Here is a 115343-nt window from a genome sequence, read left to right on the forward strand (position 1 = left end):
ATGCCTATTTAGATGAAATGAATAAAATTACAATTTTGCTCCCACATGCGTATGGAACAAGTCGGACATTTCGTTTGCAAGAAGGAAGTAATGTGAAAGATTTACCGATTGCTCATACGATTGCGCTTCCAGATGCAACGAAGTATGAGTGCTTTATAGAAGAGCCGCTAGATGTGGGAAAGTATTATACAGTACGAGATGAACGGAATGAAGAAACGGATTTACAAATAGGTGCTGTTATTCGAACAACAATTTTCGATGAAAAGTATTATTACGAAGGTACAGATTTAGGTGCTGTGTATCAAAAAGAAGAAACGACATTTAAAGTATGGGCCCCAACTGCAAGGCTTGCGAAAATAAGAATTTATAAGAGCGATAAAGAATATGCCGATCATGAAATGTACAGGGGAGAAAACGGAGTTTGGATTCAAACATTACAAGGTGATTTAGACGGAGCACGCTATACATTTCTTGTTTGTATTAATTTAATATGGAACGAAGCTGTAGATCCTTATGCAAAGTCGGTGACGGTAAACGGAAAACACGGTGTTGTTATCGATTTAGAAAAAACGAATGTAACAAGAAGAGAAGGATTACCACCATTACAATCAATGACAGATGCCATATTGTATGAACTGCATATTCGTGATGCGACTATACATCAAAATAGTGGAGTGATTCAAAAGGGAACATATAAAGGATTGATGGAAGAGGGAACAACAGGACGGAATGGGACTTTAACAGGGTTGTCTCATATAAAAGATTTAGGTGTTACACATGTTGAACTATTACCGTTATATTGTTTCGGTGGTGTAGATGAGGCGAATCCTTCGTCTGCCTATAATTGGGGGTATAATCCATTATATTACAATGCACCAACAGGATTTTATGCTACAAATCCCTCTGATCCGTATAACAGGATAGTAGAGTGTAAACAGTTAATCGAGACATTTCATGAGCATGGCATTAGGGTAATTATAGATGTTGTATATAATCATGTTTATGAAAGAGAGCTATCATCATTTGAAAAGCTTGTTCCAGGATACTATTTTCGTCATGGTGAAGATGGTATGCCTTCTAATGGGACGGGAGTCGGAAATGATATAGCATCTGAACGGAAAATGATGAGGAAATTCATTGTAGAGTCTATTTTATATTGGCTTACTGAATACAATGTCGATGGATTCCGATTCGACTTAATGGGAATTTTAGATGTTGATACAATGAATATGATAGAAAAAGAAGTGCGAAACATAAAACGAGATGCTTTGTTATTAGGAGAAGGATGGGATTTACAAACACCGCTTCCTCGTGAGGAAAAAGCAACGTTAAATAATGCGAAGAAAATGCCACATATGGCGCAGTTTAATGATCAATTTCGTGATGGGATAAAAGGGAGTACATTTCATATAAATAAGCGTGGTTTTGCATTTGGTGGGCATGTAGACTGTAATCATTTGCAGTATATTGCAGCAGGAAGTCTTTTAAGTATGAAAGAAACAGGGCTGTTTCTAGAGCCGGCGCAAAGCATTAACTATGTAGAATGTCATGATAATATGACGATGTGGGATAAACTAGTGCGCAGTAATGAAGAATCAGAAGCGATTTTGAAAAAACGTCACCTGCTAGCGAGCGCAATGGTTATTCTTTCACAAGGTATTCCTTTCTTACATGCAGGACAAGAGTTTTATCGTACGAAGAAAGGAAATGAAAATAGCTATAATGCAAATGATGAGATCAATCAATTAGATTGGGATCAAAAAGAGAAAGAAATAGAGACCGTTAACTATATAAAAGGTTTAATTGCGATTCGTAAAGAGCATGGGGCATTCCGATTACAAAACGCAGACCTTATAAAAAAACATATGACTTTTTTACAAACATCTACAGAAGTACTTGCGTATCACCTAGAGCATGCAGAATCGTTTGGGCCGTGGAAAGAGATTGTCGTTTTATTTAATAGCGGTTTAGAAGCTAAAACTGTGCAACTTCCGAAAGAAGAAACGTGGCATGTGATAGTAGACGAAAAGCAAGCGGAAATAGAGCCAATTTCTTCATTTAGAGGAAAGGAACTTAGGCTCGCTCCAATTAGCACGTATATATTGACGATAATGTGACAAATCGCTACTTGACGATGAGAATGTAATAAATGTAGAATTGACAAAGGTGACGATTTTGATAAGTTGTCATTCTATGACAGGTTTTGTAAAATAAAATAGAGAATTTTTGGCTGAGGCTAATTTTTCTTTTCATTTACAGTAAAATATATGAATCCACAACATGTGTAGAAATGTTGCGGTTTTTCTTTTCATAACTATAAAAGATAAGGATTTGTTAACGGGTAATGAATATGGAATGGTTGGAACAATTATTAGGAAAAGAGTGGAGTCTTGTACCGGCTGGTGGAGTAACGGGCGATGCATATATTGCGCAAAACGGACAACAGAAGTTATTTTTAAAGCGGAATACATCGCCCTTTTTAGCGGTATTGTCAGCAGAAGGAATTGTTCCAAAATTACTTTGGACAAGAAGGGTAACGAACGGTGATGTAATTTCTGCTCAAAAATGGCTTCCGGGACAGAAGTTAGAGCCAGAGGATATGAAACTAGAACGTGTTGCGAAACTTTTGAAGAAAATTCACTCCTCTAAAGCGCTTGTACAGATGATTCAAAGACTTGGGAAGCAACCGCTTCACGCACAAGAGTTATTACAACAACTGCAACTCGTTTTAAGAGGAGATATAAGGGATGATGAAACAATTCAGCAAGGCCTTCAATATTTAATGGATTCATTAAAAGCTATTGAATACAATGAATTCGTTGTATGCCATTGTGATGTAAACCATAACAACTGGATATTGTCGGATGAAGATGAGTTGTTTTTAATTGATTGGGATGGAGCTGTAATTGCTGACCCAGCTCTAGACCTTGGTATGTTATTATATTGGTACATTCCGCGCCAGGAGTGGAGTGAGTGGCTCGGTTTTTATGATATTGAAATGGATGAATCGCTGCTTAGGCGCATGAGATGGTATGTGATAGCACAAACGATTTTGTCTATTCAATGGCATACAACAAAAAAACAGCAAGCAGAAGCTGAATATTGGCATCAATATTTACAGCAACTACTTGCTTCAGAATAATACTTAAGAAAAATTGTCCATTCCAGCAATCCACTGAGTAAGTTGTTCTTGATTATTGGAAATATGGTTGTCCAAATTAGAGGAAGATTTACCCGATTGACTATAAGAATATACATCGTTTAGCATTGTTTTAGCGTCACTACTTATATTATCGTTTGCGAGTAACGATTGAATGAGGCGCTCTAATTGCTCGCATTCTGAAACTGTCCCGCAGCAATCACTTTGGTGGTTGACTAAAATATCTTTCAGCACTTCTAATTGATGTTGTTGATTAATTGGCATGAACGGATCATCCTTTCGATTGTTTTTCTCTTCAAATGTAAGAGAAAAAGCTGTTTCGTCATGGAATGTTTAATGCTGTATGTAGTTTTTATCAAAATGGTACATCTTATACTTGAAAGAAACGGACCGAGTGCTCGTACGTACTTGGTTTTTTGTTTGGTAGATTGATTAAAAAAAGAAAGAAGGAATTATTCCTTTAAAATAGTTTTGTAAAGAGAGGGAGACATCTATGCGTTTAAGACATAAACCATATGCAATGGATCGAATTAACGAGTATTCACATATCGTAATCGGAAACCCAGAGGAGCGCGCTGGTAACTGGAAAGAAGTATTTGGAAATGAACAACCAATTCATATTGAAGTAGGTACAGGTCGTGGCCGCTTTATGTATGATATGGCAAAAGCGAATCCACATATTAATTATATTGGAATTGAAAAATTCACAAGTGTTGTTGTAGATGCACTTGATAAATTAATTGAAGAAGAAGTGCCGAACTTAAAGTTAATTAATAAAGATGCTGAAGATTTAACAGTTTTCTTTGCAAAAGGTGAGATTGATCGCGTTTATTTAAACTTCTCAGATCCATGGCCAAAGAAGCGTCATACGAAGCGTCGTTTAACGTATAAAACGTTTTTACGCAATTATGAAGAAGTGTTAGTAGAAGGCGGAGAAATTCATTTCAAAACAGATAACCAAGGTTTATTTGAATATTCTCTTATGAGTATGGCTGAGTATGGTATGTTACTAACTTACTTAAGCTTAGATCTTCATAACAGCGACTTTGAAGGTAACATCATGACTGAATACGAAGAGAAATTCTCTAGTAAAGGTCATCGTATTTACCGAGTTGAAGCAAAATATCGTACAGAGCCTATGCAGTAATGCATAGGTTTTTTTATATCTAAAATAATCAGAATTTTATGTTAAGATTAATTGAAAGGGGGATGTGTAATGGAACAGTTACAAATTGGAGATATAAAAGTAACGTGGTTAAAAGGCGGAAATACACATTTAGATGGAGGGGCAATGTTTGGTGTTGTGCCGAAAGTACTTTGGTCACGTAAATATAAACATAATGACACAAATCATATTTACTTACGAACAGATCCGTTACTTTTACAAACGAAAGATGGAAATATGCTCATTGATTCAGGAATAGGAAACGGTAAGTTGGATGAGAAGATGAAACGAAATCAAGGTGTAACAGAAGAATCATCGGTTTATGAATCGTTAGAAAAACAGGGATTAAAGCCTGAAGATATTCAATATGTTTTAATGACACACCTTCATTTTGATCATGCATCTGGCCTAACAAAATGGGATGGGGATCACCTTGTACCAGCGTTTCCAAATGCAAAAGTTTACGTAAGTGAAACAGAGTGGAATGAAATGAGGAACCCAAATATTAGATCCCGTAATACATATTGGAAGGAAAATTGGGAACCGATTGTAGATCAAGTTGTTACGTTTCAGCAAGAAATAGAAATTACAGATGAAATCAAGATGGCACATACGGGTGGGCATAGTGATGGACATGCAGTCATCATTTTGGAGAGTCAAGGGGAAACGATGCTACATTTAGCAGATCTCTTGCCGACGCACGCGCATCAAAATGTATTATGGGTAATGGCATACGATGATTATCCGATGACCTCGATTGAAAATAAACAAAAGTGGATGAAGTATGGTGCTGACAAAGAGGCGTGGTTTACGTTTTATCATGATGCATATTATCGTGCTGTGAAGTGGAATGAGGAAGGGCATATCGTAGAAAAAATAGAACGGAAAACGAGTATAGAAGCATAAAAATAGGAGGTTGTTCCATTATATTTATTGGAGCAGCTTCTTTTTTATTATAGAATTTTGCCGGTAAGTCGATATATTTAAAAAATCGCTGATATAATTTTAATCAATACCCGCAATTTCAAAAAAATAAGAGGTTCACCTAATGGGAACCCTCCGTTTTATGCTGCTATAACCTCTAAAACAGTACCTGTTTTAGCATCAACTAAAAATTCAAATCGTTCTTGTATATCATCTAACATTGTTGTAAGACCGCCGCGATAAACTTCATATGCGACATCATATTTTTCAAATGTCTCTGGAACCATATGTACCCAAGAGCCAGTAATTTCACCTTTATGACTTAATGCTTGTTTCACCATTTTCAATGCTTTTTCTGAAGAAATATGGGATTGTTCTTGTACTTTGTTTGCAACGAGATAACCAGCTGCGAACCCAACGCCAAGACCTGCTACTAAACCTTTCCAGCTCATATATTCACCTCAATTCTATAAAATAAAAATAGTGTACCAATAATAATTATAAAGCAAATACAGCTAAAAAAGAAGAAACTAGAAACATTTCGAAAATTTCGTTACAATAAAAGAGGTATTCTACTAAGGTTTGAAAGAAGGGGACTTCGTGAATAAAGAGACATTGCAATTATTTCGTACGTTAACAGAATTACAAGGTGCATCAGGTTTTGAACATGATGTACGCCGTTTTATGAAACAAGAATTAAGCAAATATGCGGATGAAATTGTACAAGACGGTTTAGGTAGCGTATTTGGTCTGAAAAAAGGGGACGAAACTGGCCCGCGTGTTCTTGTAGCAGGTCATATGGATGAAGTAGGTTTCATGGTTACGCAAATTACGAAAAACGGAATGCTTCGTTTTCAAACGTTAGGCGGCTGGTGGAGCCAAGTTTTATTAGCACAGCGTGTACAAGTTATGACGAAGAATGGTCCTGTTATTGGGGTTGTTGGTTCTATTCCTCCTCATTTATTAAGTGACGCGCAACGTGCAAAACCGATGGATATAAAAAATATGTTAATTGATATAGGTGCAGATAGTTATGAAGATGCGATTGAAATTGGTGTAAAACCAGGACAACAAATCGTGCCGATTTGCCCATTCACACCGATGGCAAATGAGAAGAAAATTATGGCGAAAGCTTGGGACAACCGTTACGGATGTGGTCTTGCAATCGAATTGTTAAAAGAATTAAAAGACGAAACATTACCAAATACATTATATTCTGGTGCTACTGTACAAGAAGAAGTAGGTCTTCGCGGAGCGCAAACCGCTGCAAATATGATTCAACCAGACATTTTCTATGCGCTTGATGCAAGTCCAGCAAACGATGCATCTGGTGACAAAACGCAGTTCGGTCAATTAGGAAAAGGTGCCCTTCTTCGTATTTACGATCGCACGATGGTAACACATAGAGGAATGCGCGAATTCATTTTAGATACAGCAGAAACAAACAACATTCCGTACCAATACTTTATTTCACAAGGTGGTACAGATGCTGGTCGTGTACATACAAGTAACTCTGGTATCCCATCAGCAGTAATTGGTGTTTGTGCACGCTACATTCATACACATGCTTCAATTTTACATGTTGATGATTATGCAGCGGCGCAAGAATTAATTACGAAGCTTGTAAGAACAACAGATAAAACGACGTTAGAGACAATTAAGAATAACGCGTAGAGAAGAAGGGCGAAAAACCCTTCTTTTTTTAGATTGAAGAGATGACCCAGCGATGAGTGGGAGCGGTCAGTGCTTAATTGGTGTTCGAATGATGTATGAAGACTCCAAGTAGGAAGTGAGAGGAAGGCTGTTTTTGTTTTTGAAGACGGTAATGTTGCTAGAAAAAACCTTCTTTTTTAGGCTGAATAGATGACTTGGTGATATGTGGTAGTGGTTGATGCTTAATTCGTATCTGATAGGGATATTAGAATAGAATGATGAATTTTTATAGAGGTGAACGAAATGAAAGTAGTAGTAGGATCAAAGAATAAAACGAAGGTTGGCGCTGTGGAGAAGGTTTGGAAAGATGCTGAAATTACATCTCTTTCTGTTCCGTCAGGAGTATCAGCTCAGCCTTTCTCAGATGAAGAGACGATGCAAGGAGCGATTAATAGAGCGAAGCGAGCGCTAGAGGAAGGAGAAGCTCCAATTGGTATTGGGCTAGAAGGCGGCGTAATGAAAACGGAGCACGGTTTATTTATGTGTAACTGGGGCGCGCTAGCAACAATTGATGGGAAAGTATTTGTGGCCGGAGGAGCGCGTATTACGTTACCAGACGATTTTTTAGCACCTCTTGAAGATGGTAAGGAATTAAGCGAAGTGATGGAAGAGTTTGTGCAGCGAAAAGATATTCGTAGTCACGAAGGTGCTATCGGTATTTTTACAGATGATTATGTCGACCGCACGGAATTATTTGTACACGTTGTTAAGTTGTTAGTTGGGCAATATAAGTATGACGAAAAGCAAGCATAAACCTTGCACCGTGCGCGATGTATGGTAGTATAAAAGAAAGATTATAACATGAAAACATGCACTCGTTAGAGGAGGAAATATAGATGAAGTCATTAGAAAGCATGGAGCAATTCCAACAGTTAAAAAATGAAGAGAATGTAGTCTTTATGTTCTCAGCAGAATGGTGCCCAGACTGCCGCTTTGTAGATCCATTTATGCCAGAAGTAGAAGAGAAATATAGTGATTTCTCATTTTACTATGTAGATCGTGATGAGTTTATTGATCTATGTGTAAAATTAGACGTATTTGGCATTCCGAGCTTTGTAGCGTACAATAAGGGTGAAGAAACTGGTCGCTATGTAAACAAAGATCGTAAAACACAAGAACAAATCGAAGAGTTTATTGAAGGTTTAAAATAAGGCAATTTGCCAATTGAATTGTAAAACAACCTCTACCTTCGCGGGGGAGGTTATTTTTTTGGAAGGGAGGAAAAAGAGATGAAGATGACAAGTAAAAAGATGAAAGACGAGTTAATGAAGAAATTATCTCGCCCAGAATGGGACTTTCAGTATGATAGCGAGAAAGAAGTTCTACGTATTGAACAGAAAGACTCTAAAAAAGGTATTAACGTATCGCTTCCAGGAGTTGTGGCAAAATGGGAAGTGAATAAAGAAAAAGCAATTGAAGAGGTTGCTTATTATGTACAAGAAGCGCTAATTGCGATGCATAAAGAAGAAAATAGCGGAGCGAAAATTTTACCTGTTATTCGCTCTACTTCTTTCCCGAAACAAGCAGAAGAAGGAAATCCGTTTATTATGACGGATCATACGGCGGAAACACGTATTTACTATGCGTTAGATTCGAATAAAACGTATCGACTAATCGATGAGCGTCTGTTACAAAAATTAGAACTTACAGAACAGCAAGTACGTGAAATGGCATTATTCAATGCTCGTTCATTAGGTTATGAATTTAAACAAGACACAGTAGCGGGTAATACATTCTACTTTTTAAACACAAATGATGGGTATGACGCGACGCGTATTTTAAACGAATCGTTACTACAATCGATGCGTGAAAAGATTTCTGGTGACATGGTTGTTGCTGTTCCTCACCAAGATGTATTAATTATTGCTGATATCGTTAACGAAATCGGTTATGATATTATTGCACAAATGACAATGAAATTTTTTGCCGAAGGGCATGTTCCGATTACATCACTTTCATTCGTATATGAAGATGGAGACTTTGAACCAATCTTTATTTTAGCGAAGAATCGGAAGAAGACAGATGGAAAAGAGAAAGGATGAACGAAGTGAACGTTTTTTATAACCTTGAAGGAATTGGTGACACTTTAATTGTTGCCTTACAAGATATTACTTTAGAGAACCGTACTTTTGATCGCAAAGGAGATGTTGCTCGCGTTTATGATCGTGAAAGCAACGTAACGGGAGGATTCAACATCTTTAATGCATCTTCTTATTTAGAAGTAACAGAAACAGGTAACCTTACATTAACGAAAGAGCTTGTTGAGAAAATCAACGAAATTTTAGCGAAGAACGGCTTTGAAGAAACAGTAGAAGCAGATCTTTCTCCGAAATTTGTTGTAGGTTATGTAGCTGAAAAAGAAAAGCATCCAAATGCTGATAAGTTAAACATCTGTAAAGTAGAAATCGGTACAGAAACATTACAAATCGTATGTGGCGCACCAAACGTTGATGCAGGACAAAAAGTTGTCGTTGCAAAAATCGGTGCTGTAATGCCAAGCGGTATGTTAATCAAGCCAGCTGAGCTTCGCGGTGTTCCTTCTTCTGGAATGATCTGCTCTGCACGTGAATTAGAGCTTCCAGACGCTCCACAAGAAAAAGGTATTCTTGTATTAGAAGATAGTTTTGAAGTTGGACAAGAATTTAAATTTTAATTGATATAAAAAAGAGAGGTTGTCCTTTTGGGCAGCCTCTCTTTTTTGTCATTTTTGTTGGTAAGTCGAAATTTCGTGTTGAATCGTTAATATATTGAGAGTTGTGATAGATATACTCAAAAAATCGTAAATATGATAAGGGTGTCACCTTTTGTCTTAAAATCTATATTGTATTTTATAAACAAACTAGTTGAAATTTAGAAAAATAGAAGGGGATAGACGTATGAAACAACAACCAAAAATCGCAGAACTTCTAAAACGAATTGAAACTTCAAAACAGCAAGATGTTGAGCTAGGTACTTATGAAATATATGTGTTTAGTGAAAGTGAATTAGAAAAAGGACAAATCGGTTACCGATATGATAAACATAAAAAGTCATTAATAAGTGAAGAAAACGGAAAGTGGCAAGAAGGATGGATTGCAATTGGATATGAAACGGATATGGGCGATCCAGTTTTCGTAAATATAGATGATGACGCTTATCCAGTTTATACTGCAGAACGTGGTACAGAAACATGGCAGCCAGTTTATATTGGAAATATGGATGAGATTATAGGGCAATTATAAGAAAGACTTTGAATCCGGTGCAAAGTGATGGGAGAGAAGTATGAAGTATATAAAAATAATGAGCATGATTGTATTCATTGGAATATATATGGCCGGTTGTTCACAAGAGCAGCCGAAAAAAGAAACTACATCTTCTATACAAGAGAAAAACAAAGATACCAAAGAAGACGCACCGGTAGAAAAGCAGCAAGAACAAGAAAAGAACGAAGAATCGCAAGTAGAACATAGGCAAGAGAAAGTATCAGCCGAGGAAAAGAAAGAAGAAACTACGCCAGTGCAGCCAATTGAGCAACCAGTGCAAAATAATGAACAAAAAGTAGAGAGTAATGAAAAGAAAGGAAAGTTTCTCGTCGTTATTGATCCAGGGCATCAACAAAAAGCGAATTTAAATTTAGAGCCGATTGGACCAGGGGCAACAACGCAAAAATATAAAGTGACAGACGGTACAACAGGTGTTGTGACGAAAAAGAGAGAGGCTGTACTTGTATTAGAAATGGCTTTTTTATTAAAAGAAAAGCTTGAAGCAAAAGGGATACAAGTGTTAATGACGAGAATATCACAAGACGTTGATATAAGTAATAAAGAACGGGCGACATTCGCAAATAATCATAAGGCCAATTTATTTTTACGTCTTCATGCAGATGGTTCTGAAAATCCAAACCAAAGTGGATTTGCTGTATTGACGCCGGCAGAAGGAAGTCCGTATACGAAAGAGATTTATGCGGAAAGTCTTCAAATCTCTCAAACAATAGTAAATAAAATGAGAGAAAATCAGCAAGTGAAAGTAAATGGAATTAAATTTAGGGATGACCTTTCTGGATTCAATTGGTCCAAAGTACCTGGCGTACTATTAGAACTTGGGTTTATGTCAAACTATGAAGAAGATAAAAAATTATCTGACCCGCAGTATGTAAATTCTTTATTGCAAAGTGTAACGGATAGTGTAGATGCATATCGGAAGAGTAAAGCTTAAGCGCAGTCTTACATGAAAGGCTGCGTTTTTCCATATGAAAACACTCGTAAATTAGAATATTGTGGATAAATATGACATGCTTAATTTTACCTGCACTTTTTGCCGAATGCTGATACAATAAAGGATGTTACTATTTAGTAGAAAGAGTGGTAAGCATGTTAGATTGGATGAAAAAGCTGTTTAACAAAGAGGAAGAACAAACAGCGATGAATAAAGAAGTACCAAAGCAAATTGAAAGTCAGCCGAAAATTCCTCGTGTAAACCACTACACTGAAGCAAGAGAAGCACAAATGGCAAGTAGGAATGCAGGTAAATGCCGTTTTCCTTTAGTACCGGATAATGGGTTCGATGAAGAGGATGAAAGCGAAGTAAATCGCTTTGAAGAACAACCTGTTCAAGGAGTAGCATATGAAGAACCGACTGCCCAAAGAGGAATAAAGGTGGAAAGAAGCAGACGACCGTATGTGGAAAAGGTTGTTTCTACATATGAAGAACCGGAAGTGCAATATGAACCGGTGCGGGAGTCTGTCGTTAAAAAGGCATCTGCACCTTCGCAAGAGAGTAACCGTAGACCATTTCGTCCAACAGAAATGATTTCGCCAATTTATGGATATAATCGTCCTTCAGTAGAGAAAAAGGTTGAAAAGCAGGAGGAAGTAAAAGAAAGAGAAGATCTTGAAATATCTGTAGAGGGAAAAGCAGTTGTTGATGCATGGTTAGAGAAAAAAGGATATAAATTATCTGATTTCTCAGAAGGACAAGCAACGTCTTCTGCTCCAGGTGAAGTAGTTGAACAGAAAGGCCAACAGGGCAAAAAAGAAGAAAAATCAGTTGTTGATCAATGGCTAGAGAAAAACGGTTATGAAATTGAACGCCAAGTGCCTTTAGTAGAAGAAAAAGAAGTGATTAAAGAAATGAGTACACCGCAGGAAGTTTCAGCGGATGAATTACTTCATAAAACAGTAGAGCAAATGGAAAGTGCTAAGCTAGAAAAAGATGTAGTGGTGTTAAACGAAAACAATCTACAAGAAGAATTAGTGGCTTCTAAAGTAGAGCACGAGGATACAATATTATCAGAAGAAATTAAACGTAATACAGAAATAAAAAACCCTACTATTGAAGTAGAAAAGCAAGCTCCAGAAGAATCAGTGATTGTCAAAGCAGAAGAAAAACTTGAAGAAACAATCATTGTGGAAATACCAGAAGAGCTAGAAGAAGTGGAAGTAATTACAGAAACAGAAGAGCAAGAAGAAGTAGAAGTAATTGCAGAAACAGAAGAGCTAGAAGAAGTAGAAGTAATTGCAGAAACAGAAGAGCTAGAAGAAGTAGAAGTAATCGCAGAAGCAGAAGAGTCAGAAGAAGTGGAAGTAATTGCGGAAACAGAAGAGCTAGAAGAAGTAGAAGTGATTGCAGAAACGGAAGAGCTAGAAGAAGTAGAAGTAATCGCAGAAGCAGAAGAGTCAGAAGAAGTGGAAGTAATTGCGGAAACAGAAGAGCTAGAAGAAGTAGAAGTGATTGCAGAAACAGAAGAATCAGAAGAAGTGGAAGTAATCGCAGAAACAGAAGAATCAGAAGAAGTGGAAGTAATTGCAGAAACAGAAGAGTTAGAAGAAGTAGAAGTAATTGCGGAAGCAGAAGAGCTAGAAGAAGTAGAAGTAATTGCAGAAACAGAAGAGTCAGAAGAAGTGGAAGTAATTACAGAGGCAGAAGAAACAGAAGCGCCTGTAGTAGAGACATTTGTAGCACTTGAGGAAATTCAGCAGGAAGATGAAGTAATTGAACAAAAGAGTGAATTCATACATGTTGCTGAGGCTGATGAACAAACGAAGAAAGATGTTCAAAGTTTTGCGAATGTTTTAATTGCAGAAACAGAAGAAAATAAACGAGTTGAAGAAGAAGCACCGGTCGTAGAAGAGCAATCAGTTGAAGAAGAAGTGCCGGTCGCAGAAGAACAACCCGTTGTAAAAAAAGAAGAACCAAAACGTGAGAAAAAGCGTCATGTACCATTTAATGTTGTTATGTTGAAACAAGATAGAACACGATTAATGGAAAGACATGCAGCTAGAGCAAATGCAATGCAGCCTTCTGCTAATGTACGAGTAGAGAATAAGCCAGTACAACAAGAGGTAGCAGAACCACAAGTGGAAGAACAACCAATGCAGCAGGTGGTAGTAGAATCACAAGTGGAAGAAAGCCCAGTGCAGCAAGTAGTAGCAGAACCACAAGTGGAAGAACAACCAATGCAGCAAGTAGTAGCAGAACCACAAGTGGAAGAAAGCCCAGTGCAGCAAGTAGTAGCAAAGCCACAAGTAGAAGAACAACCAATGCAGCAAGTAGTAGCAGAACCACAAGTGGAAGAGCAACCAATGCAGCAGGTGGTAGCAGAACCACAAGTGGAAGAAAGCCCAGTGCACCAAGTAGTAGCAAAGCCACAAGTAGAAGAACAACCAATGCAGCAGGTGGTAGCAGAACCACAAGTGGAAGAGCAACCAATGCAGCAGGTGGTAGTAGAATCACAAGTGGAAGAAAGCCCAGTGCAGCAAGTAGTAGCAGAACCACAAGTGGAAGAACAACCAATACAGCAAGTAGTGGTAGAGCAAGTACAAAAGTCAATTTCAAGTACGGAAGTAAAAGAGAAGGCATATGTTGTAAATCAAAGAGAGAACGATATGCGAAATGTATTGCACACACCACCGACATATACTGTTCCACCATTAGCGTTGTTGTCAATTCCACAGCAAACAGCGCTAGATAATACAGAATGGTTAGAAGAGCAGAAAGAATTATTAGATACAACGTTTAATAATTTCCATGTTGGAGCACATGTTATTAATGTATCGCAAGGACCAGCAGTAACTCGTTTTGAAGTGCAACCAGACCCAGGCGTGAAAGTAAATAAAATTACAAATTTAAGTGATGATATTAAGTTAAGTTTAGCTGCGAAAGATATTCGTATTGAAGCGCCGATTCCAGGGAAGAGTGCAATTGGAATTGAAGTTCCAAATAAAGAAAGTAAGCCAGTATTTCTTCGTGAAATTTTAAGAAGTCCTGTATTCACAAAGAGTGAATCACCGCTTACTGTTGCGCTTGGACTTGATATTTCAGGGGATCCAATTGTAACGGATATTCGAAAAATGCCGCACGGACTTATTGCGGGTGCAACGGGTTCAGGTAAAAGTGTGTGTATTAACGCAATTTTAACGAGTATTTTATATAAAGCGAAACCACATGAAGTGAAGTTAATGTTAATTGATCCGAAGATGGTTGAGCTTGCACCATACAATTCTGTTCCGCATCTTGTAGCACCTGTTATTACGGATGTAAAAGCAGCAACAACTGCATTAAAATGGGCAGTTGAGGAAATGGAACGCCGTTATGAATTGTTTGCACACGCAGGTGCTCGTGATTTAACTCGCTACAATACGATTGTAAGTGAGCGAGAAATTCCAGGAGAGACATTACCTTATATCGTTATTGTCATTGACGAGTTAGCTGATTTAATGATGGTAGCACCGGGTGATGTTGAGGAAGCGATTTGTCGTATTGCGCAAAAAGCACGTGCTTGTGGTATTCATTTATTAGTAGCGACGCAGCGTCCATCTGTAGATGTTATTACAGGTTTAATTAAGTCAAATATTCCAACGCGTATTGCGTTTACTGTATCATCTCAAGTTGATTCACGTACGATTATCGATATTGGGGGCGCGGAGAAATTACTTGGCCGTGGTGATATGTTATTTTTAGGGAACGGTACATCTAAGCCAGTTCGTATACAAGGTGTCTATGTATCGGATGATGAGATTGAAAAAACAGTTGATCATGTGAGAAAGCAAATGAAGCCGAATTACTTATTTAAGCAAGAGGATTTATTAGCGAAAACAGAACAGGCTGAGTCGGAAGATGAATTGTTCTTTGATGCATGTCAATTTGTTGTAGAACAAGGGGGAGCGTCCACATCTTCTGTACAGCGAAAATTCCGCATCGGTTATAATCGCGCGGCACGTCTCATTGAAGAGATGGAATCGCAAGGAATTATTTCTGAAGGTAGAGGAACGAAACCGAGAGATGTCCTTATTTCTGAGGATGAATTTGCCGCTATGCAGGAAACAAATGTATAGTAAACGGTTTTGCTGTATACTAAGAGAAAATGTTGGATAGTAAAGTAGGGAGTAAAGCGACATGAAAGAAATTGAATTAAAATTAAAAGGTGAAATAAATAGACTAACAAATAAAACATTTAAATTTGACGAACGTGTTGGAGAAGGTTGGTTCTCTGCCGTTTACTTTTTAAAGACTAGAGAAATCATCGAAGAATTTCGCCCGAAAAGTGTTGTAACGATGCAATTTTTCCAAAAGGAAAATGCAGTTCTTTGCGGAACGGATGAAGTAATTGCATTGCTACAAACATTCGCTAAAAATCCTGAGGAACTTGAGATTAACTCTTTAAAAGATGGCGATAAAATTAGTCCATTTGAAACAGTGTTAACAATTCATGGTCCTTATGAGAATTTCGGATTTTTAGAAGGTGTTATTGATGGGATTTTAGCTCGTCGTACATCGGTTGCAACAAACGTATATAATGTTGTTCAAGCTGCACGTAGTGTAGATAAAGAAAAACCAGTTATTTTCATGGGAGATCGTGACGATCATTATACACAACAAGCTGGTGACGGTTATGCAGCATACATCGGAGGTATGAGCGCACAAGCGACGCATGCGATGAATGAATGGTGGGGCAGAAGTGGTATGGGAACAATGCCTCACGCATTAATTCAAATGTTTAATGGTGATGTTGTAGAAGCGGCAAAAGCATATCATAAGAAATTCCCAGAAGATGAATTAGTTGTACTAATTGATTACAATAATGATGTTATTACAGATGCACTTCGTGTAGCGCGTGAGTTTGGATCAACATTAAAAGGTGTGCGTGTAGATACGTCTCGCACAATGATTGATCAATACTTTATTCGCCACCCAGAAGTACTTGGAACATTCGATCCACGTGGTGTAAACCCATCGCTCGTATTTGCACTTCGCAAGGCGCTTGATGAAGAAGGATTCCAGCATGTAGACATCGTTGTAACTGGTGGATTTGATGAAAAACGTATTCGTGAATTTGAAGCTCAAAAGGTACCTGTTGACATATACGGGGTAGGAAGTAGCTTGTTAAAAATGAATATTGGCTTTACTGGTGATAATGTAGAATTAAATGGGAAACCAGAAGCAAAAGCTGGTCGTAAATATCGTCCAAACCCACGTTTAGAGCGTGTTCAATTAGAAAAAAGAGAAGATATGTAAAAGAGAGAAAAACTGATAGGTGATTGACCCTATCAGTTTTTCTGTTATCATAGTATAGCGGCTTCTTTTTTGCTATAATGGACTTGTTATGGACATATAAAGAAGTACGTACGAGTTTATCCTGATAAGTGAAGGGAAAGAATAACTTCACTACATCAAAAATGTATGATGATTACCAAAATAAGAAAAGATTCATATACTGTCTTATAGATAGGCCGTTGTATTAGTTCGAAATGTTGGAGGTTCTTTAAGATGACAGTTTACCATTTTGTAGGAATTAAAGGAACAGGAATGAGTTCATTAGCGCAAATTCTTCATGATATGAAGCATACTGTTCAAGGGTCTGATTATGAAAAGCGTTTCTTTACACAAACAGCGTTGGAAAAGCGTAGTATCTCGATCCTTCCTTTTGATAAGAATAATGTAGAAGAAGGACAAGTGATTATTGCAGGAAATGCATTTCCTGATACGCATGAAGAAATCGTAGCAGCAAAAGAATTAAACATCCCAGTCCATCGTTACCATCATTTCTTAGGTGACCTGATGAGCCAATACACAAGTGTTGCTGTAACTGGTGCACACGGAAAAACATCAACAACAGGTTTGTTAGCCCATGTAATGCAAGGTGCACACCCGACATCTTACCTTATTGGAGATGGAACAGGGCATGGGGTAGAAAATAGTAAGTATTTTGTATTTGAAGCTTGTGAGTATCGTCGTCATTTCTTGTCTTACAATCCAGACTATGCAATTATGACGAATATTGATTTTGATCATCCAGATTATTTTGCAGACATCAATGATGTATTCAGTGCATTCCAAGAGATGGCATTGCAAGTGAAAAAAGGCATTATTGCATGTGGAGATGATGAAGAACTTCAAAAAATTCAAGCGAAAGTACCTGTTATTTTCTATGGATTTGGAGAAGATAATGATTTCCAAGCACGTAACATTCAAAAGAGAACAGATGGCACGATATTCGATGTATTCGTTCGTAATACGTACTATGACACGTTCAAAATTACAGGATACGGCAACCATAGCGTATTAAATGCATTAGCAGTAATCGCGCTTTGTCATTATGAAAACGTTGATGTAGAAGCAGTAAAACATCAATTAACAACTTTTGAAGGCGTAAAACGTCGCTTTAATGAAAAGCCGATGGGAGAGCAAGTAATCATCGATGACTACGCACACCATCCGACAGAAATTAATGCAACGATTGAAGCTGCTCGTCAAAAACATCCAGAGCGTGAAGTTGTCGCTGTATTCCAGCCACATACATTCTCACGTACAGAAAAGTTCTTAGATGAGTTCGCAGAAAGCTTAAGCAAAGCTGACCAAGTATACTTATGTGATATTTTCGGATCAGCACGTGAAAACAAAGGTGAATTAACAATCGAAGATCTGCAAAAGCGTATTGACGGTGCAGAATTAATTACAGATACAACAACGGATGTATTAAAGAAACATAAAAACGGCGTTCTAATTTTCATGGGCGCAGGTGACATCCAAAAATTCGAAGCAGCTTACGTAAAAGAAGTTCAAGTTGCAGAGAAATAATAGAAAAGACGCATAGCGGTGGCTGTGCGTCTTTTTTGTTGTGTTCAACTTTTATTTATGTATTGACCTAGAGCTAACTCTAGGTTGTAAGATGAAAATGTAAAAACAAGGGGGAGAGAACATGTATAAAATCGGTGAAGTAGCAGAATTAACAGGGATGGGCATTCACACTTTGCGCTACTATGAGAAATTAGGTTTATTACCACCACCAACGCGATATAGTGGTATTCGTCAATATACAGAAGGCGATGTACGTTTATTAAAATTTTTATATTCATTAAAACAAACTGGGATGTCATTAGAAGAGATGGCTGAGTTTGCAAGTGATGGGTGCATTATAGAGGAAATTAGGCAGAAGAAAGAGGAAGTACCAGCGAAAGTAAAAAAGAGAATTTCCATTTTAACAACGCACTTGGAGCGATTAAAAGAACAGCAGGAACAATTGCAAAAAGTTGTTCAGCTAACGGAGGAGAAGTTAGAAATTTATTACGGTTTTCTAGAAGAAAAGGACTTGGAGGCCGGCAATGAAAAATAAAGTATATACGCAGTTATTAGGTTTTGCGATATTTACTGGTGGGACATTTAATGCGTCGAAATATGCGGTGCAGTATTTCGACGTAATTCATATAGCAGCATGGCGTTTTGGGATTGCTGCATTTGTGATGTTATGTTTGTTAAAAATACGAAAAGATTTTGATTTGAAAGTATGGATGCAGAATAGGACCTATTATCTTTTGCTAGGTATTGTTGGTGTATTCGGCTTTAACTTTTTTTTCTTTTTAGGAATGAAATATACAGAAGCTGTTAATGGTGCACTTATTATGGCGACAAATCCTCTCGTTACGACGCTGTTAGCAAGTGTCATTTTACGAGAGAAAATTGTGAAGCGCCAAGCTATTGGAATGTTAATTGCACTAATTGGCGTTGTTTTTGTACTTACACAAGGTTCGTTTACAATACTACAACATTTATCATTTTCAAAAGGGGATTTTTATATTTTATTAGGGAATATTTGCTGGGCGTTATACGGCGTGCTAGGCAGACGGTTTATTAAAACTGGTAATCCAATACAAACGACGACATATACGATGACTATTGGTGCACTTGCCTTTATTATCATATCTTCTACACAAAAAAGTATAGTACCAGTTTTAGAAATTCCTTTGTTGGCATGGGGAGCAATTCTCTTTATGGCAATTGGAATGAGTGTGCTTGGTTACTTATGGTGGAATAATGGAATTGCTCAAATTGGTGCAGCAAGGACATCATTATTTTTTAATCTAGTGCCTGTTGTTACAATACTTATTTCTTTTATTGAAGGATTCAATATAACATCTGCACAATCTGTAGGAATGATATTAGTTATTACGGGAGTATCGTATTCTTCTGGTTTTATACAAAGAAAATCAAAAGAAAGTGTTAATATTTAACTTTTTACACCTAAAAATGTTAGAATAATAAGAAAACTAAAAAGGGGACTAAAAAGCATGTTCACACTCCGAGTAGATGACGAAATCGAACTACAATTACTAGAAAAACATCATAAAGAGGAATTATATCAATTATTAGATCAAAACCGTAATCATTTACGAAAATGGCTCCCTTGGGTAGATGGGACAAAATCTGCTGATGCTTATGATGAGATTTTTCCGATGTGGTTAAAGAAATTTGCAGAGGGAGACGGTTTTGAAAGTGGTATACGTTACAAAGGAAAGCTCGTTGGGATGGTAGGTATTCATCCAGTGAGCTGGGGGAAGAAAGCCGCGAGTCTTGGGTATTACCTTGCAGAAGATACTGGAGGAAAAGGCGTTATGACGCGTAGCGTGAAGGCTGTGCTTCAATATGCATTTGAGTATTTAAAATTAAATAAAATGGAAATCCGATGCGGTGTTGAAAATGTGAAAAGTCGCGCTATTCCAGAGCGTTTAGGGTTTAAGTTAGATGGTATTTTACGAGATGAAGAATGGTTATATGATCATTTCCATGATGTCGCTGTATATAGTTTATTAGCTTCAGAGTGGAAAGAAATTCGATGAACGAGAAAATTCGTATTGTTCCGTATGAAAGTACGTTTCAAGAGGAAGTAGTAGATCTTATCGTTCATATTCAGCAAAAAGAGTATAATGTTCCCATTACGAAAGAAGAGCAACCTGATTTACTTGAAATAGAAACATTCTATCAAAAGGATCACGGAAACTTTTGGGTAGCAATTTATGATGGTAAAGTAGTTGGAACAGTAGCTTTATTAGATATTGAGAATCATCAAGTAGCGCTAAGAAAAATGTTCGTACAAAAAGAGTTTCGTGGAAAAGAATGGGGCGCATCACATATGTTGCTTCAAACAGCAATTTCATGGGCTGAGGATAAAAAATTGAAAGATATTTACTTAGGAACAACAGTAAAATTTTTAGCGGCACATCGTTTTTATGAAAAGAATGGTTTTCAAAGTGTGAGTATAGATCAGTTGCCGAAAAATTTTCCAGTGTTACAGGTAGATAAGAAATTTTATAGGTACATTGTGTAAAAGGTCATTTAGAAATGGCCTTTTTCTATGAACTAAAATGGAAATAGTGGTATAATTTGGATTAGGGGGTGTAGGTATGAACTTTCCAATTCAAAGAAGTAAGTCAGTAGTCATTTTTGTTTGTCTTACGTTAGCTTTTATGTGTATATATCCAATTGTCATGCTTTTCACTAATAAAGCGCATTGGATATCGGCGTTGATTGGGATGGGTTTATGCTTCATTGTAAATGTACCACTTGTTTGGGAAGTATTTATTAAAAAACATAAAGTAGAAAATGGCGTATTAAAGTACGGTGTTTTAAATGACGATATTGTATTGAAAGAGATAAGAATAATTCGTCAAGTTGGGAAATCGCTTGAAATTACGACGAATGCATATAAAGTACATATAATTGCGATGCCGCAAAATATGAATGAATTTTTGGCGCTTATCGAGAAAGAAAATCCACATGTGAAAATAGAAATGGTAGGTAAGAAATGAAATATGTAAAACCTTTGTTTTGTTTGGAAATTTTGCTTGTGTTTGCTATTTGCACTAGAGTATATATGAAATGGGATCTGCCCTTATATGAACCAATATTAATAGGTACTATCGCAGTGGCGCTTTTATATTATTTTCATTTTCAGCAAACAAAAAGTAAGAACAGTAGATCGATATAGGGTGAGGATAATAAAAAACGCTCGGATATAATTCCGAGCGTTTTTTATTATTTTAAGTTCTCTGGGTTTAAAGCTTCTAGTTCAGGTACAACGAAGCGTCCGTCTTTACGGATTAGTACGTCGTCGAAGTAAATTTCACCGCCGCCGTATTCAGGGCGTTGGATGCATACTAAGTCCCAATGGATGTTTGAGTTGTTACCATTCCATGCATCGTCGTAAGCTTGTCCAGGAGTGAAGTGGAAGCTGCCATCGATTTTTTCATCGAATAGGATGTCTCCCATTGGATGTAAGATGTATGGGTTTACGCCAATTGCGAATTCACCAACGTAGCGTGCGCCTTCGTCTGTATCGAAGATTTTGTTAATGCGTTCTGAATCGTTTGCAGTTGCTTCAACGATTTGGCCGTTCTCGAACTTAAGTTGTACATTTTCAAATGTATAACCGTTGTAAGGAGATGGTGTGTTGTAAGAAACTGTACCGTTAACAGAGTCACGAACTGGTGCAGAGTATACTTCACCATCTGGAATGTTTAAATGACCTGAGCATTTAATTGCTGGAATGTCTTTAATAGAGAATGTTAAGTCAGTTCCAGGACCAGTTAAACGAACTTTATCTGTTTTATTCATTAATGTAACAAGGCTATCCATCGCCTTATCCATTTTACCGTAGTCTAAGTTACATACTTCAAAGTAGAAGTCTTCGAAAGCTTCTGTACTCATTTTAGCAAGCTGTGCCATAGAAGCATTTGGATAGCGAAGAACAACCCAGCGTGTTTTTGGAACGCGAATGTCTCTATGAACTTTTTTGCCAACTGTTTGGCCATGAACTTTCATACGCTCACTTGGAACGTCAGCTTGTTCATTAATATTATCGCCAGAGCGAAGACCGATATAAGCGTCCATGTCTTTCATTACGCTTGCTTCATATGCAGCGATTTGTTCGAAATGTTCTTCAGTAGCACCCATTAATAAAGAGCGATCTACTTGATGATCTTTTAAAGAGACGAATGGGAAACCACCAGCTGCATATGCTTCTTTTACAAGTGCAGTTACAAGTTCTTTTTGTAAGCCAAAGTTTTCAATTAATACTTTTTCACCTTTTTGTAAGCGGATAGAGTAGTTAATTAAATTGTATGCTAACTTTTCAATACGTGGATCTTTCATATGTAAAGCCTCCCTACTAATTATGTATCCTCTCCTATTGTAACCTACTTAGTGGAATTTGTTGAATGATTTATGTTACAGTTAACGAATAAGTATGAAAATTCTAATGATGAGATAGGGATTAGAATGAAACGGAAAATGATTGTATAATAGGGGAAAGTATGAAAAAGATAAAGGAAGTGATGAAATGCAAGTTCTTTTATATGTAAGTGCGGCTATTATCGCGGTTGCTTTCGCAGTATTAGTAGTGTATGTATGCAGAACGTTGTTATCGGTTCAGAAGACGTTAGAAAACGTTGCAAGCACGTTAGAAGGTTTAGAAAAACAAATGCAAGGAATTAGCGTAGAGACAGAGCAATTATTACATAAAACGAATGCGTTAGCTGATGATATTCAACAGAAGTCACAGTCATTAAATAAAGTGGTAGCGGGTGTAGATGGGATTGGAACGACAATCCAATCTTTAAATACGAAGCTTCGTAATGTATCAGACTCTGTAACGGACGAAATTGAAAATAACGCTGATAAAGTAGCGCAAGTTGTACAGTGGAGCAGTGCGGCGATTGAAGTATACAATCATTACCGTGCGTCGAGACAAGAGAAGAAGGTTGAAAAAGAAGAGCGTAAATTAGAAAGAATTGAGAAAAACGCTGAAAAGAAAGAGAAGCGCTCTAGATTTCGTATGAGAGGTGAATCGTGATGAATATGACAAAGCTTGAAACAATTGAAGAGCTTGAAGTCTTAGTAGAAAAGAATGAGCCGTATGTTCTTTTTAAACATAGTACGACATGCCCGATTAGTGACGGTGCATACACAGAATTTCAAGCGTATTGCAGTGAAGAAAGAGAAGTGCCAGCGTATTACTTATACGTACAAGATGCAAGAGATGTGTCAAATCGTGTTGCAGAACAATACAGTATTAGACATGAATCACCGCAAGTATTATACATAAAAGATGGTATGGTAGTATGGAATACATCTCATTGGAATATTAAAAAAGATGCTTTAGAAGAGAATATAAAGTAAAAAGAAGCAAGCTAAAGGTGCTTGCTTCTTTTTTTTGTTTTTGTTGAAATATATTTAATGGTACACTATTAATAGTTCAAACTAAATAACTAGATTGTTGAAAGTAGGTTTTAAGTAATGAAGAAAATGGCATTATCCTTCGCAGTCGTAAGTTTATTACTGGGAGCTTGTAGTAACAATAGTAATACGATTAGTAAGAAGGATGAAGTTATACAAAAAGATACAAAAGAAAAAAGTATGATTCCGAGAACTGCTGTTTCTAAAGATTATTATAGAACTGTTATTCCTTTAAAAGAACAAAAGGTTATTAATACAGCTAATATAAAAACAAATTCTAAATTAGATTTAGCAGAGTATGAAAATGGTTTAATAAATATTGCAACGCAGCAATTTGATACAGAGAGCCACGTACTGCAATTAAATCAGTATATTCCAGAGAAACTAGTTGATGAACTAGTTGCGAAAGTAGAAGCGCCAGTTTTGACGAATATTATAGAACAAGACTATTTCGGAAAACAGAATTCAAATGAATTAAGTTTATCTGGTGTTATGATTGGCTTAGCTATGTCTTCAAGTGTATCGAATGAAGAAGCTATGTCTAAAGGGTCTGAAGTTGCTAAACAACTTATTGAAGCTATTAACAAAAATGATAAATATAACAAATCTCCAATTACGTTTGCTATCTTTAAGCAAGAAAGTACAAGTTCTTTAAAAAATGGTACGTATATTGCTAGTGCTACTGTTCAAAAGAATGATACGAACCTTGGAAATTGGAGTACAATTGATGAAAAGTCGTATTCATATCCTTCTGATGAATTTACACAAGCACATGGAGAAGATAATACAAAAATAACTAACTTTGCTAAGGAAATAAAAGGTTTTTCTACTGGAGATTTTATTCCAGTCAACGCAAAAGTTTCTTATAAGAAAGATCAAATGGATACATTAAATATGAATATTGTTATTAAATATAACGGTAAAACAGAATTAATGGCTCTTACCCAATTGGCTGCGCAAGGTATGTTGGACAAATTGCCTAAAGATGCGAAAGTACAATTACAGATCAAGTCCGAGAGTAAAATTGAGGCCGTTATTATAAAAGAGAAAAACAGTGATAAACCGTTTGTTTCCTTCTTGTAAAAAAGACAGTATGTAAACTGTCTTTTTTTTTTATTTTAAATGAAAATATACAATGTTTTTTGATGATAATTCATTGCTGTATATCGTGTGACAATCGTATATGTATCAACTATAATAAGTTATCTTAAAAAAGTAATATATAGGAATTTGAAAGATGTGGCTTTTTTATGGCATCACAACAATTAGGTCGTTTATGTTCTGAAATTGATCAACTTAATTTACAAATATTAGAGTTATTAAACGAAAGAGGTCGTCTCGTACAAGAAGTTGGTACTTTAAAAGAAGTATAAGGTGTGAAACGTTTTGATCCTGTACGTGAAAGAAATATGCTGGATTTAATTGTAGAGAATAATAATGGTCCATTTGAAACTTCGACTTTACAACATATTTTCAAACAAATTTTTCAAGTTGGTTTAGAGTTACAAGAAGAGGATCATCGTAAAGCACTACTTGTGTCTTGTAAGAAAAAATAGAAGATACGATTGTTGAAATTAATGCGTGGTGGTGCTTTCAAGCCACATACTTCACCGTATGATTTTCAAGGTCTTGGATTAGCAGGATTACAAATTTTACGCCAAGTAGCAGATAAATATGATTTGGCTGTTATTAGTGAAATTTTAAATCCAAATGATATTGAGATGTCATTAGATTACGTTGATGTTATTCAAATTGGCACTCACAATATGCAAAACTTTGATTTGCTAAGGGCAGCTGGTGCTGTAAATAAACCAGTATTATTAAAACGTGGTCTATCAGCAACGATTGAAGAATTCATTAATGCGGCAGAATATATTATGGCAAAGGGAAATGGGAACATTATTTTATGTGAACGAGGTATTCGCACGTATGAAAGAGTGACGCGTAAGACGCTTGATATTTCCGCTGTACCGATTTTAAAGAAAGGAACACATTTACCTGTTGTTGTCGATGTAACGCATTCTACAGGGCGACGTGACCTTCTCTTATCAACTGCAAAAGCAGCGATGGCAATTGGTGCAGACGCAATTATGGCTGAAGTACATCCAAATCCCGCTGTAGCTTTATCAGATGAGGCGCAGCAAATGAATATTCCGCAGTTCAATGATTTTATGAATGAATTAAAATCATTTGGAAGTAAATTATAAAAGCTTTTAATGAGCTGTTCCAATAAGGCGTTTTGGGGCATCTGTATAGAGACTGTCATTGTCGATTTTTGTTGGTAAGTTGATATATTTAAAAAATCGCTGATATAATTAGAGTTGTGGTAGATATATTTGGAAAATCGCTGATATATTTCGAGTTACGGTTCATATATTCGAAAAATCGTCGATATAAATTTCATTTACTATCGTACTGCTTAAAATAAGATTTCTACTTAGGAAACATCTATTTTTTTACAAAAAATGCTCTTTTTTCATAAAAAATACGAAAATACGAGAAAAGAAGCGAATTTTTTCGAAACTTTTGCGGGAAAATATTGTATGAGCCTGCGTTTTTATCGTATCATTAGTAAAAGGAAGAACTCGGGACGATTGGTGGCATCTGCAAATAGAGTTGATGTCTTTTTTTCATTCAAGTAACCGATACATAAAAATAGATAACAAAAATAGAAGGAGTGTGCGATGAGATGAACGTAACAATCTATGATGTAGCGCGCGAAGCGAACGTTTCAATGGCTACCGTATCACGCGTTGTGAACGGTAACCCAAATGTAAAGCCTACAACAAGAAAGAAAGTATTAGAAGCAATTGATCGTTTAGGGTACCGCCCAAATGCGGTAGCACGTGGACTAGCAAGTAAGAAGACAACTACAGTAGGTGTTATTATTCCTGATATCTCAAATACGTTTTATGCAGAACTTGCACGTGGAATTGAAGATATCGCAACAATGTACAAATATAACATCATTTTAAGTAACTCTGACCAAAACAAAGAGAAAGAGTTCCATTTATTAAATACGATGCTTGGAAAGCAAGTGGACGGAATTGTTTTCATGGGTGAAGATATTACAGACATTCACATTGAAGAATTTAAAAAATCTCCAGTACCAATTGTATTAGCAGCGTCATTCGATGAGCAAAATGAAACGCCATCAGTAAATATTGATTATACACAAGCAGCTTACGATGCAATGAAGCACTTTATTGAGCAAGGACATAAGCGTATCGGTTTCGTCTCTGGTCCATTCATTGATAAAGCGGGAAGCGCGAAAAAGTTACAAGGTTATAAAAAAGCTTTAGAAGAAGAAGGTATTTCATATGATGAAAATCTTGTAATCGATGGAGATTACACATATGACTCAGGTATCGAAGCATTCGAAAAGCTTTGGAGCAATGATGAAAAGCCAACAGCAATCTTCGTATCGTCTGATGAAATGGCACTAGGTGTAATCCACGCAGCACAAGACGCTGGATTAAACGTACCAACTGACGTAGAAGTACTTGGTTTCGATAATACACGCCTTGCATTAATGGTTCGTCCGCAACTTTCAACAGTTGTACAACCGATGTATGATATCGGTGCAGTAGCAATGCGTCTATTAACAAAGTATATGAACAAAGAAAAAGTAGAAGATCACACTGTTATCTTACCTCACCGTATCCAATTTAGAGATTCAACGAAGTAAGTATAAAAAAGCTCACAGCGATTGCTGTGAGCTTTTATTCATATTCAGGATAATATTTTTCAATTACTGTATCTACAGTTTCATTTTTCTTAACGTGTAAAAATCTTGCGTACAATTCTTTTCCAGTTTCAAATGGCGTATCGTCTAATTCAAACACATGTAACACTTTTCGGAACGTCCATGTGATTTGCTCATCATACATATTATCGTATGTGTGCTCCGATTGTATAGCTATATTTTCACCTAGTTCATGAGCTTCTTCTAAACTGTTTGCTTTAACAAGAATAATACTTTCTTCAAAAAGTGTATCGTGATTCTCTTCATAATGCTCATCAATTTTCGTAGGATCAGGCTCACCAGCATGAACAGACTCAAACAATAATTTTACAGCGTACACATTATGCTGCATGTTTCACTTTATAAATAATACTTGCGACAAGCGAAGCAGGTATTGTAAATACGTTACTTTGATAATGGTAATGCACTTGGGATTCTTCATAAGACATGTTGTCATATAGTTCGTTTTGTGAGACATTCATTTTTTTCTGTTTTTCTTTGAGCATTTTAATGTAGTTGTACTGTATTGGGACGAGAATGATGAAATAAGCTAATACGATTAGTGAAATCCAAATCATTATGAACACTCCCTTACAAAGAATATTTGTATATGGTAATTATATCAATTTATATGAAAAATATCCATATTTTCCCAGTGGTCAATTTCTTTTCCAAAATGCAAAAAGTTCTTCAGCGCTTCGTAAATTATGTTCAAGGCATGTTTGGGCAGTGCGTTTTAAAACTTTGTATTAACTGTTCTAATCTAGAAGGATTATATTGTTTCACATGGCCAGTAATAATGGTTTCATCTTTGTCTAAGTCAATTGTAATTTAATCGAATCGCTCTACTTGTTTAAAATATCCTACAATATCATCTTCCAATTGAAATTCTCCCTAGTTTATAGCTTATTTAGAAGATTTCTCTATAAATTTTATGATTCCTTGTTATATGTCACATAAGTGCAAATTTACCTATTATAGGGCAATGTCATGTATAATAGAAAGAAAAGGCTTGTGAGGGGGGAGAAGAGATGATCGTTCTTTGGATAATTACGCTTTGTATGACTGCTATTTTTGCATATATGACGTTAAAACAAAATGGCTTAAAGCGATTTGTTCCAGGAAGTATTCTTGCAGGAATTGCCCTTATCACGTATGTAATTTCTATTTTTATTGAAAGTGTATCAGTAGATATGAGCACAAGTTTAATGTTTATTGGTATTACACTATTTGCAGGTAGCATTATGGTACTTATGGTTGCTGGTATTATTTTATTTATTCATATGAATTCGGAAACGTTATAGCATATAGAAAAGGCATGTCCCGAGGGACATGCCTTTTTATCCGTTCAATTATGCTCTATCTTTAGAAGAGTTTTGCTGTTTTAGTAAGTCGCGAATTTCGCCAAGAAGTTCTTCTTCTTTTGTTGGTTCTGGAAGTTCTTCCTCTTTTTCTTCTTCTCTTTTAGATGTTAGTTTGTTGAAAACTTTAACAAACATAAAGATAGCAGCTGCAATAATTAAGAAATCAAAAATAGTTTGGATGAAGTTACCATACATAATAGATGATTTACCGAATGTAATTTTTAAATCTGTAAAGTCAACGCCACCTAATACCATACCAAGTAATGGTGTGATGATATCTTTTACTAAAGAACTAACGATTTTACCGAATGCAGCACCGATTACAACCCCGACAGCTAAATCGATTACATTACCTTTGAATGCGAATTTTTTAAACTCGTTCCACATGTGTTAATCCCATCCTTTCCACGATTCATTATGAAATTTATAATTCCTATCAACATATTCTATAGAAATTTACGAGAGAAATAAAGAGGAAATGGGAATGAAAGTAAATTCTGAAAAATGTATCCGTTTTAATTTTTGTTTACATCATCTAGTAAAGATTGTAGCATTTGCTGCGTTTTTAATCCTTCTAATCCATCTACAACAGGCTTTGTATCGCCTTGTACACACTCAATAAAATGATGAACAGCATCTTCAAAACCACGTTGTTTTAACGTCGTATCCCATGATGGGGAACCACTTTGTGAAACTGAGTTTTCCTGTTCAATTTCAAATGTATTCATATTTTTTACGCGAATGATTTTCCCTGGCGTTACAAGTTCAATTTGTTCTAAATTTGTACCGGCATGGCGATGCATTGCAGTAGAAAGTAACAGTCCACTTGGAGTTGTATATGTATGATGTCCGTAAAGAAGTTCATTCTTTTCATTGATTTGCATCATATTGTGGACGGCGTTAAGGTCATCATTAGCTAACCAGCGAGCAGTATCTATAATGTGTAAATAATCATCTAACATAGTGAAGTCGTACGTATATGGCCCGACTTTATTTGTACGATGCTTTTCAATTCGAATCCATGAAATATCATTAGCCTGTTCTTTGGCAGCGACATACATAGGAACGAATCTGCGATTAAATCCGACCATTAATTTTCGGTTATACTTCTCGCTCAACTCGACTAGTTGCTCAGCTTGTTCCACTGTAGCTGCTAGCGGCTTATCAACATAAACGTCGATCCCTTTTTTCAGAAGTTCAGAAACGATTTCATAATGTGATGCAGTTGAACTATGCACGAAGATTGCATCGCATTCCGAAGCTAACATTTCAATAGAATGAAAGTCTTGAATCCGGTATTGCTGGCAAACTTGTTTTCTTTTCTCCTCGTTAGGTGTAAACGCCCCTACAAAATTCCAATCTGTTTCTTTTGTAAGTGTTGGAAGATAGGCCTTTTGCGCAATACTTCCAAGTCCAATCATCCCAATTTTAGGTTTGTTCATTTTTATTCCCACCCTATTAATATTAATGTAACGGCTTAAATGTAGCATAGGGTGGGGGAGGAAGGCAAAAATTAGCTTTTTACTTACGTCCTTCTAACAAAATCTTCTCTATCTCTTCAAAGTGATGAGCGCGAGCATGCTCTAACGGGGTAACACCATCATGGTCTGGAATATTTACATCTGCACCGTGCTCAATAAGAAGGCGAATGACTTGTTGCTGTGTTTCGTTTCCGTTATTTAGTACGATGGCTTCCATTAAAGCTGTCCATCCGAGGTTATTTACATGATTTACATCAATATTTGTTCGAGTGAGGAGTTCTTTTATAACTTCAATATAGCCATGTTCTGAGGCTGGGATAAGAGCTGTTCCACCGTAACGATTTGTAATCGTAGGATCTGCACCAGCATCAATTGTTAGCTTTAAAATGTCTAAGTAACCTTCCGCACCGGCGTATAGAAAGGGATTGTTTTTCATGTCATCTTGGATGTTTACGTCAGCACCAGCTTCGATAAGCATTTTTGCGGTTTTTACATCATTTTTGTATGTTGCAATCATAAGCGGAGTGCGCCCTTGATTATCCGTCGCATTTATATTTGAGCCTTGTTTTAGTAAAGATATAATAGTATTCGTTTCATTTTTTTCAGTAGCTGCTAGTAGTGCAGTCTCCATGTTTATCATCTCCTTTTTTACTTCTTGTTCTTGCGAGCATCCTTGTAAAAAAATTACGCAACATATCATACTGAATGTTTTTTTGAACATGGAATTTCAACCTCCTAATTTCAACTGTAAAATAGGAACATTAAATTTTTATAAACTGACGCTAAAATTACTATAAAATCGCTTGAGTATTTGAACATATATTTTTATGCTTATGAATATGAAGGATGGGTAAAGTGAGGATGTAAATGATGTCTATTAAAACAAGGTTTTTATTTTCTTATATTGCTGTAATTCTCGTTTCTATTACACTCATATTAGTCGCGGGATTTTTAATTGTTTTTTCGATAACAGGTGACTTGGAAGCAGTGAAAAATTTCTATAAAAGTTCTTACATTCAAAAGCCGCTTACACCAGAAGAAGAGAATGCCTATCTTGAATTAAAATTAGCGGCAAAGCAACATCAATCTCAATTATTAGATGAATCGTTCGTTTCATCAATTGAAAAAGAAGGCGTGAAAATAATTGTAAGAAAGGGAGAAAACATTTCTTATGCTACAAAGGGTTTTGAAAGATCGACTTTAACAGAAGCCCTTCCGAAATTTGAAGCAGCAAATATTAATAGTCGTGGTACAACGGAACTAGGTGATACATTTTATCGATATGTAAAATTTGATTTTTATTTTGCAGAGAAAGAAGAAGGGAGTATATTTGTACTAAAAAAGCAAAGTTCATTTGTAGATCTTACACAAAAATTATTTCCAATCTTATTCGTATCGCTTTTACTATTAGCTATTTTACTTATTGGGTTATTAAGTTATCTCGTTTCAAGAAGTGTAATAAAACCAATTTTTGTATTGAAAGGCGCAACAGAGAAAATTAAAGAAGGAAATTTAGATTTTCAAATGCCAGTTACATCGCACGATGAAATAGGTCAATTAAATCAAGGATTTGAGGAAATGAGGAAGAAGTTAAAAGAATCGATTGAAGTACAAACGCAGTATGAAGAAAATCGAAAAGAACTTATTTCAAACATATCGCATGATTTAAAAACACCGATTACATCTATTATCGGATATGTAGAAGGAATAAAAGACGGGGTAGCAAATACGCCAGAAAAAATGGATAAGTATTTAACGACAATTCACACGAAGGCAAAACATATGGACACACTCATTGATGAACTCTTTTTGTTTTCGAAGCTCGATTTGAATCGAGTTCCATTCCAATTTGAGACAGTTGAATTAAATACGTTTATGCAAGAATTAATAGAAGAGATGCAGATGGATTTAAGTGAAGAAGGTATAGAAGTTAACTTACAATTACATTCATCGCCATTATATGTAACGGCTGATTGCGAAAAGATAAATAGAGTTATATCAAATTTAATTCATAATAGTGTGAAGTACATGGATAAAGAAGAGAAGAAAATTACTGTAACAGTATCGAGTGATAACAATAAAGTTATTGTGAAAGTGATGGACAATGGATCAGGTATAGAATCTGATACGCTACCGTATATCTTTGAACGTTTTTATCGTGCAGAACAATCGCGAAATTCTAGCACAGGTGGAAGTGGACTTGGTTTAGCAATAGCGAAGCAAATTGTTGAAGAACATGGCGGGGGAATTTGGGCGGAAAGCGAGCTTGGTAAAGGCACAAGCATTTTCTTCTCATTGGAAAAAGTAGAGGAATGTGGTGAGTAAATTGAAAAGAATTTTACTAATAGAAGATGAAGTAAGTATTGCAGAATTACAGCGAGATTATTTAGAAATTAATGATTTCCAAGTTGATGTAGAGCATTCAGGAGAAACAGGTTTACAAATAGCCCTGCAAGAAGAATATGATTTAATTATTTTAGATATTATGCTCCCGAAAATGAACGGATTCGAAATTTGTAAACAAATACGTGCTGTAAAAGATATTCCGATTCTACTTGTTTCAGCAAAAAAAGAAGATATAGATAAAATTCGCGGACTCGGATTAGGAGCGGATGATTATATAACGAAACCGTTTAGCCCAAGCGAATTAGTCGCAAGAGTAAAAGCTCATATTGCTCGTTATGAAAGATTATCAGGAAATGTAAGTAAGCAACGTGATACGTTATATATTCACGGAATTTCTATCGATCAACGAGCGAGGAAAGTTTTTATAAACAATGAAGAAGTGGCATTTACAACGAAGGAATTTGATTTATTAACATTCTTTGTCACACATCCAAACCAAGTATTAAATAAAGAACAGTTATTTGAACGCATTTGGGGATTAGATTCCGCTGGTGATTTAGCCACTGTTGTCGTCCACATTAGAAAGCTACGTGAAAAAATTGAAAGAGATCCTGCCCACCCACAATATATTGAAACAGTATGGGGAGCTGGTTATCGTTTTAATGTGTAGGGAACCTGCCGAGTAATTGGCAGGTTTTTTTGTATGTTATTCGAATGAAAAGGAAGGAATAGGTAATTTATGTTAAAATGTAAAGAGAAACAAAACAGAGGAGAGCATGAGGGGCGTGCTATATGTTGGGGGATATATTAAAAGATAATAAATCAAACAAGGCTTTAAAGATTGGAACTAATATCGTACTTATCTTATTGATTATTGGTGCAATACAAATGTTTTATGATGAAGATTCTACGAATGATCATTTTGGTTGGTTCTTTTTTGCGATCTTTTGGGTAATTAAAAGCATTTCTAGCTCTAAGGTAAGTTTAAAAGATAGAGATAAAAAGTCGGTATTACTTGATGTGGGTTTAGTTGTTATTTCTTGTATTTTTTTAGTTGTTTTTAGTGTGAAATATTTCTTTTGAAAAAAGCTCATAGTCTTATAGAGGCTGTGAGCTTTTTGTTCGAAAATTAGCTTGCGACCTTAACATACTATTTTAGAGTTCCTTGTTGCAATGATTTATAAAATGTTTGAGTAGTAGAAGTAAACTGAGTAGCCTCTTCTAAAAAAGGATAATGGTTGCTGTTTTCAAATGGAATGAAGATAGAATTACGTATCCCATCATGCATCTTGATAGAATACTGAATTGGGCACTGTACATCATATCTTCCGCATATAATAAGTGTCTTTGTTTGGATGGAAGGTAAATACTCTCTTAAATCAAATGAAGGATATTCATTGACGAAAGCATTCATCCGGCTAACGGACATTGTTTTTTTGATTGGTTTACAAAAATAAGAGTTGTAGTTTTCTGGTTTATACAATGATAATTTTGTTCTCTTAGTAGATAGTTCTTTCCGTTCTTCACTTGTAAGGTGAGGGCTTTTTAAGTTTTCGATGAGCTCTTGCATATAATGAAATTGTGAATGTTCGGGATGATAAATGCAAAATGGTGTTTCGGTATAGTTACTTGCTGCAGCTCCTACTACGACTAATGATTGTAAGGAATTTGGATATGTAATCGCATATAAAAGGCCAAGCATACCACCTGTTGAATGACCAGCGAAATGCCATGTTGGAAGTTGTAATGCTTCTCGTATTGCTTCTAAGTCGTGGATTGTTTCAATCATGCTTAATTCGTTTTCTGAATGGGCGGTTACAGAGCGACCAGTATCTCGTAAATTAATGAGAAATACACGATGCGTAGCAGTAAAAACATCCGCAAAGTAATCACCAGTTTCATTAAATTGTGAATAGTGATGTGTAATACAAAGCGATTCGCCATCTCCTTTTGTAAAGAGTTCAAATGTACCACGTTTCGTGTGGATCATTTGTCGTTTCCACATAATATCACGACCTTTTCTCATAAAAGTTGGGCCAGGCTGTTATGAAATGAAAATATATCGGCGCATCTCGAAATATATCAGCGATTATTAAAATATATCGACTTACCGACAGAAACCGACAATAAATAAAAGGAGGCTATTCAAAAACGAGCCTCCTTTTCGTTTAGTACAAAGATTTTGTCATATTATTCCGAATAATTTCAAGGGATTTCGCTACAGTTAATGCATTTTTTTCTTCAATTTCTGGTTTACGGGGGATAGGTTTATACATGTTGTCTGGATCTTCCCATGTGAGGGGAAGTTCTGTTTCTGCTTGTCCTTTCCAAGCTTCAATCCATTCTGGAGGGAGATAACCTGAGATGTTTTGGATGTTGTTCATTTCGAGCCAAATGAGCGCCCATGCTCTTGGTACGACGCGCCAATGGTCATAGCCGCCACCGCCGACAGCGATCCAGCGACCGTCGCAATATTCATTAGCAATTTCACGAGCGAGTTTCGGTATTTCGCGGTAAATATTCATGGTCGCACAAAGGTGTGTAAGTGGGTCGTAGTAATGTGCATCAGCACCATTTTGCGTTAAAATAATATCCGGTTTAAAGTATGCTGCAACTTCTTTTACAACAGTTCGATATGATTCTAAGAACGATTCATCTTCTGTAAAAGCATCGAGTGGAACGTTAAAAGAATAACTATAACCATTACCTTGTCCGCGTTCGTTTACAGCGCCAGTTCCAGGGAATAAATAGCGACCAGTTTCATGTAATGAAATGGTGCATACGTTAGGGTCATCATAAAATGACCACTGTACACCATCACCGTGATGAGCGTCTGTATCAATATATAGGACGCGTAAACCGTATTTCTTCTGAATATACTTCATTGCGATAGAACTGTCGTTATAAATACAAAAGCCAGATGCTTTACCACGGAAGCCATGATGTAAGCCGCCTCCTAAGTTAAGCGCGTGTTTTACTTTTCCGGAAAGAACAGCATCGACAGCTGTTAATGTACCACCAACGAGCAATGCGCTTGCTTCGTGCATATTTGGAAACATCGGTGTATCTTCTGTTCCAAGTCCATATGTCATCGCAATTGATTTTTCTAAATTTCCTTCTCCAGCACGTTTTACCGCATTTATGTACTCCTCTGTATGAACGTAGGCAATCTCTTCATCTGTAGCCATCCGTGGTGAGATGATTTGAGAGGGAGAGATGAAACCGCCCTTTTGTAATAAATCATACGTAAGTGTGACGCGCAGTTGGTTAAAAGGATGATCAGGGCTAAATGAATAGCCCCGAAAGTCATCCGAATAAATAAACGCGCTACTCATGCTTGCATCCCCATGATGTTCGGCCATAATACGCGATAGCCTTCTGCTTCAAGTGCATCAATCACTTTTAGAGGATTCATCGTTTGAATGCGGAAAACAAGTACTTTATCATTCTCGTCTTTTGCTGGATAGACGAGAACGCTCACGATATTTATTTGTAAATCACTAAAAATAGCAACGACTTTTCCAAGAATACCAGGTTCGTTTTTTACTTGAATTTCAATTTGTGAACTCGGTTGATGTGCCCCTGTTAATTTCACTAACGTGTGCAGTACTGTAGATTCTGAGATGATACCAACTAACTTACCAGCCTTTGTAACAGGAAGGCAGCCAATTTTATTTTCAAAAAATAAAGTAGCAATTTCCTCAACGAAATCGAGAGGGTGGCAAGTCATTACAGGATGTTTCATAATAAGTTCAAGCGGTTGCTGTAGCATATCGAGTGAAACTTGTTCATCTAGAATAGACGGACTTGCATCTCTTACATCCCGATCAGAAATAATGCCTACGACGTGATTATTTTGATCGACAATTGGAATGTGCCGAATGCCTTTCGTGCGAATCGTTCGGATTGCTGTTTCGATTGTATCGTTTGGATGTAGTGTAACTACATTTTGATTCATAATTTCTTCTACAATCATTCCAGTTGCCCCCTTTATTAATACATAAAACGATTGTGAAAACGTAGACGATCAAAAGCTTGAATAGAATCCGTATCAACGCGTTTACCGATGCGGACCATTAAACAGTTGGCGGGATGTGAACAAATTTCAGGATCGTCTGTAGCCATCCATTGTAACCCGCCGGCATTCATCATCTTTTCCATTACTTTTCGGTATTCCCACACATTCAATCCTGTTTGTTTCAAATCCCAGTGCCAATAATATTCAGTCGTCAATATAATGTAATCTTCCATATAATCGTCCATCATAGAAACCTCTAGTAAGTTCTTTCCGACAGAACTCCCGCGGAAGGCTGGGACTACTTCAATTGCCCCAAGCTCAATTAAGTTTTCCATTTTTCCTTCTGACCATCGTTCAAGTGGATCAGGATATAAATATGTAACATATCCAACAATCATTTGGTCATGTCTAGCAATAATGAGTCGAGCTTCTGGTAATTTAGAAATTTCGACAATTGCTTTATATTGCTGTTCAGCAGGACGAAATGCAACTAAATCTGGATGAAATTCATACATTTCAAGATTATGTGTAGAGACAGGACCTTCAATAATTAAAGTGCCTTTCGCTGTTTTTAAGTTTCTAGCATTGTATATTTTTTTATGAATCAATGTATTGCTCACCACCTTGAGGGTTTGTGAATCTATTAATATCGTACTTTATAATATATGCGATGTGAATCGAATTTTGTCATTAAAAATTTGTCTAAAAATCAACAAATATACTGAAAATTTTAAATAATATCATTATAATAGATAATAGAATACATAGGAGGGGGATGTAAAGTATGAAAGTAGAAACGCTTCCTGTCATTAAAGGAGAAAATAATTTGCCGAATTATGATGAGGCATACGCGAATTTTAACTGGGAAGAGGTTAATAAAAACTTTACTTGGAATGAAACAGGCCGAGTAAATATGGCGTATGAGGCAATTGATAAGCATGCGAAATCCGATCGAAAGAATAAAGTAGCTCTTTATTATCAAGATGGATCGCGAAAAGAGAAATATACATTTAAGGAAATGAAGGATTTTTCTAATAAAGCAGGGAATGTCCTGAAAAATTATGGCGATGTAGAAAAAGGCGATCGCGTTTTTATTTTTATGCCACGTTCTCCACAGTTATATTTCGCACTTTTAGGTGCAGTGAAATTAGGAGCAATTGTTGGACCGTTATTTGAAGCATTTATGGAAGGTGCGGTTCGCGATCGTTTAGAAGATAGTGAAGCGAAGGTGTTAATTACAACGCCTGAATTGTTAGAGCGTGTACCATTAAATGATTTACCTGCTTTAAAAACAGTTTTCCTTGTTGGAGATAATGTAGAAGAAGGCGGTAAAACGGTAGCGTTCAATCCTTTATTTGAACAAGCTTCAAAAGAATTACATATTGAATGGTTAGGCCGTGAAGATGGTTTAATTCTTCACTATACGTCTGGTTCTACTGGTAAGCCAAAGGGTGTGCTTCATGCGCAAAATGCAATGGTTCAGCATTATCAAACGGCGAAATGGGTATTAGATTTAAAAGAAGATGACGTATATTGGTGCACAGCTGACCCGGGCTGGGTAACGGGAACTGCTTACGGTATTTTCGCACCGTGGTTAGTTGGAGCGTCAAATGTTATTTTAGGTGGACGCTTTAGTCCAGAAGCTTGGTATGAAGCACTGCAAGATTACGGTGTGACGGTTTGGTACAGCGCACCAACAGCGTTCCGTATGTTAATGGGAGCTGGACAAGACGCAATTAAAAAATACGACTTATCACAAGTTCGTCACGTATTAAGCGTTGGTGAGCCGTTAAATCCAGAAGTAATTCGCTGGGGTATGAATGCATTTGGACTTCGTATTCATGATACGTGGTGGATGACAGAAACAGGTGGACAAGTTATTTGTAACTACCCTTGTATGGAAATTCGCCCAGGCTCAATGGGTAAACCAATTCCAGGTGTGAAAGCAGCGATTGTTGATAATGAAGGAAATGAAGTTCCTCCATACACAATGGGTAACTTAGCAATTGCGAAAGGTTGGCCATCTATGATGCGTGCAATCTGGAATAACCAGCAAAAGTATGAATCTTATTTCATGCCGGGAGATTGGTACGTATCAGGTGACTCTGCCTATATGGATGAAGATGGATACTTCTGGTTCCAAGGACGTATTGACGATGTAATTATGACTTCAGGTGAGCGCGTTGGTCCGTTTGAAGTAGAAAGTAAATTAATCGAGCATGCTGCTGTTGCAGAAGCAGGTGTAATTGGTATTCCTGATCCAGTGCGCGGCGAAATTATTAAAGCATTTATCGCACTTCGAGCAGGATACGAACCATCTGATGAATTAAAAGAAGAAATTCGTCAATTTGTAAAGAAAGGCCTAGCAGCTCATGCAGCGCCAAGGCAAATTGAATTTAGAGATAAATTACCGAAAACGAGAAGTGGTAAAATTATGCGCCGCGTATTAAAAGCGTGGGAGTTAAACTTACCAACAGGTGACTTATCAACGATGGAAGATTAAGAGAGGAAGGTCTGAACGAAAATGTTCAGACCTTTTTTTATGTTATTATTAACTTATATATATAAGTTAAAGGGGGGAGTATGATGAAAACAGAAAAAGAAAAGATGATACTAGGAGAAATGTACATACCGGCTGATCCAGTTTTAGTACAAGAAAGAGAGCAAGCACGTATATTAACGAGAAAATTAAATGATACGCCAGAAGAGCAATTAAAAGAGCGTAGCGAAATCGTAAAAGAATTATTTGGAACGACAGGAGATAATATTCATCTTGAATCTTCTTTTAGATGTGATTACGGTTATAACATTCACGTTGGCGAAAATTTTTACGCGAACTTTGACTGTACAATTTTAGACGTATGCCCGGTAACAATCGGAGTGAACTGTATGTTAGCTCCAGGTGTTCACATTTATACAGCAACACACCCGCTTGATCCAGTAGAGCGCATAAGCGGATCAGAATACGGAAAACCAGTTACAATTGGCGATAACGTATGGATTGGCGGAAGAGCAATTATTAATCCAGGTGTAACAATTGGAGACAATGCGGTGATCGCATCTGGTGCTGTCGTAACGAGAGATGTATCTAATAATGTAGTAGTTGGCGGGAATCCCGCAAAGATTATAAAAAAATTAAAATAATATTTGAACGAAGTGTCTTCCTCGTCTGTATACATTTGTGAAAGAATAGATGAGGGAGGCTTTTTTATGTCTAATAAATTACTTCTTGCTTTTGCTTTAATTGGAATTATAGTTGTATTTTCTTGTGGTCTTTTCTTACCGATACCAATTGGATATAGAGTATCAATGCTTACAGCTGGAGCTATAATGGGTGTTCTGTTTTCAATAATTATTCCATTTGATAGAAAACATATAGTACGGAAAAATGGATATAAAATTGATTTTACAAAAACAAAAGTGTATTTTCGCTGGAATGTATTTGATACTATTTCTGTCTGCCTTGCGTTGTATGCATGCATATGTGTGCAAGCGTTAAATATTTTAGTTGCAATGGGATTTACGATTCAAAACCCATATGTGCAATTTTTTACAAATCAATCACAATTGTGGATTTTTATTGCGATTGCATATTTAATTTCCCGTATTTCATTAACGTTAAAAGGAATAAAGGAGATCAAAAATCATGGCGCAGATTGGGATTGAGGAGGAGCTCATGCTTGCGTATCAAAGTGGAGATAAACAAGCGGGAGAAAGACTATATATTTTAATCAAACCAGCGCTATACAAATTTTTATATCGATTTAACCGAGATGAACAATTAAGTATCGATCTTGTGCAAGATACGTTTTTGACGCTAGAGCGTAAGAAACATATGTATGAAATTGAAAAAGGTAAAATAAAAACGTATTTATTTCAAATTGGTTATCGTCTTATGATTAATAAATTAAATAGGAGAAAAAGGTGGCGTACGCTTTTGCCATTTTTAGTGCCGATTCCGGAAAAAGAATTTTCTCACGAAGATCGGCTCACAGTAAGAGAAGCAATTTTGAAAGTTCCAGAAGAGCAAAGAGCGGTCCTAATCCTTTCTTATTATCATGATATGCAGCAAAAAGAAATTGCAGAAATATTAAACATTCCGATTGGAACAGTGAAATCGAGACTTCATAATGGAATAAAGAAATTGAAACAATTGCTGGAGGTGGATGAAATTGAGCGAAAATCCCTTTAAGAGTGAATATAAGTTAAAGCAACATTTAGATAGTGATCATGTAGAAATACCAGACTTTCCAAAAACGGTAAGTCGATTCGATCGATTAATAGGGTTTCTTGGTTCCCCGGCGAAAGATCCTGTGGAGGCGACCATTGGAAATGATTTATCGGTTGTGTTTCATGTATCGTTGTTAGTTGGGGTTCCAATGCTTTCTCTTATTACGATACTCTTTATGGCGTTGTAAAGGATTGGAAAGAAGAGAAATTCCACCTCTATTTGACACGCCTATATAAATGATGGTATAAAGAAAAGTATATGAATAATTGAGCGTGGAAAGGGAGAAGTAGTGATCATTTCCCTGTTTTAGAGAGCTGATGGTCGGTGGAAATCAGCACATAGATGATCGCGAATTACGCCCCTAGAGCATCTTTTTTCGATTGAATTGTATTCAAAAGGGAAAAGACGGTGCTAAGCCGTTATGTAAATAAGGTGGTAGGCTTTTTTGCCTGCAACTAGGGTGGTAACGCGATAATCAAAATCGTCCCTTTGAAGGGGCGATTTTTTTATGTTTTCAACTTTCACGCCAGTAATGAACTTAAAGGAGAGTATGTAGGATATGGGTATTTTACAAGATCTTGAATTTCGCGGTCTAATTAATCAGCAAACAGATGCTGAGGGCCTTGAGCAATTATTAGAAAAAGAAAGCGTTAAATTATACTGTGGTTTCGATCCGACAGCAGATAGCTTACACATTGGTCATATGTTACCAGTATTAATGTTACGTCGTTTCCAATTAGCTGGTCACCAACCAATCGCACTTGTTGGCGGTGGTACTGGTATGATCGGTGATCCAAGTGGTAAAAAAGCAGAGCGTACATTAAATACGAAAGATACAGTTGCTTACTACACAGAAAGCATTAAAAACCAACTTTCAAACTTCTTAGAGTTCGAAAACGTGGACAACCCAGCAACGATGGCTAACAACTATGACTGGCTTGGTAACTTAGATGTAATTTCATTCTTACGCGATATCGGTAAAAACTTCGGTTTGAACTATATGTTAGCAAAAGATACAGTAGCATCTCGTTTAGAAACTGGTATTTCATTCACTGAGTTCAGTTACATGATTTTACAATCATACGACTTCTTAAACTTATACCAACACCATAATTGTCGCCTACAAATCGGTGGTAGTGACCAATGGGGTAACATTACAGCGGGTCTTGAATTAATCCGTAAATCAGAAGAAGATGCGAAAGCATTCGGTTTAACAATTCCACTTGTTACTAAATCTGACGGTACGAAGTTTGGTAAAACAGAAGGTGGCGCAATTTGGTTAGACCCAGAGAAAACAACTCCTTACGAGTTCTACCAATTCTGGATTAACACAGATGACCGCGATGTTGTTAAATACTTAAAATACTTCACATTCTTATCTCATGAAGAAATTCTTGAGCTTGAAAAGCAAGTAGCTGAAGCGCCAGAAAAACGTGCAGCACAAAAAGCATTAGGTTCTGAAATGACAAAACTTGTTCACGGCGAAGAAGCATTAGAGCAAGCGATTAAAATCTCAGCTGCATTATTCAGCGGTTCTGTAGCAGAACTAACTGCAAGCGAAATTGAACAAGGATTCAAAGACGTACCATCTGTAGAACGTACTGCAGAAGATACAGTATTAATCGACTTACTTGTAGAAAGCAAAATCTCTCCATCAAAACGTCAAGCACGTGAAGATGTAACGAACGGCGCAATCTACGTAAACGGTGAGCGTACACAAGCGTTAGACTACGTTGTAACAGAAAACGACCGCATCGAAGGTAAATTTACAATCATTCGCCGCGGTAAGAAGAAATATTTCTTAATTCGTTACTAATAAATAAAAAGCTTTGGGGAAATTCCTCAAAGCTTTTTTTGTTTTAATCTCCTTTTCGAGTTCATACGGAAATCACATGTAAGCGGTATGATAAACGTATAACAATTAGAAAGGAGTGGTAAAACGAAATGTCACTAGAAGCGTTGATTATTTTTTCTTTGCTAAATGCGGGTCAGCTTGCAGAGAATTCGAAGGTGGATGTACATAAAGAGCAGAAAGATGCTTATGTATATGTTCAAAAAGAGGAAAATAAATAATTTTATTTTATATATAAACGAAAAAGCCAATCCATTGGATTGGCTTTTTGTCAGGTTGTTGGAAAAAGAACGTACATTTTTCTCTTTTAAACATTAGCTAAAATTTGATCATAGCACGAAGTAATAAGTGCTTCCAGATCTTTTAAGTCATTAACGTTATCGATAAAAATTCTACTCACTCCCTGTGATTTTGGGGCTTGTTCAACCACAAAATTAGGGCATAGCTGTTTAGTAGCTTCTAAATCGAGTCTTACAACTAAGGATTTTGCATCGCCATCAAGGAAGAGACGTATAAACCATTTTGTGATTACACGATTCATGATACAAAAATAACTAATGGTATCTTTATATTTGAGGTTACTGATATCTCTTTGATGCTCAGTTAAAATCTCTTTAACAATGTTAAATGCGGTTAGTTCATTTTCTGTAGTGAAAACTCTATCTGTTTTGTCTTCTTTGTTAATGTCTTCAATTATTTCGGTAGAAGCAGCTGCAACTAGGCTTGTTTCTATTTTCTCCGATGTTTTTGTTTCTTTTGGTGTTAAACCATCACTGATTATTTCTAATAGTGTTCGATTAATTGCTTTTTTAACGATTGGTCGGAATCGCTCTAAAACGTTATTTGTAATTCTAGTTGAGCTAAAGTCTCTAATTAGAAAACGAAGGAAGTCATCTGAAGGATTTTTAAATAGTTCTTTAATTGTAGAGTTTAAATTGGTCATATAAATAAGCTCTTCAGCATATTTTACGATTTCTTCAGCTTCAAAATTTTCTTTTGTAAAAGTTTCAATCGTTTCAATATCTAAATTAGTTAAATTATTCATGCTGAATGTGAAGAAAGGTTTTTCATCCATCACATTGTCATTTGTTAAATCAGTATAAAACTTGTATTCTACACCATTAGTTAGTACCCCTACTTTGACATCAGGTAAGGCATTGAAATATCTAGATAGTTGCGCATCGTGTTTAAGGAGATTTTCTGTTACAGATTTTGCCTCGATTAAAATAATTGGAACCCCATTTTTAAAAACCGCATAATCGACTTTTTCTCCCTTCTTAGTTCCGAAGTCTGCAACATACTCAGGTCTAACTTCTAAAGGATTAAAAACGTCATAACCTAGTTTTTGAAGAAAAGGAATAATTAATGATTGCTTGGTCATTTCTTCATTAGTTATGTACTCTGTTCGTTCTAAAATTTGGTTAGCTATTTTGTTTATGTCATTTCTGAATTCCATATCAATGTCTCCTCGTTATAAAGTTTAAAAATCTTTAATATTATTGTTATTCCGTGAAAATTCATAATATAACAGAGTTCTTTATGGAAACAGGGAGGTTATTCTTTTTGTTTTAGATGGGAGTATAGGGTATTGGGATTTTTATGTTATGTAGGATATAAAAATAATGGGGGAATTGAAAAAAGCCAATCCACAGGATTGGCTTTTTGTCATTAACGAGAGTAGAACTCTACGATTAATGCTTCGTTGATTTCAGCTGGTAACTCAGCACGCTCAGCGTGACGAGTGTAAGTAGCTTCTAATTTGTCAGCATCGAAAGTTAAGTATTCTGGTACGAAGTTGTTAACTTCGATCGCTTCTTTAACAACAACAAGGCTGTTAGATTTTTCGCGAACGCTGATAGTTTGACCAGGTTTTACACGGTAAGATGGGATATCTACGCGAGCGCCATCAACCATGATGTGACCGTGGTTTACTAATTGGCGAGCTGCACGACGAGTGCGAGCTAAGCCCATACGGTAAACTAAGTTGTCAAGACGAGCTTCAAGAAGGATCATGAAGTTTTCGCCGTGCTTACCAGGCATTTTACCTGCTTGGTCAAATGTGCGACGGAATTGACGCTCAGTCATGCCGTACATGTGACGAAGTTTTTGTTTCTCTTGTAATTGTAAACCGTATTCTGAAAGTTTCTTACGTTGGTTAGGACCGTGAGGACCTGGTGCGTAAGGGCGTTTTTCTAATTCTTTTCCTGTGCCGCTTAGAGAGATTCCAAGACGACGAGACAGTTTCCAAGCTGGACCTGTATAACGAGCCATAGTTGACTCCTCCTTTAAAAATGTTTTTATTTACGTAAAATAAAAACAGACGTAATCGATATTTACGGGCATTTTGTTTTCATGTACCTTCGCTCCAGCAGCAGGGAGTTACGAGATACACCTCCGTAGAGGAACAAAATACAAACGATAAACTCACATTACAAGGCTGCCTTTTTATTTTACACAAACGCTATTATATCTTTTACCCAGAGTTTCGTCAAGCGAGTACGTTTTTGTTTTATGCATATAAATTTTGGAAATTAATATAAGAAGGAATTTAAAACAATATAAAAGAAGAGATAGAAACACAAATAAAACGCTTACGTAAAATATGGTAAAAACGTTCATCAGTTTTTTACTGGTGAATATGCGGTAATAAAAACATAAAGGGGATGTTTTTATGAAAAAGAAGCATATGGAGACAGCGTTAATTCATCACGGTTATACACCTGAGGAACATAAAGGAAGTTTAACACCACCTTTATTTCAAACCTCTACGTTTACATTTGAGACTGCGCAGCAAGGAGAGGCGAGTTTTGCGGGAGTGGATCCATCTTATATTTACTCAAGGCTTGGAAATCCGACTGTGAAATTATTTGAAGAACGTATGGCGGTGTTAGAAGGAGGAGAAGAAGCACTTGCCTTCGGATCTGGTATGGCAGCTATTTCAGCAACTTTAATCGGTTTTTTAAAGGCTGGAGATCATATTATTTGTTCAAATGGATTATATGGGTGTACGTACGGTTTTTTAGAAGTGTTAGAAGAAAAATTTATGATTACGCATTCGTTTTGTGAGATGGAGACAGAGGTTGATATTGAAAATAAAATTCGTCCAAATACAAAGCTTATTTTCGTTGAAACACCGATTAATCCAACAATGAAATTAATCGATTTAAAACAAGTTATTCAGGTTGCGAAGCAAAATGGTTTACTTGTCATTGTTGATAATACGTTTTGTTCACCTTATTTACAAAGACCGCTTGAGCTTGGCTGTGACGCTGTTGTGCATAGTGCGACAAAATATATTGGTGGCCATGGTGACGTTGTAGCGGGTGTAACAATTTGTAAAACGAAAGCGTTAGCTGAAAAGATTCGCCCGATGCGAAAAGATATCGGCGGCATTATGGCGCCGTTTGATGCGTGGTTATTATTACGCGGGTTAAAGACGTTAGCGGTAAGAATGGATCGTCATTGTGATAATGCAGAAAAAATTGTATCGTTCTTAAGAAAACATGATGCGGTAGAAGGTGTTTGGTATCCAGAAGGGGAATTAGCATCTCGTCAAATGAAGCGCGGGGGCGGTGTTATTTCTTTTTCAGTAAAAGGCGGAAAAGAAGAGACGCAAGCATTTATTAATGACCTCCACTTTATTACAATTGCGGTGAGTTTAGGAGATACAGAAACGTTAATTCAGCATCCAGCAACGATGACGCACGCTGCGATTCCAGCTGAACTAAGAAAAGAAATGGGCATTTTCGATAATTTAATACGCTTATCGGTTGGTTTAGAATCTTGGGAGGATATTGTTTCTGATTTAGAGCAAGCATTAAAGAAAATATCTACTGTTAATCAATAAAAAAAGAGTGAGCTATCGGTTTTGTACAGGACGTACTAAATCGATAACTCGCTCTTTTCTTTTTACATATGTTTTAGGAGTGTTTCCACAAACTTTTCTAAATAGCGCTGATCTAATTCATCAAAACGATTCTTTTCAGGACTATCAATGTCAAGTACACCAATGACAGCTCCTTCTTTCACAATCGGTACAACGATTTCTGAATTAGAAGCACTATCGCAAGCGATGTGACCTGGGAATTGGTGAACGTCCGCTACAAGCTGCGTTGTTTTCGTTTCAGCTGCTACGCCGCAAACGCCTCGTCCAAATGGAATGCGTACGCAAGCAGGCATTCCTTGGAACGGTCCAAGGACAAGCTGATTTCCTTCTGTTACGTAAAAGCCAACCCAATTAACGCGATCTAAAAATTGGTTTAATAATGCGGACGCATTTGATAAGTTTGCGACTACGTTTGATTCGCCAGTTAATAACGCATCCAGTTGTTTAATTACTGTCTCATATTGCTGCACGCGAGATCCTGCATAACTTTCTTTAGTAAACATGGAAACAGCTCCTTTTTTATCGAGATGTGTAAAATATTAGCAAAATACGATGTATTTCACATGACTTTGTCGATAGAAAATTAAAGGAATTTGTCTTAAAAGTCAAGAAATTTAAACTATAGCTGTTCATTGAGAGGAAGTGAGCGCATGAAGCAGACGAAACAAAAAGTAATTGATGCGGCAATATCGTTGTTTAATACGAAAGGTTATGATGGAACGTCGGTGCGAGACATTGCAAAGCGAGCGGATGTGAATGTAGCGAATATTTCATATTATTTTGCTGGGAAGCAAGGTTTATTAGAACAGCTTATTACTGATTTTTTAGAAGGGTATATTCATGTGATTGAAATTTCGTTTGAACAGAGAGAATATTTGTCGGCTAAAGATGTGATGGTGCAAATGGTGCGTGGGATGTTACGATATCAATTTGAAAATAGAGAACTAACACGTTTCTTCTACCGAGAGCTTTCGCTTGATACGACATTAATTCGTGAAGTGATGACCGTTTATTTTTCTAAAGAAAGATATTATATAGAGCAAATTATTAGACAAGGACAAATGAAACAAGAATTTCAGAAAGTATCATTTACAATGTTTATGACGCAATTAAAAGGTATGATAAATATGCCGTTTTTATATCCACAATATATATCAGAAGTACTGCATTCTTTCCCGTCTGAGACATTTTTCATAGAAATGTACACGAAAGAGATTGAGCAATGGATGGAACAAGCATTATGTAAAGCAAATATGTACCATGAATGGCCAAGAGCTGTTCATATGTGAAGAATCCCCACCTAACGAACTGAGGTGGGGATTTTTATGTTTACTTTTCTTTGCCATAAATTGTTACATAATAGCGCGATAATTGTTAATGCAGCTCCAGCAATTTCGATTTTATCGACTGTATAACCTCGAAAGATAGAACCAATCAGGGCAAGGATAGGGACTAAATTCATAAATAATATGCCGTTAATAGATGAAATATAGCGATTTCCCATATTCCAGCAAAATACAGCGATAACTCCTGCGATAATCGACATATAAAGGAGCTCAAAACGAACGCTCACAACTGTACGCAGTGACGGCATAGTAACTATATTTGTGTACGTTAAGAAAGTAACAATAACGATGAGTGAAATTGAGCCAAATAAACAAGTCAATGTCGTATATCGAAGTGGTGACCAAGATTGAAAACGAGCACCCCCGTTTGTATAAATGACCCAGCAAGTAACACCGCATAGCATTAATATATTTGTCGATAAGTGACTTGCAGCTCCAAATAATAAGTGAATATTTCCTTTTGAAATGACAAGCATAACACCGAGTAATGCAACGAACATACAAAGAAATGTGTAGTTTTGAGGGCGACGATTTTTCGTTATCCATTGCAGTGATAAGGCGATTAGAGGCATAAGGGACTGAATCATAGCTGCATGAATTGCTCCAGAAGGCCCGGCAAGTTGTTGTCCGTAGAAAACGAGAAAACCATATCCTGCGAAACCGACTGTCCCATAAAAGAACAGAGAAAGTGTTCTTTTTTCTAAGCGGAGTGAAGTCTTCCCTTCAGTAATTAATAGCAAAATAAGAAAAATAATAGCTGCTGATCCATAGCGAATCGTTGTGAAGAAGAACGGATCGATAAATTGCAGGGCATTTGCCATTACAGGAAACATAAATCCCCAGGCAGTTACGGCGAGTAAGCATAGAAAGGATCCGAGTAGCATTTGTTTTTTGTTCAAGAGTATCTTTCCCCTTTACATTTCGTTATAGTAAGTTGATGAAATAAGTATAAAGAGTAATTGTTTATAGGAGGAAATATCGATTTCTTATAACGGTTATAACTTTTTGTTAGAGGTGTGTACGATGGATTTGGAGGCAGTACGATCGTTTATCGAAGTGAAGCATACGCGAAGTTTATCAAAGGCAAGTAAGATTTTACATATATCTCAACCAGCGCTTAGTAAGCAAATTCAAAAGTTAGAAGCGGATTTAGAGGTTACTTTACTTAAGCGTTCTGCGCAAGGAGTGGAGTTAACGGAGGCAGGAGAGTTATTTATAAAAAGAATGCTACCGATTTTGGAACAAATAAATGAAGTGAAAACAGAAATGAGGAGGTATCAAGAGAACCGAAAGTTTTCAATTGGTATACTACCGAGTTTAGCAGAGCATTACATATTAGAGTGTAAAGATGTATTAGGTGATGAGTTCGAAGTAGAGTGGCAAATCGGACATACGGAAGTATTAAGAGATTTATTTAAAGCGCGGGAGATTGACGCGATGTTCATCGATTCAGTAGTAGAAGGTGCTACGTATATAAAAGAAGTGCAACAAGAGAAAATTGTTTGTGCCATTTCAAATAATCATCCGTATAAAGAGAAGAAAGTCATTCAAATAGAAGAGCTGCAAAATGAAAAATTAATTGTATATCCAGAAATATGCGATGTAAGGAAAATGATTATGAACATGTTTCATGAGATAGGTGTAAAACCAACTATAGCTGTGGAAACATCTTACGCAGAACCGATGCTTGCAATGGTAAAAGCTGGCCTTGGCATCACTTTACTTCCAGAAAGGGCAGTAGAGCAGTCTGTAAGGCAGGGAAATTTACATGGAATTTCTGTTGAACCACCACTCATGCGGAAAATTTATTTCGCATCTCATACGAAAGATTGTTTGTTATTACAATCATTTGAGGATAGGTAGTGAGGTAGGCGGAATATTGAGAAAGATTACAATCGCATTGAAAGAAACATGAAATTTTAAAAAAAACTAGGTCAAAAACAAGCCATTACATGGTATGATTAGTACATTGTTAGTTGTTAAATATAGGGGAATTCCCTTTTTATACATAATGCCTTCCATTTCATAAACGGAACGGACAAAAAAAGAGATATAACTAGGAGGCTTTTTTGCATGGATTCTATCCTGACGATCGTTATCATTGTAGTAAGCTCTATTCTAGTGCTGCTCATGATAGAGCTTGTGATAAGAAATCGTTCATATAAAGATATTGAAGCACTGGAGCAGTGGAAACAAGAGATAAAAGATAAACCTGTGGCAGATGAACTAAAACGGGTAAAAGATTTAAACATGACGGGTCAAACAGAAGAACTGTTTGGTAAATGGCGTGAAGAATGGGATGAAATTGTATCAACAACCCTTCCGAAAGCTGACAAAGATTTAGCGCAAGCGCGAAAATTCGCCTCGCAATTCTCCTTCCGAAAAGCAAAGCATGCGATGAACGAATCCATAAGTGGTTTAGATGACGCTGATAATCGTATTACAGGTGTTTTAAATGAATTACAGCAATTGTTAGAAAGCCATGAGAAAAATAGCTCGGAAATTGAAGGGTTACGTGATACATATCGTAGTATGAAAAAGAGTGTTCTTGCTCATAGACATATGTATGGAGCAGCAGAGCAGAAAATCGAAGAGATGCTAGACGCTGAATCTAATAAATTTAAAAGCTTTGAAGAAGCAACAGATAATGGTGACTACTTAAAAGCGAGAGAAATTGTTATTAGTTTAGAAGAAGGTTTAGCAAGTTTAGAAATCATTATTCACCAAATTCCAGATTTATTAGTAGAGTGTCAAGCGACGCTACCAGTTCAACTGGAAGATTTATTACAGGGTCATAATGATATGGTAAGACAAGGTTATGTATTAGAGTATTTGGAAATCCCTAAAGAAGTTCGTGATATGACGACACAACTAAACACATGTTTAATGGATATACAGGAGCTTCATATAACAGAAGCGGCTGAAAAAGTGGAAGACTTAAAAACTCGTTTAGATGGTTTCTATGATCAACTTGAGCAAGAGGTGCATGCGAGACATTATGTGGAGCAAAAAACACTTTCTGTTTATGAAGACTTAGAAGAAATACGTATCGAAACGATTGAAACGAAAACAGAAACACAACTTGTGAAACAAAGCTATCAATTGCAAGATAAGGATATTGAATCTCAAAAAGTAATTGAAAAGCAAATGCACATTTTAACGAAACGTTTTGAAATGCTACAATTACGCGTTGCTGAACAAGATATTGCCTTCTCTATTATTCGTGAGGAACTAGAAGAGGTTTATGAGCAATGTGAAACGTTAAAAGTACTTCATGCAGAATATAAAGAAATGCTGCAAACGATGCGTAAAGAAGAATTTGAAGCGCGTGAGAAGTTACAAGAAATGCGAAATACTATTTTCGAAACGAAACGCTTTATGCAAAAGTCGAATTTGCCAGGTCTTCCAGAGAGTATTATGGAAGATTTAAAAAGAGGGCAAATGGCAATGCAAGCTGTATATGAACAATTAGAAGTAAAGCCGTTAAATATGAACGCTGTAAATAGCAGTTTAGAAGAAGCATACACAACTGTGAACGGTGTAGCTGAAATGACAGAAGAATTAATTGGACAAGCGTATTTAGTTGAAAAATTAATTCAATACGGTAACCGTTACCGCAGTCATGATGAAAGCCTTGCAGAAAGCTTAAATTATGCGGAGAAATTATTCCGTGAATATCAATACGATGCAGCTTTAGAACAAGCCGCTTCTGTACTAGAGCAACTTGAACCTGGTGTTGTTCAAAAAATAGCTGAATATGTAGACAATGAACAAACCCTTTCATAAAAGGGTTTGTTTTTTTGTGTAATTTTGCAGGCGATGTTGCTATAATGAATAGCGGAATACAGTAAGGTTATTCGTTTCAAAATAAAGTGAAACTGTAATCAGTGGGGGTATCTCACTAATTATTATTCACTAATCGGGATAAAACGGAACCTTTGCGTAGTCTTAGCGTAATGACACGTATTTATGATATGATTATATGATGTGATAGCGCTGAAAGGGGAAGAACGATGATCTATTTTGATAATAGTGCGACGACGAAGCCATATCCAGAAGCTCTTCAATCGTACGTGACGGTTGCTGGGAAATATTTTGGTAATCCTTCTTCTATTCATTCGCTTGGAGGAGAGGCAGAGCGTCTATTAACACAATCAAGAACGATTGCAGCGCAGCTTCTTCACGTTAAACCTTCTGAAATTATTTTCACATCAGGTGGAACGGAAGGGAACAACCTTGCGATTAAAGGGATAGCGATGAGGAATCGTTCGCGCGGCAAACATATCATTACAACAAATATTGAACACGCGTCTGTGTTTGAGGCATATAAGCAATTAGAAGAACTCGGATTTGATGTAACATATTTACCGGTTAACGAGCACGGTGTCGTATCGGTAGAGGATGTAAAACGAGCACTTCGTGAAGATACGATTCTTGTGTCAATTATTCATGTGAACAACGAAACTGGAGCAATTCAGCCCGTTGCTGAAATTGGAACGTTATTATCGAATCATCCGAAAATAAGATTCCATGTAGATCATGTACAAGGGATAGGAAAAGTACCGCTTGATTTATATGCTTCTCATATTGATCTTTGCTCAATATCTGGACATAAATTCCACAGTGTAAAAGGAACGGGTCTTCTTTATATACGTGATGGCGTAAGATTAGATCCGATTTTATCAGGTGGTCAACAAGAGCTTAAGTATCGCTCTGGTACAGAGAATTTACCTGGCATTGTAGCGATGGTGAAAGCACTTCGCATGACAATGGAACAAGTGAAAGAAAAGGTAGCTCATTTGCAAAGTTTACAAGCAGAGCTTGTCAGCTTCTTTAAAGAGATGGAAGATGTGACGATTAATACATCGCTTGCATATGCAGCACCGCACATTTTAAATGTATCATTTGTTGGTTTAAAACCAGAAGTAGTCGTTCATGCTTTAGAAGAGCACGGTGTATATGTATCGACGAAGTCTGCTTGTTCTTCAAAAGCAAATGAAGTGAGCAGAGTGTTAGTGTCAATGGGAGTGCCGCATGCAGCAGCTGCAAGTGCTATTCGTATTAGTTTGGCACCAGACAACACGATGGAAGAAGTAAAACAATTTGAAGGTATTGTAAAAGAGACGATGCCAAAATTATATGAAGTGATGAGGTAAAGAAATATGATGACATATGAATATATTTTAGTGCGTTACGGAGAAATGACGACAAAAGGTAAAAACCGTTCTAAATTTGTAAGCACATTAAAAGATAACGTGAAGTTCAAACTGAAAAAGTTCCCAAATATTAAAATTGATGCAACGCATGACCGTATGTACATCCAGTTAAATGGTGAAGATCATGAAGCAATCTCTGAAAGATTGAAAGACGTATTTGGTATTCATAAGTTTAACTTAGCGATGAAAGTACCATCAGAATTAGAAGACATTAAAAAAGGTGCATTAGCAGCGTTCTTACAAGTAAAAGATGATGTGAAAACATTTAAAATTACAGTGCACCGTTCTGATAAGCGCTTCCCAATGAAGACGATGGAGTTACTTCCAGAAATCGGTGGGCACATTTTAGAAAATACAGAGGATATCACAGTAGACGTCCATAATCCAGATGTGAATGTACGTGTAGAAATTCGCAGTGGTTACAGCTATATTATGTGTGGTGAGCACATGGGAGCTGGCGGTTTACCAGTTGGCGTTGGCGGCAAAGTAATGGTACTTCTTTCTGGTGGTATTGATAGCCCAGTAGCAGCGTACTTAACGATGAAACGCGGCGTATCTGTGGAAGCAGTTCACTTCCATAGCCCACCTTTCACAAGTGAGCGTGCAAAACAAAAAGTAATCGATTTAGCACAAGAGTTAACGAAATACTGTAAACGTGTAACGCTTCACCTTATTCCGTTTACAGAAGTGCAAAAAACGATTAATAAAGAAATCCCATCTAGCTATTCAATGACGGTTATGCGCCGTATGATGATGCGTATTACAGAGCAGATTGCTGAGGAGCGTAATGCACTTGCAATCACAACTGGTGAAAGTCTTGGACAAGTAGCAAGCCAAACATTAGATAGTATGCATACGATTAACGAAGTAACAAACTACCCAGTTATTCGTCCGCTTATTACGATGGATAAATTAGAAATTATTAAAATTGCTGAAGAAATCGGCACGTATGATATTTCAATTCGTCCATACGAAGATTGCTGTACAGTATTCACACCAGCTAGCCCGGCGACGAAGCCGAAGCGTGAAAAAGCAAATCGATTTGAAGCGAAATACGATTTCACACCGTTAATCGAACAAGCTGTAGCGAACAAAGAAACAATGGTATTACAAACAGTTGAAGTAGTGGCGGAAGAAGAAAAATTCGAAGAACTTTTCTAAAACCATAAATTACCATATCTAAAATGTGTATGAAGTCATGTTATTTATCACACTCTATACTCACAAGGAGGTGATATAACATGGCACGTAGCACAAATAAATTAGCGGTTCCTGGTGCTGAATCAGCATTAGACCAAATGAAATACGAAATCGCTCAAGAGTTTGGTGTTCAACTTGGAGCGGATGCAACATCTCGCGCTAACGGTTCTGTTGGTGGCGAAATTACAAAACGTCTAGTTTCACTAGCTGAGCAACAATTAGGCGGTTTCCAAAAATAATCCCATATACGATGGCTTAGAAAGAGCGGGTTTTCCCGCTCTTTCTTTTTGTTGTTCATATTAGTATAAATTCATTTCGACAAAAGCATAAAAAAATTGTCAAAAGAAGAGGGTTCAAAATTTACTGAAAATTCTTTATTATATAAGGGAGGCATAAAGAAAAAGGAGGATGTTTATGAAGAGAGAGGAATTGTTGGCACCACCATCTTATAATTTAGTTTCAGAAATAGAGAAATATACAGACGATAAAGAGAAGCTTGCTTTAATTTGGCAAGATGATAAAGGGAATAGACGAGAAGTTACATATTTTGAATTAATGCAAGGTGCAAATAAAATTGGAAACGCTTTTATAAAAAGTGGCTTACAAAAAGGGGACAAGCTCCTTATTATGATGCCGCGCTTAATTGAGGCTTACATGACGTATATTGCTGCGATTAAAGCAGGATTTGTTGTAATTCCGAGTTCGGAAATGTTGCGTAAAAAAGATATCGAATATCGAATTGGACATGGCGAAGTAAAAGCGATAGTAAGCTATGAGCCGTACATTGGACAGTTTGATGATATAGAAGCAATGGAATCTCTTCAAAAATTCGTCCTGAGCGAGCAGTCAGTAGACGGATGGATCAATTTAAAAACAGCATTAGAAACAGAAAGTGACATGTTAGAAATGGCGAAAACAGATAAAGAAGATATGGTCTTTTTATCTTACACGTCAGGGACGACAGGAAACCCGAAAGGTGTCGTTCATACGCACGCGTGGGCATACGCTCATTTACGTACAAGCGCCCCAAATTGGCTCGGAATTGAAGAGAATGATGTTGTATGGGCAACGGCTAGTCCAGGGTGGCAAAAGTGGATTTGGAGCCCGTTTTTAGCAACTCTCGGTTCAGGGGCAACAGGATTTGTGTACAACGGCAAGTTTGAACCGAAAACGTATTTAAATTTATTAGACGATAATAAGGTGAATGTGCTTTGTTGTACACCGACTGAGTATAGATTAATGGCAAAGGTAGAAGATTTAAGTCAGTACAATTTAGAGGCGTTACATAGCGCTGTATCCGCAGGTGAGCCGTTAAATAGAGAAGTCATTGGAACATTCCAAAAGCACTTTGATATTACAGTAAGAGACGGCTATGGGCAAACGGAAAATACACTACTTGTTGGTGTAATGAAAGGGATGGATATTAGACCAGGATCAATGGGGAAACCAACGCCAGGTAACCACGTCGATATCGTAAATGAGGAAGGTATTCCAGTTAAAGTAGGCGAAGTTGGTGATATTGCAGTTCACATTGAAACGCCGGCACTCTTTAAACAATATTATAAAGACGATGAGCGTACAGCGATGCAATTCCGCGGTGATTATTATATTACAGGTGATAAAGCGAAGAAAGATGAAGACGGCTACTTCTGGTTTGAAGGGCGCGGTGATGATATCATTATTAGCTCTGGTTATACAATCGGGCCGTTTGAAGTAGAGGATGCGCTTGTAAAACATCCTTACGTAAGAGAATGTGCGGTTGTCGCAAGTCCTGATGAAATTCGCGGAAGTGTCGTGAAGGCATTTATCGTATTAAGAGAGAATATAGAAAAGAACGAAGAAATATTAATTCCAACACTCCAACAACACGTCAAAGAACTCACTGCACCATATAAATACCCTCGCAAAATTGAATTTGTAGATGAGCTACCAAAAACGATTTCTGGAAAAATTCGCCGTATTGAACTTAGAAAACAAGAGATGGAGATTCCGTCAAAATAATTTTGAAAACAGTGAAGTAAATAGTTGAATGAAATGCAAAACAATGATAATATAAAAACGAACACAAGTACGGTTTTATAAATTTAAAAAAGAGGTGTCCGTATGATTTTAGGTATTAATCCGTACTTAGTTTTAGATGGTAGTGGGCAAGAAGCTGTACAGTTTTATAAAGAGGCTTTAGATGCAAAAGTAGAAGTCATGCAAACTTTTGGTGACATGCCTGAAAATCCAGAATACCCGATTCCAGCTGAAGCGAAAGAGCGCGTTTTACACGCTACTTTAAAAGTTGGTAATACGGATCTTATGATTTCTGATACATTCCCAGGTCAAGGGCATGCAATCGGATCTCAAGTAACAATCGCAATTCAAATTAGTAATGCAGAAAAAGCAAAAGAAGTATTCGATAAGTTACAAGAAGGTGGAGAAGTTATCATGCCACTTCAAGAAACATTCTGGAGCCCAGCATACGGACAAGTAAAAGATAAATTTAATATTGAATGGCAAGTTACAACGTCTACTACTGAACAAAAGTAATTTTTAGAAAAGCACCATGTTTTGAAATGGTGCTTTTTTTTATACAATAAAAAATAAAGGAGATGGGATATATGGGAGAAATTTGGTATGGCGGTACCATTTACACAATGAGAGAAGAAAATGAAAAAGTGGACGCTGTTTACGTTGAAAACGGTACGATCGTTGATTTTGGAAGTAAAGAAGAGTTAGAAAACCAATATGCCGCGGTTACATTGCACGATTTAAAAGGCAAAACAATGATCCCAGGCCTCGTTGATAGCCATATGCATCTTATTGGGCATGGAGAGAGATTACTCCGTCTAGATTTATCAAATTGTACATCTTATGGTGAAGTGCTTACTCTTGTTCAGAAGCGAGTGAAAGAAGCTCCAAAGGGCTCTTGGATTATTGGAGAAGGATGGAATGAAAATAACTTTACAGATACGAAAGATGTTCACGCGCGTGATTTAGATGAAATTTCGAAAGAACACCCCATTTTATTAAAGCGAGTTTGTCGTCACGTTACATGGGTGAATTCATACATATTGCAAGAAGCGAACATAACAGAAGCGACGCAAAATCCAAAAGGCGGGAAAATCGGTAGGGATTCATCAAATAAGTTAACAGGACTTTTATATGAACAAGGACAAGAATTAATTAAACATGTTCAGCCTGAAATTGATGAAGCGTATTTACAAAGAGCTTTGCAAACAGCGATTAAAGATTGCTGGAAATATGGACTTGTAGGCGGGCATACGGAAGATTTAAATTACTACGGTGGTTTTAGAAAAACATATAATGCGTTTTCTCACGTTATAAAAGAAATGCCATTTAAAGCACATTTGCTCGTTCACCATGAAGTAGCACATGAACGAAAAGAATATGAAAATGAACATTATATTGAATTTGGAGCAATGAAAATTTTTTCTGACGGTTCTTTTGGAGGAAGAACAGCATTATTAAGTAAACCGTATGAAGATGCAAAGGAAACGAATGGGGTTGCAATTTTCACGCGTGAAGAACTTGCAGAATTAGTGAAGAAAGCACGAGACTTACATATGCCAGTTGCGATTCATACTATCGGTGACTTGTCGCTTGAATATGTTATTGATGCACTCGAATTATATCCACCAGCAGAAGGGTTACGTGACCGTATTATTCATTGTCAGCTTGCTCGTGAAGAGTTGATTGAAAGAATGAAAAACTTGTCGGCTATTATCGATATACAGCCAGTCTTTCTTTCATCAGATTTTCCGTCAGTCATTGAAAAACTGGGAGAACACCGTCTTCGTTATGCGTATGCTTGGAAGACATTACTGGAAGCAGGACTACATTGTAATGGTGGTTCAGATGCTCCTATTGAACAAGTAAATCCGTTTCTAGGCATATATAGCGCTGTTACACGTAGAAGTTTTATTGACGGTGTATGCTATATGCCTGAGGAAAGATTAACGGTATATGAGGCTGTTTCTTTATTTACAACAGGAAGTGCCTATGCAATCGGAAAAGAAGCGAAACGAGGGCAAATTACAAAAGGATATGAAGCAGACTTTACAATATTAGACCACAATATTTTTGAAATTGAGGCAGAAGAAATAAAAGAAGTACAAGCAGAAATGACTGTAATAGATGGCCGAGTTGTCTATAGAAAAGATGTGTAAAAATATATCAGCGATTTTCGGAATATATCGACCGTAACTCGAAATATATCAGCGATTATTAAAATATATCGAATTACCGACAAAAACTGACAAGAATAACGGCCGGATAGTAAGAGATTATTGTTCGCGTCAATCGGGGTAAATAAATAACCGCAGAATTATGGAATTCCATAATTCTGCGGTTATTTTAATCCTATAAAAACGTTCTCTGTACTTTTTCCCAGAACGAATTATTTTTTAATTTAACTGTTTTAATTTGTTTATCGCTTAAGCGTACAACAGCTTTTTCCACTTGTTTAATGCTAAGCGCTTCGTTATCCATGCCGATAACAGGATAATCGTTACCGTCTGGTCTTAGTTTTAAAGTTAATGTACGTTCGTGATTTAAAATGAACGGTGAACCGAGCGTACGGTAAGTGTTGTTGTTTAAAGATGCTAGTTCGCTTACTTGGAAACATGGAATAAGTGGGTCAACAACTGCACCATGCAATGATTTATTGTAAGCAGTACTTCCTGTTGGGGTAGAAACTACTAAACCGTCTCCTCTAAATGTTTCGAAATATAAATCATCAACGTGAACATCTACAACGAATGTTTTAATAATGCTAGAACGTAATGAGAACTCATTTAAACAATGGAAAGATGTACTGTGATCTACATCTACCTGAATTGTTGGATATTTTCGCACTTCAATTTCATTTTTTGTAATTTCTTGAAGGGCTGTATCAACGTGATCAATGTGGAAATCGCAGTAGAACGAAGTTTCATCTTTCGTAGAAATCCCTGCGTATAAGCAATCTTCCCTAAAACCAGTTTTACGAACGGCTTGTAAGAAGGTTGCATCATCTCCAACACTGACGATAGCGTTTGCATTTTTTGGATGATCTAATATGGTAAATCCATTCTCTTCTAAAATACGATAGATTGGTTTCATTTTTTCAACGAGCGTTGCTTTGTCATCACCATAAAAGAAAAATAAATTGCGACGATCTGCCATTATGTATCCCTCCACTGCAGTTAAATTTTCTGTTTTTCGTGCTACATATCATTAGAGTCCGTTCCCTGATGATATGTTCAAATAATATATTTCGATACAAATTGTCAAAATACCTTTTTATTTTTAGAAAAATTTTTATATTCAATCTTATAGAACTCTGTTTAATGATGAATAAAGTTGTCGATAATGGGTACGGAGTGAAAGGATGATACGTATGAAGTGGCTCGTAATTGGAATAATAATTCTTCTCCTTTTTATTTTGCTTATACTATTGTCGAAAATATCGCTTAAGGTGACATTTTTATATTCAGAAATGGAAAAGCAATGTTTATTTCAAGTGAAAATATGGATGATTCGATATACATTTGATGTATTGGAAAGAATTGAAAAACAGCAGAAAAAAACAGGACAGAAAATCGAAAAAGCTGAAGAGGACGGCGGACTAGATAATAAAATTATGGCGCAACTTGACAGTATTGGAGAACTGATAAAAAGGCTTCAAAAAGTTCATACTATCGTTAAAGATTTTCTCAAACGAGTGAAAATCAATGGTTGGAAATGGCATACGCAAATTGGAGCAGGCGACGCAGCTAGTACTGGAATTGTCACTGGATATGCATGGGGGACAAAAGGAATGGCTGCTGGAGTTGTCGGACAATATATGCATATTGTCGATGTACCAGAATTTGAAATTACTCCTGTTTTTCAAGGGAAAGGATTTGCATCGAGATGCGAGTTAACAGCATCTTTTCGTATATTTCGTACTATAAAAACAGCGGTGAAATTGCTCATATTTATGAGGCAGCAAAAATCTGGTATGACAGAAAAATCTGTTCAAGCATAGGGGGGATATAGAATGGACCATCCAATTCAAGGTTTAATGACAACCGCAATGCAGCATTTAAAACAAATGACTGATGTAAATACAATTGTTGGTGACCCAATTAAAGCGGCAGATGGAAGTGTAATTCTTACTGTTTCGAAAGTAAGTTTCGGATTTGCTGCTGGTGGAAGTGAATTTGGTAGGGTAGAACATTCAGGCCGTCATCCATTTGGCGGAGGAAGTGGAGGAGGAGTTTCTATTAATCCTGTTGCCTTTCTTGTTATAAATGGAGATGGTGTGAAAGTATTACATTTAGATAAGCAAACGCATGTCATCGATAAAATAATTGAATTAGCGCCACAAGCTGTTGATAAAGTGAAAGAAATGATGGATAAACGAAAAGAAGATGATCCTGAATTTCAAATTTAACGAATAAAGAAGCTAATCAATAGGTTAGCTTCTTTTATTTTTTTGTAAATAAAGCGATTTTATTTGCATTATCGATAGGGACAAACTATCATTTACATTGTACATATTTTGTTTAAATAAGGGAGGATTTTCAAGTGGCAAACGTAACTTTTAAAGGTAATCCAATGACTTTAGTTGGAACAGAAGTTAAAGTTGGCGATCAAGCGCCAAACTTCCAAGTATTAGCAAACGACTTATCTCCAGTAAGTTTAGAAACATACAAAGGCGAAGTAAAATTAATTAGTGTTGTACCTTCAATCGACACAGGTGTGTGTGATGCACAAACACGTCGTTTTAACCAAGATGCAGCAGGTATTGAAAACGCAAAAGTATTAACAATTAGCGCTGATTTACCATTCGCTCAAAAACGCTGGTGTGCAGCAAACGGTTTAGAAAATGTTGTAACACTTTCTGACCACCGTGACCTTTCATTCGGTGAAGCTTACGGCTTAGTAATGAAAGAACTTCGTTTACTTGCTCGTGCAGTATTCGTAGTAGATAGCAACGACAAAGTAGTTTACGTAGAATACGTAGGCGAAGGTACAAGCCATCCAAACTATGAAGCAGCATTAGAAGCAGCTAAATCTGCAAAGTAATGTGAAGGAAATGACCTCTTATAAAGAGGTCGTTTTTTCTCATATATCGCTGCGTAACGGTGCCGATATATGAGAAAAAACGTTATATCATATATAACTTGAGAGGGAGCTCTTTACAGGAGGTCGCTTTTTCTTTTTGGAAAAAATCACTTTGTGGTATGATATAAGTTATGTGTAAAAGAGAGAAGGAGGAATGTACGTGAGTCAGACAGTGGAAACATTATTTTCTATTTTTGATTCTTCTGCGGTAGTTTTACGTAAAGAATTAGATGTGACATATTTAGAGGCGCTTGTAGAAACAGGTGATAACTTGTTTGAGGGAGCGATTTTACAAGAGGAATTATCCGAATCAGCAATTGAAAGGCTGAATCGTGAATATAGTACGTTTAATGAAGAAACATATAAAGGTGAAGAAATTCGTAAAGCATTTCAGTTAGCCATCTTAAAAGGAATGAAAGAAGGCGTACAAGCGAATCATGAAATGACGCCTGATGCAGTTGGGATGTTCATGAGTTACTTATTCCATAAATTTATGCAAGGTCAAAACGAAATTACAGTTTTAGATCCTGCAATTGGAACAGGAAATTTAATGACTACAGTGTTTAATAGCGCCAAAGAAGGACTAACAATGAGTGGATTTGGTGTAGAAGTGGATGAAGTGCTAATTAAACTTGCTTTAGTAAATGCAAATTTACAAAAGCATGCAATCGAATTCTTCCATCAAGATGGACTAGCACCACTTTATATCGATCCAGTTGATGCAGTCGTTTCAGACTTACCGATTGGTTACTATCCAAACGAAATCGGTGCCAGTGAATATAAATTAAAAGCAGATGAAGGAATGTCGTATGCTCATCACTTATTTATTGAACAAAGTGTGAAACATACGAAAGAGGGCGGGTACTTATTCTTCTTAGTACCAAACTTCATTTTTGAAAGTGACCAGGCACCAAAATTACATGCATTTATTAAAGAAACATGCTTTATTCAAGGGTTATTACAGCTTCCTGTTTCCATGTTTAAAAACGAGAAAAATGCAAAAAGTATATTTGTTCTCCAAAAGAAAGGCGCTAATGTAACAATGCCAAAACAGGCGTTATTAGTGGAGTTGCCTAAATTCTCTAACATGAAGGCGATGGAGAACATTATGGATCAATTAAATACTTGGTTTGCAACACACAAATAAAGCTGGGTGTATGTAACAGCATTAGTGATTCATGTAGTACAGTTTTATATAATATGTCATATTTTTAAATATATACTAGATTTAACTGAATTTTTTTGAAATCTGTAATATATATTTTTTCTTGGTGTTACAATTTTTTCACTTGAAATATATGTCGGACGATGTTTAAATTAAAATCGTGAGTATAAAATTTGCTAATGATGAAACGTTTTCATATTTGGTGAATTTGATCAGATAAAATCGAGCGGTTTGTGGAAACATCCACACAACTACCAAGAGAAAAAGGGGCGAAAGACTAGATGTCAAAAATCATCGCGATTAACGCAGGAAGCTCTTCCTTAAAATTCCAATTATTTGAAATGCCAAGTGAAACAGTATTAACAAAAGGTTTAGTAGAACGTATCGGTTTAGAAGATAGTATCTTCACTATTACTGTAGATGGCGAAAAACAAAAAGAAATTACAAACATTCCAGATCACGCAGTAGCAGTTAATATGCTTCTTAAAAAGTTAACTGAAAACGGAATCGTTAAATCTCTAGATGAGATTGGCGGTATCGGTCACCGTGTCGTTCACGGCGGCGAAAAATTTGCTGACTCTGTTTTAATTACTGATGAAGTATTAGCTGATATCGAAGAATTAAGCGATTTGGCACCACTTCATAACCCAGCAAACGTTGTTGGTATTAAAGCATTCCAAGAAGTATTACCAAACGTACCAGCAGTAGCAGTATTCGATACAGCATTCCACCAAACAATGCCGGAATCTGCATTCCTATACAGCTTACCATATGAGTACTATGAAAAATTCGGCATCCGTAAATACGGTTTCCACGGAACTTCTCATAAATATGTAACTGAGCGTGCGGCTGAATTATTAGGTCGTCCAATTGAAAGCTTAAGCTTACTTTCTTGTCACTTAGGTAACGGTGCAAGTATCGCAGCAGTAGAAGGCGGTAAATCTATCGATACTTCTATGGGCTTCACTCCACTTGCTGGTGTAACAATGGGTACACGTTCTGGTAACCTTGACCCTGCGTTAATTCCATACATCATGGAAAAAACAGGCCAAACAGTAGAAGAAGTAGTTAACGTATTAAACAAGAAGAGTGGTATGTTAGGTCTTACTGGTTACTCTAGTGACCTACGTGACATTATTGCGAAAGAAGAAGAAGGCGACCACCGTGCGAAAGTAGCACTTGATGTATTCGTAAGCCGTATCCACAAATACATCGGTTCTTACACTGCTCGTATGAAAGGTGTAGACGCAATCATCTTCACAGCTGGTGTAGGTGAAAACAGTGCGATTATTCGTGAGCGCGTATTAGAAGGCCTTGAGTACATGGGCGTATACTTCGATGCAAAACGTAATAACGTATTCGGTGAAGAAGCATTCATCAGCTTCCCACACTCTCCAGTAAAAATTATCGTAATTCCAACTGACGAAGAAGTTATGATTGCTCGTGACGTACTACGTCTTGGAGATATTGGTTAATATATGAAAAGAAAGACGAGATCCTATAGGATTTCGTCTTTTTTCTTTTGGATGTATTTTAAAACTCCATCTGGATATAATATTTTTTCTTTCTGAATGAATGCCGTAATAGGAATCCATTTCGCATACGCTACTGTTTCCTCATCTTGTATATTTAATATTTTCATTTCATATAGTGACGTGTCTAATAAACGCAAAGAATATAGTTGAATGATTTCATGACCAATGTCTCCATCGAGATGAAAGACATTTTCTAAACAACCTAAATAATTGATGATTTCTATCTCCGTATGAAGCTCTTCTGTAAACTCCCGAATAACAGTATGTGCTGATTTTTCACCAAGTTCAATGGAACCGCCAAGAGGACGATAATATGTTTCGCCTTCTGTATGATATTCTTGTACGAGAAGGCGATCTTGATGTACAGCAAGACCGAAAGCTTTTGCACGTGGATACATATAGAATCACTCCTTATTTGTTTTGTATAAAGACGATTATAATGTATGGTGTGATAAAAGTATCGTGTATTTAAGTGTGTGGTCTAACTGTAATTCCATCAAATAAGTCTTTCCAAAATGCTTCATTGTATTGGTATACATCCATAATAGGACATTTCATAACGCAAGTACGTTGTAATCCCCAATCTTCTTGGGTGATAGTTGGTATATCGGCAGGAATTAGTAATAGGACAGAGAATGTATGTGTAACGATTTGAGATAAAATTTGTTCTAGGGAACATGCTTCTTCATATGTTCCTCCAGTTCGAATAAACAATATGGATTCTGCCGTTTCAATTGTAGTTAGAAAACGATTAATTCGATGTTCATAGTTTAACTTAATTTCTGTATAAGAAGGCCAATAAGTTGGTGTGTTTACATCTGTTTTAAAGTCATGACAGGAGTCAATTTGATAAAGGTTGTCCCTTAATCTTAATTTGGCATCATCATCCCAAAATGAGATGAAGGATAGATTTTCGAAATTTAAAAAACGGTCAAATCGATTTTGTAATAATAAATTTACTTTCGTTAATGAAGGACTTAGCATAAAATCAATAACGCCAAAAAATGGTGATAATTCTAATTGATATAATGCCCAAGCAGGCCAACAGTTTTGTCCTAAGCTGAATACTGCGTTATAGTTTTGTTTTAGATTGGATAGATTCATGTGAAGTATCTCATCCTTTTTGCTATTATTTTATGTCACTCATAAAGGGTATGTGAAAAGAGATATACAAGCATATTTGTAAAGAATAAGCAGAAATATGTTACAATAGAAAAAAATCGAACGAGGTGGTTGTTACGATGCGATCGAAGCGAGAACAAGCCATTTTAGACAATATAAAAGAATGGGAAGCGCAATTAGTTGAGCAAGAAGCGACCGATTTTCAGAAAGTGTTTGATAAATGGTTACATACTACAGTTGCGAAATTACCTGAGAAAAAGCGAAAAGAATTCTTCACGAAAGCAGATGGATGGCTCTTTCATTTGCATGCATTTATTCAAAGTTCACAAGCACAGTTAGACGCACGTAATCGGATTTTAGGAACATCGAGATTATTTGATGAATCGATTGAACAGCTTGAAGATTTGAAAGCATTATCTATTGATCAGTTAACATACATAGCAGAGCAGCAAACAGCACGTCATCGTCTATATTCATTTGTGCAAGGCGGGGCGACAGGTGCTGGAGGTTTATTATTATTAACGGCGGATTTTCCGGTTATGATCGCGTTAAATGTGAAGGCGGTCCAACTTATTGCAACATCATTTGGACATGATGTGAACAAGCCATATGAAATGATGCTTGCGTTAAAGGTGTTTCACGCGTCATTACTACCAGGAAGACTTCAGCAATACGCATGGTACAATTTATTGCAAGAGCTGGAACAAGAAGATTCGTTCTTTTATGAAGGAGACGAAGCAGTGTTACAAACAGCTTCTACTGAAGTTGTGTTAAAACAAATTTTGAAGACATTTTCGATTTATGCTCTTCGTCGTAAATTATTCCAAGGTATTCCGGTAATTGGAATGGCAATTGGATCTACAGTGAATTATCGTTTAACAAGAAACGTTACTGAATTTGCAAATAGATTTTATCAAGTGCGCCATATAGTCGAGAAAGAAAAAAGAGCATAAAAAAAAGCGAGAGGCCGAAGCCTTTCGCTTTTTTAATTTGTTGCATGTTTTTTGGACATTGGAACAGATACTGGCTGCTTTTCTGCTGTTTTTTCTGTTTTTGGATAATAAATTAAATCCAATGTTTTTGCCTGTACGGCAATCGAAAGAATAGTAAAAGCAATTTCTGTCCAATTTAAATAATATAATGAAAGCGCAAGAACAATCGCGTCAAAGACGAAGAAAATTTGCCCAATTGTAAAACGAGTTCGTTTACTTAATACAATTGTTAAAATATCGTCTCCACCGGTTGCACCGCCAAATCGCAATATAAAACCGAGTCCAATACCAGCTAACGCACCGCCAACTACTGCAGCTATAAATAAGTTATTTGATAAATCTACCGTAAATGGAGAATAATTTTCCATAAAGGAATAAAATACTCCGAATGAAATTGAACCTAAGAATGAGTAGCCAACCATTTTTCTACCTAAAAATGAAGCACACAGTAAAATAATTGGGATATCCATTAATACAGTTGAAATAGATGGTGAAATATCATAAAAGTTTTGAATGAATAGTGCAATTCCTACAAAGCCACCTTCTGTTAAGTGGTTTTGGAAGTGAATGTGATATAGCGCTGCTGCTAAAATAAATGAACCGATTAAAACCATAAAAATTTCTTTAATAATTTGCCGACTTTGGATGTTCCTCATCGTTATTCCTTCTTTCCGTAGTTAGTAGTCCTTTTTGTGTTGTAAACTAACTACGAGCTCACATGTAGCTTTCAGTTAGTTTACGAAAAAACTAACTACGCTATATGTCGCTGAAGAAATAACGAATAATCCTCTCGTCCATCAATTCTCCCTACCTTCGTTTTAGTTTAAGTCTTAAAACGACTAAACAAAACGTGGAGTAGGATTCGTCATTTAGCAATCCTGCTCTTCTTTGTTTTGTTTAGTTAGTAACAATTAAGTCCTAAACAAAACGCTATGTGTAAGAAGAGTCTTTTTTTTGCCAAATTATCCTTCGGGCAATCATAATTTCCCCACTCTCGTATTTTTTTCGCTAGACTAAAGTATCTGAGCTAAAAAATACGCTACGTGTATGATTCGTCAATACGATGCCACATGCTCCTTCGAGCGATCATGATATCAAAATCCCTTCCTTCAAGATTTATACTATTATATCATACTTTTAAAAAATGTATGCGGATGGAAACCGACAATAAACGGAGGGAATCTACAAAAAATGTTATGTTTAAATATTTTTGTAGAAAAGCCTAAGTTATTTCGGAGGATTGGACAGTTTATAACGGTTTGTCCAATAAGTAAGAAAAAAAGGTTTTATTCCGTTGTGTTCTTTTCATCATTTTTATCTTTAAAAAACGCATCCCAACTAATCACACTTAAAAAAGTTAAAGCAATAATAACGAAAGCACGCATAAGCTTTAGACCTCCTTTTGTACATAGTATATGAATCATTCGATTTGGAATGTGTCATTTTTTACAAATATTAACTATTATGAGAGTATATTAATATAGATAGATGAAGGGGAGAGTGAAGGTATGCTAAAAGACATGTTCAAAAGAAAAGAGTTAATATGCATTTCATGTCAGAAAAAAATTCAATATGAAGAAGAGCTTGTTGCTTTTGTAAAGTTGCCGAAAGAAAGAAGTATATTAGTTGGTCCATTCGATGTATGTTTGGCGAAAACAGCACAAGAAATATATTGTAAATCATGTTACGACAAAAAAGCATGACCCAAAGTAATTGAGGGGCATGCTTTTTTCATTGGTGTGCTTTCCCCTCAGATACATTTTGAGTGAGTCGATACCAAAGCCAAAGGTCATTAATGATGGAAGCAAGATCGGCAATTTCTGAATTTAGTTTACAAGAAACTTCGAAGTCTTCTTCGTTATTTAAATAATGTTGTTTTGTATTAATATAGTGCTCAAGTTCTTTTATACGATCAGGAATTTTCCCGCGAACTTGTTCCCATCTTAGTAAAATAGCATGTTGCATTTTTTCGGGGATTTCTTCCCAGTCTTCTTGTAAATGCGGAATTTCAATTCCTAGATGTTCATCGTATAAGAAATACTTTTCCATAAGTTCACCCCCGTTTTCCTGCTTATATTGTACAGAAAAACAGAAAGAAGTTCGACGAAATTGTTTGAAAAAATTTGAAAATGACTCTTGATACATTTTGTGAAAGGTGGTAAAGTGTGAATTATTATAAAAGAAAATGAATATTTATTCTTTAGGGGGATGCAAAATGGAGAAGAAAAAAGTTGTATTAGCATATTCCGGAGGTCTTGATACTTCCGTTGCAATTAAATGGTTACAAGAGAAGAATTATGATATTATCGCGCTTTGTTTAGACTTAGGGGAAGGGAAAGACTTAGGGTTTGTGAAAGAAAAGGCGCTTTCAGTTGGTGCAATTAAATCATATATGGTGGATGTCCAAGAAGAATTTGCGAATGAATATGCATTGATGGCGATGCAAGCACACACATTATACGAAGGGAAATACCCTCTTGTCTCTGCATTATCTCGTCCGCTTATTGCGAAGAAATTAGTGGAAATCGCAGAACAAGAAGGCGCAACTGCAGTTGCACACGGATGTACAGGGAAAGGAAATGACCAAGTTCGTTTTGAAGTTTCTATCCAAGCATTAAATCCTTACTTAGAAGTGATTGCGCCTGTACGTGAATGGAAATGGTCACGTGAAGAAGAAATTGCATATGCAAAAGAAAACGATGTACCAATTCCGATTAATTTAGATAGCCCGTTTTCAATCGATCAAAACTTATGGGGACGCAGCAACGAATGTGGAATTTTAGAAGATCCATGGGCAGCGCCGCCAGAAGATGCATATGAGATGACATTGGCATTAGAAGATACACCGAATAAACCAGAGTTTGTAGAAATCGGATTTGAAGCAGGCGTACCGACTACTTTAAATGGTACTGCATATTCACTTTCAGAATTAATTAAAACGTTAAATGCGCTTGCTGGAAAACACGGCGTTGGACGTATTGATCACGTAGAAAATCGTCTTGTCGGTATTAAATCTCGTGAAGTATACGAATGCCCAGCAGCAATGACGTTAATCACCGCGCATAAAGAGTTGGAAGATTTAACACACGTAAAAGAAGTAGCGCATTTTAAACCAGTGATTGAACAGAAAATAACAGAACTTATTTATAACGGTTTATGGTTCTCACCTTTAAAACAAGCGCTTCATGCATTTTTACAAGAAACGCAAAAGAATGTAACAGGTACAGTGCGTGTGAAATTATTTAAAGGTCATGCGATTGTAGAAGGACGTAAATCTGAATACTCTTTATACGATGAAAAATTAGCAACATATACTGCTCAAGATGAATTTAATCATGATGCAGCAGTTGGATTCATTTCATTATTCGGTTTACCGACGAAAGTATACAGCCAAGTGAATCAAAAGAAGGTGGAAGCGTGAGCAAACTTTGGGGCGGACGATTTACGGAAGAAGCGGAAGCGTGGGTTGAAGAGTTTGGAGCATCCATCTCCTTCGATCAACAATTAGTAAATCAAGATATAAACGGAAGTATTGCACACGTAACGATGCTAGCAAAGCAAGGCATCGTTACGAAAGAAGAGGCAGAGAAAATAAAGATAGGTCTTCAATATTTATTAGAAGAAGCGAAACAAAATAAATTACATTTTTCGGTTGAAGCTGAAGATATTCATTTAAATATTGAAAAGATGTTAATTGAAAAAATCGGTGAAGTAGGAGGGAAACTTCATACAGGCCGAAGTCGTAACGATCAAGTGGCGACAGATATGCATTTGTATTTAAAAGAAAAGGTAGAACATATTATAAAAGCTACAAAACAATTGCAAACTGTTCTTGTTCATCAAGCAGAAAATAACATTGAGACAATTATGCCTGGCTATACGCATTTACAGCGTGCCCAGCCGATTTCATTTGCTCATCATATTCTTGCTTACTTTTGGATGTTAGAGCGTGATGTGAATCGTTATGAAGATTCATTAAAGCGTATTAATATCTCCCCATTAGGAGCAGGAGCGCTAGCTGGGACGACATTCCCGATCGACCGAGAATATAGTGCGGAACTTCTTGGGTTTAATGGAATCTATGAAAATAGTTTAGATGCAGTAAGTGATCGTGATTTCATACTGGAGTTTTTAAGTAACTCATCTATGCTTATGATGCACTTATCACGCTTTTGTGAAGAACTTATTTTATGGAGTAGCCAAGAGTTTCAATTTATTGAAATGAGCGATCAATACGCGACAGGAAGCAGCATTATGCCGCAAAAGAAAAATCCGGATATGGCGGAACTAATCCGTGGTAAAACAGGCAGAGTATACGGTAATTTATTCAGTTTACTTACAGTAATGAAAGGATTACCACTCGCTTACAATAAAGACTTACAAGAAGATAAAGAAGGAATGTTTGATACAGTCAAAACAGTAGAAGGATGCCTTCATATTATGGCGGGCATGCTTGAAACGATGACTGTAAACAAAGAAAAAATGGGGCAAGCTGTGACGCAAGATTTCTCCAACGCAACAGAAATTGCCGACTACTTAGCAAACAAAGGACTACCATTCCGTCAAGCTCATGAAATTGTTGGGAAGTTAGTGCTACATTGCACACAAAAAGGAATTTATTTATTAGATGTCCCGCTTGAAACATATCAAGAAATGAGCTCTTTATTTGAAGAAGATTTGTATGAAGTTCTTTCACCATATGCGGCTGTAAAGCGTCGTAATAGTGCTGGTGGAACAGGATTTGAACAAATCAAAAACGCTTTGGAGAAGGCGAAGGGGTTAACGAAAGAATTTATTAAGAATTGAGTTGGGAAGTACGCCAGTCTAGTAAAGTCTGGCGTACTTTGTTTTTTACTAATATTTAAATTACAATATAGTAAAAAATAACGATTTAGGGGAAGTCTATGAAAAAAATAGTGTTTATCATTGTACTGGTAATTAGTTTAATTGCAAATGCTAAAGTGTTTCTTTTGGACAAATATATGTATGTTGGTGAAAAAGAAAAGCGAGAAGAAGCGGTTATCGTAACGATGTGGCATTTGCAAGATAAAGGATATAAAGAAAGTGATATTTTATATATAAAACCGGCCTTTTATAGCAAAATGGATTCGTATGGTATGAATGTGCAGTTTAAAGATGAACCAAATGAATCATATACATATAGAGTTTTAAAAGATGCGAAAACAAATAAACTAACTGTACACCAAGATAGTAATGAGCCAGGTGGTATGGGCGGGAAGCATCAAGAGCTTAAATAAAGAAAGAAAACGACTGATGGCATTCGCCTGCAGTCGTTTTCTTTTAATTATACTTATGTCGATCTTCTGTAATTCGAATATACTCAATATCCATCAAATCACGAAGTAATGCACCATTACTTAGTTCAACGCCATGTTTTTCTTTAAAATGAGTGCGAATTGTATCTAGCATTTCAATTTCTTTTCCGTTTACGTCTAAAATAATGCGTTCAGAATCATCCATATAGCATCCTCCTTTTTTACACATATATATTTTGTCCGTCTATTTCTAAAAAATGTATGTTAACGTAATGTTAGGAAATAAGAAAGGGATGAGAAATGAGACGTATTTATTTTATAGGGCTAATTTTGTACACGCTAATTGTATTGCATGTTGCATTCCCAAACGTATTTTCATTTGGAAATGTAGAAACAGTACATGTTGCGATATTTATCTTTTCTCTATTTGTAGTAGATTGCTTTATTTCTATATGGCTTTCGAAAAGAAAAGATATACAAGGTAAAAAAGAAATGGAACGGAAAAAGAGAAAACGTTCATTTTGGATGATGACGTACTGTTTGTCTTTAGTGCTTACTGCTGCTTTTTTTAGTGAGCATATTCCATTAGAAAGATTAAATATTGGATTTGGAGCGTTCGTATTCGCATACTATTTTTTTATGCACTTTCTTCCTTATATGAAAGAAAAGCGAGGAGAAGAGGAAAATCCGCTTGTAGAAGAAGCGAAAGAACAAGAGCATAAGAGAATAGAAGGGGATATAAAGAAACTTGGAGAACAAAAATGGTATTTAAAATCAAAAATCATATATGTTCTTTGCTTCATTACGCCGCCAATTGGCTATTTGTCCGTCTTCTTACTTCGTAAAAAAATGACAGAAGATACAAAGCAAACGTATTTAACAGTTGCGACAATCATGATGGCATTATGGTCTTTGAAGTTTCTGCCGCCTTATGTATTGGCAATTACCGTTGTTGTCGTAGCATGTTTTGTGTTTATAGTGAAGTTGATAAAATGAAAAACACCAAGCCTATGTGGACTTGGTGTTTTATCTATAAATTAAAGCTCACCTTGCTCCTCATCACCACGAACAACAAGGACATCGCATTTCGCATAGCGAATAATATGTTCAGAGACGCTACCAATTAGGAAACGTTCAACAGCATTTAAACCAGTTGCACCACACATAATTAAATCTACTTTATGGTTTGGAGCGATTTCTTTTGAAATTTTAGATTTAGGATTACCAAATTCTAATACAGTTTCAATTTTTTCAAGACCAGCTTCAAGCGCAGTTTTTTTGTAGTCTTCTAATAAGTCTTCTGCAAATAGATTTGCACGTTCAGCAATTGCACGGCTATAAGCCTCTACTGCTGAGTACGCTTTTACATCAACGATATGAGCGATTGTTAATGTTGCATTGTTGCGCTTTGCGACTTGAATTGCTTTTTTAAAGGCTTTTTCTGCTTCTTTAGAACCATCCACCGCGATTAAAATATTTGTATATGTATTATTCATAGTAAATTCCTCCCAATCTGTTTTATAACTGTTTACAACTTAATTATAAAACAAATTTTGGTAACGTGCTTGCCAGAAACGTTACAGAATTTTGAAAACTCTGTTTCAATTCATTTTAGTTGTAATTGGAGCGAGAACTTGTTACATATGAAGTATAGCAATTTAAAAGGGGGCAGTTTTGTGAGACATGCGCTCATTACAGCCGGTACGAAAGGTTTAGGAAAGCAAGTAACAGAAAAGTTATTGGCTAAAGGCTATTCAGTAACAGTAACGTATCATAGCGATATCACGGCTATGGAAACGATGAAAGAAACATATAAAGATGTGGAAGAGCGTCTACAATTCGTGCAAGCAGATGTCACGAAAAAGGAAGATTTACATAAAATAGTAGAAGAAGCGATGAGCCGTTTTGGCAAAATTGACTTTTTAATTAATAATGCTGGTCCATATGTATTTGAACGAAAAAAGTTAGTTGATTATGAAGAAGATGAATGGAATGAAATGATTCAGGGAAATTTAACAGCGGTATTTCATTTATTAAAACTTGTTGTTCCGGTCATGAGAAAACAGAACTTTGGCCGTATTATTAATTACGGATTTCAAGGGGCGGATAGTGCACCGGGATGGATTTATCGTTCAGCTTTTGCCGCAGCGAAAGTAGGACTTGTTTCATTAACGAAAACAGTTGCTTATGAAGAAGCGGAGTATGGTATTACTGCGAACATGGTATGTCCTGGTGATATTATTGGCGATATGAAAGAGGCAACTATTCAAGAAGCACGTCAGCTGAAAGAGCATAACACACCGATTGGTAGATCTGGAACAGGTGAAGATATTGCAAGAACCATTTCGTTTTTATGTGAGGACGATTCCGATATGATTACCGGTACAATTATTGAAGTGACTGGTGCAGTGGATGTTATTCATAGACATCGATAGAATAAAATAAGATGAAGTTTCGAATAATTGGACAGTTTATCCATTGTGCTGAGAGGTGCGGATAATACTGTCCTTTAATATAAAATTAAATCTATCGGAAAACTTGTATTATTTTTTGTCAAATATTGAGATATTATGTTAAAATATAAGAGCGTAGAAAGCGCTTTAAAAAATGATTCAGGGGTCATTTCATAACTCAAGGGGGAACTAATCATGCGTATCGGTATTCCAACAGAAATTAAGAACAATGAAAACCGTGTGGCAATGACGCCAGCGGGAGCAGTACATTTAGTACAAAATGGTCACGAAGTTTTTGTTCAAAAAGGAGCAGGTTTAGGATCTGGCTTTACAGATGAAGAATACGTACAAGCTGGTGCGAAACTTGTAGAAACTGCTGAAGAAGCATGGAATCAAGATATGGTTATGAAGGTAAAAGAGCCAGTAGCAAGTGAATACGGCTATTTCCGTGAAGGTTTAATTTTATTCACATACTTACACTTAGCTCCAGAACCAGAATTAACGAAAGTATTAATCGATAACAAAGTTGCATCAATCGCATACGAAACAGTACAATTAGACAATCGTTCTTTACCATTACTTGCACCTATGAGTGAAGTAGCTGGTCGTATGTCTGCACAAATCGGTGCACAATTCCTTGAGAAAAACAAAGGCGGTAAAGGTATTTTACTTGCAGGCGTTCCAGGGGTAAAACGCGGCAAAGTAACAATCATCGGCGGTGGTCAAGCTGGTACAAACGCAGCTAAGATTGCAGTAGGTTTAGGTGCAGATGTAACAATCATTGACTTAAGTGCAGAACGTCTTCGTCAATTAGATGATATTTTCGGTAACCAAGTAAAAACATTAATGTCTAATCCATACAACATTGCAGAAGCTGTTAAAGAATCTGACCTTGTTATTGGAGCAGTATTAATTCCGGGTGCAAAAGCGCCAAAACTTGTAACTGAAGAAATGATTCAATCAATGGAACCAGGTTCTGTCGTTGTAGATATTGCGATTGACCAAGGTGGTATTTTCGAAACAACTGATCGTATTACAACTCATGACAACCCAACTTACGAAAAACATGGCGTTGTTCATTATGCAGTTGCTAATATGCCAGGTGCAGTTCCACGTACGTCAACTCTTGCATTAACAAACGTAACAGTACCATATGCAGTACAAATTGCGAACAAAGGCTATAAAGATGCTTGCCTAGGCAACTCTGCATTATTAAAAGGTATTAACACATTAGATGGATATGTAACATTCGAAGCAGTTGCAGAAGCTCACGGCTTACAATACGCTGATGCGAAAGAGCTACTTGAAAAAGCTCCTGCTTTATCATAATAGAAATACATTTGAGACCTTCCTTTTCATAAGGAGGGTCTTTTTTATATGGGGAAATAACATGTGAATAATTGTTATTTATTGGTGTAAATCGATTTTTATTATGATAATTTAGAATTATATAATAAAAGAGGGGATTCAATGGGGAGCAAAAAAAGGAAGCAAAAGCAAGCTAAAAGACAAAAGTACATAAAGAAAAAACAGAAACAGAACATACCTTTTTCACAAAAAGTAGTCATTATGATAGAAAAAACATTCCGGTATATTTGTATGGCTCTGTATGTAATTTTGTGTATGTATTCATTTGGAGTGTTTTACAGTTTTGGGATAACTCCCAATATTATTGAGAGCATTCTAGAATTTATACTTGTTGTAATAGAATTAGCCTTATTCGTTATACTCTTTGCTACAGTATGGCCTAGTCATGAAAGTAAAAAAGATAGAAAAAGAAGCAAAAAATCTTCATACGCTTCAAGCTCATCAAGTGGATTCGGTCACTACAGTAGCAGTGATTGTAGTAGCTCAAGTGATGGTGGAGGAGATTGCGGAGGTGGTGGAGATTAAGTTAATTTTTCAGAAGAACGACTAACGAAAGGATGGGATGAAATATGGAAACTGTGAACTTAATAGAATTAACAAAAGACATTCAAGATCAACATAAAAACTTCGTCGTTTCAAATATAAACAGTCATTGTTTACGAATCGCTGTATTTACTGGTGAATATGATTGGCACTATCATTCTAATTCGGATGAATTATTTATTGTGCTAGAGGGAGAATTACTTATTGATTTTGAAGATGGAGAAACAGCGGTTTTAAAGCCAAATGATTCTATTTTAATTCCAGCATGTACGATTCATAGAACGAGAGCATTAAAGAGAACGGTAAATCTTTGTTTTGAACATATAGAGGCTGATACGATTAAAGTGGAGCAATTATGAAAAAATTATCTGTAGCCGATTATAGAAAAGTTCTTCCGGTTTTAGAAGGTAATACAAGAACGACGACGTTTGCTTATGCGGTATGTGATCAAATGATAGATGGTGAGGTTTTTATAAACGGGCAATTAACAGCAGGATTAATTATTACAGCTAATGGTATCTATTATTTATTTGGTGATACGGATGATCAAAATTATAACGAAGAGTTATTTTCATATTTAAAAACGGCTATTGAAAAAACAGAGAAGAGATTTACACTGTTCACTTCGAGTGAAGAGTGGGAAATGATGATAGAAGAGCGTTTTAGTAATGTACTTCGGAACATCCCGCGAATGAAATTTCAAAGCGTAACCTTTGAAGAGAGTCAACGAGATTTTAACAAAAATACATATGAAGTGAAGCGTATTGATAGAAGAGATATAGAGCGCAGCAGTGAATTTAAAGAGGAGTACTACAAAGAGTATTGGGGATCAAAAGAAACGTTTTTGAACAGTGGTTTTGGATTTTGTATAGAACAAGATGGGATAATTGTAGCTGAATGTGTCTCAATATTTAGCGGGAATGGTTTTGCTGAAATAGATATTGCAACACATGAAGCGCATCAAGGGAAAGGATTAGCTCAAGCTGTTGCAACAAGGTTCATTGAACATTGCATGCAAAATGACATTATACCGAGCTGGGATTGTTATGTAGACAATATTCCTTCGCGAAAATTAGCTAGTAAATTAAGTTTTTATCATCCAATAGAATATAGTTTGTTTGTACGTAAGAAAACGGGGGAATAAAAATGAATGTAGAATTAACAAGATTTAAAGTTAAGCCTGGTAAGAGTCATCGAGTAGATGAATGGATGCAGCTTCTTAATGACAATTTGAAAGAAGTGCTTTTGACATTAAACGACGAAAAGATGTACGTTGAGACAATTTTCCGGGAAATAAGAGATGGAGAAGAGTACTTATATTGGTATTCTGTGCAAGGAGAAGGTGGTATTTTTGTCGAAAATTCGCATCATGAAATTGATAAAAAGCACTTAGCATTTTGGTATGAATGTATCGATGAAGAAGCACCGTCTATTGATATGAAAACAGAAGTTGTTATGATTCAAGATGTTGTGAAGGAAGCGATGAAATAATAGATTGTTATTTTATAACCGTAAAATGATCTTCTTTTTTGTTGGAATATATATTATTGGAGATGCTGTAGGATGAAAATTAGTAATAAATATATCACTCTCGGTGAAATAGAAATAATAAGAGAACCTTTAAATAAATTGCATGAATATCATAATAATAAATCAAAACATTTTTCTGGTGATTATCCAAGAATGACATTTGAGGAACGTATTGAAAATTATAAACAGAATTCAAATTACGGAGAATATAGAATTGAATTATTAGTTGAGGCGGAAACAGATGATATATTAGGGTTTTGTATAGCGTATAGTAAAAGTGTAAGCGGAAAGATTGAAGTTTTATTCGTTGATGAAAAATACCGAAGAAACGGATTTGGCTTAAAATTAATGAATAGTGCAGTGGAATGGTTTAAAGCGAAGAAGATAGATGAAATTGAATTAACAGTAGTGTATGGAAATGAAGCTGTATCGTTTTATGAAAAGTTGGGGTTCTATCCTCGTTCAATTATTATGGCAACTAAGTCATAACGATAGTATGGGGAGAGAGGAGTGGGAGTTTTTGCTTCAAAAAAATGATTCATATTTTACTAAAATATATGTGAAAAGCGCATCAAAATGGATGTGCTTTTTATTATGAAAAAATTTATAAAAGCTGCATTTGAATATCTTTAAGTGAAAATAAAGAGGGATATCGAGAATATTTTAGGATAAACTATAAAGTGAAACTTTAATCAGTGGAGTGGTTCATCCCCCACTGATTATCAGCCCTCACCAATCGGGCTTTTACGGGCAGTCCGCCCCCCACCTAATTTCTTTGCTTCCGCTGAATTTTGATGTGAGGTCTTACTGCCCGTTAATGCGGGATAAAGAAATAAAAAACACCAAACCAAAAGACTTACCAATATACGGTATAGTCGTAACAGGAAAAACAGAGGATTTACAAAGTTTACAAGGGTCACCGTATATTAAGGCTGCTGTAAGAGGTGTAACAGTTGAGAAATATTGATTACAAGTAATTAATGTGAATAATCAGAAAATTTATGTTATAATATGGGAAAAGGAGGTTTATATGAGGCAAATACATGGAGCAATTTATATTTACATAACAATGTTTTTCGTGGCGATATCCTATGGGTTGGGGCACGTGTATTCGCATCCTATACTAACTTTTTTAAGTGGAGCATGTATGGCGTTTGCGCTTCTTGTCCACCTTTTCTCAGTTTGGATCGTGAAATTTCAATTAAATATTAGTGAAATAGAAGAAGGCACTTTTTGAGTGGCCTTCTTTTTTAATAATATTTTGGAAGCTCTTGTAGCAATTTCTCAATTTCGAATTCGGTTTCTTCACATATAGAAAGTGTGCGTAGTCTGAAAAATAAGCTACGTAAGAAAGATTTTGTATTTCCATATAAAAACTCGTACGATTCAATAGGTAGTGCTTGTTTTTGGACCGGTAATTGAGCTACTAAGTCACGAAGGGCTAATATGAGTATTTCTTCTTTCAGGCCATTTTGCAGCATTGTGACAATCGGATAAACGAGACGCTCGTCTTCTTCATATTTGTAGTAAATAGAATGGACACAAACTTTGTTTAACAAAGTTTTTAATATCTCTTCGTAATGTAAAGTTTCTAGTTTAGGACTATGAACAAGCGCCTCAAATGTATCGGAAGCATGTGCGATACTATGTGCCCAGCCGTGGTCTTGCACATATCCGCGGAAATCATGTTCATTGTTCATATATAGAATTAATTGATCTTTTACAGTTAAAATATCATTCTGTGATAAGAAATTATGAGTTGTATCTGCATCTATAATGAGCGCAATTAATAAGGTCGTAAATGCACGAGTAAATACAGCATCTTCATCATCTGAATGAATCTTATACAATAAATATTTTTCACCGATGCTTTCTAATAATAGTTTCTGTAATTGTGTGTGTGAAAGGTAGCGATTTTTGATGAGATGATAAAAAGTAGAGTAGATGAGTTTGTCCCTTAAATAGCTATTAGTATCGCCAATATGTTCAAGCATATTGGAACTTAAAGAATCAATGTTAAGTGTGTTATCCAGTATGTAATTATTATTACGAATTTCTTCTAATTGTTGTTGTAACATATAAATCCTCCTATTTTAGAAAATTCTGTATTTTAACAGTATAATAAAAGGAAGGAATAGGCAATGAATTTTGATGTGGGGATCTTACTGTCCGTAAATGCGGGATAAATAAGTGTATTTGAATGGAGGGGGCATTATGAAGAGAGCATTATTCTTTTTCATTAGTATTTTCTTTTTAGGAAGCTGTTCCATTTCGTATGTTAATTTTTCTAGTGAGAGCAAAAGTTGGACTGGACAATATAAAGGGCATATTAAGGATGACAGTGAAGATGGAATGTTTACGTTTCAATATAAGGGTGGGGATGGAAAGACAGAATTTAAAAACTTAGAGATTGCTATTAATGGGGCCTTTAGTACAATGACACAAACGTCAGAAGTTCATAAAGGAGCAAGGGTTGAAATAAAATCTTCTTGTGTAAGTTGTGCACCTCTATCTAAAGATGAACCGATAGAAGTTGTAATTAAATGGGATGATAAGTATGAGGAGAAGATGGTGTTAAATTTGAAGTAGCCTAGAGTGAGGAGTTAAAAATGAATAGGCATGTGAAAATTGTTATGTTTTTAAGTGTATTTCTAGTCATATTATCAGCTTGTACTACAAAACAAGTAGAGCAGGTAACGGTAAAAGAAGTCCCTAAAGAAGGGTATATCATATTAAGAAATGACACGGTATTTTTTGTCGATGATAAAACGTTTAACACAAAAGTAGAGTTGCAAAATTATATAGAACAACAAATGAATAAAGAGCATCCATCACATATAGTCTTGAGCTTTAAGGACAAAGACGCATATAAACGGTTAAAAACAGGGGATAAAATAAAAGTATGGTTTTCTCAAATACTTGAAAGCTATCCAGCAAGAATGATTGTAGAGAAATTTGAAATAGTAGAGGAATAAAAAAAGGCAGCATTCACGCTGCCTTTTTATTATTTTACAAATTGTAATTCTTTCGGGAATTTCGTTAAAATTTCTGATCCGTCTTTTGTAATGTAAATATCATCTTCAATACGAACGCCACCTACGTTTGGTACGTAAATACCAGGTTCGATTGTGAAGACCATACCTTCTTTTAATGGAGACTCGTTACCAGCTTTTACATCTGGATATTCATGTACGCTAATTCCAAGTCCATGACCAAGTCGGTGCGGGAAGAAGTCTCCGTAACCTGCATCTGCGATAACAGAACGAGCAGCGTTATCGATTGCGCCAAGTGTAACACCTGGTTTACATGCTTCAACTGCTTGTAGTTGTCCAGCAAGTACAGTGTTGTAAATGCGAGTTTGCTCTTCAGAAATCTCACCGAATGCTACTGTACGTGTAATATCAGAGCAATAACCTTCAATGATTACACCTAAATCAAATAGTACGAAATCACCGCGCTTCATTTTGTTTGCGCCAGGAATACCGTGTGGAAGAGCAGAGTTTGCACCCGCTAATACCATCGTATCAAATGACATCTTATGTATGCCTTTTGTTTTTAATTCGTGTTCAATAATTGCTAATACTTCTAGCTCGCTACGGTTTTCTTTAATTGCATTTACACCAACTTCAACAGCGTAGTCCGCCATTTTAGCTGCTTCGCGTAAAATAGAAAGTTCTTTTTCATCTTTAATTAAACGAAGTTCGCGAACTTTCTCCTCAGCTGATTTGAAAGCTGCATTTGGGAATAATTTCGTTAATTCTTCGTAGCGCTCTACGTTTAAATGTTCTTTTTCAATTGCAACTGCATTTGCATTGATGCCGCGGTCTTTAATTGCTTTTGCAATCATATCCCATGGTCTGTCAGTATCAGTAAATCCGATAATTTCATGTGCCCAGCCAGCGTTACGTGCTTGACCTTCTTCCATTTTAGGACAAATTAAAATAGGTTCTTTTTCTTGGAATACAAACATACCAAGTAATCTTTCATGCGGTTCACAGTGGAAGTTCGTCATGTAGAAGACGTTCGGTGTAGAAGTTAAGAACGCAGCTTCTACGTTTTTTTCTTTTAGCCATTGCATTAAATTTTCTAATCTAGCATTCATCGATTGGCACCCCCGAGATATTTAATTACAAATATAACTTTAACTCGGAAGAAAGCGTTATGACAAGTAAATAGATGTTAGAAAAGACAGGGAATTGAAAAATCATGTAGAATAAAAAGTGAGAATGTGAATAGGGGAGGAATGTAATAATGAAAGTATCTTATCATGGGCATTCAGTTGTGAAAATTGAGGCGAATGGAAAAGTTATTTTAATTGACCCGTTTTTAACAGGTAATCCGAAAACAGATTTAAAAGCTGAAGATGTAAAAGTGGATGCAATCCTTTTATCGCATGGACACGGTGATCATGTTGGAGATACAGTAGAACTTGCGAAGAAAAATAATGCAGTTGTTGTAGCGCCATTTGAACTAGCAACATTTTTAAGTTGGCAAGGTGTAAATACACATCCGATGCATATTGGTGGTTCACATGAATTTGACTTCGGAAAAGTGAAGTTTACACAAGCATTCCACGGCTCTAGTTATATTGATGAAGCAAATAAGACGATTACATATACAGGTATGCCAGCAGGTATTTTATTTACAGCAGAAGAGAAAACAGTGTACCACGCAGGAGATACTGCACTATTCTCTGATATGAAGTTAATTGGGGAATTAAATAAAGTTGATCTAGCATTTTTACCAATTGGTGATAATTTCACAATGGGACCAGAAGATGCTGTACTAGCGGCAAAATGGATTAATGCGAAAACTGTTGTACCGATGCATTACAATACGTTCCCAGTTATTGAACAAGATCCATATCAATTTGTAGAAAAGCTACAAAATTGTACAGGGAAAGTATTAGAAGCTGGAGAAAGTATTACACTATAGAAAAGAAACCCTTCATTTGAAAAGAAAAGTGAAGGGTTTTTACGTGTGTAGAACAGCTTTTAATGCTTGTATTTGTTTTGGTGATTCTTTTCTTTTGGTACGTGGTTGTTCAGGTGTTTCATTCAATTCCATTGCAACTTTTTTCCCATCTACGAAAGCTAAAAATACAGCACCTACAACCTCTAAAAGTTTTTTCATCATGTGTTCGCTCCTTTGTTTTATTTCTTGTCTTCATTGTATAGGGAATCAAGTGGGCGAACTATCGAATGAGATGACAATAGCATTACATTGTTGTAATAGAATGACTGGTGGAATGTAAGAGTCATTTTGTTATAAAAAAAATAGTACAGGTATGCAAAGAGAGAGTGTAACAGTTTTGAAAATATAGTATACTGAAAGTACAACACATGAAGAATTTAGGGAAAAGAAAGTATGGTGAAACCATTTGGCTACCAAGCATAACCAAATTTTAGAACATATTAATAGCCTGCCAGTAGGCCATAAAATTTCTGTAAGACAAATTGCGAAAGATTTGAGTGTAAGTGAAGGGACAGCTTACCGTGCAATTAAAGATGCAGAAAATAAAGGATATGTTAGTACAATTGAACGTGTCGGAACAATTCGAATTGAACAAAAGAAGAAAGAGAATATCGAAAAACTGACATATGCAGAAGTCGTTAACATTGTCGACGGTCAAGTACTTGGGGGCAGAGAAGGACTACATAAAACATTAAATAAATTCGTAATCGGAGCTATGAAATTAGAAGCGATGATGCGCTATACAGAAGCTGGGAATTTACTCATTATTGGTAACCGTACGAATGCACATCAATTAGCGCTAGAAACTGGAGCCGCTGTATTAATTACGGGTGGATTTGATACAGAAGATCATGTGAAGAAATTAGCAGACGAATTAAAGCTGCCGATTATTTCAAGTAGCTACGATACATTTACGGTCGCAACGTTAATTAACCGTGCAATTTATGATCAACTGATTAAGAAAGAAATTGTACTTGTTGAGGATATTTTAACACCAATTGAAGAAACGTTATATTTAAAGCCACATGATACAGTACAGCAATGGCATGCATATAATGAAGAGACAATGCACGGAAGATATCCAATTGTCGATGAAAATAAAAAAGTGCTAGGAATCGTAACTTCAAAAGACATGATCGGTGTAGCGAAAGAAACACCAATTGATAAAGTAATGACAAAACACCCAATTACAGTGAATGGTAAAATGTCTGTCGCAGCTGCGGCACGTATGATGGTGTGGGAAGGAATTGAATTACTTCCTGTCGTTGAGGAAGGAAATAAACTGCAAGGTATTATTAGCCGTCAAGATGTACTTCAGGCACTGCAAATGATTCAACGTCAGCCACAAGTTGGAGAAACAATTGATGATATTGTAACGAATCAATTTATGACGCCAAAAGAAGCGAAAAATGAGCATCTATATCAATTTTCAGTGACGCCGCAAATGACGAACTCAATCGGAACGTTATCGTACGGTGTATTTGCAACAATTGTGACAGAAGCGACAAATCGCGTTATTCGTGCGCAAAAGAAAAGCGATTTAATTGTTGAAAACTTAACAATTTATTTCGTAAAGCCGGTTCAAATTGATAATGTTGTATCCGTTCATCCGAAAGTATTAGAAATTGGGCGTAAATTTGGTAAGGTTGATGTAGAGGTGCATCATGAAGGTAATGTCGTTGGAAAAGCATTACTTATGGTTCAGTTAATTGATAAATAAAAAGATGGAACAAATCGTTTTGATTTGTTCCATCTTTTTTGTTGTTTTAAATTTGAAAGGCATGATTTTAGATGAGAGTTTTAGTGAAATATGTATGGGGTGGAGTGGAAAAGTAACGCAAGAAAAGACAGAATAGTAATTCAATTTGGTTATATATTGTGTTATGATAATATTGTAAGAAAATGGATTTATGAAAGGTGGTATACATTATGTCGTCAGCCGTACTCTTTTTTGGTAGTATCGCATTATTTTACTTTCTTGTAATGATACCGATCCAATATTTATATTTACAAGGTTTACATGAAAAAAAGGAAAAGACAGGATTATCTCAGCGAGAGCTATATGAAAAAATGTCTTTTGGAGAAGAACAATTACATTTTCACGTACAAGGTAACCCATTTAATATACCATCTGCGTTTGTCGCATATATGATTTTAAAAGTTAGAGGACGTAAAAAAGCATCACAATTTTGATGCTTTTTTACGTTGTTTCATAGACTTCTGCTTCTTTAACTGCTAATGGTAAGAAATGTTTGTATTGGCGAAATCCATTAAATACACTTGCACTACCAAATAGAACGAATAAGATACCAACGATAATACGAGCGGTTGAAAGTTCTAAAAAGAATTGGTTTATCCCGAAGAATAAGACGAATGAACCGAGTGCCATTGCGGATTTTCCAGAGAGCCAACCTTTCTCCATTGGGCGGTTTGTACGAAAGTATTTTGTTTTGTAGAAGAGATACAACATAAATGAGACGATAATACAGAAGACTAATACTGGCATAATGAACACTCCCATCGTTTTATGAAAAAAATAGTGGAGAAAAAAGAAATGTCTAAACTTTCTAACTTTTATTATAAAGCAATTGTTCGCATGTATGAAATACTTTCCGTTATAATGAGAGATAAAGTGAAGAAGTTGATTAAAAAGGAGATTATACATATGCATGAGCAAATTTTAGGAGCAATTAAAGAGTTTGATACAATTATTATTCATCGCCACGTGCGTCCGGATCCAGATGCATTAGGTTCACAGGGTGGCCTTGGTACAATTCTAAAAGAATCGTTTCCAGAGAAAAATATTTATACGGTTGGGTACAATGAACCGTCGTTAGCATACTTACGAGTAATGGATGATATTGAAGATAGTGTATACGAAAATGCGCTTGTTATTGTTTGTGATACTGCGAATCAAGAACGTGTTGACGATCAACGCTATACAAAAGGGAAGATGTTAATTAAAATTGATCATCATCCAAATGAAGATCCATATGGAGATATTACGTGGGTAGATACGACAGCGAGTTCGACAAGTGAAATGATTTATGAGTTTTATAACTATGGAAAAGATAAAGGATTAAAAATAACAAAAGAAGCAGCCCGCCTTATTTTAGCAGGAATTGTTGGAGATACAGGTCGTTTCTTATTCCCAAATACGACAGCAAAAACACTTCGTTACGTAAGTGAGCTTGTTGACATGGGTGTGAAATTCACAGATTTATACAATGAAATGTATAAGACAAAAGAAAAAATTGCTCGTTTAAACGGTTATATTTTACAAAACTTTACGATGGTAGAAGAAGGAGCAGCTTACATTAAATTAACGAAAGAAGTATTAGAAGAATTTGATGTACTTCCTTCTGAAGCATCTGGTGTTGTTGGAGCGCTTGGCAATATTGATGGATTAAAGGCGTGGGTTCTATTTTTAGAGGAAGACGACGTAATTCGTGTTCGTCTTCGTTCAAAAGGACCAGTTATAAACAAATTGGCAATGCAATATAACGGCGGAGGACATCCGATGGCTTCTGGTGCCAAGGCATCTTCTTGGGAAGAAGCGGATCGTCTTTTTGCTGATTTACGTGAGATTTGTAAATAAGGGACTATATGTTAGAACGAAAAGAAGGAGCGGCGCTAAAGCCCTCCTTCTTTATTTTTCCTTTTCTATAGTAATGCTAATTTCAAGCACTGTATCAAAAGATATTGTATCGACTTTAAAACGGTATAGTCGATCGTAATGTTTGTACGTTTTGTTTTCGATTACCTTTTTGAGTAGGTCTTTATTTTTTGCGATACTTTGAATGTTTTTCGTTAAAAGATGCTGGAGATCATTATGGATAGATGTAGTCATATTTTCGAGTGTAAGATTGTCTAAATCGTATTTTTCCCGATTGATAAGTTTTATTTTAATCTCTTGAATGGTTAAGAGCCGTTTATTTTCAGTGTTCAATTTTTCTTGATCTTCGAGAAGGACGTGGAGCTTTGCTTCTTGTTTTTCTATAATTTCTCTTTGTTCTGCTATTTTACTAGCTTGTTCTTCTTGAAAAACACCGTATATGTACAAAAAAATAAACCAGCTCAACACGCCTCCAACAGCAGCACCAGCTAATACTAAGTACCATCTTTTTGCTGTATTGGCACTTGGTACTCTCATACATGTTCCTGCGTTAGCCATTTAATAATAATGAGACCTGTTTGCATACCACCAGTTGCGAAAAAAATAAGGAGAATTTGTTTTACAATATCTTTCATATCTCCGCCAAAGAAACTTCTTTCAAAGCTATAAAAGGTATCGAATGTTCCACCGATTGCTGCAACGAGTGCCCAAATTCTTAAATTTTGGGCGAATTGATTAATGTAAGTTAGAGCTGGTTTTCCGATAAGAAACGCACCAAATCCACCAATTAATGAACCGCCAAGTATAACCCCAAAGGCAATAAAATAACTAATAATAAGCAGAGAGAAAAAAGTATGTTCTCTTACATCCATCGTCATTCCCCTTTCTTCTTCATATATATGGACAAAGTATAAGAAGTATGTTTTGATTTCCGCTTTCCTCATCACCTATAATAAAAGTAGTCAAATAGGTAAAGAGAGGGTACAACAGTGAAGTTTGTGCATTTACAATGTCAAACCGTTTTTAGTTTATTAAAAAGTGCTTGTAAAATTGATGAGCTTGTAGTCAGGGCGAAAGAACTTGGTTTTTCATCGCTGGCTATTACGGATGAAAATGTTATGTATGGCGTTATTCCGTTTTATAAAGCATGTAAGAAACATGGTATACAGCCTGTTATTGGATTAACCGCTTCTATTTTTAGTGAAGAAGAAGAAAGGTCTTATCCGCTTGTATTACTTGCTGAGAATGAAATAGGCTACCAAAATTTATTAAAGATTTCTAGCAGTATTATGACAAAATCCAAAGAAGGTATTCCTAAGAAGTGGCTTGCGCATTATGCGAAAGGATTAATTGCTATTTCACCAGGTAAAGATGGCGAAATTGAGCAATTATTACTAGAAGACAATGAGAGTCAGGCTGAAGAAGTAGCTCGCACATATCAAAATATGTTCGGCCATTTTTATATGAGTTTGCAGCATCATGCGATTCAAGATGAGTTGCTTTTACAAGAGAAACTACCTGAATTTATTAGTAGGGTTAATATTCCAGTCGTTGCAACAAACGATGTGCGCTATATCAATCAAAGTGACGCACTTGTTCACGAATGTTTACTATCTGTTGAAAGTGGAACGAAAATGACTGATCCAGATAGGCCGAGGCTGAAAACAGATCAATATTATTTAAAGTCATCGGATGAAATGGAAGCACTATTTTCCCATGCGCCGGAAGCAATCCAAAATACAATGAAAATTGCAGAGCGTTGCCAAGTAGAAATACCGTTCCATGTAAATCAACTTCCGAAGTTTCCTGTTTCGTCTAATGAAACGAGTGATATATACTTGCGTCGTGTTTGTGAAGAAGGTTTGCGGAAACGATATGGTGCGCCGAAAGAAGTGCATATAAAGCGTTTAAATCATGAATTAAATGTTATTTCTCGTATGGGATTTAGTGATTATTTCCTCATCGTATGGGATTTTATGAAGTATGCACATGAAAATCATATTTTAACAGGACCAGGTCGTGGATCGGCAGCTGGTTCACTCGTCTCATACGTATTAGAAATTACAGATATTGATCCAATTGAATACGATCTATTATTTGAAAGGTTTTTAAATCCTGAACGTGTGACGCTTCCCGATATTGATATTGATTTTCCAGACGTAAGACGTGATGAGATGATTCGCTATGTGAAAGATAAATACGGTCAGCTCCGTGTTGCGCAAATTGTAACGTTTGGTACGCTTGCAGCAAAAGCGGCAATTAGAGACATTGCCCGCGTAATGGGGCTTCCGCCGCGAGATATTGATATATTTTCAAAACTTATCCCATCAAAGCTTGGTATAACGTTAAAAGATGCATATGAAGAATCACAATCACTTCGTGAGTTTATACAAGGGAATCTTCTGCATGAGCGTGTGTTTGAAATCGCAAAACGTGTAGAAGGTTTACCACGTCATACGTCTATTCATGCGGCTGGCGTTATTATGAGTCAAGAACCGCTAACAGGCAGTGTAGCAATTCAAGAAGGACATAACGATGTTTATGTTACGCAATATCCAGCCGATGCGCTAGAAGAACTTGGGTTGCTTAAGATGGACTTTTTAGGATTACGTAATTTAACGTTACTTGAAAATATTATAAAATTTATCGCGAACAAAACAGGGAAAGAAATCGATATAAGAAACTTACCTCTTCAAGATGAAAAGACGTTCCAATTATTAGGGAGAGGGGATACAACAGGTGTATTCCAGCTTGAGTCAGGTGGTATGCGAAATGTACTTCGCGGGTTAAAACCGAATGAGTTTGAAGATATCGTAGCTGTTAACTCATTATACAGACCGGGACCGATGGAACAGATACCGACCTTTATTGAATCGAAACATGGAAAAAGAAAAATTGAATATTTACATCCGGATTTAAAGCCAATTTTAGAAAGAACATACGGCGTCATTGTATACCAAGAACAAATTATGCAAATTGCATCGAAGTTAGCAGGGTTTTCGCTTGGTGAAGCAGATTTACTGCGCCGTGCAGTGAGTAAAAAGAATCGTGATATTTTAGATCAGGAACGTAAGCATTTTGTCCAAGGTTGTTTGCAAAATGGTTACGATGAGACGTCTGCTGAGAAAATTTACGATTTAATTGTAAGATTTGCGAATTACGGTTTTAACCGAAGTCACGCTGTAGCTTACAGTATGATCGGATATCAACTTGCCTACTTAAAAGCGAACTATACGCTGGAATTTATGACGGCACTATTATCAAGTGCAATTGGAAATGAAGATAAAATTGTACAGTATATACGAGAAACGAAGCGAAAAGGTTTTCATGTTTTGCCGCCGTCTCTTCAAAAAAGTGGTTACAACTTCCAAATAGAGGGGAATGCGATACGTTACAGTTTACTTTCGATTCGAAATATTGGAATGGCTACAGTGACGGCATTATTAGAAGAACGAGAGAAAAAAATGTTCGAAGATTTGTTTGAATTTTGTCTCCGTTTGCCGTCAAAGTTTGTAACGGAGCGCAATTTAGAAGCTTTCGTCTGGTCGGGATGTTTTGATGATTTTGGTGTTTCGAGAACGAATTTATGGAAAAGTATTAAAGGGGCATTAGAGTACGCGAATCTCGCACGTGATTTAGGAGATGCTGTTCCAAAATCAAAATACGTACAAGGAGAAGAGCTATCTTTTATTGAACAACTAAATAAAGAGAAAGAAGCACTTGGCTTTTATTTATCAAGTTATCCGACAGCGCAGTATGTAAAGTTAGCAAAAGAATTAGAAATTCCATCTCTCGCTCAGGCGATGCGATACAAGAAAAAAGTACAAAGAGCTATTGTGTATATAACAAGTGTGAGAGTGATTCGTACGAAAAAGTTTCAAAAGATGGCATTTATTACATTCTGTGATCAAAATGATGAAATGGAAGCAGTCCTCTTCCCGGAAACGTATATACATTTCTCGGACAAGTTACAAGAAGGAGCAATTGTTTTAGTTGACGGCATGATTGAGCTAAGAAATCATAAGCTGCAATGGATTGTAAATGGGCTATATCCGCTAGAGGAAATGGATGTTTATGAAGAAAAGAAAGACGCATCTGTTTACGTGAAATTGCCGTCTCAGTATGAGAAAAAGCTTTTAAATCAGGTTACGAAAATATTGTTCGACTATTCAGGTTTTGCGAAAGTACTAATTTATTATGAAAAGGAACATAAAATGGTACAATTATCTCGGAGTTTATCGATTCATCCAAGTGAAGAATGTTTAGGAGCACTTCGTGAAATTGTCGGGGAAGAAAATGTAGTTGTGAAAATATAATGGACAATTTCCCTACACTTCGATTATTATAGTAGTAGTGTTCGTGGTCAGACCACTTGGAGAAATTGATATCAGCAAGAATAATTTGAGGAGAGTGGATAGTTTGTCAACACTTCGTGAAGAAGCACTTCACATGCATAAAGTGCATCAAGGAAAATTAGAAACTGTATCAAAAGTAAAAGTAGAAAATGCAAAAGATTTAAGTCTTGCATATTCTCCAGGGGTTGCAGAACCTTGTAAAGAAATTTATGACGATAAAAGTAAGGTATATGAATATACGATGAAGGGAAATATGGTAGCAGTTGTGACAGACGGAACGGCTGTACTTGGTCTTGGTAACATTGGACCTGAAGCATCTCTTCCAGTAATGGAAGGTAAAGCTGTATTATTCAAGAGCTTTGCTGGTGTAGATGCATTCCCGATTGCCTTAAATACAAACGATGTAGATAAAATTGTTGAAACTGTAAAATTAATGGAGCCAACTTTTGGCGGCGTTAACTTAGAAGATATCGCAGCACCAAACTGCTTCATTATTGAAGAGCGTTTGAAAAAAGAAACAAATATTCCTATCTTCCATGATGATCAACACGGAACAGCTATCGTAACAGTAGCAGGTCTTGTAAATGCACTGAAATTAGTTGGAAAGAAAATGTCTGACATTAAAGTTGTCGCAAATGGCGCAGGTGCAGCAGGTATTGCAATTATTAAACTTTTATATCGCTATGGTGTACGCGACATTATTATGTGTGACCGTAAAGGGGCAATCTATGATGGTCGTCCTACAGGTATGAATCCGGTGAAGGATGAAGTTGCAAAATATACAAATAAGAATCGTATAGAAGGTTCTTTAGCTGATGTTGTACAAGGTGCGGACGTATTCATTGGTGTATCTGCAGAAGGTGCATTAACAGAAGAGATGGTTCGTACAATGAATGACAATGCGATTATTTTTGCAATGGCAAATCCAGTTCCAGAAATTATGCCAGAATTGGCAAAAGCAGCGGGCGCAGCTGTTGTTGGAACAGGTCGTTCTGACTTCCCGAACCAAGTAAATAATGTACTGGCGTTCCCTGGTATTTTCCGCGGTGCACTTGACGTACATGCGACACAAATTAACGAAGAAATGAAGATGGCAGCTGTACAGGCTATTGCTGAGCTTGTAGCAGAAGATGAGTTGAATGCAGACTATATCATTCCAGCACCATTTGACGCGCGTGTAGCGCCTCAAGTAGCGGCTTACGTTGCAAAAGCAGCAATGGAGACAGGAGTAGCTCGCCGTCAAGTAGATCCAAATGAGATCGCTGAAAAAACAAAACAATTAGCGCTGATTGGTAAAGAATAAGCGAGGAATTTCCATTGACATCATCAAATACAAAAGTATATCTCGAAATTGTAAAAAAAATCCGTTCCATTATGGAAGAGGATGGATTGGTAGCGGGGGATCGTTTGCCGTCTGAGCGCGAGTTAAGTTCACGCTTAAACGTAGGACGTTCCTCTGTAAGAGAAGCATTGCGTGCTTTAGAACTGGTAGGATTGATTGAAACGAGACGTGGTGAAGGGACGTTTATTCGAAACTTTTATGATAACGGTCTTGTACAATTAATTGCTCCGTTCTTACTGCAAGATGAGAAAACAATTCGTGATTTATTACAAACAAAACGATTGCTTGAGAAAGATATGATTCGAATTGTATGTAATTTACCGAAAGAAACGTTTTCTAAAGTACTAAGTAGATTACACCAAGTACTTGAAGAAAATGAAAGCTCAATCCCAACGCTTCATCAAACGTTCTTTAAAACACTTATTGAACAAGTCGATAATTATTTACTATATCGCATTTGGATGATCGTAAATGATTACGTAGCAACTCTTTCTTGTAAAGTTTCAAGAGATTCTATCGATATGTATAGAAAGCTTTATGCTACTTTGGAAGAAAAACAAGAAAATGATGCACTAAAAATTTACGATGAATTAGTAGAGAATATACAGTTTCACTCGTAATGTATAAAATTTGTCGAAATGACCATGACACGTTATGACAAACATTCTACCGCGTAGCGGTTAAAGTTAAACGTAAAGAGTGAGGTTATTAGACAGATTGAGAAGATAAGGCTAACATCAAACTTTGGTGTTAGCCCCATTTTCTTCTTACGCTAACCTTAGCTCTCAACGAAGGGGGTCAAATTGTGCTAAGAGATTTATTCGTGAAAAAGAAAAAGTACGCTGCAATACCTTCAGAACAAGTACGAAAAGATGTACCAGATGGCGTTATGACAAAATGTCCGGAATGTAAAAAAATCATGTATACGAAAGAACTTCTAAAAAATTTAAAAGTATGTGTGAATTGTGGATATCATCATCCTATGAATGCATGGGAACGTCTTGATAGTATATTGGACGAAGGGTCATTCCGTGAGTATGACAAAGAAATGGTTTCATTAAATCCACTCGAGTTTCCAGGTTATGAAGAGAAACTAGAGAGCGATCGTAAGAAGACTGAATTGAACGAAGCGGTTGTAACTGGTGAAGGAACAATTGATGACATGCTTGTTGTTGTTGCAGTAATGGATTCTCGTTTTCGAATGGGGAGCATGGGCTCTGTAGTAGGAGAAAAAATCGCCCGTGCGGTTGAAAAGGCGTACGACTTACAAGTTCCATTTATTATCTTTACTGCTTCGGGTGGTGCCCGTATGCAAGAAGGGATATTAAGTTTAATGCAAATGGCAAAAACAAGCGTAGCTTTGAAAAAGCATAGTAATGCAGGAGGGTTATTTATTTCTGTTATGACTCACCCAACGACGGGCGGGGTTTCAGCGAGTTTCGCTTCACTTGGTGATTATAATCTTGCAGAACCAGGTGCACTTATCGGATTTGCTGGTAGACGTGTAATTGAACAAACGGTGCGTGAGAAACTACCGGAAGATTTCCAAACGGCAGAATTCTTACTAGATCATGGTCAATTAGATGCGGTGGTGCATCGTGATGATATGAGAGAATCGCTTCGCAAGATTTTAGAAGTTCATCAAGGAGGGGAATTGGCTGTATGGCAGAGCTAGAATTTGAAAAACCAGTTGTTGAGCTAAGAAATAAGATTCGTGAACTGAAAGACTATACGAAAAACAGCCAGATGGACTTCAGTGAGGAGATTCGTATTTTGGAAGAAAAGCTAGAAAATTTAGAGGAAGATATATACGGCAATCTAAAAGTATGGGACCGTGTTCAAATTGCTCGTCATGCAGAACGACCGACAACGCTCGATTATATTGAGCACTTATTTACTGATTTTTTCGAATGTCATGGAGATCGTCTATTTGGCGATGATGCAGCGATTGTCGGCGGCATTGCGAAATATAAAGGGATGCCTGTAACTGTAATTGGGCATCAGCGCGGAAAAGATACGAAAGAAAATATTCGCCGTAACTTTGGAATGCCTCATCCAGAAGGATATCGAAAAGCACTGCGTCTCATGAAACAAGCGGAAAAGTTTAATCGTCCTATTATTTGTTTCATCGATACGAAGGGAGCTTATCCTGGTAAAGCAGCTGAAGAACGTGGACAAAGTGAAGCTATTGCCCGCAACCTATTTGAGATGGCAGGTTTAACGGTACCAGTTATTTGTATCGTTATCGGTGAAGGCGGTAGTGGTGGTGCGCTAGGTCTTGGAGTAGGAGATTACATTCATATGCTAGAAAATTCCACTTATTCTGTTATTACACCAGAGGGTGCAGCGGCAATTCTTTGGAAAGATGCAGGAAAAGCAAAGGAAGCTGCAGAAGCAATGAAAATTACAGCAGCAGATTTGAAAGAATTAGGTGTAATTGATGAAATTATTCCAGAGGCAAAAGGTGGAGCTCACCGTAATCTTTTAAAACAGTCAGAAAATATAGACTTAATGATTAGAAAAACTTTTGAACAATTAAACGGAATTTCGAAAGATGAATTAATCGAAAAACGTTATGAAAAATATATGAAAATTGGGCAAGTTTCGTTTTCAAACGCTTCCATTGGGATAAAATAAGAAAAGCGTGCGTTCCTCTTCGCGAATGCACGTTTTTATTATGAAAAGACACATCTTCTCCATTGTGTTTTTATATTTTTTCGTGTTATTTTATTATAAGGCAAATAATCTTTATGAGGTGAGTACAAATGAAACGTATTGGTGTATTAACAAGTGGTGGAGATTCACCTGGTATGAATGCTGCCATTCGTGCAGTTGTTCGTAAAGCGATTTTCCATGATATTGAAGTATATGGTATTTACCATGGATACGCTGGATTAATTTCTGGTCACATTGAAAAATTAGAACTTGGTTCTGTTGGCGATATTATCCACCGCGGTGGTACGAAATTATATACAGCAAGATGTCCTGAGTTTAAAGACCCAGAAGTACGACTAAAAGGTATCGAGCAATTAAAGAAACATGGTATCGAAGGACTTGTTGTTATTGGTGGAGATGGTTCTTACCAAGGCGCTAAAAAATTAACTGAACAAGGATTCCCATGTGTTGGTGTACCAGGTACAATCGACAATGATATCCCTGGAACAGACTTCACAATTGGTTTCGATACAGCTTTAAACACTGTTATTGATGCAATTGATAAAATCCGTGACACAGCTACATCTCATGAACGTACATATGTTATCGAAGTAATGGGACGTCACGCTGGTGATATCGCATTATGGGCTGGTTTAGCTGATGGTGCAGAAACAATCTTAATTCCAGAAGAAGAGTATGACATGGATGATGTTATCGCTCGTCTGAAGCGCGGTAGTGAACGTGGTAAAAAACACAGTATTATTGTTGTAGCTGAAGGTGTTGGAAGTGCAATTGACATCGGTAAGCACATTGAAGAAGCAACAAACTTTGATACTCGTGTAACTGTATTAGGTCACGTACAACGTGGCGGATCACCAAGTGCACAAGACCGTGTATTAGCAAGTCGTCTTGGCGCAAGAGCAGTTGAATTATTAATTGCTGGTAGAGGTGGACGTTGTGTAGGTATTCAAGATAACAAACTTGTTGATCATGATATTATCGAAGCGTTAGCTCAAAAGCATACAATCGATAAAGATATGTATCAATTATCTAAAGAATTATCCATCTAATCGGCGTAATGTCGGATATTTGGGAACGGTTTCATAATTTTCGGAGGTGCAATATGCGTAAAACTAAAATTGTATGTACAATAGGTCCTGCTAGTGAAAGTATTGAAAAATTAGAGCAATTAATTGAAGCAGGTATGAACGTTGCTCGTTTAAACTTCTCTCATGGTAGCCATGAAGAGCACGGAGCTCGTATTAAAAACATTCGTGAAGCTTCAAAGAAAACTGGTAAAACAGTTGGTATCTTACTTGATACAAAAGGTCCAGAAATCCGTACTCACGACTTCGTAGACGGACAAGCTGAGCTTGTAACAGGTGCAGAAGTAGTTCTTTCTACTGAGCAAGTATTAGGTACTGCAGAGAAGTTCTCTGTATCTTATGCTGGTCTTTATGACGATGTAGACCCAGGTTCTCGCATTCTAATCGATGACGGTCTTATCGAACTAGAAGTAATCGAAAAAGCTGATGGAAACATCCGTACAAAAGTTCTTAACAGCGGAACTGTAAAAAATAAAAAAGGTGTTAACGTACCAAACGTAAGCATTAAGCTTCCTGGTATCACTGAAAAAGACGTAAAAGATATCATCTTCGGTATCGAGCAAAAAGTTGATTTCATCGCAGCTTCATTCGTACGTAAAGCGTCTGACGTATTAGAAATCCGTGAATTATTAGAAGAGCATGGCGCTCAATACATCCAAATCGTACCGAAAATCGAAAACCAAGAAGGTATCGACAACATCGATTCAATCTTAGAAGTTTCTGACGGTTTAATGGTAGCTCGTGGTGATATGGGTGTAGAAATTCCACCAGAAGAAGTACCATTAGTACAAAAACGTCTAATCAAAAAATGTAACGTGTTAGGTAAACCAGTTATTACTGCGACACAAATGTTAGACTCTATGCAACGCAACCCACGTCCAACTCGTGCGGAAGCAAGTGACGTAGCTAACGCAATCTTCGATGGTACAGATGCAATCATGCTTTCAGGTGAAACAGCTGCTGGTCAATACCCAGTAGAAGCAGTAACAATGATGGCTAACATTGCAGTACGTGTTGAAAAATCATTACAATACGAAGATATGTTCAAAAAACGTATTAAAGAGTTCACTCCAACAATTACAGATGCAATTAGCCAATCTGTTGCGCATACAGCACTTGCTCTTGATGTAGCTGCAATCGTAGCTCCAACAGAAAGTGGACATACTGCGAAAATGATCTCTAAATACCGTCCAAAATCTCCAATCGTAGCTGTAACATCTGACGAGCAAGTAGGACGACGTCTTGCACTTGTTTGGGGTGTACAAGCATTTATGGCTGAGAAGCGCGCAGCTTCAACTGACGAAATGTTAGATACAGCAATTCAAACGGGTATGGATGCAGGTCTAATCGGACTTGGAGATACTGTAGTAATTACTGCTGGTGTACCAGTTGCTGAAACTGGTACAACAAACTTAATGAAAATCCACGTTGTTGGTGAAGAAGTTGCTAAAGGACAAGGAATCGGTCGTAAAGCTGCAAAAGGTAAAGTAGTTGTAGTAAAAACAGCTGCTGAAGCTGTAGCGAACGTAAACGAAGGTGATATCCTTGTTACAACAAGCACTGATAAAGATATGATTCCTGCAATCGAAAAAGCTGCTGCTTTAGTTGTAGAAGAAGGTGGCTTAACAAGCCATGCTGCTGTTGTGGGCGTATCAATCGGTATTCCTGTTATCGTTGGTGTAAACGGCGTAACAGCAACTTTAAAAAATGGCCAAGAAGTAACAGTTGATGCAGCACGCGGAATTGTTTATAATGGACATGCGGAAGTGCTATAAGTAATACGGAGAGAAGGATCGGAGTCCTTCTCTTTTTTTTTACACAAAAACGAGATAGAATTAGCTTAAAACGCCTAGAATTGCTTTTAAAAGCTGTTTGTTATGGGTTTTAATATGAAAGGGTATTATATTTCATATGATGTATATAGGCGTTGTGAGGGTGTTAAAAGTGAGTTGTGAGAGAGGTGTAGAACTATGAAGTGGTTACTATTCTTGTTTATTTTAATACCGGCGATTGAGATTACGGTCTTAATCGGATCAAGTCATGTAATAGGTTTATGGTCTACGTTCGCTATGATTGTATTTACAGGTGTAGTAGGTGTGTATTTGGCGAAAAGACAAGGATTTAAAGTGCTTGGAGAGATTCAATCTAAGTTGAATAGAGGGGAAATGCCAGGTGAGGCAGTACTAGATGGTATTTTTGTATTTGTAGGAGGTATTCTCTTAGTGCTTCCTGGTTATGTGACAGATGTGCTAGGGTTTATCTGTGTGATCCCTATTACGAGAGCTTTATTGAAGCCGCTTGTTATGAAGTGGATGGAATGGAAGTTTAGAAAGAACTCTACTATTATCATTCAGAAGTAGCGCTTAGATTATAACGATCTAAGTGCTATTTTTTTGTCTTGTAAGAGGGGAGGAACTTTCTGATTGAAGCTTTGCTTTACCGCGTTGTTTGTGGGGTGTGGAATTTCTATCTCAAAGCTGGGATGCTCGTAAGTGTTTGATGTGGGGGGGATGAACGAAACGTCCACTTATTATATTTGCTATATAATTTTCGTTTGAACTCTTGTTGTGCTTCGATTAAACGTGTGATTTTTTAGTGCTATTAATTTGGATGAATAAGATGGTGCGAAATGCAGCCAAATTAAAGTTTTGCTTTCGTATATAAAGGAGCGATTGGTGTAAAGAATTCATATAAAAGGTGGTGATTGTTAGTTGAAGCCTTATTTTATGCTATTTTGTATATTTATTCATTTACATAAAAAGTAATAAATGTAAGTAATAATTATAGATAAAATAGAATAAAAATGTATTTTTAGCTAGAATATGTGTTTTTTTATGCAAAAAAAACAAGAGGATTATCCTGTTTCTGGGTAATGCTCTTGTTGCATGTTAGTAGTGTGAAAAATAGGTAAAAGGAATAATCAGTGGGAATTTCCCACTGATTATAGCTTGATTTTTTGTATGAATTAGAAACTGTTATTTTGAAGGTGAACCTTTAATATATTTCCACAAGTCATGGAAGACATTAGCTTTGTGTAATGTATTAAGTAGTACTAAGGTGACTGGACCGATGATTAATCCTAAAAAGCCAAAAAGTTTAAAGCCGACAAATAGAGCGACGAGTGTTGCTAATGGATCGAGACCGATGTTAGATGAAAGTACTTTCGGCTCCATAATTTGTCTTTGGACAATCACGACGATGTATAAAATGAGAAGACCAATGGCGAATGCGGTATCGCCAGTGAAAAATACGTATATAACCCACGGAACGAAGACCGCGCCTGTTCCTAAATAGGGTAGTAAATCTACAACTCCTGTAATAATCGCAATAGTAATGGCGTATGGTACGCGTAATATTAAAAGTCCGATCAGTACAATAACGGTTGTCATAGATACGAGTGTAAGTTGTGCTTTCACAAAACCGAATAAAGCTTTTTTTAAGTCGACAAAAATAGTTTTTCCGTAGCCATGTACACGATTTGGTAGTAATTTTCTTGTTTTTTGAGCAAGACGGTGCCAATCGTAACTAATGAAGAAAGTGGCTAATAAAATGAATACAAGGACAGTTAAAGTTGTTGGCAGTGCACTAATGAAATTCGTTAACCCGCTTATAATGGCGGTTAAAAGTTCTTTCATTTGTGTTGTTGCCTCTGTTCCTAAGTTTTGAATGTTTTGTGTAATTGTATAGCGCTGTGGTTCTCCAAGATGATTAAATTTAGAGATTAAATCATCGTAGAGAGGCATAATATGATTAAGTGCAAATTGCTGAGCGAATGTAACGATATCTGGAAACTTTACTGTAACAAGTTGTAGTAAGTATGTTGTGGCAGATATTGCTTCAGTCACAAGATATGTAACAAGTCCAACGATAGCTCCAAATACGAGAATTAAGCTAACGAGTACTGCTAGTGCGCGAGGAAATTGTAGTTTTTGATTAAGGAAATTGACGACAGGATTAATCAAATAAGCAAATGCAAAAGCGATAATAAAAGGATAGATAAGCCCTGACATGTATAGTAATACATAGAACCCAGCTACCGTTGCTACAATGACAAATATGAGTCGCAATATCATATATAGTAAGTTTCGGTTCAAAGATGTATACCTCCCATTCCAATTTGGATTATCCTAATTCGTTCAACTTATAACGAGTGTGCCCCACTGATTAAAGTTTCACTTTATGTTATAGTGGAATGATGGATTTTTCCTGCTTTTTCAGTATGTGAGTGACTGTGAAAGCTTGGTGTTGATGCTTCTACTATATGGTAAAAACTTCATTTTCTCTTCTTTTTATTTTACCTGTTTCTAATTAGAAAAGAAAGAAGAGACGCCCGTTTTTTAAAATGTATATATGCTTAAATTTTGATGGTGAAAGTCTCAGTTTTTCATTTTAAAATACATAAAAAATGAAGTGATTCATGTTGAATAGGCATCGATATAGCATGTATAACGATAGGTTTAAAGGTATTTTTGTTTGGAAATGAGTTCATTATTTTCAGAAAGGAAGTGCAAACATGATTAGTCAGTCAACGTTATTTTTATTCATACTACTTATTATAGGACTTATTGCTAAAAACCAATCGCTTACTGTAGCTATTGGTGTGTTATTTCTATTGAAGTTTACGTTTTTAGGAGATAAGGTCTTTCCTTATTTACAAACGAAAGGAATTAACCTAGGTGTAACGGTCATTACAATAGCGGTGCTCGTACCGATTGCGACGGGGGAAATAGGTTTTAAACAACTTGGAGAAGCGGCGAAATCGTATTATGCGTGGATTGCTTTAGCTTCAGGTGTAGCGGTCGCTTTGTTAGCGAAAGGCGGCGTACAATTGTTGACAACGGATCCTCATATTACAACTGCACTTGTTTTTGGGACAATTATAGCGGTTGCGTTATTTAATGGGGTTGCTGTTGGTCCGTTAATTGGGGCTGGAATTGCCTATGCGGTTATGAGTATTATACAAATGTTTAAATGAGGAATTTTATAGTAATATAAAATTTTTGAATTCTTTCTGTTCACAAAAGTCAGATAATTGTTTATAATAGGATTAGAAACTTTGAAAAGTTACATAACAGCAGAGACTTTACACCAGATAAAATAAAAACAACATAAAACAATTTTATAATGATATTGTTTTATGTTGTTTTTATCATAAAACTCTTCGGAATGTATTTTCCTCACTAACTTGTTGTTTTGAGCGTGAGGATTCGGGGAGACATTCACGCTCATGCTTTCCATGTAAACAATGGACAATAAGAGGGGAACACCGCAACAAATTTGCATGATCGTGCATTTTGCTTGCCTAAAGAGTGAACGGGCGTTCATAATTCATAAGGGGAGCAAATAGATATAAGGAGCAAGGTTGGGAGAATTTTCAGGAAAAGGAGAGAATGTCATGACTGTTATTCGAGGTTTAGAAGGGGTAGTAGCAACAACATCATCTGTGAGCTCTATTATTGATGATACATTAACTTATGTTGGGTATAATATTGATGATTTAGCTGAGAATGCTACGTTTGAAGAAGTAGTGTACTTATTATGGCACCGCAAGCTTCCTAATGAAAAAGAACTAGCGGAATTTAATGAAATTGTATCTGAATACTATAAAGTTCCAGGTGAGATTTTAACATATTTGAAACAAGTAGATTTAAAAATTGCACATCCGATGTCTGTTTTACGAACTGCAATTTCCATGCTATCATTATACGATGAGAGCGCTGAAATTATGGATGAAAAGTCTAATTATTTGAAAGCGGTTAAATTACAGGCTCAAGTGGGAACTTTAGTTGCTGCTTACGCGAGAATCCGTAAAGGTTTAGATATTGTTGAGCCAAGAAAGGATTTATCATTAGCTGCAAACTTCTTGTACATGTTAAATGATCGCGAGCCAAATGAAGTTGAAATTGAAGCTTTTGATAAAGCGCTTGTACTTCATGCAGATCATGAGTTAAACGCTTCTACATTTACTGCACGTGTTTGCGTAGCTACACTGTCAGATGTATATTCTGGTATTACAGCAGCAATCGGTGCATTGAAAGGTCCTCTTCACGGTGGGGCGAATGAAAATGTAATGAAGATGTTAACTGAAATTGGCGAAGAAGAAAATGTAGAATCATATATTCATAATGCTCTTCAAAATAAAGTGAAAATCATGGGCTTTGGTCACCGTGTGTATGAGCAAGGTGATCCGCGTGCAAAACACTTACGTGAAATGTCTAAGAGATTATGCGTGCTTTTAGGAGAAGACAAATGGTATAATATGTCTATCAAAATTGAAGACATTGTAACAAAAGAAAAAGGTCTTCCACCAAATGTCGATTTCTATTCAGCTTCTGTATACCATTGTTTAGGAATTGACCATGACTTATTTACACCTATTTTTGCAATTAGCCGTATGTCAGGCTGGTTAGCTCATATTCTAGAACAATATGAAAACAACCGTTTAATCCGTCCGCGTGCTGATTATAATGGACCAACGCATCAAGTGTATGTTCCAATCGCACAAAGATAAGCGAAAAACACTATTTCGATAGTGAAAATACGCTTTCAAAAGTCTGATTTTTTCGGAAAGATGTAATGATTAGAATATTTTAATTTGACTAACGGTTTGAACTGAGGGGTTATTCCCTCAGTTTCATACATATGAAATTTCAAACATGGGGGTTATCACATTGACGACAGGTGAAAAAATTACTGTAACTAATGGTGTTATGAATGTACCAAACAATCCGATTATTCCATTTATTGAAGGAGATGGAATTGGTCCTGATATTTGGGCAGCTGCATCTCGCGTAATAGAAGCAGCAGTTGAAAAAGCTTATGATGGTGAGAAGAAAATCGTTTGGAAAGAAGTGCTTGCAGGGGAAAAAGCATTCAACCAAACAGGCGAGTGGTTACCAGAAGAAACTTTAAATTTAATTCGCGAATATTTAATCGCAATTAAAGGTCCACTTACAACTCCAGTTGGCGGTGGTATTCGTTCTCTAAACGTAGCACTTCGTCAAGAATTAGATCTATATGTATGTCTACGTCCAGTTCGTTATTTTGAAGGTGTTCCTTCACCTGTAAAACGTCCGGAAGATACTGATATGGTTATTTTCCGTGAAAATACAGAAGACATTTATGCTGGAATTGAATATGCACAAGGATCTCCAGAAGCAGAAAAAGTTCTTGCTTTCTTAAAAGAAGCAATGGGTGTTAATAAAATCCGCTTCCCAGAAACATCTGGTATTGGTATTAAACCAATCTCAGAAGAAGGGACAAAGCGTCTTGTTCGTGCTGCAATTCAATATGCAATTAATGAAAAACGCTCTTCTGTTACATTAGTTCATAAAGGAAACATTATGAAATTTACAGAAGGTGCTTTCAAAAACTGGGGTTACGAAGTAGCGGAACAAGAATTCGGCGACAAAGTATTTACTTGGGCTGAATATGATCGCATTGTTGAAAAAGATGGTAAAGATGCAGCAAATAAAGCGATGGCAGACGCTGAAGTGGCTGGAAAAATCATCGTAAAGGATTCTATTGCAGACATCTTCTTACAACAAATTTTAACTCGTCCACGTGAGTTCGATGTTGTTGCAACAATGAACTTAAATGGTGACTATATCTCTGATGCACTTGCTGCACAAGTAGGTGGAATTGGTATTGCACCTGGTGCAAACATTAACTATGTGACTGGACATGCTATCTTTGAAGCTACACACGGTACAGCTCCAAAATATGCAGGTTTAGATAAAGTAAACCCATCTTCAGTTCTTCTTTCAGGTGTATTATTATTAGAACACTTAGGATGGAATGAAGCAGCGAAATTAGTAACAGATTCAGTTGAGAAAACAATTGCATCAAAAGTAGTAACATATGACTTCGCTCGCCTAATGGAAGGCGCAACAGAAGTGAAGTGTTCTGAGTTTGCTAATGAGCTTATTAAAAACATGGATGTAGCGATAATCAAAAATGCATAATTAAAGCGGGGGGTAAATTATGACAATCAAACGCAAGAAAGTTTCAGTCATCGGTGCAGGATTTACAGGAGCAACAACGGCATTCTTATTAGCACAAAAAGAACTTGCAGATGTTGTATTAGTGGACATTCCACAACTGGAAAATCCAACAAAAGGGAAAGCGTTAGATATGTTAGAAGCGAGCCCAGTACAAGGTTTTGATGCTAACATTATTGGAACATCTGATTACGCAGATACTGCTGATTCTGACGTTGTCGTTATTACAGCAGGTATTGCACGTAAGCCTGGTATGAGCCGTGATGACTTAGTAGCAACGAACTCTAAAATTATGAAAAGTATTACGCGCGACATTGCAAAACATTCACCAAATGCAATTATTGTTGTGTTAACAAATCCAGTTGATGCAATGACATATTCTGTATTTAAAGAAGCAGGATTCCCGAAAGAGCGTGTAATTGGCCAATCGGGCGTATTAGATACAGCTCGTTTCCGTACATTCATCGCACAAGAATTAAATCTTTCTGTGAAAGACATTACAGGATTTGTTCTTGGTGGACACGGTGACGACATGGTACCTCTTGTGCGTTATTCTTATGCAGGCGGTATTCCGTTAGAAACGTTAATTCCGAAAGAGCGTTTAGAAGCAATCGTAGAACGTACACGTAAAGGTGGCGGTGAGATTGTAGGCTTATTAGGAAACGGTAGTGCATATTACGCACCAGCAGCTTCTTTAGTTGAAATGACAGAAGCAATCTTAAAAGATCAACGCCGTGTATTACCAGCTATTGCGTACCTTGAAGGTGAGTATGGTTATAGTGACCTTTACTTAGGGGTACCAGTAATTCTAGGTGGTAACGGAATTGAAAAAATTATTGAATTAGAACTTCTTGCAGATGAAAAAGAAGCGTTAGATCGCTCTGTAGAATCTGTACGTAACGTAATGAAAGTTCTTGTTTAATAATTGAATAGTAGTGAAAAAGATTCGGGATTCCGAATCTTTTTCTACTATTTACCGAATTGTTTTTTTGAAATAATATGAAAACGCTATCATTTGTAGTATCCTATAATGAAACTATAGATTTATACTATACATTGCCCTCATCATAGTAAATTTCGGATAAGGTATCGCTTTTAGTAGGATAATAAGGTGAAAAAATCGGAGGGGGTTGTAACATGTTAAAGAAAAAAGTTCAAATTGGTCGTAAAATGGATGAAATTACAGTAGGAGAGAAATTATCTATCACTGAAAAAATTGAGGATAAAGATTTGTTATTGTACTTAGGGTTAACGAATGATGCCAATCCATTATATATTCAGCATGATTACGCATCCCAAACTCCGTATGAAAAGCCGATTGTACCAAGCATTATGCTAACGGGAATGATTACAACGGCAGTTACGAAATATTTACCGGGTCCAGGAAGTCATATTACTAGAAAGGACCTTACGTTCGTGAAGCATGTTCACCATTATGAAACGTTACAAATCCACTTTGAAGTTGTGGCTGTTTCTGAGGAGGAACATACAATTGATATGCTTGTATCTGCTCATGATGAAAAAGGAGAAACTGTTGTAAAAGGTTCATTAACAGTCACGCCGCCTTTTAAATCTGTTTCCATTATGGAAAAAGCATTAGATAATTTTTAAAAGATGAAAATATGAATAGCGCTAGCATACCTTGAATAAGGATGCTAGCGCTATTTTTAGTTGAAAAATCCTTCTTTGAACCCTTCAGCAAATTCTGAGCACCCCGTTTTAATCGTATCCCAGCTCGGTACGTTAAAAGTAAGGAAACATGTTACTACTAAAGTTAAAATAGGTAGTAATAGTCGCATAATAGACCCCTTTTTATATTCGTATTATTGGATTAACAATATTTACTATATTATAATTTGATAATTTAAGTCAATGGAAGGAGTGATTCTTTAAGATGAGGTGGAAAGGAGAAGCCGTTATCTTTGAAACGGTAAGAGAAGCTGAAGTGTGGGCAGACGGGGTTGCGAATGAAATGCACGGGAGAGTATTTGATGGATATGAAACACCGGATTATAAAATTGCGTATGCTCTTTCGTTTTTCCTAGCACAAAATCAAGATTTTATAGTTCATACGGAAGTGAGCTTTAAAGAAGAGAGAGTAATCTATAAAGTTTGGCAAAATCCTGTGTAGTTGCAGGTGAATCGTAATTACTTCTATTTTCTCAATTCTACACAAACGATCTCCATGAATAGACAATTATATTGAGAGGGACCTTGTTTTCTAGTATGATGAGAATAACGGGGAAAATACTAGGATGAAGAAGGTTTCAAGTCTATAACTTGGAGGAAAAGAATGAACAATCGTATTTTAGTAGTTGATGATGAGGAATTTATCTTAACTTTAATCGAATTTAATTTACAACAAGCTGGGTTTGAAGTTATAACAGCGATGGATGGAGAAATGGCGCTTCAAAAAGCGACAACAGAACGCCCAGATTTAATTATATTAGATTTAATGCTTCCGAAAATGGATGGTATGGAAGTGTGTAAAGAATTACGATTGCAGCGCGTTATGACGCCGATTTTAATGTTAACGGCAAAAGATGATGAGTTTGATAAGGTGCTAGGCCTTGAACTTGGGGCAGATGATTATATGACGAAGCCATTTAGTCCAAGGGAAGTTGTTGCTCGTGTGAAGGCGATTTTGCGCCGCACGAAATTACAACAAGAAGAACAAGTTGCAGAAGCGCCAGATGAAGATAGCATCACAATTGCAGAACTTAAAATTTTACCGGAGTTTTATGAGGCTTATTTCCAAGGAAGAAAGCTTGAATTAACACCAAAAGAATTTGAACTACTTGTGTATCTTGCGAAAAATAAAAGTCGCGTGTTGACGCGTGATCAATTATTAAGTGCTGTATGGAATTACGATTTTGCTGGTGATACACGAATTGTTGATGTTCATATTAGCCATTTGCGCGATAAAATTGAACAAAATACGAAAAAACCGACGTACATTAAAACGATACGTGGTTTAGGATATAAATTAGAGGAGCCAAAAGGGAATGAATAAATTTCGTTCCAGGCTTCTTTTTACATTTGTTTCTCTTATTGTATTTATTTTAGTTGGACTAGGTTTATTGCTAGAAACTGTGTTTGAAAACTACTATATAGATCATGCTAAAGAGAGAATGGTAAAAGAGACGGAGTATGTTGCGGCGTTAGCAGAAGAGCAAGGTTTTGATAATGTCTTAAAAAATCCATACGTATTTGAAAAGTTAGAAGAAAAAATACCAGCTTCTATCGTATTTGTGGATGAAAAAAAGAAAGTTCAATATAGAAAAGGACAAGAATTGGCATTTAGTCCAGAGACGATTAAAGAACTTACTTCGGAATTGGCAAAACAACGAAGTAAAGTGATTACGAAAGAGACAGATCGAAAGAATGAATTTTATCATGCGGTGTTCGTTCAAGATGTAGAAGGAAAACAAGGATACGTTTTGGTGAAAAGTACAATCGATCCTTTAAAAGACGTACATCAAAAAACGTGGGGATTATTAATTATCGGATTTGTTATTGCTTGTCTCGTAGTTGTATTTTTAGGTATGAAAATTACAGGGCAATATATTAGGCCGATTGAATCGGTTACAAAAGTTGCAATTGAATTGGCAAAGGGTAATTATAAAGCACGTGCATACGAAAGTCATTCGGATGAAACAGGAATGCTGAGTAAAGCGATTAATATTTTAGCTCGTAACTTACAAGAGATGACACTTGAACAAGAAATGCAGCAAGATCGTCTGCATACGTTAATTGAAAATATGGGAAGCGGAATGATTTTAATTGATAGCCGCGGGTATATAAACCTTGTAAACCGCTCTTATAAGGAAACTTTCCACGTAACAGATGAAGAATATTTAGATCGCTTATATTATGAATCGTTTCATCATACAGAAATTATTGAGCTTGTAGAAGAAATCTTTATGACAGAAGTGAAAGTGCGTAAACAAATGTTATTGCCACTTGGAATTGAGCGGAAGCATTTCGAAGTATATGGAGCGCCGATTATCGGGACAAACCATGAATGGAAAGGGATTGTTCTCGTATTCCATGACATAACAGAGTTAAAGAAATTAGAACAAATGAGAAAAGACTTTTTAGCGAATGTTTCTCATGAATTAAAGACACCGATTACTTCTATTAAAGGTTTTTCAGAAACACTCTTAGACGGAGCGATGGATAATAAAAAATTCTGCGAACATTTCTTGCACATTATTTTAAAAGAAAGTGAGCGCATGCAAGGATTAATTGAAGATTTATTAGATTTGTCAAAGATCGAACAACAAGGATTTAAATTAAATATGGGAACCGTTGACATGAAGGGGCTGCTTGAAGATATTCATATGGTGCTTGATAATAAAGCAGGAGAAAAAGAAATCTCTTTACAAGTGAATGTATTAAAACGTGCTTCTGTTATTGGAGATCCAAGTCGTTTGAAACAAATCTTTATTAATTTAATAAATAACGCGATCGTATATACACCGGCTGGAGGCGTTGTTTCAGTAGAGTTAGCGGAAGATAAGTATAATGCTTATATAAAAGTATCGGATACTGGAATTGGTATTAGTAAAGAGGAAATTCCGCGTATTTTTGAACGCTTTTACCGAGTGGATAAAGCGAGAAGTAGAAATACTGGTGGTACAGGCCTCGGATTATCAATTGTAAAGCATTTAGTAGAGGCGCATCACGGTACAATTACAGTGGATAGTGAAGTTGGGGAAGGGACAACATTTACAGTTGTTTTACCAAAATCAGCAACTGAAAAATAGGATGAAGGATGTTTACAATATATTAACAATGGCTTAATTAAATATTAATAAAGCTCTGTTAATATAATACATGAAAACCCCTTCATCCAAGGAGTAATTTTGGACGAGAATAGTTAAGCTGTTCTCGTCACTTCCCTTTATGCCAATATAAGTCTGTTTTATATATGAAAGAAAATAACCGTTATTTTTCTTCTCTCTATTAGTCATGTTAATATAGAGAGAGGAAAGGAACGGTTTTTTTCTGTGAAAAAAATCATTTCAAATTTGTATGGGGAGGTTTCAATTTTGGAAAAAAAGGTCGTATTAGTAGATGGTAATAATATCGCGTATCGTGCTTTCTTTGCACTACCGCTTTTAAATAACGACAAAGGTATACATACGAACGCAATTTACGGTTTTACAATGATGTTAATGAGAATATTAGAGGAAGAAAAGCCAACTCATATGTTAGTGGCGTTTGATGCAGGCAAAACAACCTTCCGTCATAAAACGTATAGTGAGTATAAAGGAGGACGTCAAAAGACTCCACCTGAATTATCAGAGCAGTTCCCGTTTATTCGTGAGATGCTGGATGCATTCAACGTACCGCGTTATGAATTAGAAAATTATGAAGCGGATGATATTATGGGAACGCTAGCAAAAGAAGCGAGTGAACAAGGAGCAAGTGTAAAAGTTATTTCAGGAGATAAAGATTTACTTCAACTTGTTTCTGATAACACGCTTGTATGTATTCCGCGAAAAGGGATTACGGAAGTAGATGAATATACGAAAGAAGCTTTATTTGAAAAATATAGCTTATCACCAAAGCAAATTATCGATATGAAAGGTTTAATGGGAGACCAATCAGATAATATTCCGGGTGTACCAGGAGTTGGTGAAAAAACGGCGATTAAATTGTTAACACAGTTTGGAACGGTTGAAGAAGTGTATGAAAATCTAGATCAAGTAAGCGGGAAGAAATTAAAAGAAAAACTAGAAGAAAATAAAGAACAAGCTCTTATGAGTAAAGATCTTGCGACTATTATTACAGATGCACCGATTACAGTTCATGTGGATGATATGGCGTATAAAGGATATGAAGCAAGTGATGTGATTCCAATGTTTGAGAGTTTAGGATTTACATCTCTTTTAAATAAATTAGGCGTTACGCCAGAAGAAACAGCTCCAGCTGAATTAGATGATATTACATTTGATATTGTGGAAGAAGTTACAGAAGAAATGCTTCAGCAAAATAGTGCACTTATTGTTGAAGTGCAAGAAGATAATTATCATAAGGCGGACATTCAAGGCTTTGGTATTCAAAATGAAAATGGTTGCTACTTTATTCAGAAGGATATTGCTCTTGCATCGGATGCATTTAAAGCATGGCTTGCAAATGGAGAAATGAGAAAGCATACATTTGATGCGAAGCGAGCAATCGTTGCACTGAAATGGAATGGGATAGATATGCAAGGGATTGACTTTGATCTATTAATCGCTGCTTATTTACTTGACCCGGCTGATACAGATAAAGATTTCCGTACTGTAGCGAAAATGAAAGAAACGCATGCTGTGAAATCAGATGAAGAAGTTTACGGAAAAGGTGCGAAGCGTGCTGTTCCAGAGTTAGAAGTAGTAGCGGAGCATGTGGCTCGTAAAGTGCATGTATTATATGATGTAAAGCAAACATTCGTTGAAGAGTTAAAGAAGAATGAGCAATATGAACTGTTTACAGAGTTAGAATTGCCACTTGCGCGTGTATTAGCTGATATGGAAGTAAAAGGTGTAAAAGTTGATACGGAGCGTCTTCGTAATATGGGAGAAGAACTCGTAGGTAGATTAAAGGAAATGGAACAGGAAATTTATAAGCTTGCGGGAACAGAATTTAATATTAATTCACCGAAGCAGCTTGGTGTAATTCTGTTTGAGAACTTAAACTTACCGGTTATTAAAAAGACGAAAACAGGTTATTCTACGTCAGCTGATGTATTAGACAAGCTTATGGATCGCCATGAAATTATTCCAAACATTTTACATTATCGTCAATTAGGGAAGCTAAATTCAACTTATATTGAAGGTTTACTGAAAGTTGTACATGAAGATTCATCTAAAATTCATACTCGCTTTAATCAAGTGTTAACGCAAACAGGTCGATTAAGTTCAACGGATCCGAACTTGCAAAATATCCCGATTCGATTAGAAGAAGGAAGAAAGATTCGTCAGGCATTTGTTCCATCAGAAGAAGGTTGGATTATGTATGCGGCTGATTATTCACAAATCGAACTTCGTGTATTAGCTCATATTGCAAATGATAAAGGGCTAGTTGAAGCATTCCAGCATGACATGGATATTCATACGAAAACAGCTATGGATGTATTTGGCGTTGAAAAAGATGAAGTAACTTCAAATATGAGACGGCAAGCGAAAGCTGTTAACTTCGGAATTGTGTATGGTATTAGTGATTATGGTCTTTCACAAAACTTAGGAATTACAAGAAAAGCAGCAGCGGAATTTATTGAAAAGTATTTAGAAAGTTTCCCTGGTGTACAAGAATACATGGAGGACATCGTAAAAGATGCGAAACAAAAAGGATATGTGGCTACATTATTAAATCGTCGTCGTTATATTCCAGAAATTACGAGTCGTAATTTCAATTTACGTAGCTTTGCTGAGCGTACAGCGATGAATACACCAATTCAAGGTACTGCAGCAGATATTATTAAAAAAGCGATGATTATTATGGCAGATCGTTTAGAAGAAGAAGGATTACAAGCGCGTCTTCTTCTGCAAGTACACGATGAATTAATATTTGAAGCACCAAAAGAAGAAATTGAAAAATTAGAGCAGCTTGTACCTGAAGTAATGGAGCATGCGATTGAACTCGCAGTTCCGCTGAAAGTTGATTATTCTTACGGTCCAACTTGGTACGACGCAAAATAAGGAAGTGATGAAATGCCTGAATTACCAGAGGTTGAAAACGTCAGACGGACACTTGAAAATCTTGTAACAGGAAAAACGATTGAAGATGTTATTGTTACTTATCCAAAAATAGTGAAACGACCGGATGATGCAGAAATCTTTAAAGAAATGCTAAAAGGCGAGAAGATTGAAAATATAAAGCGAAGAGGAAAGTTTTTGCTTCTATATGTAACAAATTATGTTATTGTTTCACATTTGCGTATGGAAGGTAAGTTTTTACTACATCAAGAGGATGAGCCGATTGATAAACATACGCACGTCCGTTTCTTATTTACAGATGGAACTGAATTACATTATAAAGATGTGAGAAAGTTTGGTACGATGCATCTCTTTAAGAAAGGTGAAGAGATGAACCAAATGCCTCTTGCTGACTTAGGTCCGGAGCCGTTTGATGCTGAATTGACACCACAGTATTTACAAGAAAGATTGCAAAAGACAAATCGTAAAATAAAAGTTGTGCTATTGGACCAGCGTCTTTTAGTAGGGCTTGGAAATATATATGTAGATGAAGTTTTATTCCGTTCTCAAATTCATCCGGAACGAGAAGCTTCGTCTTTGACAATAGAAGAAATTGAGCGAATTTATGAGGCTACCGTTACAACGCTAGGCGAAGCAGTGAAGCGTGGTGGAAGTACAATTCGAACGTATATCAACTCACAAGGGCAAATTGGTTCGTTCCAAGAACTCCTAAATGTATACGGAAAAAAAGGAGAACCGTGTGTAACTTGCGGTACGATATTAGAAAAAACAGTTGTTGGCGGGCGAGGAACGCATTACTGCCCAATTTGTCAGCCAAGAATATAGAAAAGAGATAACATCGGATAGGCATTTGTCATATACATACAGCAGAGCTATGTATAAGGGAGGAGCTTACCGATGTACCTTTATTTATCTCTTATTTTATTAGCTTTTACATTAAGCTTAGATAGCTGTAGTGTAGGGCTAACATATGGTTTAAGAAGCGTAAGAATTCCACTAAGATCAATTATAATTATCGGAATGTGTTCAGCGGCTGTTATGCTTGTTTCAATGGGAATTGGACATATGATCGCGAAAGTATTTTCACCTGTTATCGCAACGCGTATCGGTGGGCTTGTTCTTATTGGAATAGGGATTTGGGTATTGTATCAATTTTTTCGAAGTGAGAAAAAAGAAGAACCAAAGCAAGAGGAGAAGGTCTGGAAATTAGAGATTGCCTCGCTAGGGCTAGTGATTCAAATTTTACGGAAACCGACTGTAGCAGATTTTGATAAATCAGGCACCATTTCTGCAGGAGAGGCATTGCTTCTTGGTATCGCTCTTTCTGTAGACTCATTTGGTGCCGGAATTGGTGCATCTTTATTAGGGTATGCACCCGCTATGATGGCGATATTAGTTGCAATTATGAGTTCTTTGTTTTTATTTATTGGAATGAAACTTGGAACGGTTTTATCGAATATGAAGTGGTTACAAAAATTTACATTCCTGCCTGGGGTATTACTCATTATAATTGGAATTTGGAAAATGTAAGTATGGGCGTGGAACATTGGTTTCGCGCCTTTTATTATGAGGAGGATTATTATGACAGTAGTAATTGGATTAACGGGAGGCATTGCAAGCGGAAAAAGTACGGTATCTCAAATGTTTCGTGAACTGAGCATACCAGTTATTGATGCAGATGTTATTGCAAGAGAAGTTGTAGAACAAGGAAAACCAGCATATAACAAAATAGTAGAAGTATTTGGAACGGAAGTGTTACAAGAAGATGGAGAACTAGATCGTCCAAAACTGGGAAGTGTCGTTTTCTATAATGAAGAAAAACGATTGCAGTTAAATAAAATTGTTCATCCTGCAGTGCGTGAGGAAATGAATAGGCAAAAGGAAATGTACATAAAAGAAGATATGCAAGCGGTTGTGTTAGATATTCCTCTCTTATTTGAAAGCAAATTAACAAGTCTCGTTGACCGCGTTTTAGTTGTAGCAGTTAAGCCGCATACGCAATTAGAGCGTTTAATGAAACGAAATAACTTTTCAGAAGAAGAAGCAACAGCTCGTATTCAATCTCAAATGCCGTTAGAAGAAAAAGTGAAAAATGCAGATGAAGTGATAAATAATGATGGCACAATTATGGGAACGAAAACACAATTGCAGGTAATTTTAAAGAAGTGGAACATTATTGACTAAAAAATTGTGAAATTAATGAAAATGCTTAGTGACATATCTCCTTTTTGTGTTATACTATTATTGGGATTGGAGATAAATAGTATAACGCATTCAAGGGGGATAACATATTATGACTCGTGTGGCAATTAATGGATTTGGACGTATTGGGAGAATGGTATTTCGTCAAGCAATAAAAGAAAGCGCATTCGAAATTGTAGCAATCAATGCAAGCTATCCATCTGAAACGTTAGCACACTTAATTAAATATGATACAGTTCATGGCAAGTTTGACGGAACAGTAGAAGCATTTGAAGATCACTTATTAGTTGATGGAAAAATGATTCGCCTTTTAAACAACCGCGATCCAAAGGAATTGCCTTGGACAGATTTAGGTGTTGAAGTTGTAATTGAAGCAACTGGTAAATTTAATTCAAAAGAAAAAGCAATTCTTCACGTTGAAGCTGGAGCGAAAAAAGTTATTTTAACAGCGCCTGGTAAAAATGAAGATGTAACAATTGTAGTTGGTGTGAACGAAGACCAATTAGATATTACAAAACATACTGTTATTTCAAATGCATCTTGTACAACAAACTGTTTAGCGCCTGTTGTGAAGGTGTTAGATGAGCAGTTTGGAATTGAAAACGGTTTAATGACGACAGTTCACGCTTATACAAATGACCAAAAAAATATTGATAACCCACATAAAGATTTAAGAAGAGCACGTGCTTGCGGACAATCAATCATTCCGACAACGACAGGTGCTGCGAAAGCGCTAGCAAAAGTTCTTCCGCACTTAAACGGAAAACTTCATGGTATGGCACTTCGTGTACCAACACCAAACGTGTCTCTTGTTGACTTAGTAGTAGATGTAAAACGCGATGTGACAGTTGAAGCTATTAATGATGCATTCAAAACTGTTGCAAACGGTGCGTTAAAAGGTATTGTAGAATTCAGCGAAGAGCCTTTAGTATCTATCGACTTTAATACAAATACACATTCAGCTATTATCGATGGTTTATCTACAATGGTAATGGGCGATCGTAAAGTGAAAGTACTTGCTTGGTATGATAACGAGTGGGGCTACTCTCGTCGTGTTGTAGATCTTGTAACGTTAGTTGTTGAAGAGTTAGCGAAACAAGAAAATGTGCAACACATTTAAGTGAATAAGGGAGGAGAGGGCAAGGCAATATTTGCCCTCTTTTTTTATTTTTTTCTGAAAAGGAAAAAAATTATATAAGTATATTTTAAAAAGTGGACATACCACGAAACGTTGTGATTACTGCATTTGTGAATCGTTTATTTTTTTTAGGGAAAAGTAAAGAGGAAAATATGACAGAAAATCGAAAAAACTGTTGTTGCAAAATGAAATTAAACAAAGTATACTAACACTCGTAAACTTAAGAGCTGAGGTACGTAGTCACTACTTAAAGGGTTAGGACCTCTCTGGACTAACTTTCCCCCGTGGTAGTGGAGCAAGCCAAATTGCAAATTAGTTTTCAATTCGAACAGTTAGAATAAATTTACAAGGGGGAACTGTAGAATGGATACTATGGATACGATGGGTCGTCACGTGATCGCTGAACTTTGGGATTGCGATTTCGACAAGCTTAATGACATGCCGTATATTGAACAATTATTTGTGGATGCAGCACTAAGAGCTGGTGCTGAAGTGCGTGAGGTTGCTTTCCATAAATTTGCACCACAAGGTGTAAGTGGAGTAGTAATTATCTCAGAATCACATTTAACAATTCATAGCTTTCCGGAGCACGGTTACGCAAGTATTGATGTTTATACTTGTGGGGATCGTATTGATCCAAATGTTGCTGCAGAATATATTGCAGAAGGTTTAAACGCGAAAACGCGTGAGAGCATCGAGCTTCCTCGAGGCACTGGTAGCTTCGAAATTAAGCAGAGAGAAACAAAAGCTCTTTAAAAAAGAACATAATTGATTTAAAATGTAAAGAGGTGTATAATGCACCTCTTTTTTAGTTTATAAAAAAGGAAAAATATAACGTACTCGTTAGTTGAATACATTGGACTCTTGCAAATGAGGTAGTGCCCTATATACCATCTTATTTTTAAGTATGAGATGATAAAGTGATGCGCTGAAACTTAAAGTGGTAAGAGAGTTAGAATGAGTTATATAATATTGTATATATATTTTAGGTGAATTGAGTAGAGAAAAATAAAGAGTATAGTGTAAAGGAGTGAA

General features: G+C 36.4%; 123 protein-coding genes, 2 pseudogenes and 1 other annotated feature (1 of these 126 running past the window's edge). Of the genes and pseudogenes, 94 read left to right on the forward strand and 31 right to left on the reverse strand.

The window, feature by feature from the left end:
* Both pulA and CQ064_RS04800 read left to right on the forward strand, forming a co-directional pair.
* On the forward strand, positions 1-2117 hold the 3' portion of the coding sequence (pulA, locus tag CQ064_RS04795; protein ID WP_000921757.1) for a type I pullulanase. 25 nt of this gene lie to the left of the window's left edge; only the last 2117 of its 2142 coding nucleotides appear in the window; the start codon falls outside the window, past its left edge; the stop codon is at positions 2115-2117.
* 227 nt (positions 2118-2344) lie between these two features.
* Positions 2345-3142 carry a phosphotransferase family protein gene (locus CQ064_RS04800; protein ID WP_002094168.1) on the forward strand — a complete coding sequence of 266 codons (798 nt, stop codon included), beginning with the start codon at positions 2345-2347 and terminating at the stop codon, positions 3140-3142.
* Positions 3143-3145: 3 nt separating this feature from the next.
* Here CQ064_RS04800 and CQ064_RS04805 read toward each other — a convergent pair whose 3' ends face one another.
* Positions 3146-3424 (reverse strand): YtzH-like family protein, encoded by a 279-nt coding sequence (locus CQ064_RS04805; protein ID WP_001122235.1) that lies wholly within the window; start codon positions 3422-3424, stop codon positions 3146-3148.
* Between the two features lie 229 nt (positions 3425-3653).
* Here CQ064_RS04805 and trmB point away from each other — a divergent pair, with 229 nt between their 5' ends.
* Together trmB and CQ064_RS04815 are read left to right on the forward strand one after the other, a co-directional pair.
* Positions 3654-4307 carry a tRNA (guanosine(46)-N7)-methyltransferase TrmB gene (gene trmB / locus CQ064_RS04810; RefSeq protein ID WP_001239383.1) on the forward strand — a complete coding sequence of 218 codons (654 nt, stop codon included), beginning with the start codon at positions 3654-3656 and terminating at the stop codon, positions 4305-4307.
* A gap of 69 nt (positions 4308-4376) precedes the next feature.
* Positions 4377-5231 (forward strand): YtnP family quorum-quenching lactonase, encoded by an 855-nt coding sequence (locus CQ064_RS04815; RefSeq protein WP_000436839.1) that lies wholly within the window; start codon positions 4377-4379, stop codon positions 5229-5231.
* 158 nt (positions 5232-5389) lie between these two features.
* Here CQ064_RS04815 and CQ064_RS04820 read toward each other — a convergent pair whose 3' ends face one another.
* Positions 5390-5701, reverse strand: a complete 312-nt coding sequence (locus CQ064_RS04820) for a PepSY domain-containing protein (RefSeq protein ID WP_000118541.1) — start codon at positions 5699-5701, stop codon at positions 5390-5392.
* Between the two features lie 148 nt (positions 5702-5849).
* Here CQ064_RS04820 and CQ064_RS04825 point away from each other — a divergent pair, with 148 nt between their 5' ends.
* The 16 genes from CQ064_RS04825 (at position 5850) to CQ064_RS33995 (ending at position 21201) form a co-directional block, all read left to right on the forward strand.
* On the forward strand, positions 5850-6923 hold the full coding sequence (locus CQ064_RS04825; protein ID WP_014482158.1) for a M42 family metallopeptidase: 1074 nt from the start codon (positions 5850-5852) through the stop codon (positions 6921-6923).
* Positions 6924-7205: 282 nt separating this feature from the next.
* Positions 7206-7715, forward strand: coding sequence for a DUF84 family protein (locus tag CQ064_RS04830; protein WP_000869939.1), 510 nt, complete (start codon positions 7206-7208; stop codon positions 7713-7715).
* A gap of 83 nt (positions 7716-7798) precedes the next feature.
* Complete coding sequence (locus tag CQ064_RS04835) at positions 7799-8113, forward strand: thioredoxin family protein (protein WP_000838193.1); 315 nt, start codon at positions 7799-7801, stop codon at positions 8111-8113.
* Positions 8114-8191: 78 nt separating this feature from the next.
* Positions 8192-9004, forward strand: a complete 813-nt coding sequence (locus CQ064_RS04840; RefSeq protein WP_000784605.1) for a DUF1444 domain-containing protein — start codon at positions 8192-8194, stop codon at positions 9002-9004.
* A complete protein-coding gene (gene ytpR / locus CQ064_RS04845; protein ID WP_001006777.1) occupies positions 9001-9615 on the forward strand; it encodes a YtpR family tRNA-binding protein in 615 nt (204 codons plus the stop codon). Before CQ064_RS04840 ends, ytpR begins: the two co-directional genes overlap by 4 nt.
* Before the next feature lie 223 nt (positions 9616-9838).
* Positions 9839-10183: a hypothetical protein gene (locus CQ064_RS04850; RefSeq protein WP_000813348.1), complete on the forward strand. Its 345-nt coding sequence runs from the start codon at positions 9839-9841 to the stop codon at positions 10181-10183.
* A gap of 40 nt (positions 10184-10223) precedes the next feature.
* Complete coding sequence (locus CQ064_RS04855) at positions 10224-11156, forward strand: N-acetylmuramoyl-L-alanine amidase (RefSeq protein WP_000874067.1); 933 nt, start codon at positions 10224-10226, stop codon at positions 11154-11156.
* 155 nt (positions 11157-11311) lie between these two features.
* Complete coding sequence (locus CQ064_RS04860; RefSeq protein WP_000888019.1) at positions 11312-15274, forward strand: DNA translocase FtsK; 3963 nt, start codon at positions 11312-11314, stop codon at positions 15272-15274.
* Between the two features lie 61 nt (positions 15275-15335).
* Positions 15336-16454, forward strand: coding sequence for a nicotinate phosphoribosyltransferase (locus tag CQ064_RS04865; protein WP_000658372.1), 1119 nt, complete (start codon positions 15336-15338; stop codon positions 16452-16454).
* Between the two features lie 252 nt (positions 16455-16706).
* Positions 16707-18017, forward strand: a complete 1311-nt coding sequence (gene murC / locus CQ064_RS04870) for a UDP-N-acetylmuramate--L-alanine ligase (RefSeq protein ID WP_000219469.1) — start codon at positions 16707-16709, stop codon at positions 18015-18017.
* Positions 18018-18138: 121 nt separating this feature from the next.
* Complete coding sequence (locus tag CQ064_RS04875) at positions 18139-18552, forward strand: MerR family transcriptional regulator (protein ID WP_000276605.1); 414 nt, start codon at positions 18139-18141, stop codon at positions 18550-18552.
* Positions 18542-19447, forward strand: a complete 906-nt coding sequence (locus tag CQ064_RS04880; protein ID WP_000792468.1) for a DMT family transporter — start codon at positions 18542-18544, stop codon at positions 19445-19447. The genes CQ064_RS04875 and CQ064_RS04880 overlap by 11 nt, the downstream gene beginning before the upstream one ends.
* Positions 19448-19504: 57 nt before the next feature.
* A complete protein-coding gene (locus tag CQ064_RS04885; protein WP_000494680.1) occupies positions 19505-20053 on the forward strand; it encodes a GNAT family N-acetyltransferase in 549 nt (182 codons plus the stop codon).
* Positions 20050-20541, forward strand: coding sequence for a GNAT family N-acetyltransferase (locus tag CQ064_RS04890; RefSeq protein ID WP_001003161.1), 492 nt, complete (start codon positions 20050-20052; stop codon positions 20539-20541). Before CQ064_RS04885 ends, CQ064_RS04890 begins: the two co-directional genes overlap by 4 nt.
* A gap of 76 nt (positions 20542-20617) precedes the next feature.
* Positions 20618-21022, forward strand: a complete 405-nt coding sequence (locus tag CQ064_RS04895; RefSeq protein ID WP_001010620.1) for a PH domain-containing protein — start codon at positions 20618-20620, stop codon at positions 21020-21022.
* Entirely contained in the window at positions 21019-21201 is a 183-nt protein-coding gene (locus tag CQ064_RS33995; protein WP_023523191.1) for a hypothetical protein, read from the forward strand. Before CQ064_RS04895 ends, CQ064_RS33995 begins: the two co-directional genes overlap by 4 nt.
* Positions 21202-21248: 47 nt before the next feature.
* Here the strand turns inward: CQ064_RS33995 and CQ064_RS04905 are convergent, their stop codons facing one another.
* Positions 21249-22364, reverse strand: a complete 1116-nt coding sequence (locus CQ064_RS04905) for an aminopeptidase (RefSeq protein ID WP_000654729.1) — start codon at positions 22362-22364, stop codon at positions 21249-21251.
* A gap of 187 nt (positions 22365-22551) precedes the next feature.
* Here CQ064_RS04905 and CQ064_RS04910 point away from each other — a divergent pair, with 187 nt between their 5' ends.
* The 5 genes and pseudogenes from CQ064_RS04910 to ccpA all read left to right on the forward strand — a co-directional run bounded on the left by CQ064_RS04910 (position 22552) and on the right by ccpA (position 27135).
* Positions 22552-23064 (forward strand): DUF948 domain-containing protein, encoded by a 513-nt coding sequence (locus CQ064_RS04910; RefSeq protein WP_001197721.1) that lies wholly within the window; start codon positions 22552-22554, stop codon positions 23062-23064.
* The gene (ytxJ, locus tag CQ064_RS04915; RefSeq protein WP_001057463.1) at positions 23064-23390 is read left to right on the forward strand and encodes a bacillithiol system redox-active protein YtxJ; all 327 of its coding nucleotides are present in this window, start codon (positions 23064-23066) and stop codon (positions 23388-23390) included. The genes CQ064_RS04910 and ytxJ overlap by 1 nt, the downstream gene beginning before the upstream one ends.
* Positions 23391-23507: 117 nt before the next feature.
* The gene (locus tag CQ064_RS04920) at positions 23508-24530 is read left to right on the forward strand and encodes a CamS family sex pheromone protein (protein WP_000738029.1); all 1023 of its coding nucleotides are present in this window, start codon (positions 23508-23510) and stop codon (positions 24528-24530) included.
* A 167-nt stretch (positions 24531-24697) separates the two neighbouring features.
* A pseudogene (locus tag CQ064_RS04935) lies at positions 24698-25654 on the forward strand (bifunctional 3-deoxy-7-phosphoheptulonate synthase/chorismate mutase).
* Positions 25655-26136: 482 nt separating this feature from the next.
* Positions 26137-27135, forward strand: a complete 999-nt coding sequence (gene ccpA, locus CQ064_RS04945) for a catabolite control protein A (protein WP_001103303.1) — start codon at positions 26137-26139, stop codon at positions 27133-27135.
* A 34-nt stretch (positions 27136-27169) separates the two neighbouring features.
* On the opposite strand, the gene CQ064_RS04950 is transcribed toward ccpA, so the two are convergent.
* A complete protein-coding gene (locus tag CQ064_RS04950; protein ID WP_003271799.1) occupies positions 27170-27532 on the reverse strand; it encodes a DUF4288 domain-containing protein in 363 nt (120 codons plus the stop codon).
* Position 27533: 1 nt separating this feature from the next.
* Positions 27534-27770: a DUF3949 domain-containing protein gene (locus tag CQ064_RS04955; protein WP_000637899.1), complete on the reverse strand. Its 237-nt coding sequence runs from the start codon at positions 27768-27770 to the stop codon at positions 27534-27536.
* 453 nt (positions 27771-28223) lie between these two features.
* On the opposite strand from CQ064_RS04955, the gene CQ064_RS04960 reads away from it, so the two are divergent.
* Complete coding sequence (locus CQ064_RS04960; protein WP_000636589.1) at positions 28224-28496, forward strand: DUF3917 domain-containing protein; 273 nt, start codon at positions 28224-28226, stop codon at positions 28494-28496.
* A 48-nt stretch (positions 28497-28544) separates the two neighbouring features.
* On the opposite strand, the gene mscL is transcribed toward CQ064_RS04960, so the two are convergent.
* The 3 genes from mscL to CQ064_RS04975 form a co-directional block, all read right to left on the reverse strand.
* Complete coding sequence (mscL, locus tag CQ064_RS04965) at positions 28545-28943, reverse strand: large-conductance mechanosensitive channel protein MscL (protein WP_000267003.1); 399 nt, start codon at positions 28941-28943, stop codon at positions 28545-28547.
* A 128-nt stretch (positions 28944-29071) separates the two neighbouring features.
* Positions 29072-29998 (reverse strand): Gfo/Idh/MocA family protein, encoded by a 927-nt coding sequence (locus CQ064_RS04970; RefSeq protein ID WP_001039711.1) that lies wholly within the window; start codon positions 29996-29998, stop codon positions 29072-29074.
* A 79-nt stretch (positions 29999-30077) separates the two neighbouring features.
* Positions 30078-30758, reverse strand: coding sequence for an ankyrin repeat domain-containing protein (locus tag CQ064_RS04975; protein WP_000474107.1), 681 nt, complete (start codon positions 30756-30758; stop codon positions 30078-30080).
* Between the two features lie 149 nt (positions 30759-30907).
* On the opposite strand from CQ064_RS04975, the gene CQ064_RS04980 reads away from it, so the two are divergent.
* The 3 genes from CQ064_RS04980 to CQ064_RS04990 all read left to right on the forward strand — a co-directional run bounded on the left by CQ064_RS04980 (position 30908) and on the right by CQ064_RS04990 (position 33466).
* Positions 30908-32362 (forward strand): HAMP domain-containing sensor histidine kinase, encoded by a 1455-nt coding sequence (locus CQ064_RS04980; RefSeq protein WP_000023856.1) that lies wholly within the window; start codon positions 30908-30910, stop codon positions 32360-32362.
* A 1-nt stretch (position 32363) separates the two neighbouring features.
* A complete protein-coding gene (locus CQ064_RS04985) occupies positions 32364-33053 on the forward strand; it encodes a response regulator transcription factor (RefSeq protein ID WP_003271808.1) in 690 nt (229 codons plus the stop codon).
* A 122-nt stretch (positions 33054-33175) separates the two neighbouring features.
* Positions 33176-33466, forward strand: coding sequence for a hypothetical protein (locus CQ064_RS04990; RefSeq protein ID WP_000900160.1), 291 nt, complete (start codon positions 33176-33178; stop codon positions 33464-33466).
* A 67-nt stretch (positions 33467-33533) separates the two neighbouring features.
* Here the strand turns inward: CQ064_RS04990 and CQ064_RS04995 are convergent, their stop codons facing one another.
* The 4 genes from CQ064_RS04995 to acuA all read right to left on the reverse strand — a co-directional run bounded on the left by CQ064_RS04995 (position 33534) and on the right by acuA (position 37009).
* Positions 33534-34409 carry an alpha/beta fold hydrolase gene (locus CQ064_RS04995; RefSeq protein WP_003271811.1) on the reverse strand — a complete coding sequence of 292 codons (876 nt, stop codon included), beginning with the start codon at positions 34407-34409 and terminating at the stop codon, positions 33534-33536.
* A gap of 142 nt (positions 34410-34551) precedes the next feature.
* Entirely contained in the window at positions 34552-35718 is a 1167-nt protein-coding gene (gene acuC / locus CQ064_RS05000; RefSeq protein ID WP_000092829.1) for an acetoin utilization protein AcuC, read from the reverse strand.
* Entirely contained in the window at positions 35715-36359 is a 645-nt protein-coding gene (locus CQ064_RS05005) for an acetoin utilization AcuB family protein (protein ID WP_000634583.1), read from the reverse strand. The genes acuC and CQ064_RS05005 overlap by 4 nt, the downstream gene beginning before the upstream one ends.
* Before the next feature lie 17 nt (positions 36360-36376).
* Positions 36377-37009 (reverse strand): acetoin utilization protein acetyltransferase AcuA, encoded by a 633-nt coding sequence (acuA, locus tag CQ064_RS05010; RefSeq protein ID WP_000581393.1) that lies wholly within the window; start codon positions 37007-37009, stop codon positions 36377-36379.
* Between the two features lie 176 nt (positions 37010-37185).
* Here acuA and acsA point away from each other — a divergent pair, with 176 nt between their 5' ends.
* From acsA to CQ064_RS05045, 7 genes are all read left to right on the forward strand, one after another.
* Positions 37186-38904: an acetate--CoA ligase gene (gene acsA / locus CQ064_RS05015; RefSeq protein ID WP_000862058.1), complete on the forward strand. Its 1719-nt coding sequence runs from the start codon at positions 37186-37188 to the stop codon at positions 38902-38904.
* Between the two features lie 80 nt (positions 38905-38984).
* Positions 38985-39545: a maltose acetyltransferase domain-containing protein gene (locus CQ064_RS05020; RefSeq protein ID WP_003271816.1), complete on the forward strand. Its 561-nt coding sequence runs from the start codon at positions 38985-38987 to the stop codon at positions 39543-39545.
* Between the two features lie 66 nt (positions 39546-39611).
* Complete coding sequence (locus tag CQ064_RS05025; protein ID WP_000066427.1) at positions 39612-40067, forward strand: hypothetical protein; 456 nt, start codon at positions 39612-39614, stop codon at positions 40065-40067.
* Positions 40048-40593: an RNA polymerase sigma factor gene (locus CQ064_RS05030; RefSeq protein WP_000057196.1), complete on the forward strand. Its 546-nt coding sequence runs from the start codon at positions 40048-40050 to the stop codon at positions 40591-40593. Before CQ064_RS05025 ends, CQ064_RS05030 begins: the two co-directional genes overlap by 20 nt.
* A complete protein-coding gene (locus CQ064_RS05035) occupies positions 40574-40819 on the forward strand; it encodes a hypothetical protein (RefSeq protein WP_001293786.1) in 246 nt (81 codons plus the stop codon). The genes CQ064_RS05030 and CQ064_RS05035 overlap by 20 nt, the downstream gene beginning before the upstream one ends.
* Before the next feature lie 77 nt (positions 40820-40896).
* Positions 40897-41124, forward strand: a binding site (T-box leader).
* A gap of 67 nt (positions 41125-41191) precedes the next feature.
* Positions 41192-42448 (forward strand): tyrosine--tRNA ligase, encoded by a 1257-nt coding sequence (tyrS, locus tag CQ064_RS05040; RefSeq protein ID WP_000512081.1) that lies wholly within the window; start codon positions 41192-41194, stop codon positions 42446-42448.
* 128 nt (positions 42449-42576) lie between these two features.
* Positions 42577-42705: a hypothetical protein gene (locus CQ064_RS05045; RefSeq protein WP_000050944.1), complete on the forward strand. Its 129-nt coding sequence runs from the start codon at positions 42577-42579 to the stop codon at positions 42703-42705.
* Between the two features lie 86 nt (positions 42706-42791).
* On the opposite strand, the gene CQ064_RS05050 is transcribed toward CQ064_RS05045, so the two are convergent.
* Positions 42792-43940 (reverse strand): type I restriction endonuclease, encoded by a 1149-nt coding sequence (locus CQ064_RS05050; RefSeq protein ID WP_000395713.1) that lies wholly within the window; start codon positions 43938-43940, stop codon positions 42792-42794.
* Positions 43941-44152: 212 nt separating this feature from the next.
* Complete coding sequence (gene rpsD, locus CQ064_RS05055; RefSeq protein ID WP_000135315.1) at positions 44153-44755, reverse strand: 30S ribosomal protein S4; 603 nt, start codon at positions 44753-44755, stop codon at positions 44153-44155.
* Between the two features lie 400 nt (positions 44756-45155).
* Between rpsD and megL the strand changes: the two genes are divergently transcribed.
* Complete coding sequence (megL, locus tag CQ064_RS05065; protein ID WP_000726576.1) at positions 45156-46331, forward strand: methionine gamma-lyase; 1176 nt, start codon at positions 45156-45158, stop codon at positions 46329-46331.
* 62 nt (positions 46332-46393) lie between these two features.
* Here the strand turns inward: megL and CQ064_RS05070 are convergent, their stop codons facing one another.
* A complete protein-coding gene (locus CQ064_RS05070) occupies positions 46394-46873 on the reverse strand; it encodes a GAF domain-containing protein (protein ID WP_000494337.1) in 480 nt (159 codons plus the stop codon).
* A gap of 147 nt (positions 46874-47020) precedes the next feature.
* Here CQ064_RS05070 and refZ point away from each other — a divergent pair, with 147 nt between their 5' ends.
* A complete protein-coding gene (gene refZ, locus CQ064_RS05075) occupies positions 47021-47659 on the forward strand; it encodes a forespore capture DNA-binding protein RefZ (RefSeq protein WP_000814914.1) in 639 nt (212 codons plus the stop codon).
* A gap of 11 nt (positions 47660-47670) precedes the next feature.
* Here the strand turns inward: refZ and CQ064_RS05080 are convergent, their stop codons facing one another.
* Positions 47671-48615 carry a DMT family transporter gene (locus tag CQ064_RS05080; protein WP_001036053.1) on the reverse strand — a complete coding sequence of 315 codons (945 nt, stop codon included), beginning with the start codon at positions 48613-48615 and terminating at the stop codon, positions 47671-47673.
* Between the two features lie 124 nt (positions 48616-48739).
* Between CQ064_RS05080 and CQ064_RS05085 the strand changes: the two genes are divergently transcribed.
* The 8 genes from CQ064_RS05085 (at position 48740) to CQ064_RS05120 (ending at position 58307) form a co-directional block, all read left to right on the forward strand.
* Positions 48740-49579, forward strand: a complete 840-nt coding sequence (locus CQ064_RS05085) for a LysR family transcriptional regulator (RefSeq protein WP_000362538.1) — start codon at positions 48740-48742, stop codon at positions 49577-49579.
* Between the two features lie 210 nt (positions 49580-49789).
* Positions 49790-51502, forward strand: coding sequence for a septation ring formation regulator EzrA (gene ezrA / locus CQ064_RS05090; RefSeq protein ID WP_000377317.1), 1713 nt, complete (start codon positions 49790-49792; stop codon positions 51500-51502).
* A gap of 227 nt (positions 51503-51729) precedes the next feature.
* Positions 51730-52872 (forward strand): cysteine desulfurase family protein, encoded by a 1143-nt coding sequence (locus CQ064_RS05095; RefSeq protein ID WP_000638976.1) that lies wholly within the window; start codon positions 51730-51732, stop codon positions 52870-52872.
* 6 nt (positions 52873-52878) lie between these two features.
* Positions 52879-54093 (forward strand): tRNA uracil 4-sulfurtransferase ThiI, encoded by a 1215-nt coding sequence (thiI, locus tag CQ064_RS05100; protein ID WP_000989275.1) that lies wholly within the window; start codon positions 52879-52881, stop codon positions 54091-54093.
* 80 nt (positions 54094-54173) lie between these two features.
* Entirely contained in the window at positions 54174-54371 is a 198-nt protein-coding gene (locus CQ064_RS05105) for an alpha/beta-type small acid-soluble spore protein (RefSeq protein WP_000124490.1), read from the forward strand.
* Positions 54372-54546: 175 nt separating this feature from the next.
* Positions 54547-56133: an acyl-CoA synthetase MbcS gene (gene mbcS, locus CQ064_RS05110; RefSeq protein ID WP_000817727.1), complete on the forward strand. Its 1587-nt coding sequence runs from the start codon at positions 54547-54549 to the stop codon at positions 56131-56133.
* Between the two features lie 102 nt (positions 56134-56235).
* The gene (locus tag CQ064_RS05115) at positions 56236-56667 is read left to right on the forward strand and encodes a VOC family protein (RefSeq protein WP_000600350.1); all 432 of its coding nucleotides are present in this window, start codon (positions 56236-56238) and stop codon (positions 56665-56667) included.
* A 71-nt stretch (positions 56668-56738) separates the two neighbouring features.
* On the forward strand, positions 56739-58307 hold the full coding sequence (locus CQ064_RS05120; protein ID WP_000503998.1) for an amidohydrolase: 1569 nt from the start codon (positions 56739-56741) through the stop codon (positions 58305-58307).
* A gap of 193 nt (positions 58308-58500) precedes the next feature.
* Here the strand turns inward: CQ064_RS05120 and CQ064_RS05125 are convergent, their stop codons facing one another.
* Positions 58501-59304, reverse strand: coding sequence for an NAD kinase (locus CQ064_RS05125; protein WP_000785186.1), 804 nt, complete (start codon positions 59302-59304; stop codon positions 58501-58503).
* A 205-nt stretch (positions 59305-59509) separates the two neighbouring features.
* Here CQ064_RS05125 and CQ064_RS05130 point away from each other — a divergent pair, with 205 nt between their 5' ends.
* The 5 genes from CQ064_RS05130 to ackA all read left to right on the forward strand — a co-directional run bounded on the left by CQ064_RS05130 (position 59510) and on the right by ackA (position 63870).
* Complete coding sequence (locus tag CQ064_RS05130; protein WP_002094156.1) at positions 59510-60148, forward strand: DUF2953 domain-containing protein; 639 nt, start codon at positions 59510-59512, stop codon at positions 60146-60148.
* 12 nt (positions 60149-60160) lie between these two features.
* Positions 60161-60556 (forward strand): GerW family sporulation protein, encoded by a 396-nt coding sequence (gene ytfJ / locus CQ064_RS05135; protein ID WP_000350007.1) that lies wholly within the window; start codon positions 60161-60163, stop codon positions 60554-60556.
* 134 nt (positions 60557-60690) lie between these two features.
* Positions 60691-61191 (forward strand): thiol peroxidase, encoded by a 501-nt coding sequence (tpx, locus tag CQ064_RS05140; protein ID WP_000024527.1) that lies wholly within the window; start codon positions 60691-60693, stop codon positions 61189-61191.
* Positions 61192-61390: 199 nt separating this feature from the next.
* The gene (locus tag CQ064_RS05145) at positions 61391-62377 is read left to right on the forward strand and encodes a class I SAM-dependent methyltransferase (protein ID WP_000084363.1); all 987 of its coding nucleotides are present in this window, start codon (positions 61391-61393) and stop codon (positions 62375-62377) included.
* A gap of 299 nt (positions 62378-62676) precedes the next feature.
* Positions 62677-63870, forward strand: coding sequence for an acetate kinase (gene ackA / locus CQ064_RS05150; RefSeq protein ID WP_000034575.1), 1194 nt, complete (start codon positions 62677-62679; stop codon positions 63868-63870).
* A gap of 23 nt (positions 63871-63893) precedes the next feature.
* Here ackA and CQ064_RS05155 read toward each other — a convergent pair whose 3' ends face one another.
* Positions 63894-64328, reverse strand: coding sequence for an NUDIX hydrolase (locus CQ064_RS05155; RefSeq protein WP_000283497.1), 435 nt, complete (start codon positions 64326-64328; stop codon positions 63894-63896).
* A 70-nt stretch (positions 64329-64398) separates the two neighbouring features.
* Positions 64399-65034, reverse strand: coding sequence for a DUF1796 family putative cysteine peptidase (locus CQ064_RS05160; RefSeq protein WP_001054297.1), 636 nt, complete (start codon positions 65032-65034; stop codon positions 64399-64401).
* Positions 65035-65171: 137 nt separating this feature from the next.
* On the opposite strand from CQ064_RS05160, the gene CQ064_RS05165 reads away from it, so the two are divergent.
* Complete coding sequence (locus tag CQ064_RS05165; RefSeq protein ID WP_001256853.1) at positions 65172-66005, forward strand: EcsC family protein; 834 nt, start codon at positions 65172-65174, stop codon at positions 66003-66005.
* A gap of 32 nt (positions 66006-66037) precedes the next feature.
* On the opposite strand, the gene CQ064_RS05170 is transcribed toward CQ064_RS05165, so the two are convergent.
* The gene (locus CQ064_RS05170; protein ID WP_001244515.1) at positions 66038-66700 is read right to left on the reverse strand and encodes a YitT family protein; all 663 of its coding nucleotides are present in this window, start codon (positions 66698-66700) and stop codon (positions 66038-66040) included.
* Positions 66701-67552: 852 nt separating this feature from the next.
* Between CQ064_RS05170 and CQ064_RS05175 the strand changes: the two genes are divergently transcribed.
* On the forward strand, positions 67553-67747 hold the full coding sequence (locus CQ064_RS05175) for a hypothetical protein (protein ID WP_000910273.1): 195 nt from the start codon (positions 67553-67555) through the stop codon (positions 67745-67747).
* Between the two features lie 28 nt (positions 67748-67775).
* Here the strand turns inward: CQ064_RS05175 and CQ064_RS05180 are convergent, their stop codons facing one another.
* On the reverse strand, positions 67776-68093 hold the full coding sequence (locus CQ064_RS05180) for a hypothetical protein (RefSeq protein ID WP_000417221.1): 318 nt from the start codon (positions 68091-68093) through the stop codon (positions 67776-67778).
* A gap of 166 nt (positions 68094-68259) precedes the next feature.
* Here CQ064_RS05180 and CQ064_RS05185 point away from each other — a divergent pair, with 166 nt between their 5' ends.
* The 3 genes from CQ064_RS05185 (at position 68260) to CQ064_RS05195 (ending at position 71302) form a co-directional block, all read left to right on the forward strand.
* Entirely contained in the window at positions 68260-69465 is a 1206-nt protein-coding gene (locus CQ064_RS05185) for an argininosuccinate synthase (RefSeq protein WP_000412336.1), read from the forward strand.
* On the forward strand, positions 69462-70850 hold the full coding sequence (gene argH / locus CQ064_RS05190; RefSeq protein ID WP_000041256.1) for an argininosuccinate lyase: 1389 nt from the start codon (positions 69462-69464) through the stop codon (positions 70848-70850). Before CQ064_RS05185 ends, argH begins: the two co-directional genes overlap by 4 nt.
* A 98-nt stretch (positions 70851-70948) precedes the next feature.
* On the forward strand, positions 70949-71302 hold the full coding sequence (locus CQ064_RS05195; protein ID WP_000724677.1) for a DUF3139 domain-containing protein: 354 nt from the start codon (positions 70949-70951) through the stop codon (positions 71300-71302).
* Between the two features lie 43 nt (positions 71303-71345).
* On the opposite strand, the gene CQ064_RS05200 is transcribed toward CQ064_RS05195, so the two are convergent.
* The gene (locus tag CQ064_RS05200; protein ID WP_000342761.1) at positions 71346-71525 is read right to left on the reverse strand and encodes a hypothetical protein; all 180 of its coding nucleotides are present in this window, start codon (positions 71523-71525) and stop codon (positions 71346-71348) included.
* Positions 71526-71620: 95 nt separating this feature from the next.
* On the opposite strand from CQ064_RS05200, the gene CQ064_RS05205 reads away from it, so the two are divergent.
* Entirely contained in the window at positions 71621-72316 is a 696-nt protein-coding gene (locus CQ064_RS05205) for a hypothetical protein (RefSeq protein ID WP_001252911.1), read from the forward strand.
* 41 nt (positions 72317-72357) lie between these two features.
* Here CQ064_RS05205 and CQ064_RS05210 read toward each other — a convergent pair whose 3' ends face one another.
* On the reverse strand, positions 72358-72816 hold the full coding sequence (locus CQ064_RS05210; RefSeq protein WP_001066673.1) for a universal stress protein: 459 nt from the start codon (positions 72814-72816) through the stop codon (positions 72358-72360).
* Positions 72817-72963: 147 nt separating this feature from the next.
* Here CQ064_RS05210 and CQ064_RS05215 point away from each other — a divergent pair, with 147 nt between their 5' ends.
* The 9 genes and pseudogenes from CQ064_RS05215 to CQ064_RS05255 all read left to right on the forward strand — a co-directional run bounded on the left by CQ064_RS05215 (position 72964) and on the right by CQ064_RS05255 (position 78451).
* Complete coding sequence (locus CQ064_RS05215) at positions 72964-73755, forward strand: SDR family oxidoreductase (RefSeq protein ID WP_002024902.1); 792 nt, start codon at positions 72964-72966, stop codon at positions 73753-73755.
* A 213-nt stretch (positions 73756-73968) separates the two neighbouring features.
* Positions 73969-75102, forward strand: coding sequence for an alanine dehydrogenase (gene ald, locus CQ064_RS05220; protein WP_001219409.1), 1134 nt, complete (start codon positions 73969-73971; stop codon positions 75100-75102).
* 141 nt (positions 75103-75243) lie between these two features.
* Entirely contained in the window at positions 75244-75666 is a 423-nt protein-coding gene (locus tag CQ064_RS05225) for a hypothetical protein (protein WP_000534958.1), read from the forward strand.
* A 44-nt stretch (positions 75667-75710) separates the two neighbouring features.
* The gene (locus CQ064_RS05230) at positions 75711-76043 is read left to right on the forward strand and encodes a cupin domain-containing protein (RefSeq protein WP_000450933.1); all 333 of its coding nucleotides are present in this window, start codon (positions 75711-75713) and stop codon (positions 76041-76043) included.
* The gene (locus CQ064_RS05235; RefSeq protein ID WP_000736718.1) at positions 76040-76828 is read left to right on the forward strand and encodes a GNAT family N-acetyltransferase; all 789 of its coding nucleotides are present in this window, start codon (positions 76040-76042) and stop codon (positions 76826-76828) included. The genes CQ064_RS05230 and CQ064_RS05235 overlap by 4 nt, the downstream gene beginning before the upstream one ends.
* Before the next feature lie 2 nt (positions 76829-76830).
* On the forward strand, positions 76831-77175 hold the full coding sequence (locus tag CQ064_RS05240; RefSeq protein ID WP_001100204.1) for a DUF6176 family protein: 345 nt from the start codon (positions 76831-76833) through the stop codon (positions 77173-77175).
* A 72-nt stretch (positions 77176-77247) separates the two neighbouring features.
* The gene (locus CQ064_RS05245; protein WP_000703678.1) at positions 77248-77703 is read left to right on the forward strand and encodes a GNAT family N-acetyltransferase; all 456 of its coding nucleotides are present in this window, start codon (positions 77248-77250) and stop codon (positions 77701-77703) included.
* A gap of 337 nt (positions 77704-78040) precedes the next feature.
* Positions 78041-78181: pseudogene (locus CQ064_RS33110) on the forward strand (anti sigma factor C-terminal domain-containing protein); the annotation flags it as partial.
* Between the two features lie 63 nt (positions 78182-78244).
* Complete coding sequence (locus CQ064_RS05255) at positions 78245-78451, forward strand: hypothetical protein (protein ID WP_001248905.1); 207 nt, start codon at positions 78245-78247, stop codon at positions 78449-78451.
* Between the two features lie 13 nt (positions 78452-78464).
* Here the strand turns inward: CQ064_RS05255 and CQ064_RS05260 are convergent, their stop codons facing one another.
* Positions 78465-79292: a DUF2785 domain-containing protein gene (locus CQ064_RS05260; RefSeq protein WP_000941473.1), complete on the reverse strand. Its 828-nt coding sequence runs from the start codon at positions 79290-79292 to the stop codon at positions 78465-78467.
* 136 nt (positions 79293-79428) lie between these two features.
* Here CQ064_RS05260 and CQ064_RS05265 point away from each other — a divergent pair, with 136 nt between their 5' ends.
* Positions 79429-79803, forward strand: coding sequence for a hypothetical protein (locus CQ064_RS05265; protein WP_000816700.1), 375 nt, complete (start codon positions 79429-79431; stop codon positions 79801-79803).
* A gap of 20 nt (positions 79804-79823) precedes the next feature.
* The gene (locus tag CQ064_RS05270) at positions 79824-80189 is read left to right on the forward strand and encodes a DUF3221 domain-containing protein (protein WP_001079431.1); all 366 of its coding nucleotides are present in this window, start codon (positions 79824-79826) and stop codon (positions 80187-80189) included.
* A gap of 29 nt (positions 80190-80218) precedes the next feature.
* Here the strand turns inward: CQ064_RS05270 and pepQ are convergent, their stop codons facing one another.
* On the reverse strand, positions 80219-81316 hold the full coding sequence (pepQ, locus tag CQ064_RS05275; RefSeq protein ID WP_000994037.1) for a Xaa-Pro dipeptidase: 1098 nt from the start codon (positions 81314-81316) through the stop codon (positions 80219-80221).
* A gap of 149 nt (positions 81317-81465) precedes the next feature.
* Between pepQ and CQ064_RS05280 the strand changes: the two genes are divergently transcribed.
* A complete protein-coding gene (locus CQ064_RS05280) occupies positions 81466-82149 on the forward strand; it encodes a metal-dependent hydrolase (RefSeq protein WP_000868922.1) in 684 nt (227 codons plus the stop codon).
* Positions 82150-82188: 39 nt separating this feature from the next.
* Here CQ064_RS05280 and CQ064_RS33340 read toward each other — a convergent pair whose 3' ends face one another.
* Complete coding sequence (locus CQ064_RS33340) at positions 82189-82350, reverse strand: hypothetical protein (protein WP_000976304.1); 162 nt, start codon at positions 82348-82350, stop codon at positions 82189-82191.
* Positions 82351-82594: 244 nt separating this feature from the next.
* Here CQ064_RS33340 and CQ064_RS05290 point away from each other — a divergent pair, with 244 nt between their 5' ends.
* Together CQ064_RS05290 and CQ064_RS05295 are read left to right on the forward strand one after the other, a co-directional pair.
* Complete coding sequence (locus tag CQ064_RS05290; RefSeq protein WP_000201579.1) at positions 82595-83908, forward strand: CBS domain-containing protein; 1314 nt, start codon at positions 82595-82597, stop codon at positions 83906-83908.
* 209 nt (positions 83909-84117) lie between these two features.
* Complete coding sequence (locus CQ064_RS05295) at positions 84118-84381, forward strand: DUF3949 domain-containing protein (RefSeq protein WP_000093046.1); 264 nt, start codon at positions 84118-84120, stop codon at positions 84379-84381.
* 7 nt (positions 84382-84388) lie between these two features.
* On the opposite strand, the gene CQ064_RS05300 is transcribed toward CQ064_RS05295, so the two are convergent.
* A complete protein-coding gene (locus CQ064_RS05300) occupies positions 84389-84694 on the reverse strand; it encodes a YtpI family protein (RefSeq protein WP_001144766.1) in 306 nt (101 codons plus the stop codon).
* A 159-nt stretch (positions 84695-84853) separates the two neighbouring features.
* On the opposite strand from CQ064_RS05300, the gene CQ064_RS05305 reads away from it, so the two are divergent.
* Entirely contained in the window at positions 84854-85786 is a 933-nt protein-coding gene (locus tag CQ064_RS05305) for a DHH family phosphoesterase (RefSeq protein WP_000545129.1), read from the forward strand.
* A gap of 51 nt (positions 85787-85837) precedes the next feature.
* On the opposite strand, the gene ytrI is transcribed toward CQ064_RS05305, so the two are convergent.
* Positions 85838-86341, reverse strand: a complete 504-nt coding sequence (ytrI, locus tag CQ064_RS05310; RefSeq protein ID WP_001265736.1) for a sporulation membrane protein YtrI — start codon at positions 86339-86341, stop codon at positions 85838-85840.
* Positions 86338-86751, reverse strand: a complete 414-nt coding sequence (locus CQ064_RS05315) for a YtrH family sporulation protein (RefSeq protein ID WP_002005839.1) — start codon at positions 86749-86751, stop codon at positions 86338-86340. Before CQ064_RS05315 ends, ytrI begins: the two co-directional genes overlap by 4 nt.
* A gap of 42 nt (positions 86752-86793) precedes the next feature.
* Between CQ064_RS05315 and dnaE the strand changes: the two genes are divergently transcribed.
* The 8 genes from dnaE (at position 86794) to CQ064_RS05355 (ending at position 97622) form a co-directional block, all read left to right on the forward strand.
* Positions 86794-90120, forward strand: a complete 3327-nt coding sequence (dnaE, locus tag CQ064_RS05320) for a DNA polymerase III subunit alpha (protein WP_000673733.1) — start codon at positions 86794-86796, stop codon at positions 90118-90120.
* A gap of 133 nt (positions 90121-90253) precedes the next feature.
* Entirely contained in the window at positions 90254-91462 is a 1209-nt protein-coding gene (ystJ, locus tag CQ064_RS05325; protein WP_161114790.1) for an NADP-dependent malic enzyme, read from the forward strand.
* Positions 91463-91476: 14 nt separating this feature from the next.
* Entirely contained in the window at positions 91477-92121 is a 645-nt protein-coding gene (locus CQ064_RS05330) for a FadR/GntR family transcriptional regulator (RefSeq protein WP_000204444.1), read from the forward strand.
* Positions 92122-92306: 185 nt separating this feature from the next.
* Positions 92307-93176, forward strand: coding sequence for an acetyl-CoA carboxylase, carboxyltransferase subunit beta (gene accD / locus CQ064_RS05335; protein ID WP_000942855.1), 870 nt, complete (start codon positions 92307-92309; stop codon positions 93174-93176).
* Entirely contained in the window at positions 93164-94138 is a 975-nt protein-coding gene (accA, locus tag CQ064_RS05340; RefSeq protein WP_000818801.1) for an acetyl-CoA carboxylase carboxyl transferase subunit alpha, read from the forward strand. Before accD ends, accA begins: the two co-directional genes overlap by 13 nt.
* A 128-nt stretch (positions 94139-94266) precedes the next feature.
* On the forward strand, positions 94267-95226 hold the full coding sequence (gene pfkA / locus CQ064_RS05345; RefSeq protein ID WP_000821158.1) for a 6-phosphofructokinase: 960 nt from the start codon (positions 94267-94269) through the stop codon (positions 95224-95226).
* A gap of 53 nt (positions 95227-95279) precedes the next feature.
* Positions 95280-97037, forward strand: coding sequence for a pyruvate kinase (pyk, locus tag CQ064_RS05350; protein WP_001232668.1), 1758 nt, complete (start codon positions 95280-95282; stop codon positions 97035-97037).
* Positions 97038-97232: 195 nt separating this feature from the next.
* Entirely contained in the window at positions 97233-97622 is a 390-nt protein-coding gene (locus CQ064_RS05355) for an FxsA family protein (RefSeq protein ID WP_000871631.1), read from the forward strand.
* Positions 97623-98237: 615 nt separating this feature from the next.
* On the opposite strand, the gene ytvI is transcribed toward CQ064_RS05355, so the two are convergent.
* A complete protein-coding gene (gene ytvI, locus CQ064_RS05360) occupies positions 98238-99356 on the reverse strand; it encodes a sporulation integral membrane protein YtvI (RefSeq protein WP_001081390.1) in 1119 nt (372 codons plus the stop codon).
* Positions 99357-99775: 419 nt separating this feature from the next.
* Here ytvI and CQ064_RS05365 point away from each other — a divergent pair, with 419 nt between their 5' ends.
* The 5 genes from CQ064_RS05365 (at position 99776) to CQ064_RS05390 (ending at position 104873) form a co-directional block, all read left to right on the forward strand.
* Positions 99776-100237, forward strand: coding sequence for a DUF441 domain-containing protein (locus CQ064_RS05365; RefSeq protein WP_000625507.1), 462 nt, complete (start codon positions 99776-99778; stop codon positions 100235-100237).
* Positions 100238-100624: 387 nt separating this feature from the next.
* On the forward strand, positions 100625-101773 hold the full coding sequence (gene citZ / locus CQ064_RS05375) for a citrate synthase (RefSeq protein WP_000503651.1): 1149 nt from the start codon (positions 100625-100627) through the stop codon (positions 101771-101773).
* Between the two features lie 160 nt (positions 101774-101933).
* Complete coding sequence (gene icd, locus CQ064_RS05380) at positions 101934-103226, forward strand: NADP-dependent isocitrate dehydrogenase (protein WP_000206893.1); 1293 nt, start codon at positions 101934-101936, stop codon at positions 103224-103226.
* 19 nt (positions 103227-103245) lie between these two features.
* Positions 103246-104184 (forward strand): malate dehydrogenase, encoded by a 939-nt coding sequence (gene mdh / locus CQ064_RS05385; protein WP_000153232.1) that lies wholly within the window; start codon positions 103246-103248, stop codon positions 104182-104184.
* A gap of 215 nt (positions 104185-104399) precedes the next feature.
* Positions 104400-104873, forward strand: a complete 474-nt coding sequence (locus CQ064_RS05390) for a MaoC family dehydratase (protein WP_000914180.1) — start codon at positions 104400-104402, stop codon at positions 104871-104873.
* Between the two features lie 56 nt (positions 104874-104929).
* Here the strand turns inward: CQ064_RS05390 and CQ064_RS34005 are convergent, their stop codons facing one another.
* The gene (locus tag CQ064_RS34005; RefSeq protein ID WP_001238014.1) at positions 104930-105061 is read right to left on the reverse strand and encodes a hypothetical protein; all 132 of its coding nucleotides are present in this window, start codon (positions 105059-105061) and stop codon (positions 104930-104932) included.
* 95 nt (positions 105062-105156) lie between these two features.
* On the opposite strand from CQ064_RS34005, the gene CQ064_RS05400 reads away from it, so the two are divergent.
* The 9 genes from CQ064_RS05400 (at position 105157) to speD (ending at position 115064) form a co-directional block, all read left to right on the forward strand.
* Entirely contained in the window at positions 105157-105393 is a 237-nt protein-coding gene (locus CQ064_RS05400; RefSeq protein WP_001267348.1) for a hypothetical protein, read from the forward strand.
* A 162-nt stretch (positions 105394-105555) separates the two neighbouring features.
* Positions 105556-106275 (forward strand): two-component system response regulator PhoP, encoded by a 720-nt coding sequence (phoP, locus tag CQ064_RS05405; RefSeq protein ID WP_001065220.1) that lies wholly within the window; start codon positions 105556-105558, stop codon positions 106273-106275.
* Entirely contained in the window at positions 106268-108031 is a 1764-nt protein-coding gene (phoR, locus tag CQ064_RS05410; RefSeq protein ID WP_001032099.1) for a sensory box histidine kinase PhoR, read from the forward strand. Before phoP ends, phoR begins: the two co-directional genes overlap by 8 nt.
* A 285-nt stretch (positions 108032-108316) precedes the next feature.
* Positions 108317-110950 carry a DNA polymerase I gene (gene polA / locus CQ064_RS05415; protein ID WP_000412826.1) on the forward strand — a complete coding sequence of 878 codons (2634 nt, stop codon included), beginning with the start codon at positions 108317-108319 and terminating at the stop codon, positions 110948-110950.
* Positions 110951-110962: 12 nt separating this feature from the next.
* Positions 110963-111793 (forward strand): DNA-formamidopyrimidine glycosylase, encoded by an 831-nt coding sequence (gene mutM, locus CQ064_RS05420; RefSeq protein WP_001114474.1) that lies wholly within the window; start codon positions 110963-110965, stop codon positions 111791-111793.
* A 72-nt stretch (positions 111794-111865) separates the two neighbouring features.
* On the forward strand, positions 111866-112498 hold the full coding sequence (gene ytaF / locus CQ064_RS05425) for a sporulation membrane protein YtaF (protein WP_000281743.1): 633 nt from the start codon (positions 111866-111868) through the stop codon (positions 112496-112498).
* 51 nt (positions 112499-112549) lie between these two features.
* Positions 112550-113152 carry a dephospho-CoA kinase gene (gene coaE / locus CQ064_RS05430; RefSeq protein WP_000219328.1) on the forward strand — a complete coding sequence of 201 codons (603 nt, stop codon included), beginning with the start codon at positions 112550-112552 and terminating at the stop codon, positions 113150-113152.
* Positions 113153-113261: 109 nt separating this feature from the next.
* Positions 113262-114290 (forward strand): glyceraldehyde-3-phosphate dehydrogenase, encoded by a 1029-nt coding sequence (locus CQ064_RS05435; RefSeq protein WP_000198974.1) that lies wholly within the window; start codon positions 113262-113264, stop codon positions 114288-114290.
* A 390-nt stretch (positions 114291-114680) separates the two neighbouring features.
* Positions 114681-115064 (forward strand): adenosylmethionine decarboxylase, encoded by a 384-nt coding sequence (speD, locus tag CQ064_RS05445; protein WP_002003660.1) that lies wholly within the window; start codon positions 114681-114683, stop codon positions 115062-115064.
* Positions 115065-115343 lie beyond the last annotated feature (279 nt).

The sequence above is a fragment of the Bacillus sp. MYb78 genome, from assembly GCF_002975115.1.
GTDB classification, from domain to species: Bacteria; Bacillota; Bacilli; order Bacillales; family Bacillaceae_G; genus Bacillus_A; species Bacillus_A cereus.

What these genes read in the sequence shown, in the direction of transcription:
- CQ064_RS04995 (WP_003271811.1), bottom strand. Translation starts at nt 34,409, where the DNA reads ATGAGAAAAGGTCGTGATATTATGTGGAAACGACAAATGATCCACACG.
- CQ064_RS04955 (WP_000637899.1), bottom strand. Translation starts at nt 27,770, where the DNA reads ATGATTTGGATTTCACTAATCGTATTAGCTTATTTCATCATTCTCGTC.
- CQ064_RS05105 (WP_000124490.1), top strand. Translation starts at nt 54,174, where the DNA reads ATGGCACGTAGCACAAATAAATTAGCGGTTCCTGGTGCTGAATCAGCA.
- CQ064_RS05245 (WP_000703678.1), top strand. Translation starts at nt 77,248, where the DNA reads ATGAAAATTAGTAATAAATATATCACTCTCGGTGAAATAGAAATAATA.
- CQ064_RS04840 (WP_000784605.1), top strand. Translation starts at nt 8,192, where the DNA reads ATGAAGATGACAAGTAAAAAGATGAAAGACGAGTTAATGAAGAAATTA.
- CQ064_RS05120 (WP_000503998.1), top strand. Translation starts at nt 56,739, where the DNA reads ATGGGAGAAATTTGGTATGGCGGTACCATTTACACAATGAGAGAAGAA.
- CQ064_RS05390 (WP_000914180.1), top strand. Translation starts at nt 104,400, where the DNA reads ATGTTAAAGAAAAAAGTTCAAATTGGTCGTAAAATGGATGAAATTACA.
- CQ064_RS04980 (WP_000023856.1), top strand. Translation starts at nt 30,908, where the DNA reads ATGTCTATTAAAACAAGGTTTTTATTTTCTTATATTGCTGTAATTCTC.
- CQ064_RS05020 (WP_003271816.1), top strand. Translation starts at nt 38,985, where the DNA reads ATGATGAAAACAGAAAAAGAAAAGATGATACTAGGAGAAATGTACATA.
- CQ064_RS05305 (WP_000545129.1), top strand. Translation starts at nt 84,854, where the DNA reads ATGCATGAGCAAATTTTAGGAGCAATTAAAGAGTTTGATACAATTATT.
- CQ064_RS33995 (WP_023523191.1), top strand. Translation starts at nt 21,019, where the DNA reads ATGAAATATGTAAAACCTTTGTTTTGTTTGGAAATTTTGCTTGTGTTT.
- murC (WP_000219469.1), top strand. Translation starts at nt 16,707, where the DNA reads ATGACAGTTTACCATTTTGTAGGAATTAAAGGAACAGGAATGAGTTCA.
- CQ064_RS04830 (WP_000869939.1), top strand. Translation starts at nt 7,206, where the DNA reads ATGAAAGTAGTAGTAGGATCAAAGAATAAAACGAAGGTTGGCGCTGTG.
- CQ064_RS04920 (WP_000738029.1), top strand. Translation starts at nt 23,508, where the DNA reads ATGAAGAAAATGGCATTATCCTTCGCAGTCGTAAGTTTATTACTGGGA.
- CQ064_RS05265 (WP_000816700.1), top strand. Translation starts at nt 79,429, where the DNA reads ATGAAGAGAGCATTATTCTTTTTCATTAGTATTTTCTTTTTAGGAAGC.
- CQ064_RS04970 (WP_001039711.1), bottom strand. Translation starts at nt 29,998, where the DNA reads ATGAACAAACCTAAAATTGGGATGATTGGACTTGGAAGTATTGCGCAA.
- CQ064_RS04835 (WP_000838193.1), top strand. Translation starts at nt 7,799, where the DNA reads ATGAAGTCATTAGAAAGCATGGAGCAATTCCAACAGTTAAAAAATGAA.
- refZ (WP_000814914.1), top strand. Translation starts at nt 47,021, where the DNA reads ATGAAGCAGACGAAACAAAAAGTAATTGATGCGGCAATATCGTTGTTT.
- ackA (WP_000034575.1), top strand. Translation starts at nt 62,677, where the DNA reads ATGTCAAAAATCATCGCGATTAACGCAGGAAGCTCTTCCTTAAAATTC.
- CQ064_RS05205 (WP_001252911.1), top strand. Translation starts at nt 71,621, where the DNA reads ATGAGACGTATTTATTTTATAGGGCTAATTTTGTACACGCTAATTGTA.
- thiI (WP_000989275.1), top strand. Translation starts at nt 52,879, where the DNA reads ATGATGACATATGAATATATTTTAGTGCGTTACGGAGAAATGACGACA.
- ytpR (WP_001006777.1), top strand. Translation starts at nt 9,001, where the DNA reads ATGAACGAAGTGAACGTTTTTTATAACCTTGAAGGAATTGGTGACACT.
- mutM (WP_001114474.1), top strand. Translation starts at nt 110,963, where the DNA reads ATGCCTGAATTACCAGAGGTTGAAAACGTCAGACGGACACTTGAAAAT.
- CQ064_RS05260 (WP_000941473.1), bottom strand. Translation starts at nt 79,292, where the DNA reads ATGTTACAACAACAATTAGAAGAAATTCGTAATAATAATTACATACTG.
- ytrI (WP_001265736.1), bottom strand. Translation starts at nt 86,341, where the DNA reads ATGAGAGTACCAAGTGCCAATACAGCAAAAAGATGGTACTTAGTATTA.
- pyk (WP_001232668.1), top strand. Translation starts at nt 95,280, where the DNA reads ATGCGTAAAACTAAAATTGTATGTACAATAGGTCCTGCTAGTGAAAGT.
- pfkA (WP_000821158.1), top strand. Translation starts at nt 94,267, where the DNA reads ATGAAACGTATTGGTGTATTAACAAGTGGTGGAGATTCACCTGGTATG.
- mbcS (WP_000817727.1), top strand. Translation starts at nt 54,547, where the DNA reads ATGAAGAGAGAGGAATTGTTGGCACCACCATCTTATAATTTAGTTTCA.
- megL (WP_000726576.1), top strand. Translation starts at nt 45,156, where the DNA reads ATGAAAAAGAAGCATATGGAGACAGCGTTAATTCATCACGGTTATACA.
- CQ064_RS04885 (WP_000494680.1), top strand. Translation starts at nt 19,505, where the DNA reads ATGTTCACACTCCGAGTAGATGACGAAATCGAACTACAATTACTAGAA.
- CQ064_RS04960 (WP_000636589.1), top strand. Translation starts at nt 28,224, where the DNA reads ATGATCGTTCTTTGGATAATTACGCTTTGTATGACTGCTATTTTTGCA.
- CQ064_RS05180 (WP_000417221.1), bottom strand. Translation starts at nt 68,093, where the DNA reads ATGGAAAAGTATTTCTTATACGATGAACATCTAGGAATTGAAATTCCG.
- CQ064_RS05255 (WP_001248905.1), top strand. Translation starts at nt 78,245, where the DNA reads ATGAGGCAAATACATGGAGCAATTTATATTTACATAACAATGTTTTTC.
- ytaF (WP_000281743.1), top strand. Translation starts at nt 111,866, where the DNA reads ATGTACCTTTATTTATCTCTTATTTTATTAGCTTTTACATTAAGCTTA.
- CQ064_RS05225 (WP_000534958.1), top strand. Translation starts at nt 75,244, where the DNA reads ATGGGGAGCAAAAAAAGGAAGCAAAAGCAAGCTAAAAGACAAAAGTAC.
- accA (WP_000818801.1), top strand. Translation starts at nt 93,164, where the DNA reads ATGGCAGAGCTAGAATTTGAAAAACCAGTTGTTGAGCTAAGAAATAAG.
- tyrS (WP_000512081.1), top strand. Translation starts at nt 41,192, where the DNA reads ATGGGTATTTTACAAGATCTTGAATTTCGCGGTCTAATTAATCAGCAA.
- CQ064_RS05200 (WP_000342761.1), bottom strand. Translation starts at nt 71,525, where the DNA reads ATGGATGATTCTGAACGCATTATTTTAGACGTAAACGGAAAAGAAATT.
- CQ064_RS04880 (WP_000792468.1), top strand. Translation starts at nt 18,542, where the DNA reads ATGAAAAATAAAGTATATACGCAGTTATTAGGTTTTGCGATATTTACT.
- CQ064_RS05115 (WP_000600350.1), top strand. Translation starts at nt 56,236, where the DNA reads ATGATTTTAGGTATTAATCCGTACTTAGTTTTAGATGGTAGTGGGCAA.
- CQ064_RS05365 (WP_000625507.1), top strand. Translation starts at nt 99,776, where the DNA reads ATGATTAGTCAGTCAACGTTATTTTTATTCATACTACTTATTATAGGA.
- CQ064_RS04865 (WP_000658372.1), top strand. Translation starts at nt 15,336, where the DNA reads ATGAAAGAAATTGAATTAAAATTAAAAGGTGAAATAAATAGACTAACA.
- CQ064_RS04990 (WP_000900160.1), top strand. Translation starts at nt 33,176, where the DNA reads ATGTTGGGGGATATATTAAAAGATAATAAATCAAACAAGGCTTTAAAG.
- CQ064_RS04815 (WP_000436839.1), top strand. Translation starts at nt 4,377, where the DNA reads ATGGAACAGTTACAAATTGGAGATATAAAAGTAACGTGGTTAAAAGGC.
- mscL (WP_000267003.1), bottom strand. Translation starts at nt 28,943, where the DNA reads ATGTGGAACGAGTTTAAAAAATTCGCATTCAAAGGTAATGTAATCGAT.
- CQ064_RS04905 (WP_000654729.1), bottom strand. Translation starts at nt 22,364, where the DNA reads ATGAAAGATCCACGTATTGAAAAGTTAGCATACAATTTAATTAACTAC.
- CQ064_RS05400 (WP_001267348.1), top strand. Translation starts at nt 105,157, where the DNA reads ATGAGGTGGAAAGGAGAAGCCGTTATCTTTGAAACGGTAAGAGAAGCT.
- CQ064_RS05070 (WP_000494337.1), bottom strand. Translation starts at nt 46,873, where the DNA reads ATGTTTACTAAAGAAAGTTATGCAGGATCTCGCGTGCAGCAATATGAG.
- CQ064_RS33340 (WP_000976304.1), bottom strand. Translation starts at nt 82,350, where the DNA reads ATGATGAAAAAACTTTTAGAGGTTGTAGGTGCTGTATTTTTAGCTTTC.
- CQ064_RS05025 (WP_000066427.1), top strand. Translation starts at nt 39,612, where the DNA reads ATGTCTAATAAATTACTTCTTGCTTTTGCTTTAATTGGAATTATAGTT.
- CQ064_RS04860 (WP_000888019.1), top strand. Translation starts at nt 11,312, where the DNA reads ATGTTAGATTGGATGAAAAAGCTGTTTAACAAAGAGGAAGAACAAACA.
- CQ064_RS05270 (WP_001079431.1), top strand. Translation starts at nt 79,824, where the DNA reads ATGAATAGGCATGTGAAAATTGTTATGTTTTTAAGTGTATTTCTAGTC.
- CQ064_RS05170 (WP_001244515.1), bottom strand. Translation starts at nt 66,700, where the DNA reads ATGAGGAACATCCAAAGTCGGCAAATTATTAAAGAAATTTTTATGGTT.
- CQ064_RS04975 (WP_000474107.1), bottom strand. Translation starts at nt 30,758, where the DNA reads ATGTTCAAAAAAACATTCAGTATGATATGTTGCGTAATTTTTTTACAA.
- acuC (WP_000092829.1), bottom strand. Translation starts at nt 35,718, where the DNA reads ATGAGTAGCGCGTTTATTTATTCGGATGACTTTCGGGGCTATTCATTT.
- ald (WP_001219409.1), top strand. Translation starts at nt 73,969, where the DNA reads ATGCGTATCGGTATTCCAACAGAAATTAAGAACAATGAAAACCGTGTG.
- CQ064_RS05230 (WP_000450933.1), top strand. Translation starts at nt 75,711, where the DNA reads ATGGAAACTGTGAACTTAATAGAATTAACAAAAGACATTCAAGATCAA.
- CQ064_RS04855 (WP_000874067.1), top strand. Translation starts at nt 10,224, where the DNA reads ATGAAGTATATAAAAATAATGAGCATGATTGTATTCATTGGAATATAT.
- phoP (WP_001065220.1), top strand. Translation starts at nt 105,556, where the DNA reads ATGAACAATCGTATTTTAGTAGTTGATGATGAGGAATTTATCTTAACT.
- CQ064_RS04805 (WP_001122235.1), bottom strand. Translation starts at nt 3,424, where the DNA reads ATGCCAATTAATCAACAACATCAATTAGAAGTGCTGAAAGATATTTTA.
- CQ064_RS04850 (WP_000813348.1), top strand. Translation starts at nt 9,839, where the DNA reads ATGAAACAACAACCAAAAATCGCAGAACTTCTAAAACGAATTGAAACT.
- CQ064_RS05235 (WP_000736718.1), top strand. Translation starts at nt 76,040, where the DNA reads ATGAAAAAATTATCTGTAGCCGATTATAGAAAAGTTCTTCCGGTTTTA.
- CQ064_RS05085 (WP_000362538.1), top strand. Translation starts at nt 48,740, where the DNA reads ATGGATTTGGAGGCAGTACGATCGTTTATCGAAGTGAAGCATACGCGA.
- CQ064_RS04875 (WP_000276605.1), top strand. Translation starts at nt 18,139, where the DNA reads ATGTATAAAATCGGTGAAGTAGCAGAATTAACAGGGATGGGCATTCAC.
- phoR (WP_001032099.1), top strand. Translation starts at nt 106,268, where the DNA reads ATGAATAAATTTCGTTCCAGGCTTCTTTTTACATTTGTTTCTCTTATT.
- CQ064_RS34005 (WP_001238014.1), bottom strand. Translation starts at nt 105,061, where the DNA reads ATGCGACTATTACTACCTATTTTAACTTTAGTAGTAACATGTTTCCTT.
- CQ064_RS05045 (WP_000050944.1), top strand. Translation starts at nt 42,577, where the DNA reads ATGTCACTAGAAGCGTTGATTATTTTTTCTTTGCTAAATGCGGGTCAG.
- pepQ (WP_000994037.1), bottom strand. Translation starts at nt 81,316, where the DNA reads ATGAATGCTAGATTAGAAAATTTAATGCAATGGCTAAAAGAAAAAAAC.
- CQ064_RS05165 (WP_001256853.1), top strand. Translation starts at nt 65,172, where the DNA reads ATGCGATCGAAGCGAGAACAAGCCATTTTAGACAATATAAAAGAATGG.
- acsA (WP_000862058.1), top strand. Translation starts at nt 37,186, where the DNA reads ATGAAAGTAGAAACGCTTCCTGTCATTAAAGGAGAAAATAATTTGCCG.
- CQ064_RS05005 (WP_000634583.1), bottom strand. Translation starts at nt 36,359, where the DNA reads ATGATTGTAGAAGAAATTATGAATCAAAATGTAGTTACACTACATCCA.
- CQ064_RS04910 (WP_001197721.1), top strand. Translation starts at nt 22,552, where the DNA reads ATGCAAGTTCTTTTATATGTAAGTGCGGCTATTATCGCGGTTGCTTTC.
- mdh (WP_000153232.1), top strand. Translation starts at nt 103,246, where the DNA reads ATGACAATCAAACGCAAGAAAGTTTCAGTCATCGGTGCAGGATTTACA.
- CQ064_RS05355 (WP_000871631.1), top strand. Translation starts at nt 97,233, where the DNA reads ATGAAGTGGTTACTATTCTTGTTTATTTTAATACCGGCGATTGAGATT.
- ezrA (WP_000377317.1), top strand. Translation starts at nt 49,790, where the DNA reads ATGGATTCTATCCTGACGATCGTTATCATTGTAGTAAGCTCTATTCTA.
- CQ064_RS05210 (WP_001066673.1), bottom strand. Translation starts at nt 72,816, where the DNA reads ATGAATAATACATATACAAATATTTTAATCGCGGTGGATGGTTCTAAA.
- ytfJ (WP_000350007.1), top strand. Translation starts at nt 60,161, where the DNA reads ATGGACCATCCAATTCAAGGTTTAATGACAACCGCAATGCAGCATTTA.
- trmB (WP_001239383.1), top strand. Translation starts at nt 3,654, where the DNA reads ATGCGTTTAAGACATAAACCATATGCAATGGATCGAATTAACGAGTAT.
- ccpA (WP_001103303.1), top strand. Translation starts at nt 26,137, where the DNA reads ATGAACGTAACAATCTATGATGTAGCGCGCGAAGCGAACGTTTCAATG.
- CQ064_RS04890 (WP_001003161.1), top strand. Translation starts at nt 20,050, where the DNA reads ATGAACGAGAAAATTCGTATTGTTCCGTATGAAAGTACGTTTCAAGAG.
- CQ064_RS05195 (WP_000724677.1), top strand. Translation starts at nt 70,949, where the DNA reads ATGAAAAAAATAGTGTTTATCATTGTACTGGTAATTAGTTTAATTGCA.
- CQ064_RS05175 (WP_000910273.1), top strand. Translation starts at nt 67,553, where the DNA reads ATGCTAAAAGACATGTTCAAAAGAAAAGAGTTAATATGCATTTCATGT.
- CQ064_RS05435 (WP_000198974.1), top strand. Translation starts at nt 113,262, where the DNA reads ATGACTCGTGTGGCAATTAATGGATTTGGACGTATTGGGAGAATGGTA.
- CQ064_RS05155 (WP_000283497.1), bottom strand. Translation starts at nt 64,328, where the DNA reads ATGTATCCACGTGCAAAAGCTTTCGGTCTTGCTGTACATCAAGATCGC.
- CQ064_RS05215 (WP_002024902.1), top strand. Translation starts at nt 72,964, where the DNA reads ATGAAGTATAGCAATTTAAAAGGGGGCAGTTTTGTGAGACATGCGCTC.
- rpsD (WP_000135315.1), bottom strand. Translation starts at nt 44,755, where the DNA reads ATGGCTCGTTATACAGGTCCAGCTTGGAAACTGTCTCGTCGTCTTGGA.
- CQ064_RS05280 (WP_000868922.1), top strand. Translation starts at nt 81,466, where the DNA reads ATGAAAGTATCTTATCATGGGCATTCAGTTGTGAAAATTGAGGCGAAT.
- CQ064_RS04895 (WP_001010620.1), top strand. Translation starts at nt 20,618, where the DNA reads ATGAACTTTCCAATTCAAAGAAGTAAGTCAGTAGTCATTTTTGTTTGT.
- CQ064_RS05295 (WP_000093046.1), top strand. Translation starts at nt 84,118, where the DNA reads ATGTCGTCAGCCGTACTCTTTTTTGGTAGTATCGCATTATTTTACTTT.
- CQ064_RS05030 (WP_000057196.1), top strand. Translation starts at nt 40,048, where the DNA reads ATGGCGCAGATTGGGATTGAGGAGGAGCTCATGCTTGCGTATCAAAGT.
- CQ064_RS05125 (WP_000785186.1), bottom strand. Translation starts at nt 59,304, where the DNA reads ATGGCAGATCGTCGCAATTTATTTTTCTTTTATGGTGATGACAAAGCA.
- CQ064_RS05185 (WP_000412336.1), top strand. Translation starts at nt 68,260, where the DNA reads ATGGAGAAGAAAAAAGTTGTATTAGCATATTCCGGAGGTCTTGATACT.
- CQ064_RS05240 (WP_001100204.1), top strand. Translation starts at nt 76,831, where the DNA reads ATGAATGTAGAATTAACAAGATTTAAAGTTAAGCCTGGTAAGAGTCAT.
- coaE (WP_000219328.1), top strand. Translation starts at nt 112,550, where the DNA reads ATGACAGTAGTAATTGGATTAACGGGAGGCATTGCAAGCGGAAAAAGT.
- CQ064_RS04820 (WP_000118541.1), bottom strand. Translation starts at nt 5,701, where the DNA reads ATGAGCTGGAAAGGTTTAGTAGCAGGTCTTGGCGTTGGGTTCGCAGCT.
- ystJ (WP_161114790.1), top strand. Translation starts at nt 90,254, where the DNA reads ATGCATAAAGTGCATCAAGGAAAATTAGAAACTGTATCAAAAGTAAAA.
- speD (WP_002003660.1), top strand. Translation starts at nt 114,681, where the DNA reads ATGGATACGATGGGTCGTCACGTGATCGCTGAACTTTGGGATTGCGAT.
- CQ064_RS05160 (WP_001054297.1), bottom strand. Translation starts at nt 65,034, where the DNA reads ATGAATCTATCCAATCTAAAACAAAACTATAACGCAGTATTCAGCTTA.
- CQ064_RS05095 (WP_000638976.1), top strand. Translation starts at nt 51,730, where the DNA reads ATGATCTATTTTGATAATAGTGCGACGACGAAGCCATATCCAGAAGCT.
- CQ064_RS05050 (WP_000395713.1), bottom strand. Translation starts at nt 43,940, where the DNA reads ATGGAATTCAGAAATGACATAAACAAAATAGCTAACCAAATTTTAGAA.
- CQ064_RS04800 (WP_002094168.1), top strand. Translation starts at nt 2,345, where the DNA reads ATGAATATGGAATGGTTGGAACAATTATTAGGAAAAGAGTGGAGTCTT.
- ytxJ (WP_001057463.1), top strand. Translation starts at nt 23,064, where the DNA reads ATGAATATGACAAAGCTTGAAACAATTGAAGAGCTTGAAGTCTTAGTA.
- CQ064_RS05300 (WP_001144766.1), bottom strand. Translation starts at nt 84,694, where the DNA reads ATGCCAGTATTAGTCTTCTGTATTATCGTCTCATTTATGTTGTATCTC.
- CQ064_RS05130 (WP_002094156.1), top strand. Translation starts at nt 59,510, where the DNA reads ATGATACGTATGAAGTGGCTCGTAATTGGAATAATAATTCTTCTCCTT.